Source organism: Microcoleus sp. BROC3 (genome assembly GCF_036702515.1).
Classification (GTDB): domain Bacteria; phylum Cyanobacteriota; class Cyanobacteriia; order Cyanobacteriales; family Microcoleaceae; genus Microcoleus.
Map to the genome: position 1 here is coordinate 57,672 of NZ_JAUBTQ010000001.1, position 115,343 is coordinate 173,014.

Consider the following 115,343-nt stretch of genomic DNA (forward strand, 5'->3'; position numbering starts at 1 on the left):
TTTAAAATTAGATAGATGGATTCTTAAGGAAAATACACTTGAGAATAGTCGCAAAAAAAAAGCACGAATAAATAACAAATAATCCACTACAATCTTCGTTCAACTTATTGATTTTTTTCCGACATGAATTTATACAGCGCTAACTCACTCAAAGTCGAACTCAACCAGAGAGGCTGCCGCCTGACTCCGCAGCGAGAAACTATTTTGAGTGTCTTTCAAAATCTGCGACAAGGCAATCATTTGAGTGCCGAAGAATTATACAAAACTTTACAAAATCAAGGAGAACGAATTGGTTTATCTACTGTGTATAGAACTCTGCATTTGTTAGCCAGAATCGGAATTTTGCGCGAACTAGAATTAGCAGAAGGACATAAACATTACGAACTAAATTTGCTGGAATTGCACCATCATCATCACCTGGTATGCATTCAGTGTCACAAGACTTTTGAATTTAGCGATGAATCGATTTTAAAGATTGGCAAAAAGCAAGTTGAAAAAGCTGGTGTAGAATTGCTTGACTGTCAGTTAACCGTGCGCGCTGTTTGTTTGGAAGCGCTGCGGGAGGGATGGCCTTCTTTAGTTCCCAGCAATTGGTCGTGTCCAAGATATAATTCGGAAATGGAGGATGAGATGAGTGAGGAATAATATTTAGTTTAATATGTTTGCGTCACACTTTTGTTATTAACAATAAACAGTGAAATCGCCAATATAGTAAGCAATTTGCATGACATAATATAATTCCTGTTCATTTCCGACTAAAACGGGAGGATTCAAAAAAAGCTCCTTTGTTGAGGAGCAAGTGTATCAGTTATACATACAAATAGTTGGCAATCAAGCAACCTCAGAATCGCAACGTTGGTGTTCCATCCGAAATACATTAGCATACAAACTAGCAACAATCTGTTTGCCTTCCTGCGTCAATTGCAAGTAATCTAGCGATTCGCTGATGTGAGGATAAATGCCGCTCCAGTAAAACTTAGAGTAGCTTTGCAGCAAGTCGCCCGGATGTCGATAGCCTAAAACTTTAGTAGCACCGCTTTCTTCCAACTCGTAAAACAGCGCGCCAATTTTCTGCAAATATTGGGGGTTGCTAAGCTGACCTATCAAGTCAGCACCGCGAACTAAACTAGAGTAATTAACTGCATCATCGTCAGTGTTACCGTCAAGCACCGAGAAACGAGTCTGTTCTATGTTATGCTTAATGATCTCAGCATTAATTAGCTTGTGGTTGCCGAAGCGCTCGTCAATGAACAGTTTTGCTCTGTCAACTCGGTAAGGAGCTAGGCTGGCCGCTGTTGCACCGGGAGTAAGTGCAATTCTCATCCCATCTTTTCCCGTAGCATACAATCCTTCTGATGCTTGGTCTTGTCGGCAAACTCCTTTAACATATCCGATGTCTTGGCACAGCAGAGAAATGATGTAGTGCAGCCAGTTTTCGCAGGAGACTCCGCCCTTGCGAATGTGTTTTCCCCGCAAGATTTCTTGACCGACTAAGGTAATGCAAATGGCGTGTTCTACATTGTGATAAAGAGCGTCGCTGTTGGCAATGTTTTCTAATGCCATTGCGCCCACCCAAGCAATAATGTCAGCGTAGTCTGATTTGTACCCTCCGTAAGTGCGGCTGTACCCGTTCTGAAGTTGTGCGATGAAAGCCTCGATCAGCAGTTCTGTAGAATTAAACATACGCAGTCCTTTTACCTTAATATTGCTTTTCAAGAACGGTGAATCTATATTGAGAGTCCTCTAATTTTATGGATGAGATTTTAGCTGACAACTCATGCACCCTCTGTGCGTAGTGAGCTGTGCGAGGCAATCTCAAAACTCATTGACGACGCTACGCCTGCGAAGTCACGAAGCAATCTAGCGCCCGCACTCAAAACTCCCAAGCAACTCAGTCCATCACTGACACCCATCCCCGCCGTACTGCATACAGCAGCCTGCTGACAATTTTTCTATCCTCTGAACTTTTTAAACTGTGAGAATTAATTGCGTATTGAATTTGGTGGAACACAGTCCGATCGATCTTACCCGATTTCCAAATGTTCAAGTAAAGTTCGGAAATTCCATATTCAGAAATATAAGCTTTGGTTGTCATCTGCCGTTAACTTAATGTATATTTCTTATTCTGGGGCAATTTTAGATAACTTTATGTGATGTCGATCGGCGAGAGACTGTGATGCGATCGCAGGCTGGAGTTAATGAGCGTCTCCAAACAAGGGTAATTTGCTCGAAAGATCGCGCTGTTTCGATCGCCATATGTTTTGCTAAGGAATCTGACAATATTTGAGTTATGCCTAAACAATAGGATGTTACATACCATTCGCCCGTTGCGTTCGCCCCCGGACAACTTGCAGCAAGGAAGGAAGTTTGAGCGCCCGCCCTGTAAATTTCTTGCCAAAGAAACTCGCGTCGTGTACAATACAGAGTCTGGTATCCTCACTTACCCATAATTATTTTCATTCATCCCGTCCCCCCAGAGGGGAAGGGACTTTCAGTGCGGATGCAGCCAAATCACTATATTCAGCAAAAAGCTAGAAATGCCGTAACTCATGCCCACTATTCAGCAACTCATCCGTTCAGCACGGGAACAAACGCAGAAAAAAACCAAATCGCCAGCTCTCAAGAGTTGCCCCCAGCGGCGCGGAGTTTGCACCAGAGTGTACACAACCACCCCGAAAAAACCCAACTCGGCGCTGCGGAAGGTGGCTCGGGTAAGGCTGACCTCTGGTTTTGAAGTCACCGCCTACATCCCAGGGATCGGTCACAACTTGCAAGAGCACTCGGTAGTAATGATCCGGGGCGGTCGGGTAAAAGATTTGCCCGGAGTTAGATACCACATCATTCGCGGTACATTAGACACCGCTGGGGTGAAAGACCGCAAGCAGGGTCGTTCCAAATACGGGGCCAAGCGTCCTAAAGAGAAAAAATAACACGGATCTCGCCCGATCGTCGGGGTTGGGAAGCAACCATAAATCCGATCGCGCCGCTCAATTGCACGCTCGATCGTCATAGATCGAGACCCGCTCCCAAAACCCCAAACTCAATCATTCAAAATCAAAAATCCCAAATAGAACTATGTCTCGCCGCACAGTTATTCAAAAACGTCCAGTTCCACCAGATCCAACCTACAACAGCCGGTTGGTAAGCATGATGGTGAGACGGATCATGCAGCACGGCAAAAAATCCGTTGCCTCCAGCATCGTCTACGACGCCCTCAAAACCATCCAAGAACGCACAGGGGCTGAACCGTTAGACTTGTTTGAAAAAGCAGTCAAAAACGCTACACCCCTGGTCGAAGTCAAAGCCCGCCGGGTAGGTGGCGCCACCTACCAAGTGCCGATGGAAGTGCGTTCCGATCGCGGTACCACCCTCGCCCTCCGCTGGCTGATCAGATTTGCCCGCGCCCGAACCGGCCGCTCAATGGCCGCCAAGCTAGCCAACGAACTGATGGATGCAGCTAACGAAACAGGCAGTGCTATTCGCAAGCGCGAAGAAACACACCGCATGGCCGAAGCTAACAAGGCTTTTGCTCACTACCGGTACTAACAGCCAAATCGGGCATGGAGAAAAGCGCGATCGTGCGGTATAAAAGCATCGGGTGAGAAATTGGCAAGTGTTTGTTTTGAGTGTTGAGATTGCTTCTCTTGGCGCAGTTGCGATTCGTGAAGCAAACTCAAAACTCCCCAAATCAAAATTCACGCACTCAAAATTCACGCACTCTCTGAATCCTCCATGTCGCATCCTTAATATTTTTGTAAACAAATCTTGCAAAAAATATTAAAATGTAACAATAAGCTCCAGAGACTTTTGTAAGTCGCTGGGGAGTGCAAAATAGGGTTACTGTGTAGTATAATAGTATTATAACAGCAACACAAGATTAAGGAGGTAGCTGTGGCACGTACCGTCCCGCTAGAAAAAACTCGCAACATCGGCATCGCAGCCCACATCGACGCGGGCAAAACAACAACAACTGAAAGAATTCTGTTCTATTCAGGCATGGTTCACAAAATGGGTGAAGTGCACGAGGGAACAGCAGTCACTGACTGGATGGAGCAAGAGCGGGAGCGGGGAATTACGATTACTGCCGCTGCTATCACCACCAGTTGGAAAGATTACAAAATCAACATCATCGACACTCCCGGACACGTAGACTTCACGATCGAAGTCGAACGCTCGATGCGAGTGCTCGACGGAGTGATCGCAGTGTTCTGCTCGGTAGGGGGAGTGCAGCCGCAATCCGAAACAGTTTGGCGACAAGCCGATCGGTACAAAGTACCGCGGATCGTGTTCGTCAACAAAATGGATCGGATGGGCGCAAACTTCTACAAAGTCTACGCCCAAATTCGCGATCGAATGAGAGCGAACGCCGTACCCATCCAAATCCCGATCGGCAGCGAAGAAAACTTCCGGGGAATTGTAGACTTAGTGCAAATGAAAGCCTATATCTACAACAACGACATGGGAACCGACATCGAGGAAGTAGAAATCCCCGATGAAGTAAAAGAGCTAGCAGCAGAATACCGCACCAAGCTGATCGAGTCCGTAGCAGAAACCAACGACGCCCTCACCGAGAAATACCTCGAAGGCGAAGAGTTAACAGAAGCAGAAATTCGAGCAGCTTTGCGGACTGGTGCCATCTCTGGCACGATCGTCCCCATGTTGTGCGGTTCTGCCTTCAAAAACAAAGGCGTTCAGCTTTTGTTGGATGCAGTGATCGACTACCTGCCGTCGCCCTTGGAAGTTCCCCCAATTCAAGGACTCCTGCCCAGCGGCGACACCGCAGAACGATTTGCAGACGACAGCGCGCCCCTGTCAGCCCTGGCATTCAAAATCATGGCTGACCCCTACGGCCGGCTGACCTTCGTTAGAGTCTACTCAGGTATCCTCAAAAAAGGCACCTACGTCCTCAACTCGACCAAAGACAAAAAAGAGCGGGTTTCTCGCTTAATCGTCCTCAAAGCCGACGATCGGATAGAAGTTGAGGAACTGCGGGCAGGAGACTTGGGAGCAGCCTTGGGTTTGAAAGACACATTCACAGGCGACACCCTCTGCGAAGATGGAGCGCCAGTGATTCTGGAATCTCTGTTTATTCCAGAGCCAGTCATCTCCGTGGCTGTCGAACCCAAAACCAAACAAGACATGGAGAAGCTCTCCAAAGCCCTCCAGTCGCTCTCGGAAGAAGACCCCACCTTCCGAGTCAACGTTGACCCAGAAACCAACCAGACAGTGATCGCCGGCATGGGCGAACTGCACCTGGAAATCCTGGTAGACAGGATGCTGCGGGAATTCAAAGTAGAAGCCAACGTGGGTCAGCCGCAAGTAGCCTACCGCGAAACCATTCGCAAAGCCGTCCGCGCCGAAGGTAAATTTATCCGCCAAAGCGGCGGTAAAGGTCAGTACGGTCACGTCGTGATCGAACTAGAACCCACCGAAGTCGGAAGCGGCTTTGAATTTGTCTCCAAAATTGTCGGCGGCACTGTACCCAAAGAGTACATCGGCCCGGCAGAACAAGGGATGAAAGAAGCCTGCGAATCGGGTATTGTAGCAGGATATCCCGTGATCGACCTCAAAGCTACTATGGTAGACGGGTCTTTCCACGACGTAGACTCTTCGGAAATGGCATTTAAGATCGCCGGCTCAATGGCGATCAAAGAAGCCGTGATGAAGGCTTCGCCTGTGCTGCTAGAGCCTATGATGAAAGTAGAGGTGGAAGTTCCCGAAGATTACATCGGGAACATCATCGGCGACCTCAACTCGCGTCGGGGTCAGATTGAGGGCCAAGAGACGGATCAGGGACTTGCCAAAGTTTCTGTAAAAGTTCCACTAGCAGAAATGTTTGGCTACGCTACTGACATCCGCTCGAAAACCCAAGGTCGAGGCATCTTCACAATGGAATTCAGCCATTACGAAGAAGTGCCGCGAAATGTGGCTGAAGCCATCATCGCTAAGAACAAAGGTAACTAACGATTTTGAATTTTAGATTTTGGATTTTGGATGAAATCCAAAGTCTAAAATCTAAAATGTTAAAATCTAAAATCGCTAAAAGAAACAAGGAACAAATCGAGAATGGCACGCGCAAAATTTGAACGGACTAAACCCCACGTAAACATCGGCACGATCGGTCACGTTGACCACGGCAAAACAACTTTGACCGCCGCGATTACGATGACTCTCTCTGCACTAGGTCAGGCAAAGGCTAAGAAATACGACGAAATCGACGCCGCACCTGAAGAAAAAGCACGGGGTATTACGATTAATACTGCTCACGTCGAATACGAAACCAAAGATCGGCACTATGCCCACGTAGATTGCCCCGGACACGCTGACTACGTGAAAAACATGATCACCGGTGCAGCTCAAATGGATGGCGGCATCTTAGTGGTATCAGCTGCAGACGGCCCCATGCCTCAAACTCGCGAACACATCCTGCTGGCTAAGCAAGTTGGCGTTCCCAGCTTGGTTGTGTTCTTGAACAAAGAAGACATGGTAGACGACCCAGAACTAATGGAACTTGTGGAACTCGAAGTCCGCGAACTCCTGAGCTCTTACGATTTTCCAGGCGATGACATCCCCATTGTGACAGGTTCTGGATTGCAAGCTCTCGAAGCGATGATTGCTAACCCCAAAATCCAGAAGGGCGAAAATCCCTGGGTTGACAAAATTTACAAGCTGATGGAAGAAGTAGATTCTTACATCCCCACCCCAGAGCGCGAAATTGACAAGCCTTTCTTGATGGCTGTAGAAGATGTATTCTCGATTACGGGTCGGGGTACTGTTGCTACGGGTCGGATTGAGCGCGGCACAATCAAAGTCGGCGAAACAGTCGAATTGGTGGGTCTTAAGGACACTCGCAGCACTACGGTGACTGGTGTGGAAATGTTCACCAAGCAGTTGGATGAAGGCTTGGCCGGCGACAACGTGGGCCTACTGCTGCGGGGGATTTTAAAGGCGGATATTGAGCGCGGAATGGTGATTGCCAAGCCGAAAAGCATCATGCCTCACACTCAGTTTGAATCTGAAGTGTACATCCTCAAGAAGGAAGAAGGCGGTCGGCACACGCCCTTTTTCTCGGGCTATCGCCCTCAATTCTACGTCCGTACCACTGACGTGACCGGCACGATCGCACAGTTCACCGCTGATGACGGTAGTGAAGCAGAAATGGTGATGCCTGGTGACCGGATCAAAATGACTGTTGAGTTGATTCACCCGATCGCGATCGAACAAGGAATGCGCTTCGCTATCCGCGAAGGCGGACGCACCGTCGGCGCTGGCGTTGTTTCCAAAATCCTCAAGTAGGACTCCGATAACAGCTTAAATAGCAGAAAAGCCACCAAATTCAATCCGGCTTTTCTGCTATTTAGTGATTAGTTATTAGTCATGGTCAGGCAGTTAGCAGTTAGCCCAAAAACAACTGCAAACAGACAACAGACAACAAACAACAAACTGAACCTCGAAAATTCAAGAAACAAAAATGGCAACAATTCAACAGCAAAAAATTCGCATTCGCCTCAAAGCTTTCGATCGCCGGATTTTAGACGCATCATGCGAAAAGATTGTAGATACAGCAAATCGGACAGCAGCCACAGCGATCGGCCCGATTCCTTTGCCCACCAAACGGCGGATTTACTGCTTGCTGCGATCGCCCCACGTAGACAAAGATTCTCGCGAACACTTTGAAACCCGCACGCACCGCCGCATCATCGACATTCACCAGCCATCGGCCAAAACAATTGACGCTTTGATGAAACTGGATTTGCCCGCCGGCGTAGATATCGAAGTCAAGCTGTAGGTTGACTTATCGAAAACTCGAAAAGAAGGAACAAAGATTAAATAAATAGTTCCTTCTTTTTGTTTAAATTTCCCTAGTCATTAGTTATGAGATATTAGTTATTACTTAATAATCAGCAATAATTTCGGCTCCGGCACGAACTTAAATAATTATTCTTAATTAAGGCGCGCTCGCTGCAAAAACCATCCTTTAGCAGTCGCTATCATCGCCTTCAGTATCACTTAGTTCAGCAAAAAGGTATATTTAACATTTTGACGAAATAACGCCTTTGTCAAGCTGCCACCACGGGAGATAGCGAGCCGTCGATCCCGTTGCCAGCGCAAAAGCCCGATCGCTCCTGCCCCGGAATTGCCTTTAATCAGTTAAAGTAAGAAAAATAAGCGCAAGTACCGTCACTTTTGAGCGACAATGGCATCTTCTTCCTCTGTAGCAGTTCGCGAACTCCCCTTATTTCCGTTGCCGGAAGTGGTTCTATTTCCAGGTAGACCGCTGCCGCTGCAAATCTTCGAGTTTCGCTATCGAATCATGATGAATACGATTCTGGAAGGCGATCGGCGTTTCGGTGTACTCATGTGGGATCCCAACCAAAACAAAGTCTCTGCCGTTGGCTGTTGCGCCGAAGTGATTCACTGCCAACGCCTGCCCGACGATCGCATGAAAATTATGACTCTCGGGCAGCAGCGGTTCCGAGTCCTCGACGCCGTTCGGGAAAAACCCTATTTAGTCGGTCTAGTAGAATGGATGGAAGACGAACCGCCGCAACAAGACCTCAGACCTTTGGGAAAAGATGTCGAACAACTGCTCAGAGACGTAGTTCGCCTCTCCAGCAAATTGATGGATCAGCCGATCGACCTGCCCGAAGACATTCCCAGTTTGCCTACAGAATTGTCCTACTGGGTAGCCAGCTACCTTTACGGCGCAGCGACAGAACAGCAAACTCTTTTAGAATTGCAAGATACTGCTGCAAGATTGGAACGCGAAACCGAAATTTTGACTTCTACTCGCAATCACTTGGCAGCCAGGACTGTACTTAAAGATACCCTCAAGTAGCCAATTTGCCTAGGAAAAAGCACGATCGGTTTGACCTGAAGTGAAGAAAGAATTACACACAAATCATTCGATTTTCGATTTTTGATTTTTGATTTTCGATTGACTGATGAACTAAGGGTTTGGATCGCTGGCTTACAGTTCCATTATTTTTTGGAACTGGTATCTGTTTAATCCTTAACTTCACACAGGTTCGGATAGGTTCCTTATAGCAGTAAATGCTTGTGTTAGAAAATCACGACCAACCGAAACCATACGATGCAGTTAGAGGCGGTCAACTGCCACCTCCTGTCGGCGGTGTAGTGCTCGGCGGACTAGCAGGAGTTAAACATCGGCTGTCTAGTTCTGTCAGCGAACATCGAATCGCCGCCTTGAGAGAGACATTGAATTACGGCGATGCAGGCTTAAAAATAGTCATCAAGATTTGTCAAAGCGAAACAGGGCCAGTGCAGCGGGCGGCCTGCGATTTGCTTCGACAAAGGCTGAATTCGATCGCCCCTGAAAAATTACAGGCCTTTGTAGCTGCCAGTGTAGATGCAAAAGCTGAAGTAGACAGCACTCAAAAAATATTAGAGCGCTCATCCGCTGTAGTCTCAGAAAAAAATTACGATCGGGAGTTGTCCGAAGCGCAGTTAATATTTGAGACAATTATGCAGCAGATACAACCCAATTTGTTGCTGTTAGAAGCATTGGTAGTCTCTGTAGAGCGCGAAGAATTTACCAGCCCACTCATGAATCTTTGGGAACTGTTAATCTTAGAAATTCAGGAACCTCTCAAAGAACTGCGTCAGGCTGTTGGCAGCGCGATTTCCGCCCAACTGCGGATTCAGTGGCTGTACAATCAAGCGGAATCTCAAGTCAATCAGTCGCAGCAACGAGCTTTGCTGGCTCTTGAGAAAGAGGATGAAAATTCAGTTAGCCTCGCCTTGGTTCGCAAGCAGGTTCAATTCGATCGGGCGGCAGAACTAAAAATTGACTTACACGAGCAAACTGTGCGAGTAGAAACTCTCAACCGCAACTTGCTGGCTTTGGAAAGTAAGATTGCTCAAGCTAATTCCAAGAAAGAGATCCTCAAGATGCAGCTTCATTTTGCTAAAGTACAGGAGCAAATTGATTTCACTTTCAGCCAAGTCAATAATATATTTTTTAGTCCTTAGTTGTCGGATTCTCCGCTGATATATTGCCTGATGTCAGATTTGTCTAACGCAAAACTGTATTGCCCCACTTAAAATTGCCCTATCTAGCTTAGCTCCTTCCCAATTAGCTCCGCACAAAAATGCCCCGCTCAAATTAGCACCCCTCAAGTCTGCTTCTCTCAAATCTGCGCCCTCAAGGTTACTTTCACACAAAAAAGCGCCTCTCAAGTTGGCTTTTCTCAGACTCGCTCCCCGCAGTTTAGCCTCGCTTAGATTGGCTTTTTCGAGGTTTGTATTGTTCAAGCAAGCATCTATGAGGTTTGCTTCCATGAGGTTTGTGGCGTACAAAGAAGCTCCGCTCAAATTAACACCAATCATTTTAGTGTCGCTCAAGTTGGCGTTTTTCAGGTTGGCCTCAATCATGTCCGCTCCTGTTAATCTGGCGAAAGTTAGATCGGCTCGGCTCAGGTTAGCCCCATTGAGGTTTGTCATCACCAGGCAAGCATTCTTGAGCTTGGCAGCTATTAAGGTTGCCCCCCTTAAGTTGGCCAAAGAAAAATTTATTTCTTTGAGATTCGCACAGGCTAGATTAATATGAATGAGGAAAGCTTCTCGCAAAGAAGCCTCTTTCAAGTTGGTTTCATGAAAATTTCTTTCTCCGGCTGCATATCGCTTGAGAAGTTCATCAGCATTCATCTCGCCAGCCTCCTAAGTTTTACGGTAAATTTTATTACTGTCAGTAATAAAATTATATTACTGACAGTACACTGTAGCAGCCAAAGATTTTTAAAGTTTCTGTGTGATTTTTTAATTCTTCGAGTGCAGATAGAACAAATGCTTGGCAGGCGTTAGCCTCAACGTCCATAAAGAAAATATATTCTCCGAGCGATCGTTTAGTCGGTCGAGATTCAATCCGACTTAAATTAATACCGCGACTGGCAAATACTTGCAAAGGTTTTACCAGTGCTCCGGGCATATTGGCAGGTACGCTAAAAGCTAGTGAGGTATGGGTGCAATTAGACGGGGAAGCATCGAGGATCAACTTAGGAGCAGATTGTGTAATGGATTTAAGGGATGAGGGATCGGCTGCTTCCAAGTTTCCGAGTTCTCCAACACTCCTGCTGAGTACCCAAAATCGAGTGTAATTATCGGGATAATCATTAATGGGTTGAGCTAACACTGGCAAATGGTAAAGTTCAGCGGCTCTTGGCGAAGAAATCGCCGCTACATTTCTATCTTCCAGATATTGCAATGCTTCCGTGGTAGAATTCGCCGGAATCAATTGAGCTGAGGGAATAAACTGCGCCAACCATAATTGACACTGAGCTAGGGCTTGCGGGTGAGAGTAAACTTTTTGAATCTCGTTAAAATTTTTAGCATGAGACACCAGCGCGTGGGAAATTGGCAAAACTAAGGCGTGTTGAATGCGGAGTCGATCGAGCCGCCACAGTGTATCTAAGGTGACAGTCACGCTGCCTTCGATCGAATTTTCGACTGGCACAACTGAACAGTCTACCTGCCCTACGGCAGATGCCTCTAGCGCCTGGGAAATGGTCGAATAAGGACACAGGGTGCATTCAAAGTTAGTTTCCAGGCTCAACCAATTGACATAAGCTAGAGCGGCTGTTTCTGCATTTGTACCGACAGGGCCCAGATGTGCGATCCTCTTCGAGGGCTTCGCTAACGAAATTTTCATTTAGAGGCAATTTTAGGTTACAAAAGTTTGCTTTACTCTCATCAGCTAGCAAGTATGATGAAAAATTAGCGATGTCCCGAAAGCTTTTATCCGTGATTTCTCGGATGACATTGCTGGGTGCGCGACTTAGTGCACGACTTATGTCACCTTAAAAAAGGTGATACTTTATTAAGATATGCTTAGGAATCCTATATTTTGATATCTTCTCATGTATATCCGCTTTAATGCTTCCCAATCCGTTGAGCTCGCCGTACCAGAGGAACGGGTGCCCATTCAACATTATCTGCGCCAGCCGAGGCGACTGGTGAACGCTCTGGTCGATCGAAGTCGCACAGAGCAGCTCAGCGATGACTGTTTCCGCCTGAAAATGCGGTCGTTACAATTTATGATGCTGAGCATTCAACCCACGGTAGACATGAGAGTGTGGGCGCAGCCGGACGGCACCATCAATTTGGAGTCCGTCGCCTGCGAAATTCGCGGCGTGGGTTATATCAACGATCGCTTCGCTCTCAATCTCAAAGGACAGCTTTGTGTGCAGCAAAGCAGCGGGGTAGCATACTTGAAGGGAAAAGCGGATTTGGAAGTCCAAGTAGAGTTACCGCCACCGTTTTGGTTGACGCCCAAACCAATTTTAGAAGCAACGGGCAACGGTTTACTCAAGAGCGTACTCCTAAGCGTTAAACAGCGGTTGATGCACCAGTTGCTCTTAGATTACCGCCGGTGGGCAAGCAGCGAAACAGAGATAATATCGGGCGATATCCCCCAAATCTTATCTGTAGAAGGGTGATGTCCGATTATCTATAGAAGCTGTTCATAAGTTTATAGGCATAGTTGGGCAAAAATCAGCGGAATTGTCCAGATAATTAGTTAGAACCTCAAATTGCGCGCCCTGAGGTTTGTTTGATTTAGCCTGCAGGCATAGATAACGGCCGGTCAGTCAAGATCGATTTGAGTCAGCGCTCCATATTCATCGTCTTCGATGATTCCCACACCCCGAGACCAAGCTGTTGACCTGTCTTTTGAAACTGCGTCCTTGTGGTCGGGGAGTTCGCGCTGTGGTGCCCTCGTTTTTTTTGCAGGTTCCACATTCGTCGCGCCCACCCGAATCCGGATTTTTGGCCCGGAATTGCCCAAGCGAATGGTCATCCCGTCGGCCACTGACACCTGAGCGATCGGTCTATCATCGACATAAGTGCCGTTAGCACCAAAATTAATAATTTTCCAGCCAGAAGCGTGATTCCACAGCTCTACGTGGTGGCGGGAAACAACAGCGCTGTAAATAATTACATCATTGTCGTTCGATCGACCGATCCGAACCACAGATTCGGATTCAAAACACCAACTTTGAACCGGGACAGACTGGATAGGATGTAACAGAGTTAAAGTAATCACTGATGTTTTGACACTCCACCGCCAGACAGAAACGGGGATGCTTCCAGATAGATTCTGGGGCATAAAAGCCCAAAAAATTTGATTCTTAAAGGTGTTGTCCGTGGGCCGCGATTCCCTGGCTCTGGGGTAAAAGTTGAACTTGTGGCTGCTTGAGGCATCTGAACAAACTTTTGAGCGTTAGTTTTTGGCACCGCCGCAAATTTTTTCAGCCCTCGGTAACAACCAAACACGATGGTATTAATCAGGTGAACTTGGCAGTGATTGACAGCGGTGGGAACCTGTTGATTAATGGGATCTGGGATGGAGCCATGGCACCGATGGGCGAGCCGCTCAATTCGATCGGCCCAATAACCATTTTTTCCCTGCTCAACCAGAGAATTCAACTCAGACAAGCGCTTGTTGCACCGCTGATTTGAGTTATCGAGCGGGCGACAGTCAACGATCGGGGAATCGCTGTTCGTGGAGACAGAAGTTAAGCAATTATTACTGCTGGGGTCTCTAGATAAAATACTTGTGGGTTGTATCAAACAGCATCGGTCTTTTTGAGTTGCTAACATTTTCCTTTTTGATGCGATACCTCTAAAATACAATGCTTTGAGCAGCACTGGAATTTTGAGCCAGAACGCCTCAATCTCTCACACGGAAAATACAGATCGACCTTCCTCGGGCGCGCCACCCCCAAAATGCGATCGGCAATTAGTCGCAGGGCGATCTGGAATTAGTCGCAGGGCGATCGGGAAGGCCAAACTTCAGCTCAAATCCGACTCGGGCGGCTCCGGCACAGGCTCCGGCGAGGCAGATTCATGCCTTTGCCGCTTCAACTCTGCAACTTTTTCTTGAGCTACATCCCTGACTTCTAGAGCTTTATCTTGGAATTTTTCCGCCAGACTTTGAGCGCCCCGCTTCACGCCTGCCACATTTTTGAGAGTTCTGTCGAAATCTTCGTGTAAAAACTCTGCTACCAGACCGACTTTTTTGTGAAATCCCTCCGCGTACTGCACTGGCTCGGATACCGCAGCTTCAGAGACGATCGCCCGCTTGCTGCCGATGGTCGAAATAGCTGCCACAGGTAGCAAGTAAATCCCGTCTAAAACGCCGCGCCAGCCGCTCGATTTAAACAGGTAGTGGATCACGGTACCAGTCCGGACATCAAATAGGTAGTCAACTACCGTACCTGCCTTATTCCCAGCGTCCGTGAGCACCTCAAGCCCGATCGGACAAACAGCTTGTTCCGGCTGATGCAATTCCGGCAGTTCCGGGTTAATGCTGACAAAAACATTTTCGCCCACCGTATCAACTTGCGCCCAAGCGAACCAAGTTTTTTTGCTGCCCAAAAGTCCCGACTTGCAAGTAAAGCCGATCGCCCGCTGGGAGTGAGCATCGAGCCAAAGCCGATCTACCCTGCCGACCTCTTCCGCCGTTCTGCGGTCGATCGTGCGGCGGTTGAGCAGTTCGCTGCGCCTAACTATCTGTTGTGATGTACTCATAAATAAACTCCTGAGTGCCGCCGAGTGAAAAATTTCGATCGTCCAAAGAGGCCTAGTTAATATTCTTCTTCCGAATAATGGCGATTATTATCTGCCTCCGTTAAGTCCTCCTCTTCCCTGGAAGTGCCAACTTCTTTGTGGTCGGGAACAGGAATCGTGCTAATGTGTGCGCCGCCCGAGGGAGCGTGAATTTCCTTAGCATCCCTTGGCTTGACGCTAAGAAGTCCTAACTGGACTGAGGACTGATTCGGGCCGACGTTGATTTGAATTTTCGGGCCCGATCGAGCCAAGTGAACGATCAGACCGTCCACCACCGGAACCTTAGCGATCGGCTTACCATCGAGGTAAGTGCCGTTGGTACCTAAATTGATCAGTTCCCAAGTTATGCCGCTGCGTCGCAATTCGATGTGGCGGCGAGAAACCACAGCGCTAAAAAGAACGACGTGGTTTTCGGTCGAGCGCCCGATCCGGACGACCTGCTCGTCTTCAAAGATCCAACTGCGGACGGGTATAGACTGGAGTGGATGTAGCAAGGTCAGCTTAATCACATTGGCAGCATTGAGTTTTGGTAGAGCGGCTCAAGATGCGATTTTAGATTTTAGACTTTCGATCGCCCAATCCAAACTCGATCTAAGAGATTTGAAATAAAAACGTAACCAGGTCTCCTTTGCCCAGAGAGATGCGGTCTCCCGGTCGCAACCGGTGCCGGTTTCCCTTGGGCAGCGGAGTATTGTTGACGTAAGTACCGTTGGAACTGCCTACATCCTCTAGGTAGCAAGCATCTCCCTCCACCCGGAGATTTGCGTGTACCCGAGAAACTATCTCAGAATTAGCAAATCCGGAAACATCAATATCCGGCGGCACTAAGTCATTTGGCTTGCCTATGTGAACCACAGACAGACTGTGCGGCAATTCCATCGGCGTATTTGTCTGAACGTGTAGCAGGCGCGCCGACTGCTGTTGCAGTTGAGTTTTAGCTACACCTGGCTGTGGGCCCGGAACCGGGGGAGAGGTATTTACTGGTGTTGCCACTGATTCAGTTGTAACAGGAACCGAGGTCGAAGGCGGGGGTTCTGGAATCGTAGGAATGCTGGCGGGAGTTTTTTCCAAGTTAGGCCCATTATTTAGGGTAACTAGAGGTTCCATTGCCATCAGGGGTTCGCTTGGCGGTAAATCCGGCACCGGTGACGATACCACTGTGGGGCCCACAGGCGAGGGGGACGGTACTGTCACCTCAACTTCTGGAACTATGGAACCCGGGCGCAAGTTAAAGCCGCACTGACCGCAAAATGCTGCATCTGTCTGAACAGCAGCACCGCAGTTCGAGCAACTTGCGGTAACAGGTAAAGGCGTGTAGCAAGCCTCACACTGGCTGGCCCCGTCGGGGTTCTGGTGATTGCAATTGGGACAGACAATCATCGATTTCTCCTTGCTATCGGCCAGATTTTCAAATCAGCCTCATAAAAATAGTCGTGTATATGGTCAAATTTTAACTTTAACCGCCACAATTCTTATATTGCTTCGCTAATACTAGCAACTGAGCTGACGCCGTGACGTTAGCTGTGATGGGGAAGATTGAGTTAGTGATACTGCTGACTGTGTTGGCAGTGGGCGGATATATCGGCTATTTTACTGCTTCGCCAGCAGCCGCATCGAGCAGCCACCAAAGTTCGCCCTCTGGTTGAACGAGTCTGGCTGGATAGGTCATTTCATCGGCGGCGGGGGCAAAAATTTGAGCTAGGGCAGGTTGTTTGCTGGCTCCTGCGACCATGAAGAGAACGCACCGGGCGCGGTTGATTAAGGGGACTGTAAAGGTGATGCGGGGTTGACCGTCTTTGTTGCCGACAGTTACTAGGGCGTCGCGGACTTGCAAGGCTGCTGTGCCGGGAAATAGAGAGGCTGTGTGGGCGTCGTCTCCTATGCCCAAGAGAATGATGTCGAAAGCAGGAAACTCGCCCTCGGATACTTTGAAGAACTGCTGCAATTCGGTTTGGTGCGCCGAGGCGTCGGCTGCGGGGTCGCCCGCACCTGTGGGCATGGGGTGGATGTTGCTGGCGGGGATATTTACTCGCTCGAGCCACGCGAGGCGCGCCATTTTTTGATTGCTATCCGGGTGTTCAGGGGGAACGTAGCGTTCGTCGCCCCAGAAAACGTGAATTTTGTCCCACGGCAGGTCTTGGGAACAGATCGCTCTGTAGAGCGGTTCGGGTGTGCTTCCGCCCGCTAAGGCGATCGTACACAGTCCGCGTTCTGCTATGGCTGCTGGGATTTTCGACAGGACAATCCCCAGCGATCTATTTATTAGTTCTTCCCGATTTGCTAATACTTCTACTACTTTTTTCATCTATTTTCTCTCCACTTTTCTTGGGTGTTGTTCTCAGCAATTGCCAATTTTGCCATGACATTTTGCTTGGAGGTCGATCGGCTGACACGTCCGGCAGGCCGGGCACCGAGTCCCGTCAGATTTTATCATCTTACGCCCCTTAATTTGAGGAAAGCAACACATATTTCTACCCCTGCTTGATAGAGATTCACCTGTTGCATAGATATTTGGCAACTTTCAATCAATAGTCCGATCGCCCTTACCCCGGGACAGCAAAAATAATCAAGATTGATGTGGTAGACTAGGAAAAATAGTTTTAAGTCCGCACGCTCAGATGGAAGCAAAACTATGTCAAGTTTTAAGGGATTCCCTACATCTGTCCGCTATCTAATAGCGCGGTTGCGCCACTGGACGCAACCGGCGGTTTTGGCTCCGCTAGCCGTGCTGTCTGCAGGGGGGTTATTTATCTGGGAGGTATCCGTACATCCAGACAGGTTGAGGATAGATGGCGAAGAAGTAGCAGCCTCAAACAATCCAGCTTCGCTCTCGGGGCTGTCTGCAGAAGATAGCGCCATTGCGGCTGAAATCGACAGCTTACCGGTGCTAGTCAATCAGTTCAATCGCTCTAATTCAGAGTTCGGTTTGTTAAATTCATCAGCCGTCAAAAACAAAGGTTTATTCGACGAAATTCGCACTCGGGGCTTAGAAATTCCTCAGCCATCTTCAGCCCCCAAGCCGGTAGCAAGCAGCAGATTTTTGCCCTTGCCAAATTTAGCAAATCCTGCTGTCCGGGCTGCAAACAATAACCCGCAAAACTCCAGTTTGCCAAGTTCAAACGCGACATCAACTTTGAGTTTATCTGGCAGTGGGGGACTGATTTCCGGGATAAAAACGATCGAGCCTGAGTCTAGGGGTACAGCGACAGCAACTTTATCGCAGGCGTCGAGTGGTGCTAATTCAGGCAAACAAAACGAAAATTCTCTTCCTTTGAGTCCGCTGCAAGCAGCTATGAAAAAATACGTCGTTGCTAACACTGCGGCAACGGTGGCTGCTGCTCAGAAAACAGCAGAATCGGCTAAATTGCTCGATCGACCGGCTTCCGATCCGGCGGCACCAAATCCGGCAAATTTGCTTCCAACAGCCGCTACAGCTCAAGCTGGAGCAAATTCTGTGAATGTTCCCGCAGCACTTCCCCCACTTCCGGCTCCGACAAATACTACGATCGACGAATCTCAACAATTCTTAAACCCGGCAGCTACAGTCCCTGAATCATTTTCCGGGTTAAATTCCAGAGTACCCAGCCTCCCGGAAATTACTGCAAGCCCTCCGACTGTGGCTTTGCCCAAAAATCCCTACCAAACTAATTTATCTGGCTCAGACTTCGCACCTGAAGTTAAACCTGCTGCAATTCCAGTAGCCACACCTTCGCCCGTACCTCTACTTCCCAATGTCGGACAGTCCCCTGGGACGACTGTTCTCGGGGGAAGCAAGATAATTAGCCCTCAATTCTCTCCCAATGCAGCGAATTCTGAATTTAAACTATCTCAACCGAGTCAGCTTAACTTACCGCCGGAGCAGCCTAACTTTGGAGTTGTTCCTCAAAACACAAATCAGGGCGTGCAGCCCATTCAACCTCAACCTTTTGCTACACCCCGCTCGCTGCCTCCGGGACGCTACATTGGCGGCGGCGAAATCAATACTTTTGCTAATCCTTAAATTAAGAAAGTTCGGCAACGAAAACGATATTAGCAATTCCCAATACTGCGGGTAGGCGAGTGTAAAAGTTCCCAATTACGCATTCCCAATCTTATTGGTAAAACTTACCTAGAGGCGGCCCGCACCAACAATAATCCCCCGATTCCCAACCCAAACACGATCGGCAACCAAGCCGACAAAATCGGAGTCAAAACAGCTTTCACGCCCATAGAACTGGTGATAAAAGAAAATACGTAATAAGTAAAAATCACAACTACGCTAATACCAAAACTCGTTCCTCTGCCGGAGCGGCGGGGTTGAGTTCCCAAAGCGGCTCCCACTAAACCAAATACCATGCACACGAAAGGAAAAGCATATTTTTCTTGAATTCGCACCTTTAATTTGCGAATTTGCGGTTCGTCGCCACTGTTTTTAATTATATCTAAACGCTCTACAGCTTGGGCAATGTTCATTTCCTTGAAATCCCGCACTCTAGCAGCTAAATCTAAGGGCGTGCGCGGGAGTTGCAACTGCTGGTGTTGAAACCTAACTATATTGCGGTAAGAGCCATCAGGAGCTACTATATAAGCGGTTCCGTTGAAAAAATCCCAGGTGTTTTCTGAGGGATTCCAAGTAGCTGATTCTGAAGAAACGATTTGATTGAGGCCCGGGGTGGAGCGATCGATAATTGTTAAACCTTTCATTCGCTGACCGTCAAACTGTTCTGCATAAAAAAAGCGGGCTAGGGTTTCGTCGCCGCCTTTTTCTGGTTTGCGAAATTCTGTGTAGATAATATTTCTATCTTGAAATATCGGTTTTTCTCGCTTCAGGGCTCTGTCTAAAGTTAGAGTAGCTCTGTAGCTGGCGGCGGGTACGACTAACTCTTGCAAAGCAAAGGTGAAGCCGGCAACAATTAAACTCATAATCACTGCGGGCAGTATCAATCGGTAAACGCTAACTCCGCAACTGCGGAGGGCGATGAGTTCGCTGTCGCTGGACATTCGGCTGTATGCCATTAACGTTGCTAGCAGCATTGACATGGGGAAAGCCAATACTACGAAGTAGGGAATTTGCAGGAGAAAAATTTCTATGGCTGCGCCGTAGGGGAGGCCGGATTCTGCTACTCTGCGGACTAATTCAAATAAGGCTCCAACTGTGACGGCGACTGATGTAAAGAGTCCGACGCCAAATAAAAATGGGCCGATTAGTTCTTTGGTAATGTACCAGTCCATTACGGAAATTCTCGGCAGCCAGTTGATGGGATTCAAAGAATTGGATCTTGCTATTTTCATAGTTTGGGGTTTTTGCAGTTGGCTCCTCAATCTAACATCTCAAATCTCAAATTATGACGGATGCGGAATGCCTTCAAAAGACTATCGCACGAAGTTGTCACCTAAGTAATACTGTCGCACTAAAGGGTTGCTGTAGAGTTCTTCTTCCGCCCCGGAGGCTAAAATTTGACCGTCTCGCATGATGTAGGCTCGATCGGTAATTTCGAGGGTTTCTCGGACGTTGTGATCGGTGATGAGGATGCCGATTTTACGATCGCGCAGTTTGGCAATAATAGTTTGAATTTCGTCTACGGCGATCGGATCGACGCCTGCAAACGGTTCGTCTAAAAATAGGAACATCGGGCCGTCTCGCCCTGCGGCTAATGCTCTGGCCAGTTCAGTCCGCCGCCTTTCTCCCCCAGAGATTTGAATTCCCAAACTGGATGCTATTTTTTCTAAGCGAAATTCTTGCAATAGGAAATCGACTCTATCGCGCCATTCCCAACGCGGCACTTGAGTTTGTTCTAGGACTAATAAAATGTTGTCGCGCACGCTCATGTTCCGGAAAATGCTTGCTTCTTGAGCGAGATAGCCTATTCCCAAATGCGCTCGCTGGTGCATCGGCAATTTAGTGATATTTAAATCGTTGAGCCAAACAGTTCCTTGATTGGGTTTTTCTAATCCGGTTGCTATGTAAAATGTTGTGGTTTTGCCCGCCCCGTTGGGGCCGAGCAGTCCTACGATTTCTCCTTGGGCTACCGAAAGGTTGACGCGACTGACTACATTGCGTTTTCCGTAGGATTTGTGAATATTTTCTAGTACAATTTTCATTTTCGCTCCCGGCAACCTCTACAAGCTAAATTTCAGACTGCGGCTTTGTGCGATCGAGTCTCAAGTTGATATTTTACAATCTCCTGTTTTTAAATTTATAAAAGAGGAAATTTCGCATCTATCCCAAGTAGTATGTTTTGGATGAGGCGAAATTTCGCTGCTGCGAGTCGCTTTTACCGGGGGGCTGTAGTTGGACGTTGGGAACCCACTGCATTTTGGGCTGCCGCATCTTGTTCCGGGGCAACCAGATAGACCGATTCTACCTGTCCTGGGTTGTCTGGCAGGGCAATAAACCGCCCTTCGTCGATGAGGTATGTTATGGTTTCACCGCGCAGGCTGTTGCCCTGCTGCAATACGTAAACATCTCCGCTGAGAATGATCCGGCGCTCGCGGCTGAAGTATTGAGCTTGAGCTGCGGTTGCTTGTATTTGGCGGGCTGGATAGTTGATTTGGACGTTGCCGCGGGCTGTCACGATGCCGGTTTTGGAGTCGGCTTCTTGAATGTCCGATCGCACACTGAGAGTGCGGGGCGGCCCGGCTTGCGGGTAGGTGGGAGAGGCAATCGCGCCTGCCAGAGTGAGGGGCAAAAGCAGCGATAATCCTTTGAATATTCTGGAATTGAGTAGTTTAGCGGAGGGCATCATAGCTTACAAGCCTCAAAATTTGTAAAATTGCTGAAGGGCATTACCTCCAGTTTTGACACTGACAGATCAGCTACCGGGAGCATTTAACTTGTCTGTTGAGACTGAGTGAAGGACGCCGGACACGGCAACCGGGACATTTTTCTTGATGGAGATGAGATGTACAACAGCTTATCAGTTAAATATTTTATTTTAACGGCCCGAAAGACTCCCGCACTTGTCGGTCGGCTGGCGGGAGAGCGTCAACCAATTATCCTAGCAATCTTGGCAGCACTTTCTTCGCCTGTTTGGATGATTTGCTGGAAAAAGCAGGTTTTTTGACGGTTTCCTCGATCGGGAAGTTTCGGGCAGCCTCCAACCACAATCACGGTTCGCTCTCCTAATGGATGGAGATCGGACGCTGTTTTTGCCAGAACATCATCAATCCCTCCTCTGGTATTTTCTAGGCAATAATTGGCTGATAGTCACGATCTCCCCCTCCGCAATAATTACTTTGCAACCGGGAGCATAATCGGAAATCAACTCACGACACATACCGCACGGTGGCACAACTCGACCTTTACGATCTACAGCAACTATTGTTTCAAGTTCTGTATCTCCTGCTGCCGCTGCCATTCCGATCGCAATCGCTTCAGCACAAACCGCAACTCGCCCAACATACGCTTCCAAATGGACAGAGGAAAAGACTTTGCCCGACTTTGTTCGCAATGCTGCCCCAACATGGTGAAAGTCTTCTTTGAAACGCTTGTTGATTATGGAGCGAGCATTTTCAATTAGTTCTTTATCCTTCAATTCGATAGGAGACATAGGATTTAACTCATTGCAGTACAGCTTTCGATAATGAGCGTGTTGAAGTAAACCCACTCATAACCTCAAGATAACTTAACCCCGATCGCCAACAGATTGCTTTTAAACTGCGAGCTTCACAGATAACTCAAGCCGTACAACGGCTCAAGTCAGCAGCGTTTGAGTTTGATAATTCGTGGCAATCGTAAGTCTGCTAATTCTGTGCCTGTTAATAACGGTACAAATTCCGCGACTTTTTCCGGTCCAGCTTGTTGCAAAGCACTCAAAATTTTAGCACTTTCTCCCAGCAACTCTTCAACAGCAATTCCTGCATAAATCGGCTGATAATAACCGAGCCTATTTATCCCTTCTCCCAACAAAATTACTGCGCCCCGCCAGTTTTGATTGCCTAAGTGATAAAGTGCGACGGCAATTTGCAATATTCCCTGAAAAAACTTTTTTTCTGGCTCGCCGGCTTCCATCCACAAAGCCTCTAGTGTGTCGTGACAGGCGTAGAATTCTCGGTTATTAAACTGTTCGATGCCTTCCCAAAACTCGATCGGCATTTCCTCTGTCATTCGATTGAAGATTGTGATTTTTGATTGGGGACGTGTATTTGAGTAGGCGGCGATCGGTTTTTTTTAATAGCTAAGTCTTAAAAAGAGGAAAAATAACGACCTGTTTTCCAAACTGCTGCCATTTCACGACCGCCTACTTAACCGATTACATAGTTTCTCTGACAGCTTGAATCTGATCCATTCCAATTTCCTGCTTAGTTCCAGCGAAATCGTTATCTGGCGTCAGAAATAACATACAGTGACACTCTTTGCGCTCGCGCATGGGAATGCAGGGACAGTTCCAGTAGGCGGCTTTGACTTCGGCTTCTTTATCTTCGTAGTGGCGACAAGGGCATAAGGGAGCACCTAGTTCGTCCTTGTGCTTTGCTAGTCCTTCTATGACGACAGCCGTGACAGAAGGCTCGGAACAAAAGTAAGTTCCCGTGCGCTTGGCGTAGGTTTCGGAGAAATTCTTCATCGCCTCCAAAGTTTTTTGATTGGAGAGTTTAGATTTTTCTGTTGTGTTCATAGTTAAGGATCGGAGTTGAGGATGCTACGAGCTTTTGACAATTGTACCGCAGAATGTGATTTTAAACACTTGATATTTCTGTTTACTTACAAAGAGGAAAACCTTTACAAAAATTGAGTGTTAGGTGGTCGGTTTTTTAGTGATGTTTGTCTATCCCGGAAGGTTCGGGAAACTGGCTGCAGACCCGGTTTTTGGGGCTGCCAAAAGACTTCGACAGTCGATCGCCCTCAAAAATCGTCCCCCAAAGGGGATAAAAATCGGATAAAATAGCACGGCGCTGTCGGTGTTAGCGGCATTTTATGGCAACTTCCCTTACCGCACCCGCAGCAAAAAATCTGCTTCCTCTGGGCTGATTTGACCCGCTGACACGGAGTTAGTCGGATTAGTGTCAGAATTGACCCCCCGCACTGCTAGCTATCTGTACCTGGTGTCTGTTAGAGGTTTGCACACTTGGTTTGTAGGTCAAGTACAGCAAACTGACCCGGATTTATCGCAACTTTTGCGCGATGAACAGTCAGAAAAAGCGTTTGCTATTTCGGGATTAGAAGGTGATTTGCTCCCCGGCGGCAAAAAATTTCAGCTTTTGGGCGATCGAATTTATCGCTGGTAGGTAACAGGACTTTCTTAGTTTTGTGACTCCTACAATTTTTCGTAGCAAAGGCAATCATTTCCCTTTGCCAGTTCCCGAATAAGTTTTTTACACAGCCCTGGTTAGCGTGCCTCGATGACTGAATCAGATTTGTTTTACCAAGCGCGAAGGCGCAAAGGGCGCGAAGGATGAAAACCTGATTTATTTGTTATGATTTTGGGTAAATAGATATATGTCATCCCGCTGATATTTGAGTTGAAATTGAGGGTTATTTTGGAGTTGAGTTACTAGGTTCTTAACAAACTCTCGAGCGCTCATCCAGCCGGGATAGCGCTGGTTCACCAATACATATTCAAATTCTGCGAGATTTGCAGGTGGGGCGTGAGCTTGAGTTAATTTTACTATAGGGCGGTGCGTTAAGTGCGGAGCAATGTGAGAAGTTGTTAAAACACTGCCTTTGGTGTTGACGAGAGCGATGGCTTCTCTGGTAGCTGGCAAAGTGTCGAGCGAATCTAAATAAATAGTCCAAAAATATCCGTATTTTGCTAAAGCTAAGAAACCAATCAACGACCAAATTACAATGACTCTAGGCAATAGATAATTAGGAATTGGCAATCTATCAAATATTGTCTTTCCCTGTTGTTGGTTTCTATCTGCTAAACTGGAAATTACAGCCACCAACAAAAATGGCAGTATCGGAATAGAATATTGATGAATCAAATCGCGCTGAGCGGGGATATCGGAAATAATATTCATCGCCAACATCGGTACAGCACTAATTAAAGGTGTCAAGTGACGCGGCGAAATCCACCAAATTAAAGGCAAAACTAATAACGCTAAATATTCAAAAGTATCAAAAGAAAATAAACGCCATAAAATGAGATTTGGTTTCAATATTAAATTAACAGCAATTTCTAAAACTGAATGACCCAAATATCCATAGCGCCCGATTCCCGCGTGTTCTCTTCCCTGATTGAAATACGGTATAACTGCCTGAGTAGCTACCAGGAACCAACCCGCGCCGAGAAATAGAGCGATGAGTCCACAATTACGCTTTTTTTCAAAAAATAACAGCCAAAAACCCATCGCAGCCACGGTTAAAGATAACACGGCTTTGCAGCTCAAAACTAATACAATGGCAGCACAAAACCATACTGTTTTATTCAGCCGCGCCGCTAAGATTGCTGCTAAGAGTGCGGGCAAAGCAATTACTTCGGGGTGGAAGTCGAATAAATTGACATTAAATACTAATGGATAGAGGAGGTACATACAGGCGATCGCCCAAGCTATGCTATTATTTAATCCGGCTTGACGCGCCAAACTCCAAGTCGGCAAAGCACCCAATGCTAGGGAAACTGCTTGCACTAACAACAGCCAATGCACCTCGGGATATATTTTGTAAAGCAAAGCCACAGGATACATCACCCAAGCGGCGTGATTTCCCATGTGATGAATTTCGAGAAATGACGAAAACGGCGTTTGTCCCTGACTGATTAAATAAGCTACTTGGTCATAAATTCCCAGTTCAAAAGCGTTGGACTCAAACAGGGCGTGCCGCGTGCTGCTGCAAATGTAAAATAGCAGAGAAAAAAGGGCGATCGACAAAATGACAGGATAATACTTTAGATTATTAAAAGAGTTTAATTTATTCATTAATACTACTTATTTTATGATTTTATTAAACAACAAAACATCGTCTTGCTGATAGCTTATTTGAAACACTGAAGATTTTTGAAGTTGAGCAGCTACACTCACAGCAGTATCCGCCGTATCGTGCCAAGGATGGCGCAAATTTAGCAGTATATACTCAAATTCATTTAAACTTTGTCCGTTGGCAACTTGATGCAGCAATTTTATTGTTGAACGGTGAGCGAGATGAGTTGCTAGGGAATTATCAGCTAAAACACTGCCTTTAGTTTGCACGAGATTAATTGCCTGCCTCGTCGCTTGCCAATTATCAAGAGATTCTAAATAAACTGTCCAGAAATAGCCGTACTTTGCCAAAATCACGAAGACTAACAGCGACCACAAAATCAACAAGTTTGACAAATTGGAAAACCACAAATTCACCCACCTCCATCTGGGGGTAATCCACCAGATATGTTTAATAGATTTAATAGAAATGCGTTTCGATAGTTGCTTCCCAAGTCGAGGAATCCAGTTGCGGTGATTCCACACATAATTGCCGGCATTTTTACCAAAATTATTCCCTCTTTTCTCTCTGTCTGCTAGGGTAGAAATTACAGCAATTAATAAAAAGGGAAATATCGGCACAGAATACTGGTGGATCAAATCTCGCTGAGCCTCTATATCCGAAAGAAGATTCATCAATAGCATGGGTAAACCACTAATTAATGGCGACAAATGGCGCGGGGAAAGCCACCAAATTACAGGCAAAAATAACAAAGTTAAATATCCCAAAGTATCCGCTGAAATCAGCCGCCCAGCTATTAGATGAGGTTTCAGAATTAAATTAATACCAATCTCAAAAACCGAGTTTCCCAAATAATGATATCGCCCGACACCTGCGTGTTGCTTGCCCTGATTAAAATACGGTACAATCGTTTGAGTTGCAATCAAAAACCAAGCCGCGCCGAGAAATATAGCTATCAGTCCGCACCTGCGCGTTTTTTCAAATAAAAACAGCCAAATACCCATCATCAGAACTGTCAGCGAGAGCACGGCTTTGCAGCTTAAAATTAATAGAATGGCGGCACAAAACCACAATATTTTATCAAGTCTAGCTGCTAAGACTGCGGCTAAAATTGCTGGCACAGCAATTACTTCGGGGTGGAAGTCAAAAAGATTGACATTAAATACTGCGGGGTAAAGCAGATATACCGCTGCAATTGCCATTGATGTACTTTCACTTAAGCCCGCTTGACGTGCTAGACTCCAACTAGGCCAAGCACCTAACGCTAGGGAAACAGCTTGCACTAATAAAAGCCAGTGAACGTCTGGATATATTTTATAAAGTAAAGCTAGCGGGTAGAAAATAAATGCTGCGTGATCGCCCAAAATATTGATTGCCATTAAAGAGGAAAATGGGGTTTGATTTTGGGATATTAGATAAATTGCTTGGTCAAAAATTGCTAAGTCGAATGCTGTTGAATGAAACAAAGCGTGGCGCGCGCTGCTGGTGGCAAAAAAGATTAGGGTTGCTACACCTACCATCCATGCTGCAGGGTGAATTTTTTTCTGTTTTAAATCGATCATTTTAAATTATTATCTATAGCCAAATTTTTGAAATAGCAAAACATCATTTTTCTGATATTGTAATTTAAAGTTGGGAGATTTTTTGAGGTAATTTGCCGTGAGATCGCCCATTTCTTTAGTGTCGGGCCACGGATGGCGCAAATTCAACAGTACAAAGTCAAAATTAACCGAATCAGCCTCGGAGGAAATTTGCGAAAGTGCCTTAATTGTCGATCGGTGAGCCAAGTGGGGGGCAAGTCGGTTGTCGGTTAAAACGCTAGCTTGTGGCTGAATTTGGCTGACAGCTTCGCGCGTCGCTTGCGCAGTGTCGGCGCGATTTAGATACAGCCAAAAATCCTTATATTCGCCCAAAAATAAGAAAACTATTAACGACCACATAATTATTGTTTTTGAAGTATTTAAATTAGGAATTGAGAAGTGGGAATGGGAATGGGTAATTGGTATTTTTTCTCCTTCTCCTTTTTCCTTCTTGCTTCTTCCTGCTTCTGTCGAGATAACTGCTAACAATAAAAATGGAATTACTGGCAGCGAATACTGATAAGCCAAACTGCGCTGAAACGGTTCTTCAGAAAGGACATTCAAAACTAAAGTCGGCAGCGCGCCAACCAGAGGCGTTAAATAGCGAGGGGAAAGCCCCCAAATCACGGGTAATATCAATAAAAATAGATATTTAAATGTGTCGATCGACAGAACCTTTCCTAAAACTAACCCAGGCTTTAATAGCAAATTTGCAGCAATTTCTAATACCGAGCTTCCCAGATAAGCATAGCGCCCGACGCTGCCGGATTCAGTCCCCCTAAAACCTGGAATAATTGCTTGAGTCACAATTAAAAACCACGCTGTGCCGGCAATAATAGCAAAAAGTGCGATCGCCCTTTTTACCCTGTTTTTCCCAGATAAACTTTCCCGATCGAAGAGTAGCAGCCACAAACCCATCCCCGCCACAGTCAAAGATAAAACTCCCTTGCAGCTCAAAATCAAAATAACCGCCGCACAAAACCGCCAAGGCTGACTCAAGCGCGCCGCCAAAATCGCCCACAAAATAGCAGGTAAAGCTATAACTTCCGGGTGAAAATCAAACAAATTAATGTTAAAAACCACTGGATAAAGCAAGTAAACCGCTGCCAGTGCCGCCGATTTTTTAGGATTCAAACCAGCCAGACTTGACAAACTCCAAACAGGCAAAGCACCCACAGCTAAAGCAACAGCTTGTACCCCAAAAAGCCAGTGAACGTCGGGAGATATTTTGTATAACAATGCTAAAGTATAAAAAATCAAACTAGCGTGATCTCCCATAATGTGAAAGCCCAAAAATGAGGAAATCGGCGGCTTTCCCTGGCTGATTAAATAAATAACTTGGTCGAAAATGCCTAAATCCCAAGCGGTTGATTGAAATAAAGCGTGCCGCCAACTGCTGCACAAAAAGAAGATCGCAGCAGCCGCACCCGTCATCCAAATTACACTCGGCGGAAACAATTGAGCTGCGGGTAATTTGTCCGCAAGTATGCTGCGGCTTTCCTCGCTGGAGATACTAAGATTTTCTGAGGAGTTTTGCATAAAAACTGGGACTAGCTGACCGTTCTAAATATCATTTACTCAATAGTCTGCGCAGGAGGACGAAAGTTTGTACGCTTGTAGGTGCCCGCCAGAATTTATTCGGGCAAACTTTTACTAATTTTAATCCCTGCAATCGTAATATTAGAATAGCCCAAAAAACATTAAACAATTGTGAAAGCAATAACTCTTCTCGGCTCCACAGGCTCCATCGGCACTCAGACTCTGGATATTGTAGCTCAATACCCCGATCAATTTCGGATTGTCGGGTTAACCGCCGGACGAAATGTAACGTTGCTGGCCCAGCAAATTCGCCAGTTTCGACCGGAAATTGTTGCGATTTGCAACGAAGATAAATTACAGGAATTGAAGGAGGCGATCGCAGACATCGATCCTCAACCTATTTTACTTGCGGGCGAGTCAGGCGTTGTCGAAGTTGCCAAATATGGCGACGCTCAAGCCGTCGTGACTGGCATAGTTGGCTGTGCCGGTTTGCTGCCAACAATTGCTGCTATTGAGGCAGGCAAAGATATCGCCTTAGCCAATAAAGAAACATTAATAGCTGGTGGCCCCGTTGTCAACCCCCTGGTCGAAAAATACGGTGTTAAAATATTGCCCGCTGATTCGGAACATTCGGCTATTTTTCAGTGCCTCCAAGGTGTTATTGTTGGCGGGTTGCGGCGAATTATTCTCACAGCTTCGGGGGGTTCTTTTCGAGATTTGCCGATCGGCAAGTTAGCAGAAGTAACAGTAGCTGATGCTTTGAAACATCCGAATTGGTCGATGGGGCAGAAAATAACGATCGATTCTGCTACTTTGATGAATAAAGGATTAGAAGTAATTGAAGCTCATTACTTGTTCGGGATGGATTATGACGATATTGATATTGTCATCCATCCTCAGAGCATAATTCACTCGTTAATTGAGCTGCAAGATACGTCTGTTTTGGCGCAATTGGGATGGCCGGATATGCGCTTGCCTCTGCTTTACGCTTTGTCTTGGCCGGAGCGAATTCATACAGATTGGGAACGGCTGGATTTGGTAAAAGCTGGAGATTTGACTTTCCGAGAACCAGATCATGAAAAGTATCCCTGTATGCAGTTGGCTTATGCGGCTGGACGTGCAGGCGGTTCGATGCCAGCGGTGCTGAATGCGGCAAACGAACAGGCGGTAGCGCTATTTTTGGAGGAGAAGATTCAGTTTTTGGATATTCCGAAGTTGATCGAGAAGGCGTGCGACAAACATCAAACCGATAACTGTGAAAGTCCGGCTTTAGACGATATTTTGGCTGCGGATACGTGGGCCCGCCAGGAAGTTTTGGCAGAGAGTATGGAATTGGGCGATCGCATTCTTTTGGTTCGCTAATTGTATCCCCAGACTTGCACTTACCCACAAGCCCCCGGAGAATTAATTCCCCGTCTCATAGCTAAAGTCGGTTGAAACTCAGATATTGCACCATTCTCAATAATCCTTTTACGAACAGGCGTTCCGGCCTGTTAAGGAAGAATGGCGCAAGATGTCAGTTGAAACCGACTGCCAAACCTTAATAAATATTCAGTTTTCTTTGAGAGGAATTTAGCTGTGAGACAGGGGTTTCAACCGCCCGCAGACTATGCCAAAAAGTGCAAAATACCGCCAAAACCCTATTAAAAATAGACTTGATTTTAGTCTTTTATTGACTAACTCCCAACTTTGCCGCAAAATCAGCGGCACTCATCTTTTCGTAGATTTCAAAAGGTTGGTGAATCCAAGGATTATCGGCTAAATAATCCACATAATAATCGGGCACCGCCACCGAACAAGCCTTGTACCAAAGCACAGCAGTCCGAATTTCCTGAATATCCTCGCCGTAGCGGTTCTTCAGCCAAGCAATACCTTGCTGCAAACTAATTCCCGAATCCACCAAATCGTCAACCAGGAGAATGCGGCTGCCCAAATTATCGCCCACCATTGTCAAATCGCGCGCAAACTCGATCGCACCCCGGACTTTTCCCTCGCCCCCACCATAGGACGAGGCCGCTAAAATCGCCAGAGGTTTGTCGAAAATCCGCGACAGAGTATCCCCAACCCGCAGCCCTCCCCTCGCCAGACAGACAATTCGATCGAATTTCCACTGAGATTCATCAATTTGTACAGCCAAATCCTCAATTTTCCGATGGTATTCTGACCAAGAAACGTAAAGGTCGCTCATGCCTAATATTATTGAAATATCAAAGATATTATTAAGTATTTGGGGGGCAATGACATGAATGCAGACGAACTTCTCAGACGGTATGCAGCCGGAGAACGGGTTTTTCACAAAGTAGACCTGAGCGGTGCCAATATGTCAAGGACTAATTTGCGCGATATTGACCTGAGTCAAGCTAATTTAAAAGGTGCAAATTCCATCGGCCTCACCCTCTACAGAGCCAATCTGTATCAAGCAGATATCAGCCAAGCCAACCTCTCCCAAGCCAACCTCATGTCCGCTAATTTCGGCGAATGCGAGGCGGTGGGAGCGAACTTGAGCGGAGCCATTTTGCGGAGTGTCCTGCTCACCGCAGCCAATTTAACGGGGGCGAGTCTCAGGGGTGCAGACATGAGAGATGCAAACCTTCAGCGGGCAATTTTGATTCAAGTTTATGCAGTTAACGCTAACTTGCAAGGTGCAAACTTGACAGAAGTAAAACTTTGCGGAATTAACCTCAGCAAAGCAAATTTAACCGATGCCAACTTAACACAAGCCGATCTCAGCGATGCTAATCTAACTCAAGTAAATCTGAGTTGGGCAAATTTGACCGAAGCAAATCTCGAAAAAGCGGATTTGAAGGGAGCCGATTTGAGCGGAGCTAACTTGAGCTGTGCAAATCTCCATCTAGCAGATTTGAGCGGAGTTTCTCTCAAGGGAGCAAATCTCCGGGGAGCAAACTTGCATCAAGCAAATTTGCGCGGGACAAATTTAAATGAAGCGAATCTGAGAGAGGCGATGATGCCTGACGGCAAAATCTCTGAGTAAATAAGCTGCAAAACAGAAGTTAAAACTGAAGGGTGCTTGTAGCGCACCCTACATTTAGCGTAATTCCTGATTTTTTTAAGGGGATTTAATTCGGCCTTCATGTGACAGTCCATTTAAAGAGGAGTGGCAAAAATTTGGGGGCCACAGTTTACGTTACAACTTTCAGCCAGCCCCGGCGAACGGCGTGGAGCAAGCGGTTGATGGCTGTGTGATCTTCTTCTGTAAGACAGTCATTTAACAGGGCTGTCTTGAGCTGTTCTCGGTGAGTGGCAGTCAGCAGACCGGAGTGATATACCTGAAAGACTAGCTCTGCAATAGTAAATTGAGGTAAAAACGTTTGGGTCATCATCTGTTTTTTTTTACTGACTTTTGACAGTATTGACTGATTTCCCCAACATTTATGTGATTCAACTACGCGAGTAAATGTGATCGATTGGGTCTTAATTGGTGATTTGTGTCAGCCTGAGTAGGGTATCGAATGTTTCCTCGATCGCCCTGCGACTCAGAACACAAACCCCGTCATGATTCCTCGGTTTTGGCAACTCCGAAATCTCTACTTTTTGTCTAGATACTTTGACAAAAAAATTAATATTTATTTATTTATTAATAGATTGCTAGTGGCGGGTAATTAATGACTGCTAACTAAATAGATCCACTTAATTAAACGTAAAACTTTTACGGTGTTCAGACATCCGTTTTGGTTGCATTTACTGAATGTCTGGGTGGGGGTTTTTCCGTGTATCTACTTAATTACTGGTGACTACAGGCTACTGACTGCTGACTGCTTCATATCAAAAATCCCGGCTTCTTCAAGGAACCGGGTTCGAGCGTTGCGATCGCTGCACAATTTTTTGTTGAGAAGGTTAATGGAGCGACACACTCGCGGAAATCTGATTGCTGGCGAAGCTTTACAGGAAAGAAAGTAGAAATACCGATCTCAACTGCCTGTGTCAGAGGACTAATCGGAAATCCTGACCCATCCGCGACGGATGGCGTGAAGCAGGCGGTTCACTGCATCTCGATCCTCGGCGCTGAGAGCGCTTTCGCAGATGGCGCGCAGTCTGTGGCTTTGAGTGCGAGTCAGATTGCCTGAATGGGTGACTTGATAAAACAGTTCAGCGATCGCACGATCGGATTTTAAACTCAGAACTTGCATGAAATCTCGTTGAACTCGACGATTATAATATCGAGCATTTGACAATAGAGTAGGGTGATTGCAGTCGGCTAAGCTGTGCGATCGTTCTTGGCTCGACTTGTGACCGAAGTCTGCGATTATACGTGAGTTAAATCACACAGAACGAGAGACCTCGATCGCGGTGTGATTGCGGCGGTAGCCTCATGGGACTAAACCTCGAAAACTTCTGAACCCAAGATTTTGAGCGCCCCGCGCCACTGCGCAGCGGGATGGCGTCGGTTCGACATCGCAGGCTATGGACTCGGAAAGCTGTGAAACTTTGAGTTTTCGACAGTTGCAGCCGAGGGCCGAAAGTGGCGATCGGCGAGCCGCACCCTGAGATACAATAATCATAAATGCTTCTATCCCATCTGTAAGCAGGCAGGTAAAACAATGATAATTATTAGCTACTTTTCGATTTCCTTAATCGTTTTTCTTGTTTGGTTCAAAAGTTTTTGGAACGATAAGGCTACATCTAAAAAAGACTTGATATCTTGGATAGCCTTAGTAATTGGCCCTCTGGCTTGGCCTGTTGTTCTGCCCCTATCCCTTTTGCAAATTACCAGCAAAAAGTCGGTTGTACAAACAGCTCAAGGCGAGCAAAAAATATAATAAATGGTGGAAGTAACTGACTCAAGCACAGTCGGTTATCTCGTCATAAAATATCCCCAGTGCCTCGCTCGTCGCAGCGAGTAAATCATCTTGTTTTTTAACGGTAAAAATTGGCACTTAGAAGGTATAATTAAATAAAACTTCTGAATCTCCCAACAGTATTTTTTGACCACGAATTTCAAAGGTGGTACCCGCCACGTGATTTATCCGTGGAATCAATCCAAAATCGAAAATCGAAAATCCTCAAGCCCCCGCATTTATCGGTGGGGTCAATCTAAAATCTCAAATCTAAAATCTCAAATCGATTGACCGCTCTCACATTGTGCTTTCTGCTTTTTGACGCCTACTTTTATTGTGTCACATCGTGATTTAAGGCTGGTGCTGAGTCAACATTGTCAGACCAAATTTGTCCGACAGCGACCGCAACATTTGTTTAAATAAAAAATTATCTGCCACCTGTACCAGATCAAACTTAATACGCAATGTAAGTAGGGCGGTACGAAAAAAAATAATATCTTCTAGGGGCGGGTTAAAAGAATATTTTTAAAAGCCGGCAGTTTATTGCTGGACTCAGCCGCCCTCCATTCTGATAGGTCGGTTTATTTTCACCTACCTACTTAACACGGTCTGTTGCTTGCAAAAGTATAACTTTAGACATATTTCAGCATTTCGTTGACCAACTGAATAAGTTTTATGACTTCCGGCTACTCCGTACCATTTATCGAATTTGAGAAAATCCTTGCTAGCTGCGGATAAATAGATATAATCTTTGCCCTGCAAGCATTTGAGGCTATTTTGTTTCAAATTGTAGCAGCTACCCACAGGAAATTGTAGAGTTTGATATCGCCCAAATTGCCGAACTCTTACCCCAGTTAGATACACAAGTAAAGGCAGAGACTGCAATATGAAATAGGCAACAATCAATCTTTCAAATCTCAAGCAGGACTTGTTTTATGCGATCGGGCATCAAGAGTTCATAAGGCGATCGAGCGGAGTTTTTAGAGGTGTTGGGTTTTTGGGAACTTCTCAAAAAAAGTGCCGTCACTGTATCAAACTTTGCTATTTGCACAAAAAGTAGGAGTAAAAATGAACCAAGTGTCTGAAAAGCCAATTTATCGAATTCTTAATGTAGTGTCGCTGCTAGCGCTGACCTACTACGCAGCTACTTCTATCAATTATATTTTCGAGGGCGACCCTCACATCTACAGCTACGACAGCCAGAGCAATTCCAATGGGTCAACATCGCAACTTGAAGCACACCGCTAGGGGGAATAGTGCAGCTTGTTTATGAATACCGAACCAAATTTCCGGAAAATTGCTAATTGTTAATGAGCAGCTCGAAGTTAACAATTAGCAAGAAGATATTTGGTTAAAACAAAATATTGTTAAGTTAAATTGTCAAATCTAATTATATAAAAACTTACAAAGGGTCGGGGTTACCTGTCACCCTCAAGAGTCGCTGGACGGCGATCGAAGATTTCTCTGTTTTACATTGTGTCGCAAACCAACAGCAAATTAAGATGCGCTGCTGCTTATTCTCAGCTTTGAGAGTACCGTCAGAACTCTAGCGGGCCACGCAAAATCCCAAATTCATCACACAAGCGCTGGATAGTCTGGATGGATGCCGCTCATAGCTGAAATCAGCTATTTTGGTTGAAAAACCGGGTTGTTTCGAGAAAATCTGCCGTCGATCGGGAGGGATATCGCAGTCCTGGACGCAAAAACCCGGTTGATGCACGTAATTTGGTCATATACCCTCGAACTTGACAACGAGAAACCGGGTTTTTTGCGGAAGCGTGCGTCCAGGACTGTATAGGTTAAAAAATCAAGGTGATCGGCCTCAAGATTGGGTTCAAGAGTGTGTTGGAGATAAGTAAATTGCCACTAAAAGCGGTAACTCCAGCAGCTTAAATCGCTTTATAGGGCTAGGTTTGATTGAATACGACCCGCAAGTGCGCGGGCTTGCTTTGAAAGCCAGCTAAAAAATTTTGATTTCTGGGGAACTATTAGCGGAACTCAAAAGTCTGGTCAACCAGAGTATACTGAAAAATCGCAACTCAGTTACAGCCCGTTTGCGGGCGATCGAACTCTCCGGCGGCGATCGACAGTTGCCAACGACTGCGGTGGAACTTCTCAATCTTGAGAGTATACTCCCATTAAAAATGGTCTCTGTGTGTTTTCCGGCTATTGTTGAAAAAATGACTAGCCACACCGACCGTCAGTATGGTAAACTCACAAGCGTTTAACTGGAATATTTTCGTGTTAGAGGAGGCAGTGGTGGAGTCGAGAGTCAAAAGCAGGAAAAAACCGATATTTGCTGCTCAACGAATACAGGATTCAACTCGCGCTCCCAGGCTCGCTGCTGACAATTTAAATTACATGACAGCTTATAGCAGCCGGGTTAACTAGGGTCTCAACCGATGTCCGGTTTCATTTATTGAATCCCTTTGGAGGGAAAAGTGTATTGTAGAAAAATGATTGATCTTTTAGGAGGAGTGTAAATGACACAGGTAACTAATCCAACACAACCAGCAAGTTCACTAGCTGGAGGTGCCGGTGGCGGTGGCTTTACTGTTATCGGTACCCAAGGCGACAACAGGTTGAACGGCAGCCCCAGCAGCGATATCATCCAGACTTTTGCGGGCAATGATGTCGTCGTCGGTGGCGGTGGCGACGACCAGATTTATACCGGCGGCGGAAATGACAGTATCGGCGGCGGCGACGGCAACGATAATATATTCTCAGGCAGCGGCGCCGATGTGGTAGCTGGCGGCGGCGGCGACGACAGGATATTTGCCGGTAAAGGTGATGACCTCGTAGACGGTGGCGAGGGCAATGACTTAATTTCTGGCGACAGAGGCAACGACACCGTACTCGGTGGAGGTGGCATCGACAGCCTCTACGGCGGCCAAGGCAGCGATATTGTCGGCGGCGGCAGCGGCAACGACAGCCTCTACGGCGGTAAAGAAAACGATACTGTCAATGGTGGCGAGGGCAATGACTTTATCTCTGGCGACAGAGGCAGCGATGTCCTGACTGGTGGTGCTGGCAGCGATACGTTCTACTTCTTCTCCAGCGGTGGCGATTACGGTGTAGACACGATCACTGACTTTACCCCAGGCGAAGATAAGATCCGCTTGAAGCAGGGCGGTGTGTTCGCTGGTTTGGGCAGCACGTTCGAGGCGAGCGAGTTTGTGGTCGATGCTAGTTTCACCGGCACCCCAACAGCAGCCACGACGAACAAGTTGGTCTACAACCCAACAAGCGGTTTGCTGTACTTCAACGGCGGCAACGGAGTGCTAACTGTTGCTCAGTTGCAGACAGGCCTGACGATTACCTCGAACAACTTCGAGTTGTTCTAAAACAACTGGCTGTTGTGGGGCGGCACCGGATAAGATTCGGGGCTGTTCTCACAAAGCCGGTAGTTTTAAAGGATTTCAACCTCACTCTGCCACAAGCGGGGTGAGGTTGAAATATTCAATGCAGGAACTGAAGCAGGGGCAGTCAAAAAAAATCGATCGACAGTTATTGATAAAATTAATCGATAGCCCGATCGGGCAAAATATAAATACAAAGTTTTTAAATTAGAATTTCTAGGTTTTACTGAAGCGGTAAAGAAACCGCAACTGCACCGCGAGCAATGAGCACTGAAGAATATATCCGGCAAGCCCAAATTTATTTGAACCGGGGGAAGTTAACTGAGGCGATCGAGTTTTGCAAAAAGGCGATCGAACTTCAACCGTTTTCGCCTACGGCTTACACGACTTTAGGCGAAATTCTCGAAGCTCAAGGCGATCCGACGGCGGCAAGAGACGCTTTTGTGCAAGCTTTGGAGATTTCGCCCCAGTTTTTTCTGGCTCATGCTTATTTGGGTCAACTTTACAGCGACTATGCGTGGCTGGATGAAGCGGTTTTTCACTACCGACAAGCTCTGGATTTGAAACCAGATTGGGCGGAACTTCATTATAACTTGGGAAATATTTTTCACAAGCAGGGTAATTTGTTGGGGGCGATCGACTGTTACCGAAATGCGATCGCCAAAAAACCCGATTATCTCGATGCTTTCTACAATCTGGCTGTGGTTTTAGATGAAAATAGTCAGCTCGAAGCGGCAATGGATACCTACCGACAGGCTATCGCTCTGAAGCCGGATTACGTGGAAGCTTACAGCAATCTGGGTGTGATTTTGCTCAAGGAAGATCGGGCTGCTGAGGCGATCGAAGTTTACCAGCGGGCGATCGAGATTAAGCCGGATTGGGCGACGCTGCACAATAATTTGGGTCAAGCCTTGCTGGACAAAAGTCCGGAAAGGGCGATCGCATCTTACCTCACAGCTATTGAGTTGGAGCCGGACATGGTTTTGGCTCACTATAATCTGGGGAAAGCGTGGCAATTACAGGGGGAACATTCGGCGGCTCTTGCTTGTTTCGATCGCGCGATCGAGATCAATTCCGACTATATTTCGGGCTATACAGACGCCGGGTTTTCTTTGATGGTTTTGGGCAAAATTGCGGAAGCCATGCCTTATTTTGAGCGAGCAATAGCTTTGAGGCCTGATTTTGTTGAGGCATACTGCCGCTTGGGAGACAGGCGCAGATTTGCGGCGGTAGAAGATGATGAATTGTCAAGGGCGATCGCTGCGTGCGATCGATTTCTCACAGCACTAACTGGAAGGAAGAAGGAAGAAGGAAGAGGGAAGAAGGAAGACAAAGAAACTATTCCCAATGCCCAATGCCCAATGCCCAATGCCCAATCCCCAATCCCCAATGCCCCATTACCAATTGCTGAAATCTGCGATAATTTAGCCGAAATTTACTTGCATTTGGGAAATGCTTTAACAGAGTACGGCGGACACGAATCTGCCGCCGCTTATTATCAAAAAGCTTTGCAAATTCAGCCACAAAATGCAGAGATTTACTGTCGGCTGGGAAATTGCTTAGCCCAACAACAGCGGTTCAGCGCAGCAATTGCAGTTTACCGCATGGCTTTGACGATTCAACCTGCTTTACCGCAGGTTTATTTTGAGTTGGCAAAACTGCTGGAAAAACAGGGGCGCTGGGAACGGGCGATTGATTATTATCAAAAGGTTTTAGATCTGCAATTGCACGGGTATGGGGATCAGAAACAGTGGAAAAAAGACAGTTTTATTTCGCCCGATAGCACTTCTATAAAACCTCCTCACAGTATTTATTTATCGAGTTGGGATTGGCTGGTTAATGCTAAGTTGGATGCTGAGAATTATGTGGAAATATTTTGGAAATCTGCACCAGAAGCAAGGGCCGAAAATATTCCGAATTCCCAATTTGGGAGATCCAATTCCAAATTGGCTAATTCCGAGTGTGCCGGTTTAACTTGCGGGCTGTGTTTGCAGCGACTTTCTAAGTGGTTCGATCCGGTGCATTTGGGTTGGGGAGTGTGCCGTTTGTCCAACTCGCAACCGATACCTGTGCAGTCGCCCAAAACTTTTGTGGCTGCAATTCCCAACGGGCGAGTTTGGATTGTGCCGCAGGAAAATTATTGGCTGATTTGCAAGGCGATCGCTGTAATTACTCCTGACAATTATTTGTTGGGTGATGTGTCGAGAGATTATCCGGGCTTTTTACCTGGATGCGAAAAGCATGATATTAGAAAACACAGCGTTTTTAATTTAGAATCATTCCCGCCTCTCAAGCAAATTGACGGCAGAGTGGCGGTGCTTTCTGGTTTGTCTGGAAATGTCTATTTTCACTGGATGGTTGACGTTTTGCCGAGGATAGAATTGCTGCGGCACAGCGGTAGGGATTTGGCGGAAATTGATTGGTTTTTGGTGAATAGTTGTCAGCACCAATTTCAGGGGGAAAGTCTGAGAATTTTGGGGATTCCCGAAGAAAAAGTCTTGGAGAGCGATCGCTTGCCTCACATACAAGCAACAGAGTTAATTGTGCCGTCTTTTGCGGGATATTTGGGCTGGCCTTCTGGGTGGGCGATGGATTTTTTGAGGCGCGAGTTTCTCAAGGGAATTCTACCTAGTTCGAGCTATCCGAAACGCATTTATATCAGTCGCAGCAAAGCAAGATATCGACGAGTTTTGAACGAGGAAGATGTGGTTGAGGTTTTGGAGAAATTTGGCTTTGTTTCTATTTTACCTGAGTCGATGTCTTTGGCAGAGCAAATTGCTCATTTTTACCACGCTCAGGTGATAGTGGCAGCCCACGGCAGCGGCTTGACAAATACGATTTTTAGTCGCCAGGGAACTAAAGTAATTGAGTTAGTGTCGCCTCACTATATCAGCCATTATTACTGGGGAATCAGTCAATATTTGCAGTTGGAACATTACTTTTTAACGGGCGAGGCTTTTGAATGCTATCCTATTAGACAGTTGATGTATCAGAATTCCCTGACTGAGGATATTTTGGTGAACTTGAGTTCGCTGAAAAAGATGGTTGAAGTGGTGGGTTTGGGTTAGTTGGTGTCTGGAGCAAGTTTAATTATGCCCTCGATTGAGAAGATGGAAAAGGCAGCGGTTGATTTGAGTCGGCAAGCAGAAGTTTATTTAGCCGAAGGAAAGTTGAATGAGGCAGTTGCTGCTTGCGAGTCAGCGTTGAAAATTGAACCGAATTTGGCGACAGCTTGCCAGACGCTGGGAAAGGTGATGCAGGTGCGAGGGGAAATCGAGCAAGCTAAGCAGTGGTATGAATCGGCAATCGATCGCAATCCAAATTTGCCGGAAGTTTATGCTAATCTCGGCAGTTTGTATTCTCAGGGGAAACAGTGGGAAAAGGCGATCGTAAATTGTGAAAAAGCAATTTCGCTAGCGCCGAATTTTGCTGCTGTTTATCGGCAGTTGGCGAGAATTTGGACGCAGTTAGAGAAGCGAGAAGAGGCGGCAGACTGTTGGTATCAAGCTTTTAATATCGAGCCGAATTGGGCAACTGCTGAGGAAAACGTCACTCTGGGAAATAGTTTGGTTGAATTGGGAAAGTTCGATCGTGCTATTGAGTGTTATTCGCGGGCAATTAAGTTAAACCCGAAGCTGGCAATCGCTTATCACAATCTAGGAGAAATGCTGGTTGGTCAGAAGCGGTGGGAGGAGGCGATCGCCAATTACCGACAAGCCATTGCCATCAATCCAAATTCGTTTGAATCTTACCACAGTTTGGGTAAAACTTGGGCGGAGCGAGGAGAATTCGATCGGGCGATCGCCTGTTACAACAAAAGCCTCGAACTCAACCCAAAATACGCTCGTGCTTACGTGGGTTTAGGTAATGTTTTCGCGCAAAAACAGGACTTTGATGCAGCAATTAAATGTTACCGTCAGACTCTGGAAATTAATGATAATTCCTACTGGGCATACAATTGCTTAGGGGACGCTTTGGCTCAAAAACAACTGTGGCCAGAAGCTATTAGTTGCTACCGCAAAGCTATTGAAATAAATCCAAATATTCCTTGGTTTTATGTGAATTTGGGAATAGCCTTCACCTGCGAACAATCCTGGGATGAAGCTGTGGCTGCTTTCCTGCACGCGGTTCAGATGGAGGCGAATTTGACGGGAATTAATCAGCGGTTGGGATATGTTTTGCGGAAGCGGAGCGAATCTGGTTTAGACATCACAATCGCAACTTATTGTCAATCTATTGAGGTACTTGCAAGCGGGAAAAATTACCACAAATTGCTGGGAATTGAGTTAGATGGAGCGGAATTTTATATAAATTTAGGCAATAGTTTAGCAAAACAGAAGCAGTTGGAAGGCGCGATCGTATTTTATAGCATGGCACTGCAAATTGAACCCAATGCTGCAGAAGTTGTCGCCCAACTCAATGATGTTCGGGCGAAACAACAGGAGTTGTACGCACAAATTGCCGCTTACCGCCGCCAAATAGAAATCGAGCCGATCAATTCTAAACCTTACAACGATTTAGGAAATATTTTACCGCAATTAGGCGAATTAGAAGAAGCAATTATTTGCCACCAAAAAGCGAGCGAATTGAGGGGTTGGCCTGAGTGTGCGGCGAAAGATTATCAATTTACCCAAGATTGGTTTACCCACAATATTCCTATTTGGCAACGGCATTTGCAGCAATTTACCGGAATTGCGGATTTTCAAGTTGTGGAAATCGGCAGTTTTCAGGGAATGTCTGCTTGCTGGCTGCTGGATAATATTTTAACTCATCCGACGGCAAAGATTACTTGTATTGATTTGTATTTTCAACAACATTTTAAGGGCAATATTGTTAAAACGGGAGCAGCAGATCGGGTAATTGAATTAGAAGGTTACTCTCAAGATTTGTTAATTAATTTGGCTTCGGAATATTACGATGTTGCTTACATTGACGGCTGTCACAAACCTACCAGTGCTCTGCAAGATGCGATTTTATCTTGGAGGTTGGTGAAAGTTGGGGGATTGATGGTTTTTGATGATTACGAGTTTACGTTTCCCGACAGCCCGGAGCAAGATACTAAAATTGGGATAGATGTTTTTTTGGAGATGTTTGGAAGTCAGTTAGAAGTTGTACACAAAGGCTATCAACTGATTGTTAAAAAAATCGGCAATCAAAGTTTGGGCGAAGAGCAAACTCTGTTGTCTCTGGGTTGGGAAAAGTTGGGGGATATTGCAACGAATTCCGGTTATTTGGATGAGGCGATAGCCCGCTATCAAACAGCTATTAAAATAAAGTCTGGCAACTACTTAACTTACCAAAAGTTGGGTAAAAGTTTGCAAAAAAAAGAACTATTTGACGAAGCTAGGGCAGCTTACCAACAGGCGATCGCACTCAACCCTCATTTTAGTTGGGCTTACCACTTTTTGGGGGAAACTTTGCAGGCGATTGAGCAACACGAGGAAGCGGCTTCTGCTTACCGCAAAGCTATTGAGTTAAATCCAGATTTTTGTTGGACTTACAACAATTTAGGCGATGTGCTGATGGAGCTTTCTGAGTGTGAGGAAGCTGCTGTTGCTTACCGCAAGTTAGTTGAACTTAATCCCGATTTCTGTTGGTCCTACGAGAGATTAGGTAGGGCTTTGGTTGCACTGAAAAATTGGGAAGAAGCGGCGGCGGCTTACCGCAAAGCTATTGAATTAAACCCCAATGATTGTTGGCTGTACAATAGTTTGGGGGAAGTTCTGGAATCACAAGAAAATTGGTTTGAAGCAGCAGGGGCTTTTGATCGTGCTATTGAGCTAGAACCCGATCATAGTTGGCTGTACAAAAAGTTGGGTGATGCACTGCGGAATCAAGGGGAATTAGAAAGGGCGATCGCCATTTACGAAAAAGGCATCAATCTCGAACCCAAATCCTGCTGGTGTTACGAAGGATTGGGTTTGAGTTTTCTTGCAAAACAGCAGTGGGAACCTGGAATCACTAATTTAGTTCAAGCCCTGCAAATTAAACCGGATTTGTTTGAAGCTTACGATAATATAGGTTATGCTCTAGAACAACAAGGAGAAGTCGATGAGAGCGATCTGGCAAAATGCAGTAATCAAAATTTACCCTTAAGTATTCTCAAAAAATACTGCGGATTTACAGAAGATTTGACCGTTGCACCAGAATCAAATCCTAACCTCACCTGCATTGACATCCATCCTGCGAGTCAAATCAATTTATCTGATTCCAAAACAATCGATAGCAGCCGTAGATTCTGGGAACATCAAAGTCATTCAAGAAAAGCTTTTGTTGCCGTCTTGCCAAAAGGAAGAGCTTGGGCAGATGTTGTGACTAGCGCCGTCATTACTTCAGAAAATAAACTTGTTGCTGACATTTCAATGGGTTGTGCGGAATTGGTAATCACTTCCGACAAATTGCCTCCCGCTGAACACGTCGATGGAAATGTGGCTTTTTTATCTGCTCGCTGGGGTGGAGCAGCTTATTTTCATTGGATGTTTGATGTGATTACGCGATTTGACCTTTTGCAGCGGAGCGGATTGATAGAAACTATAGATAAGTTTGTTGTCAATGCCTCGGATTCTTCCTATCAAGCAGAAACTTTAAATACTTTAGGAATTTCTCAAGATAAACTTTTAGAAAGTCGCTGCAATTTACACATTACAGCAGATAAATTAATAGTTCCGTCAATATCTTATAACGGATCGGGAGCTGTTTCTAAATGGAAGTGTGAATACCTCAAACAGACATTTTTAAAGGAACAACAGCCACTAAACACAGACTATTCAGAGCGAATTTATATCAGCCGGCAACAAGCATCCTATAGGCGAATCGTCAACGATGAAGAAGTAATTAAATACTTAGAAAAATTTGGGTTTCGCAGTGTCAAATTGGAAACAATGTCTGTAGCGGAACAAGCATCGTGTTTGGCTGCTGCTAAAGTAGTTGTCGCACCTCACGGAGGTGGATTGACTAATCTAGTTTTTTGCAATCCAGGAACTAAGGTAATTGAGATTTTTTCTCCCCTTTACGTTCCGTATTGTTATTGGATGATTAGCAATTTATGCGGTTTGGAACATTACTATTTAATTGGCGATTTGGTTGATGATGGAACTCCGATCAAACCCTTACATAAAGATATGCAGTTGAATTTGAAATCGCTGGAAAAATTAATGACTGTTGCAGGAGTTTTGCATGGACAATGACTACCACGATTTGGGTAATTCCCTGCAAGAAAGCGGTCAGTTCGATGAGGCTGTTGCTGCTTACAAACAAGCTATTGAATTAAATCCTAATTTTTCTTGGTCTTATCACAGTTTGGGCGATGTTTTGCAGAAACTTGAAAAATGGGAGGAAGCTGTCGCTGCTTACAAAAAAGCTGTTGAGTTAAATCCAGATTTTTCTTGGTCTTATCACAACCTGGGCGATGCTTTGCTGAAACTTCAGCAATGGGAAGAGGCTGCTGTTGCTTACCGCTGCGAGATTGCACTCAACTCGGATTTTGCTTGGTCTTTTTGCAATTTAGGCGATGCTTTAACTAAGCTAAAACAGTGGGATGAAGCTATCGCTACGTATTTAAAAGCTATTGAAATTGACGGAGATTTGCCGGGAATTTACGAGAAGTTGGGATACCCTCTCGGACAAACAGAGTCGGATTTAAATTTAGTGTTAGAACAATCTCAATTGCAAATTACACCGGAAAATTGGGAGTTTTATTTGCAGTTAGGAAAGAATTTAGCCAAGTACGATCGCCCAAAAAGCGCAATAATTATTTACAATTTGCTATTGACAAATATGCCGAGTAATGAAGGCAACTCAGCGAAATTAGAGGAGTTGTTGCAGCAGCAAGAAAAGTGCGTTAGCGAAGCCCTCGAAGAGGAGCGCGCATTAGCCTCATCTCGCGAAACTGTCACCCAAAAACCCGATGATTGCTGGTCTTATTACAATTTAGGTGCTGTTTTAAGCCACCAAAAATATTGGGAGGAAGCGGCGGCGGCATTTTTCCAAGCAATAGAAATAAATCCCGATCTTCCTTGGTGGTTTTATTACAATTTGTGGGAAGTTTTTCTTAAGCAGAATAAGCTAGATGAAGTTGAGAAGTTGTGCCGCCAAGTTGTTGCAGCTAAACCGGAGGCTTTTTGGCCTTATCTGAATTTGGGGGAAGCTTTGACGAGGCAAGGTAAAATTGCCGAGGCGATTGATTTTTATCGAACTGTCAGTTACAAACAAAGTTTTGCATCTCTTATCAGTAAGAGAACAGGCAAGATGCCTGTTCCACAAGAAGATACAGGCATCTTGCCTGTTCCACACGAAGATACAGGCAAGATGCCTGTTCCACAAAATTGGAACTTAAAACCAGTCAAAGTTCCTAACTTTATAATTATTGGTTGTCAGCGGTGCGGCACAACTTCTCTTTATACTTATTTAGCCCAACACCCGCAAATTTTGACTCCGATTAAAAAGGAGATGGATTTTTTCTCGTGGCACTTTGAGAGAGGGATTGATTGGTATTTGGCTCATTTTCCGCCAATGCCTCGGGGAGAGCAATTTGTAACTGGCGAAGCAAGTCCGAGCTATTTTGACTCTCGGGAAGCACCGGAACGTCTCTACAGCCTGTTTCCAGAGGCGAAACTGATTGTACTTTTGCGAAATCCGGTCGATCGGGCGATTTCTCAATTTTACCGCTTGACTGGCTTAAATTGGGAAGCGCGATCGCTCGATCGAGTAATTAGCGATGAAATTGAACGGTTGAGTCAAAATCCAGAATACATCATCGGCGAGGAACCGGGGAATTATTTAGCTCGCGGTAGGTACATAGAATTTATCAAAAAATGGCGGGCTTTCTTTCCCCGAGAACAGTTGTTAATTTTGAAAAGTGAAGATTTTTATGCAGGTGCGGCAGCTATAGTCCCGCAGGTTTTAGAATTTTTAGATTTGCCGGAATATCAATTGTCTGAGTACCAAAATGCTAATCCTGGTTCTTATCAGAGGGTAAATGAATCGGTTCGCGACAGGTTGAGCGATTATTTCCAACCTTACAATCAGGAATTAGAGGAATATTTGGGAAGGCAGTTTAATTGGGAATAAAGTTGAGCTAAGATTAGAACAACTTGTAAGGAGGTAATACCGATGCTGACGAGCGAGCTAGATACGCTACTTAAAGAACAAGCACTCCAACGCCAAGATCCTGAAGATCGCTACCTTACCGATAGCGCCAACTGGGAACAATACGAGACACTGCTGAATCGGATTGGAGATGCGGCAGGATATCGAGTTACTTATTTAGATGGAGTTTTGGAAATTATGTCGCCTTCTCGCCGCCATGAAAGTAGAAAAACTCGCATTGGAGATCTGCTGCTTATTTATTTTGTAGAAGCTGACATCGAATATTTTCCTTTTGGGTCTACAACTCTGCGACAAGAGGAAAAAAGTGGCGGTACGGAACCAGATGAAGCTTACTGTATTGGCACAGATAAAGAATTTCCCGATTTGGTAATTGAAGTGATTGTTACCAGTGGCAGCATCAATAAACTAGAACTGTATAGAAGATTGAATGTGCGAGAGGTTTGGTTCTGGCGAAATGACCGATTTTCTATCTACCATTTGCGAGAAGAAATTCCGGTTGAATTCGTGTCCAACTGCGGTTATGAATTAATCACACAAAGCGAATTGCTACCGGGAATTGATATCGATATGTTGACAGAATGTGTAAAAAATCCTCACCCGTTAGCAGCAGCAAAGGAATGGAGACAGAATTGCCGACCTACTTAAACAGCAAGTTTTAAATCTGCTAGCTGTCGCCAAGACAATGAACTGAGCTCGCGCGCGCCGCGAAATTGATTCGGACTATGATTCAAACTATCGTCGCAAAGACAATGAACTGAGCTCGCGCGCCCGCCCAAGTCCGAGAAAAAAACTCGCCTCCCCTTGACAACTCATACTCGTTATGAGTACGCTATAATAAGCAAAAGAATTGAACCTAAGTACCTAAAAATTTAAAATGATGCTGACGAACCAAGAAGGTCAAAGAGTACCCAAAGTCACCTTTCGCACTCGCAAAGACAACGAGTGGGTCGATGTCACCACCGATGATATATTTGCAGGTAAAACCGTAGTCGTCTTCTCGCTGCCTGGGGCTTTTACGCCCACTTGTTCGTCAACGCACCTCCCCGGTTACAATGAATTGGCCAAAGTTTTCAAAGAAAACGGCGTAGATGAAATCGTTTGTATTTCCGTCAACGACACCTTTGTGATGAACGAGTGGGCAAAAGACCAAGAATCAGACAATGTGACGTTAATTCCCGACGGTAACGGCGAATTTACTCAAGGCATGGGAATGCTGGTAGACAAAACAGATTTAGGCTTTGGCAAGCGGTCTTGGCGTTATTCGATGCTGGTAAAAGATGGCTTGGTTGACAAAATGTTTATTGAGCCTGATGAACCCGGAGACCCTTTCAAAGTGTCGGATGCCGAGACGATGCTCAACTACATCAACTCCGCAGCAGCGAAGCCGAAGGTAGTTTCGCTGTTTACAAAAATGGGCTGTCCCTTCTGCGCTAAGGCTAAGGCAATGCTGAGTCAAAAAGGCTTGGATTATGAAGAAATCGTCTTGGGCCGGGATATCACAACCCGCTCGCTCCGGGCTGTGACTGGGGCTACCACTGTGCCGCAAGTATTTATCGACGGCAAGTTGATCGGTGGTTCCGAAGACCTAGAGTCTTATTTGGCTGTTGCTTAGTTAAACACAAATACTTAACCTGCGGTGCGAAGTGCACGCCTTACTCGTTGTAGGGTGTGCAGTGTGCGTCTTTGCCCTATTTGGCGGTATTTAGCCCGATCGAGCTTTCGCTTCAAAAGTTCGATCGCTCTATCGATCCCTTCTCGTGCAACAATTACTGGGGAAGTAATATTAAAAACGCAAGAAATGGGAGTGAACGATCGTGGATTTGAGTTTAGTAGCGTCAAATATCTTAAATCCCCCAATATTAGCTTTTTTCATGGGAATGCTGGCAATTTTTCTCAAATCTGATTTAGAAATTCCAGCGCCCATCCCCAAACTGTTTTCGCTGTATCTGCTGTTCGCGATCGGATTTAAAGGCGGCGTCGAACTGTCCAAAAGCGGAATTGACCAGCAAATCGCCCTGACAATTTTTGCAGCGATGCTGATGTCAATCTTAGTACCAATTTATACTTTTTTTATACTGAGGATCAAACTCGACTCCTACAATGCCGCGGCGATCGCAGCCACCTACGGTTCCATCAGCGCCGTCACATTTATCACCGCAACTTCCTTCCTCACAGCACAGGGGATCGAGTTTGACGGTTACATGGTAGCCGCGCTAGCATTAATGGAATCCCCGGCAATTATAGTCGGTCTCATTCTAGTCAGTGTATTTGGCGGGGAAGAAGGAAAACGCGAAATAGTTTGGCCAGAAGTGTTGCAAGAAGCATTCCTAAACAGTTCAGTTTTTCTGCTGATTGGCAGCCTAATTATGGGCATACTAACAGGAGAACACGGTTGGCAAGTTATGAGTCCGTTTACTCAAGACTTATTTTACGGAGTTTTGACTTTTTTCTTGCTAGACATGGGCCTAGTTGCGGCCAGCAGAATTAAAGATTTGCAAGAAGCAGGAGTTTTTCTGATCGGCTTTGCAATCCTAATTCCCATACTCAACGCAGTAATTGCTTTGCTAATAGCCAAATTAATCGGACTGCCGCAGGGAGACACTTTGCTGTTTGCTGTATTGTGCGCGAGTGCTTCTTATATAGCAGTACCAGCAGCCATGCGCCTAACAGTTCCCGAAGCGAATCCAAGTCTTTACATTTCAACTGCCTTAGCAGTGACATTTCCATTTAATATCATTGTAGGCATTCCCCTGTATCTATACGGAATCAATATGTTTTGGAGGTGAGATGATGGAGTCAGTCAAAAGAGTAGAAATCATAGCCCACTCGGTAGAACTCGGCAAGATTTTAGACGGTTTAGACAAAGCTGGCGTCCCAGGTTATTCGGTGATTCGTGATGTCGCAGGAAAAAGCACTAGGGATCACGTTTCCCGCAATTCATCAATGACGATGCTGGATAACGTTTATGTGCTGGCTTTTTGCGATCCCGCTCAAATATCTGCTGTTGCAGAAAATATTAGACCAGTTCTCAATAAGTTTGGCGGATCGTGTTTTATTTCGGATGCGGTGGAACTACTAACTACTAAGTGCGTCGGGTAGAAAGCTGAGTGATGAGTGATTAGTGATGAGTGACTTGATTATTCAGTCCTCTCAGCTAGGACGAAAGTAGGGACACGGCATTGCCGTGTCCTTGCGTGTATCTGCGACTTTAATCCTAGGCTTTGTGCGGCGACAGCCACCGCGAGGAGCTCACTTTTGCATCCCAGCTAGAAATTGGAGTTTTGAGGCAGGAGGCAGAAGGAAAGAGTCAGAAGAAGTATTTTTACAAATATGAGATGTTCCTCAGCCACCACTGGTGAGAATACCAATCCATTTTGTTTTTTTTATAAGTTTTTAGTTATTACTTTAGCATGATTTTAAAAAGGCTATTTTGAAAATAATTTCTGTCTATTGTAGCACTTTTACAAGTTTACAATCATCAGCAATCAACCATTAGCCAGCGGTAATTTCAGGATTAATTACCCTTCGCCGCCGCCGACTTCAGAATTCTTAAGAGATAGAAAAGAATCAGTTAAAAAAATCCGTTAGCGTGGTAAATTCTAAGCCACAACAGGCGATCGCCCGATCGAGCAGCGATATTTTCAAGAGGAGTTTAAATCATGGCTACCCTAAAAGTTGGCATCAACGGATTTGGTCGCATTGGACGGCTAGTGATGCGTGCCGGCATCAAAAACCCCAACATCGAATTTGTCGGCATTAACGACTTAGTTTCGCCAGACAACCTGGCTTATCTTTTCAAATACGACTCTACCCACGGCATTTACGACGGTGAAGTGGAAAGCAAACCAGACGGCATTGTCATTGACGGAAATTTTATACCCTGCACAGCGATTAGAAATCCGGCAGAATTGCCTTGGGGTAAAACGAGTGCAGACTATGTTGTAGAATCTACCGGATTGTTTACAGATTTTGAAGGCGCATCAAAACACTTGACGGCGGGAGCAAAACGAGTAATACTTTCAGCACCAACAAAAGACCCGGAAAAAGTTCCAACTTTTCTAGTAGGCGTCAACCACCACAAATTTGACTCAGCCAAAGATACGGTTGTTTCTAATGCTAGCTGTACGACGAATTGTTTAGCACCAATTGCCAAAGTAATTAACGATAACTTCGGTTTGGAAGAAGGTTTAATGACTACAGTTCACGCGATGACAGCTACTCAACCAACTGTAGACGGGCCCAGCCAAAAAGATTGGCGGGGAGGACGCGGTGCGGCTCAAAATATTATTCCATCTTCGACCGGTGCAGCAAAAGCTGTTACTTTGGTGTTGCCAGAATTGAAAGGAAAATTGACGGGAATGGCTTTGCGCGTGCCAACTCCAGACGTGTCTGTAGTTGACCTTACTTTTAAAACGGCGAAGGAAACTAGCTACAAAGAAATTTGTGAAGCTATGAAAAAAGCCTCTCTTGGCGAACTCAAAGGCATTCTCGGATATACTGAGGATGCAGTAGTTTCGACGGATTTTCAGGGCGACGCGCGATCGAGCATTTTCGATGCAGGTGCGGGAATTGAACTTAATTCTAAGTTTTTCAAAGTCGTTTCTTGGTACGACAACGAGTGGGGTTATTCTAGCCGCGTGATTGACTTAATGCTGTCGATGGCCCAGAAAGACGGGATTTTGAATAATTAATTTTTTGGGGGGTGGCATTTTGGGCGGGCTAGAAGCCCACCCCACAAACAAACTCCTATGATTATTTTGTGGAACGGGCATCTTGCCCGTTCCTGAGCATAGTACCTAATGTGAGTTAAACTTGTTTTGTTTCCGATTCGATCGCGCTCATGTCTGAATTACCACCGCTGAATAACGAAACTATTTGGGCAATCCTCAACGAAGAGATAGACGATGCTGCCGTCAACCGATTAGTTTGGCAGTATCTGGGCTACCGCTGCGATGCCGAGACTGGCAAGTGGAACAGTGCAGGTGTTGCACCCGAGTGGCGTCAAGAGTACCCGGAACCGCCGGATTTTATCGATTCTAGGCCGGCGACGGTCAAATTGACTCGATCGACTCCTCCAGAAAACAAGCAGTTGCTGAAGGAAAAATTGGGGTTTAAAGGCTATAAAATTGGGGAATTTGGGCCCAGACAGACTCGCAGGGCGACGATGGCTAATTGGTTGATGGGTTTTATGGAATCTGGGGCGTAAGAGGAATTTTGGATGGCTGTGCGGTTGTTGCCACCGTTACAGTACAGAGATATGAGATTTTTTGGCAGGAAAACCCCTAAATCCCTATTAAGGATTGGAACCTTGATTAAACTCTTCCTTTCTTTCTCTGCGTCCTCTGCGTCCTCTGCGGTTCATTAACAAAAATTAAGCCTGTTGAAAGTCAAAAAAAGACTACAAATCACCACTTCCAACCTCCTCACCCCCAACCCTGACATCGGGCTGTTCCGTAAAGTATCCTAGAGTCGGCACAAAACAACTGTGAGGTAAGCTTTATGAAAACAACCACCATATCTCGCTTAACCGGCATTTCCCTCGCTACCCTAATGCTAGCAGGCATTTCAGTCAATGCGACCGCCACACCAGCCACCACCGAACCCGCAACCCAACTCGCCCAAGCAACTGCCAAAAAGCGCCTAGTCGTCATGGACTTCGACTACGGCCCCACCAACAGCTATTACACTTCCTACAGGGGAGTCGGCGCGGCCAAAGGCATCAGCGAACTGCTAATCAACGAACTCGTCAACAACGGCACTTATATAGTAGTCGATCGCAGCAAACTCGAACAAGTGCTCAAACAGCAAAATCGCAGCGGTGCGATGGATGCCGGCACAGCAGCAGAAATTGGCAAGCAGTTAGGAGTTGACGCCGTACTCATCGGCACCATTACCAAGTTTAATATCGACAAACAATCCGGCGGCGGCAGTTTCATGGGAATCGGCGCAGGTTCGCAAAAAACCAAAGCTACCGTTCAAATAGACGTGCGGTTAATCGGTACAGCTTCCGGAGATATTCTTGCCACTGCCAAAGCAGTAGGAGAAGCGGATCAAAGCGATTCTAATATTTCCGTTAGGGGTATTGGTGGCAATTCCGGCAGTAGTAATGAAGACTCACTTTTAAGCGCGGCCGTTGACAAAGCCGTATCTCAAATGGTGACTAAACTTGCAGAAGTATCTAACAAATTAGGTTAGAAATTTTGAAACCTTTTTAGATTCGATCTTGGGAATTATTAAATTCCCAAGATCGAATCTAAAATTATGTCAGCTACTTGACCAGCGATGGTACCAGTTAATCTTAGTTTTGTTTAGAAATCTGCATTTTTATTTCTACTAAATAAGAGCAAAATTGCTCAACATACTCAAGCATTAACAGTTTAATTAGCATTGGGATTTGAGTCAGAATTAACAACGCATTTTCCCTGTTGATTTGGGTTGGGACTTGGGTTCGACGCTACCTTAGAAACGGCATCTCGTTCTTGAATCCATCCTATTTCCCCCTCTTGCAGCTTGGCGATTGCTACTGCATCAACAGTTGGCTTAACTGCCGGGGAAGGCGAGGGAGTTGCCACAGCCGGAGATGGATTGAGTGCGGGTTTTGAAACAGTAGAAAAATCTTTATTTGACTTGGGTTTGGGAGAGTTCGACCGCACTATTTCAGGAATGGAGCAAACTTTCAATTCCAGCCAATTGCCTTGAGGCGTAAGCTGCTTGTTTGTCACCTGCAAAACGCTGCCGGCAGGGACTGTTCCTTTGACCGTCAACTCACCAATTGCGACTCGCAAATCCAAGCGATCGCCCTCTTTTCCCAATTCCCCAGCCGCAGAACTTTTAATCTCTATAAACGAGCCTGTTTCTAAAGATTTTACCGGAGAAGGTAGAGATTTAACTGTTTTCTCCGGCTTGCTTGCAGGATTAATGAAACCGCCTTTCCCGAAAATCGACTCCCCGGCAGTATCGATCGCCCGACCCACCGGAGGGATGAAAAAATAAGCAAATACACCCCCCAAGCCTAATAAAAATAAAATTTTCAGCAGCAGCGAAAATGGGCTTTTGCCTTTTTCCGGTGGCTGTACCAACTGCGTTTTCCCTGGAGAATCAGGATCGCCAATGGCTGGGGGCACAGTCAAATCCGTTGGCACATCGTCGGTGTCGATAATTGGTTCCGGAGGCGTATCTAAAGGTGCGACAGACAATTCTGTAAAATTATTACCGTTTTCCCTCAAATGTGCCTGACAGTGAATTAAAGCAACTGTGACGTTATCGTGACCGTTTCTAGTATTAGCAATCTCGATCAGCCGATCGCGCGCCTTGGCCACATTAATGCTACCGTCGAGAATTGGCAAAATCTCCGCTTCCCAACATTCCTCAACCCGGTCTTTATCGCTCAAACCGTCGGAACACAGCAGCAAAACGCAATCATCATCCACCGGAAAACGCTGCACAGTCGGGTGCAGAGTGTTGGAGGAAGTAATGCCCAAAGCTTGAATCAGAGCCCCGGCGGCCACTTGTTCCAAAGCATCCCGGTAGAGGGAGTAGCCCAAACGCACCTCGCGGCAAGCTACATCGTCGTCGAGAGTAACTTGATAGCAGCCTGTGCGGGTAATCCAGTAAGCCCGACTGTCTCCGACGTGGGCGACGTATAGTTCGTGTATGTGGGCTAAAGCCATAACTAGCGTAGTTCCCATCCGCTGGCGGCCTTGGCGGTGCTCGCTGTCGTTGCGATCGGCTATCTTGTCGTTAGCAGCACAAGCGGCCCGTTCGAGCTTGGAAGTCAGGCTCAGCGGGTCCCAATTAGCTTGATGCAGGGGCATTTGCTGCAACTTATCCCGCAGCACAGCAATCGCTTCTTCGGAAGCGACTTCGCCGCCGTCTTGTCCGCCGATACCGTCGCAGACGATCGCGCAAGCTTCCGATCCCGGATTTCCTCCCCACACCGTACCGCTGGGCGGATAGCAAGCATCTTCGTTGTGAGCCCGGGCTCTGCCCACATCGGTGCCGGTGGCAATCTCAACGTGACGATCGTAAGATCTGCCGCACTTTGCCAAAGCTTTATCCAACTGGCCCATCAGTTGTTCGCCGTGGCGCACTTGACCGGCAACCATTTGCTGGCAAAGTTGCCTCAAAAAATTTGCGATCGCCGGGTGGGCATCTTCGACCCACTGCTGCCACAACTTGCCCAATTGGGACAAATTAGGCGGTTTGCGATCGGGCTGCAATTCCAGAAACCGCACCAATTGTCCTTCCACCCGCAGCAGTTCCGGAGTCAGCAGCGTCGAAGCAACGCCCTGAGCGATACACGGCTGCCACAACTGGGCCATTTGCCACAGCCAATTGAGCTGGCGCATCGCCGCGGCTCCTTTCCAAGAGTCTGCCAATTCCGGCATTAAAGATTCCGTCACCTTCAAAATCGGCCCGTTTTCCAGCAGCCAGATATCTCCCGAGAGCTTGCTCGTCTGCGAGGATACCAGCCCGTATACTTGAGGTACGTGCAATTGATAGGCAAACAGTCTCAGATAAGGAGTGACAACACTCGGAATCTCTTCGGGCAGTTCCGGCAACTGTTCGGGTTGAGTATCGACAACAAGTCGATCGCGCTTGACCAAGTAGCGACCAGCGATCAGATCGCCTGGCCTACACCCTTTGATCCCTTCACCTAAAGCCCATAAGTAGTGTTTTGCCACAGAGTTTTGCATAAGGGTTCCTGACGCCTTTGGGCAAGCGTGCTGATCTGAACTATTTTAGCGCTTGAACCTCGACGGGTTGATACGTGGCGATTATTTGACACCCCCGCTTTCTCAACAGACGGGGATTCTTAAGACTTCGCCGTCCTAATATCCTGATTTTTCAGGTTCCTAGGCTCACAACGTTTGCACTCTTGTGTGCGTAGTGATATCTCCTGACAATATTTTAGGCGTGACTTTCCCCCAGTCTAGGGGTAGGTTTTAATGTCTTGTACTGACACGAATAGTCTACCATTTTGTTGACGCCCGGAGGAATCTTCCTATGAGCTTTCAGGGTTAGACGATCGCGCGACGCCGAAGTCCTCGGCTTGAAAGCACGTTGTTTTCAGCATATTCCTGATAGTGGCCATTTCCGAATAAATCGCCGCTTGAGAGCGAATTGAGATTTTAGACTAACTATAATGGTAGGATGCAGGTACGTAGAAATCACCTCAGCCGGTAGGTATAAATAAATATCAATTCTCGGTTTTCTCGCAAAAGGTGATCCCTGCCTCGTCCCCTAGTTTCGCAGTAGAAGTTAAATTTAACCTTACCCAAAGACGGATACAAGCCCCCAGATTCATCTGTGGAGTCAATCTAAAATCTAAAATCTAAAATCGACTGACGGATGTAAGCCCCCGACACGAGTCGTGGAGAGAAAAAAAAATTAGATATTAGTTCAAGCCCGCAGATTCATCTGTGGAGTCAATCTAAAATCTAAAATCTAAAATCTAAAATCGACTGACCGGCCTCTGCAAGCTGTTGAGTTTTTAACCATGCCCCCACATGAGTCAAGCGCCTTTCCTAAGAATTTGTCCGATCCGAAGCTGCTGCCTGGAGTTGAGGTAGACGAAATGCTGACTAGGATTAAGCATTCTCACGGTCATTACTACAAAATGATGAATCTTGAGGTTTGGGCGCTCGTGGAAACCTTGGATGGGCTGTTTCCCGGCGCTTGGGGTCAGTTTATGACTAACCGCCAAGTTGCAGTTAAACAGTTTTTGGAGCGCGATCGCCACCCTACTAATTTTCCGGCGGTTGATGCTGGGGATGCGGGGGATGCGGGGGATGCGGGGGATGAGGAACAAGCAGGAAGACCCTTGGACTCCTTTCCCTTCGGCTACCCTCAGGGCGATCGGCTAAGCTCAGCACAAGTCGCTCAGGGTAAAAAGAAGGAAGAAGCCACGAGTCAGGAGTCAGGGAATCAGGAGTCAGGAGTCAGAAAAAAGCAGGAAGAAGAATAAAACCCGATTTTCCCCATTCTCCCGATTCTCCGCATCAGAACCTTTCCTTGGTATCGAAGTCTAGAACCTCCTCCATCCCCCCGAAGGCGGGAGATGAAACAGAACACTCTTGTCACCCGCTATTAAGGGGGGATCGAAACTCAGCTACAAGCGAGATTTATTATCGGTTTCAATCTGAAGTTGACACAAATGCCGATCGCCCGATCGCCCTTACAGGTGAATTTTGGCATCCACTTGAGGCAATCCCATGCTGTAGTTGACAGCGCGGCTGTTGAGATTGTAGCTGATTTGGCCTTTTTGGAGGAGCGATCGCACCAAGTGTTCCAACTCCGAACCGATGCGGCGGAGGTTGTACTCGGTCAAGTCTTCGCCCTCGTAAGCGTCTACGAGTTGGTCGAATTTGGCATATACCTCTTTGACTGACTCGTCGTTCCAGTTAAGTTCGTTATCCGGGTCAATGTCGAGCGTCAAAAGGTCATTGCTGGGGACGAGTTCGTTATCTTCGAGGATGGCGGTGTATATACGAATATGGCGGGTTGTTGACTTGAGCTGCATGAGTTCTTATGTGTAAAGATTTTTTGCTGAGTTTATTGTAATGGCTGGGAGATGCGCGGGGAGGGCGGGCGATCGTCAATTTCTCGGAATCCCGAAATATTTTAGTTGTTCGGCCGTCCAATTTTTGTAATATTCAGTTTTCTCTAAAGCATCGGAAGCGGGCTTCAGCTTAGAATTTACTTGAACCGTGAAGCCCGGATACGGCATCCTCCTAGTATGAAGCCCGTCAATATTAAAATCTTCTTCGGGATGAGCGTGAAAAGCCAGCAAGCCCAACTCTGAAATCAGATCGTTCAGTTTGTCTATCAATTCTTTAGTTTGTGGCGCAGTAATTGCTGTTTTTTGAGGATTAATTACTACCATTATTTCAAATTCCGAATTGTAAAATTCATAAATCGATTTCATTATGGCAGAATCGCGATCGAACTCAGTCAGCGCTGAAAAAGGCTCGATTTTGAATAAAATTTGATTGGCCAAGCGTGCTTTTTTAGTGAAGGGACAAATCGGTAAATTGCTAAAAACTGGATGCGGTAACTCGACAAAATCCGTCATCCATCTGAGGGTAGATTCTATAACTTCCGTGTCAGATTCATTCATCGAAAATCTATATACTTGATATTTCACACTAATCATACTCTATTTTTTGGGTGGGCCATGCCAGCCATTGGTTGTCAACTTAAACCGAAAGTCCGGCAGAGGTTTAAACCCCTGGCGGACTTCGGGAAAGAGCGTTAAATTTACACCAATAAATTGCCCACCTTGCTCTTTAATATTGGCATCGAATTTATTCGTGAATTGTGCCATCTGGCATAATTGCACCTGCGAGTTTTGCCGTTTCCAGACCTGCCACGCCACTTAGGTTCGCCCCCTTTAGGTTGGCTTTTTCTAGGTTTGTCCAACTCAAATTTGCCCCGCGCAAATCCGCTGAGCTAAGTGTTGCCCCACTCAAATTTGCAGACATTAAACTTGAGCCGCAGAGATTAGCCTCAGCCAAGTTAGCCCGACTTAAACTTACTCCATCAAGCATTACTCCCACCAGATTTACGCCAGTTAGGTTAGCTTCGCTGAAGTTAGCACGGCTTACTCTTGTATCTTTTAAATTAGCGTTGCTCATGTCGGCTGCAACTAGGTTAGCGTACTCTAAACTTGCCTGTTTCAGGTTGGCTCCACTCAAGTTTGCCACAGCTAGTTTCGCACCTCGAAGGTTTGCTTTACTCAAGTTAGCTTCACTTAGGTTTGCTGTAGTTAGGTCAGCATTATTCAGATTAGCTTCACTCAAATTAGCTGCACTCAAATTCGCCTGAAGGAGTTTTGCGCCCTCCAACTTTGCCTTGGTTAAGTTTGCACCACTCAAATTAGCTTCGCTCAGGTTGAAACCACTCAGGTCAACACCAGCTAGGTTTACGTTGGAAAGTGAAGCATCAGCAACAATTAAGTAAGCACCTGCTTTAACAGGGTCAAATTCTTTGGGGAAGATAGTCTGTGCGTTGCACAGCGCTTGTTCAAGTTTGGTTCCTTCAAGGTTTGCCCCTTCAAGGTTTGCCTCAAATAGATTAGTATTACTGAGGTTTGCATTACTCAAATCAGCACCTGCTAAGTGTGATTTTCTCAAATTTAACCCTGTTAAGTTTGCGTTTCTGAGGTTAGCTTTCTTGAAGCTAATATCCAATAACAAATGAGCAATACTGAGATTTACCCCACTCAAGTTAGCTTCACTTAGGTTTACAGCATGCAGAGTTACTTCACTTAAATTTGCATTGAGTAATTGTGCTTTTTCTAAGTTTGCTGAGCTAATATGAGCTTTGTGAAAGTTGGCATGACATAAATTTGCTTCACTCAAGTTAATGATTGATAAGTTTGCTTCAGAGAGTTCTGCACCCCTGAAATTAGCGCTATTCAAGTTAACCTCACTCAGGGATTGTCTGCTCAGATTTACTCCGGCTAGATTTACTCCCACAAAATCTCGTTCTCCCTGATTATACCGTTGTAAAAAATCCTCAGCACTGATAGGGGATTCCAAATTTTCTAGTGCAGAATCATCTATTTTTTCCTCTTCCTTATATTCTCCAGTATCGGCACTCACAGGAGTAGCCATTGGCTGTTCTCCCCCTTCGCTAGATACCGCCTCTTCTCGCAATAGCTTGTCCACCCGATCGCTAAACCGCCTCACAACCTCAGCATCATCAACCTTCTCACCAACATTCGTGCTTTTCTCAACCGCATTTTCAACATAATACTTGTCTACAAAACTTTGCAACCCAGCATTATATCCCTGTCCAACCGCCTGAAACCTCCATTCGCCGTTCTTCTTATACAACCGTCCAAATTCTAAAGCCGTTTCTTGGGAAAATATCTGATTTAAATTGTACCGAACCAATTCGCTAAGAGTGTCTGAATTGTAAAGCCGGATAAAAGCATTTTCAACTTGACTAAAACTTTGATTTTTTTCCTGTCCGTCGTGAATAGTCACCACAAACACTATTTCCTGAATCGCCGCATTGATTTTGCTCAAATCTAGATAAACCGTCTCATCATCTCCCTCAATTTGTCCATTCCTGCTGTCTCCCGAATGCCGCACCGAACCGTCGGGCGATGTCAGATTGTTGTAAAATACAAAATACTTTTCATCAGGAATGCGACCGTCCGCCGCTAACATAAAAACTGATGCGTCAATGTCGCAGTTTTGTGCTGTCTGGCTGACTTGCCACCCCAGGGCGATCGCAATTTTACTGAAATTAGGAGTTTCTTTAGAAAGATTGAACCTTTCACCCTTAGTTAATTCGATACTCATATGCGATAATTCCCTTACCTCATAAATGGTATTAATTATCTCATCTATGTTAACCCGATCGCAAATTGGATTTTATCTCGAAGACATCGAAACCCCCATTGGCAGAACCGTCAATTTAACTCTTACCGGACTCATTCTATTATCTTCCGCCAGCTTCATCGCCGAAACTTACCCGCTTTCGGGGCCTGTTAGAATTAATTTCCAAACTCTCGATACTGTTCTTTTAATCGTTTTTGTAGTTGAGTATTTATTGCGGCTGTGGTGTGCAGAAAATCGAGTTAAATTTATTTTTAGTTTTTTTTCAATTATTGATTTGCTGGCAATATTACCATTTTTGCTGGGATTTGTCAACGTCAGTTTTATCAGAATTTTTCGCTGGTTTAGAATTCTCCGACTCATCCGCTTTCTGGAATTGAAAATTTCTATTTTCCGCATCAGCAGCGAAGATGGGGTGATTTTTGCTCGGATTTTGTTTACTTTGCTGGCAATAATTTTTGTTTATTCTGGTTTGATTTATCAAGTCGAACATCCGGCCAATCCCGAAAGTTTTGGAACTTTTTTGGATGCTGTTTATTTCTCGGTTGTCACCATGACCACCGTGGGATTTGGCGATGTTACTCCGATTTCGGAATCCGGTCGTTTTCTGACTATTTTGATGATTTTGACGGGAATTGCTCTGATTCCTTGGCAATTGGGGGATTTGATTAAACACTTAGTTAAAAGTGCTAATCAAGTAGAAGCTGTTTGTAAAGGTTGCGGTTGGTCTGTACACGATGCTAATGCTAGATTTTGTAAAATGTGCGGCACTCAATTGGATAATAGTTGACTGCTGACTGTTGACGGTTGACTGCTGACTTTTTTAGGCTAAGGGTAACAAAATTTCAAATTCAGTGCCGCTGCCTAATTCCGATCGCATTCTGAATGCACCGCCGTGTTTGCCACTTACGATTTGATAGCTAACTGCTAAACTGGTTTCTTTGAGGGCGCGTTTTTCGGTAGAGAATGATTCTATAATTTTTTTGTACTTGCTAGGTGACATTCCTGGCCCGTTATCTGCTATGCAAATCGAAACCCAGCGAACATGAAGTTTGTCTAAATCGCTCGCAGGTTCGGGACAGCAGACTTGAGTTGTGATTTCAATTTGAGGCTGGCGGTCGAAGTCTCTGAGTCCTGAACCTTTAAATTCTTTCGCCAATTCTTGACCGACTGCTTCGTTAATTAATGTATTAATAGCATTGGTCAAGATATTCATAAATACTTGGTTGAGCTGGCCTGCATAGCACGGCACTGGCGGCAGGTAGCCGTAGTTTTTCACTACTTTGATTTCCCTGGTCAAACGACTTTTGAGCAGCAAAAGAATGCTGTCTATGTTGGCGTGCAAGTCGGTCGGTTTGGGATAAACATCGTCTATGTGGCAGAAGTTTTGCAAACTGCTTGCCAGCTTGCTCAAACGTTCGGCTCCAGATTTGATGCTGGCAACAGTTCGGAGGAAATCGTTTTGCAAAAAGTCATAGTCGATCTCTTCCTTGAGCCGTGCTATTTCCGGCGGGGGTTCGGTACAGTGCGCGTCGTAAACTGACAGCAACTCCATCAAGTTTTTGCTGTAGTCGCTTACATAGGTTAAATTGCCCCAAATAAAGCCTACCGGATCTAAAATTTCGTGGGCTACTCCGTTGACTAAACGCCCTAAACTAGCCATTTTTTCGCTTTGAATCATTTGAGTTTGGGCTCTTTCGTAGCGGACTTGAGTTTCGATGCCGCGAATTTGCCAGTAGGCGATGTTTAGCGCGTGAGGGTCTAAGAGGCGGTAAGATTGGGAGTCTATTTGGACGACGATTGGTTCTGACTGCAATTCGGGCGATCGGCGCAGAGCTTGTGGAGCTGCTGCCAAAATGGTTGTACTCTCTGGAACTAATAATATTTCGACGCGAGCATAACTGTAGAAAACTTTCAGCGGGAGGTGCAAAAATAGCTCGGGGCCTTGGGGTTTGAGCAAATATTCCAGCAGTTGCCTGCGGGATATCATGCCAGCGAACTCTCCTGCTTCCATCAAGACGACTCCCGGCACTAGAGGATGCTGTTCAAAAATTTCGGCAACTGCGATCGCCAAGCAGCTCGATTTAACCTGAAAGTCATACAGGGGCAAATCCCAGAGAGTAGACTCTAGGGAAAGGTCTTGATGGCTGCCTTCGGAGAGTGAAGGCCCAAGGAGTTTGGAACTGAATTTATTTGCCACTGGAACTTTTAGTTGCCGAAACGCTGGGAAAGTGAAACGCTCGCGTACTACTAAGCTAGCCTATGATTTCACCGCAGGAGCCAACAGCCGAGAATATTTTTGAGTTAATCATGTTTTGCGAACTATTGGTAGGAGAATTTCAAATTCGGTGTTTTTACCGGGTTGCGATCGCAATGAAAGTTTGCCGCCGTGCTTTTCTGTGACGATTTGATGGGAGATAGCCAGCCCCATACCGCTGCCTTTACCTGCTGGTTTAGTGGTAAAAAAGGTGTCAAATATGTGCTGGTGATTTTCTAGGGGAATGCCGGGCCCGTTATCGGAAATCCAAATTGCAGCCCGCGTGCCGTCTTCGGTTTCTACGACTTTAGTGGTAATTTGGATTTGGGGCTGCCAGTTGTCCAGGCAGTGGGTGTTTATTTCTCGATCGGCTGCGTACTCTGTCAGGGCGTCTAGAGCGTTCACTAACAAATTCAAAAACACCTGACTCAACTGACCGGAGTAGCCGCTAACTAGCGGCAGTTCGCCGTAATTTTTTACCACTTCTATGCTATTTTTAATGCGGTTTTTCAAAATTAACAGCGTCATCTCCACGCATTCGTGAATGTCTGTCTCCACTGGATTTGTCTCGTCCATGTGAGAGAAGTGGTGCAGCCCGTTAACTATTTTTAGCAATTGCGAGGCTCCCAACTCCATCCCTTCTAAGGTGACAGGCAAATCTTCTTGTAAAAAATCAAATTCTATTTCTTCTTTGAGGGCATCAATTCGGGGACACGGTTCCGAATATTCTTCTTCATAAACCGACATTAGCTGAAGCAAGTGTTCAAAATAGGAAAGCAGAAAAGTCAAATTTCCCCAAATACAGTTCAGCGGATTTCTAATTTCGTGGGCTACTTCGGCTACAATCCTCCCCAAACTCGCCATTTTTTCTGTTTGGATGAGTTTGGCTTGGGTTTGTTTGTGGAGCAACTTATTTGTTAATTGGTGAATTCTTGATTGAGCGACCATTAATTGGTGTGCGTCTAACAGTTTGTAGATCTGGGGTGCTATTTCCACTACTACGGGTTCGTAAACTAATTCTGCTGACCTGTAAAGAGATTCCTGAGCGGCTTCTACTATTAATTTACTGCCTGGAACCACCAGCAGCTCTTGTTTGGAAAACCTGTACAATACCTCTATCGGTCGCTTGAAAAACATTTCTAATCCGTAGCGGCGGTTAATTTTTTCAAAAAATTGACGCCTGGATATTATGCCGACAAAATTACCCCGATCGGTCAAAATGACGCCGGGAAGCATGGAATTTCCTTCAAAAGCCTGGGCTACTTCTTTTGCCGGTTGAGTTAATTCAATTTGGCAGTTGTAGAGCGGCAGGTCTAGGAGAGTTGATTCTAAGGAGATATTCCAAGTACAAATCTCAGGTATATGCAACACTGATAACTCCGAGCTAGTCTCACGCACAGCAAACATAGATGAAACCCCTGTTAAATGTTGTATTGATGGATAACTTAAGTTGCTATTAATTGGTAACGGGTAATTGGTAACGGGTAGTTGCAAATTTGTTAAATTACAACAGCACCCGATGGGAAAACCCGATCGCACTAGCATTGTCTCCTAAAAATTTTGTTTCTAAATCAATGTTAAACGATCGAAGCTTTTGTGGAACTTACGGAGCTCTGCTGTAAACTTTTTACCATCATATACCCTGCGATCGCCTGTTTGGGGAAAATTTTTAACATTTATCAGGGATTTTTGTAATTTATTATACCATTTTTCTGGTGTTAGAAGGGAATTGGAGAAGAACTCGCGGGTTATCAGTGAATATACGGGCTTGGTTCAAGGGTTCGACGGCCCGGATTGGCGATCGTGGAAGTGACTTGAGGCCCCAACGGTCATTCGATTTTAGATTTTAGATTTGAGATTTTGGATTGACCCCACGGATAAATTCGGGGGCTTGAGGATTTTAGATTTGAGATTTTGGATTGACTCCACGGATAAATCACGTGGCGGGTACCACCTTTGAAATTCTTGGTCAAGACTGGCGCGGAGGCAAAAATCAGCAGATTGTACAGCAGAAGGAAGTTCGGCAACGGATTCGCAACGGCCGATGTAACGGATAGAAGGCTTTAGTTATCGTCGCGAGAGAAGGAAGAAGCAATTTTCGGCAAGGGTTTGGGTCATTAAAAACGTCTTAACCGTTGAGCGCGCTTGCTATACGACTCAAAAGAAATGCAACTTTAGGCAACTTCCCAGCCTCGACGGTCGTCAGTTTTTTGCAATCTGCAATCAGCAATCTCAAATCTCAAATCGTCTTAGGGTTCCACCTCCGGCCAGAGACGTTCTAGCTGATACCGCCAAGCCGCGAGAGTCTGTTCGCGAGACTCTCGCCCGAGTTCCATTTCGCCCATCAATCCCTCTGCGTAGAAACGGTCTAAAGTCTGAAGGGTAGTTTCGACAGACTGTCCCTGCATCTTCGCAGCTTTGATGATTTGACGGATGCGGCTTTCTATCAAACCGCCGAAAAAGTCGGACAAACCTCGATCTTGCAAAGCCAGCAGTCTGGCGATGGCGGCCGAGAAATCTGCGACGGCGAGTGTGGCACAACTGTGCTGAAATACTCCCCACAACACGTTTTGATGTATGGCGTAGCGAGTTTCGAGGGTGGTGTCAAAGTTAGCTTCTAGCAGTTTATCGAAAAATGGTTGAGCTTCCTGGGCATCGGCGATCGGCAGCAAAATCCGCAGCCAACTCCCCTCTTCTGAAAGGAGGACTAACAGGCGAAATTTGGGGGTTTCTACTTGCCAAGAAGTCGCAGCAGGCATCTCAACACTGTCACCAAATAAGTCTTTAAGGGTATTGCTAATTTCTTCTGGAGTCATGAGAATTTTAGATTTTAGGTTGGAGGTTTGATATCAATTCCGGTTGCACGGCAATGATTGTTGATTGTTGACTGTTGACCCTTCGACTTCGCTCAGGGCATCGCTGTTGACTGCTGACTCGGGTCGCAAAACAGAATGGTTGAGTGTTAACTGTTGACTCGATTTTATGATTCCGATGCCAGCGGAAACGATATGAGATGTGAAATTGCAGGCTGGCGAGTTGGTTTCAAAGTTTGTAATATTTACCAGTATCGCCTAGTATCAACTCAATTTCAAATCTCAAATCTCAAATTTCAAATTTCAAATCAATTAAGTAAAAGTAGAGTGCGCACCGCGCACATTTCAACGCTTGGTGCTTAGGGGCGCACCTTACCCTATTGATATTTACCAATATCGGTCAATTCTTCAATTCTTCAATTCTTCAATCTCAAATAGATTTAGGGTAGCCAGCGGGGGTGATAGCCTGCAAAGGGAAGTTCTTCTGGCTGTAGTTTTGCGGGAGAACCGTCTGCCGTTATTTCTACTAAGGGTAGCAGCCAGAGGCGGCTGGTGGCGATCGACTGTCCGCCCGAGTTGCGGGGACTGTCTGCTGCTGAGGGTTTTGCTGCTGTGACTGATTGGTCGAAAATTAATGCCAGCCCGTCGGGAGATAAACTGATTTGGGTATCTAATTGGTTGGGCAAAACCAGCAGCGGTTTGATGGTTCCCACCAAACGAGTGCCCTGTTTTTTAAGGTCGATGGCGGCGATGAAAGGTTGTTCTTTGTAGCTTTCTGTTGTGAGGCGTTGGGTTAATAAACAGTAGAGACGCTGAACTTGGTTGTCTTTGTCTTTGCGGGGGTCGAAATAAACGCCGATAATGCTGCCGGGAATTCGCAATATTTCTTGTTCTGCACCTTGGTTGTCTAAGATGAAAAGCGATCGAGTAAAATCGCTGTTGTATTTAACATATGCGGCGGCGGAGTTGTCGCGGGCCATGCCCAATACTTGTTCGTATTTTGGCAAAAATTCTACTGGGTCTGCTTCCGGTTTGAGGGGAACGATCGCTAATCCTTGTTTTTGAGATATTACCATCGATTTGCTGTCGGGGCGAATCAGAAAATCTCCACCTTGTTGATTTTCCAAGGGTCGGGGAGGCAATTTTTCTTCCAAAATCCAAGGACTGAAATCGCCGGGATTGCGGCGGTTGACGCGCTGGATAACTATGATTTTTCCGTCGGCTGAGAGGTCGAATTTGAGGTTTTGGTAATCTTTGGCATCTAATAGTTTGTCCAGTCTACCTGCTGGCTGGGGCGGCTGGGATTTTACTCCTGGAGATTGAGGGTTGAGGCCGGTTGTGACGGTAAATAGTTCTTGATTTAGGGTGCCGCCACTACGGGCGATCGATCGATCTGTAGCTGAGAATAAAATGCGATCGCTGTCGGGATACGGTTTAAAATCGGTAACGACTAAATCTTTGGGAGTCAGCGGTATCGGTTTTGAGTCGCTGCTGGTGAGATTGACTAGCATTAATCTGCTTTCTGTTTCGCCTTGGACGCCGATGTAAGCAAAAGCTCGATCGCGGCTGCGAAAGGAACTGCTAAACGGTTGAATTGCCGTTCCTTTGTTTTGGTTGTTTTCTCCGAAATACTTGTCGGTTGCTCCGGCGAGTTTTACTGTGTAGGTAACGCCGTAGGGTGCTGGATCTTTGAGGGTGTAAGCCATGCGCCTTCCAGCCCAACTAAATTTACCGGGGAGGGGGGGTTCTAGCTTTAAGTTTTCCTCGACGCTGGAGTGGTTCATCGGTCGAAAGAAGGTGACGATAAAGCCGGTATCTTCAGCGCCGATTTGTTTGTTTTCCCAGGTGAATTCTCGCACTCGGGGTGCTGTGCCATCGCCGCTGAGCAGCAGCAGTCCCATTAAGATGCTCAGCATTAGCATGAGGAAAATCGCCGTGCGGTCGATCGGCTGTTTGAATGGCAGAATAGCTAAGGGTGAAGGATTAATTTTTTTGTTAAAAATACTCACAAATCTTTCTCTCCTACTTCTGCTGAAAATTAACTACCAAATTTTCCCTATTAAATTTTACAGTCCTGCAGGCACTCCCGACCTTCAGAAACCCGTTTTTTTTACCAGCGAAAAGGACGGCAACGAAGTATGTTGGTCAAAAACTCGGTTTCTAAAAGTTTTGGTGCCTCCAGGACTGAATTAAACTCACAAGTTTAAATCGGTGGAGTCTGCGGCACTTTCAACAGCCTCCACCGATTTTAGATGTGAAATTTGAGATTTTAGCTTGTAGGGTGCCTCAGAGGTAAAAATTGCTCGATCGAGAGAGGTTTTGACGATCGTACAGCACCCCACCATTTTGCCAGTTGCATCCTGGACTGTTTGAGATTTAAGATTTTTAATCCCATTTCAAATCTCAAATCGCCAATTCTTTAACAGGTTGAGGGGCAACACTGGCGCTCTACCCATCCTACCAATAATCATGACGACTACTTAGCTGAGATACCTTTCACTAATCCTTGACAATGGGTATCTTGGAACTATTATTAACGGCTGACAGTGTATACGGCGATTCAGGTTCGGGATATAGCTGAGAATATTTGCTATCGTAATGCCTGATCTCAAAATAGTTTAAGTTTGACGGGTGAGGCTTATATATGGAGAAACATTCCAACAGACAAAAAGTTGCTGCACTCTCTAAAAACCCGACATTCACTAATTGATTTTTGAAGATGCGACCTGATTTTATCCACTGTTTCATCTGTTTTCTTGACAAACAGTAAAAGGCTGAATGAGGATTGTTAAACTCCGCAAATTTTACACCTTCTATCTCTACACTAGATAGCTGATTCCACAATAGCGGCTGCTGTATTGTCAAATCAATATATCTCTTGGTTCCTTGGTGCATTTCATAACGGTTTGGGTAAAGAATAGCATTCTCATACCCGCTTTGTCGGTTAAAACTTTCTAATTTTTCTAGAATGAAAGCATCGTACAAAACAATGTCATCTTCTATGAATAAAAACCAGTCAAATTTTTCAACTCTTTCGACAAATTCTTCCTGAAGCCTAAACTCTACCAACATGGGGTCGCATTCAGGGCCTTCTTGTATCTGAATGCACTTAATTTGATATTCAGGTAAGTACGCTGTAACGTGCCTGTTTGGTAGAGTTTGGATGGCAATAGTCAGGTCGCAATGAGCAAAAGTCGTCAAAAGTCCATCTATTGTGTGCCTGAGTCTCTCAATTTTTTCTGTGGCTTTTTCTCGATTTTTAGATTCTTCAACGGATGTAATGTGTGCGACAGCCGCAAAGACTTTGGGCCGTGCTTTTTCTGGCTGTTCGTTTTCTTTGAATAAATCTATAATGCGATTTTTTTGATAAAAAAACATCAGTTTAGTATACCTCGTGGCCACTCGCGATATTTCTTGTAACAGAGCCATTTGTAAAAAGATAAAGTGCATCACTTTTCTTCTGATATTTTTTTCGCTTGACATATAGACAATCTCCTTTTTGTTTACTGAAACAGTGAATTGATTGGAATTAAATCCATCGGTGATATTTTATCGATTGGCAGACCAAAATCAAAAGCCACTCTACACCAAAGTAGAGTGGCCAGCACCCCTACAAACAGCCCTGTTAATTGAATATCCTGCCAAAAACAAGTTAGTCCTTCTCGCCACAAACCGTAGTTAGTTACTGCATAGGTAGGAAGGTCGCCGAGAGCTACAGCAATCACGGCACCTAAATTACCTTTTAAGTGGTATCCCAGCGGTATACTTATACATAGATTCACAAAAGTCAGCAGATTGCCAATAGCTGGGTACTGAGACTTTCCTACGGCTAACAGACAAGAACCCATCATATTGTGGAGGGTGGTGTGCCAGATACCTAAAGCCAAGATTGGCATCATCCAAGATGCAGCCCAATACTCTTTCCTGTACAGTATTAAAATTAACTGATCTCCAAAGGTCACAAAAATGGCTAAACCTACGGCTAATGGTATTAGAATTAGCTTGCGGTTCTTGAGTATCTTCGCGCGCAACTCCTGTCGCGGCAACTCTGACAGCATAGAAATCGAGGGAAAAATCACCCTGCCGCTAATGGCGATGATGACTTGGCGCGGCATATCGCCGAGAGTAAAAGCGATGCCGTAAATGCCCAACATTGTTAAAGTAAATATTTTCCCGAGGATGAGTCTATCGGCTTGAGAACACAAGAAAAACAAAGCCGTAGACACAAATATCCATTTTCCATAAGAAAATATTTCTTTAGCTGCTTCTTTATCCCAAGCAAAGCGGTTTGACTTGCCGGGAATCAAAAAATGGCTCCATACTAACTCCATTACAGCTCCAGTCAAGCCGCCGGCGATGATGGCCCAGATGCTGCGATCGAACCAGGCCCAGACAATCATTACTATAGTAGAAACAATCTGTATGCCCAACTCAAAAATCACTACTTCTTTCACTGCCATTTTGCGTTCTAGGCTGGATGTGGCTGTGGATTTAAACCCTCCTATTACGGAATTTATACCTATTATTGGAATCAACCACAGGAGACGGGGATCTCCATAAAAACTAGCAACAGGCTGGGTAATTATAACCAAACAAATCCAAATGAAAAAGCTGCGAATAACTTGCAGCGTCCAAGCGGTATTGAGAAATTCAGGATCTTCGCCGCGTTTGTTCTGGATGATGCTTGGGCCTAGACCGATGTCTGAGAATAAGTTAATCCCTGTGATGAAAACGTAGGCTAGACCTACTAGACCAAATAATTCGGGCAAAAGCAGACGCGTCAGGATTAGGTTGCTGGCAAATCGGATAATTTGACTGCTTCCATAGCTGGCGATCGTCCAGATAGCACCTTTGATAGCTAATTTTTTTTCTGATGACATATACTCAGAATTTATTTCCTAATTACGAGTGTAGTGGCTGAATTTGCTATTGGCAACTCCTAAAGGATACTGCTGCCACTTTTATAGCTGACTGTACAGTATCTTAATTTGTATACGGAGGACGGGTCTGGAGAGTCGATCTCGCAATAATGCAAAAATTTAATCTCATACTTACTCCACATCTAATAATCATAAGGGTTTTTTGGTTCGGGAATTGGTCTGAGGGAGGATGCTTGAATGATTAATTTGCGCTTGCCTTGCAGTTCTTCTACGATCGTTTCTCCTTCTATTTCTAGCCAACTGTCTGGGGCAAAGGCAGTGCGGCTTTGACCGATCGGTAATTTTACTGGCAACCCGATCGGATAGGCGTCTGCCGCGCAGCAGGTAATGATAAAACGCCCAATCCACATATATTGTTCTGTTAGGTTAGGGGGGAGAATTACAAATCCTTGAACTTTGACTTTTTGACCTCTGTATGTATCCGGTTCGGGGTTGAAATTTAACAGCCGCACCCATTCGACGAGCGATCGCAGTTCGGGTTTTGTAGTATTGCGAAATTCTTGGGGTTGCAGTCTGGTGATTGGCAGAGATTCGGTGAGGCCTCGTTCTAATGCTGTCTGGCTGGTAAAAGTGCGTGGCGTTGTTAATAAACCTATTAATGCGACGCTCAACATTAAGGTGCTGCCGATACTGGGAGGAAACAAAGTAACGTGTTCAACTTCTGTGATTCTGAGAGAGTTATTTGCTGTTGATATCCGCGATTGCTTTGTGGTGCGAGCGAGTTTTACGAGTTCCCAAGTTTTTAACCCGCCAATAACCATTAAGCCGATTCCTCCCGCTAAAGTCAAGCCAAAGTAATTGGGGTGAATGAGAATGCTTAATTTGCCTGTGATCCAATATTTGAGGAGCAGTACTCCCCACGCTAAGATAGCTAGGGCGTCCAGCCAGGGGCTAATTTTTTTAAGATTCATTTTGTAAGAGTCATTAAAAATTTGGAATAGGGACGTTGAAGGAAGAAGAAGAAAGAATAAGAGGAAATAAGGAAGAACCAAGAGTGAAAAAACAGCTATCCGTATATCCGTGAGTGCCGTGTCGTGAATCAAGCTACTTGAAAATCGCAACGGGTATTATTTATATGTCATATCTAATTTATTAACCTAAATGCAAGTTAACAGCGAGGGTCATTAAAAAGGTTAACTGAGCTGCCAAAACAATTATGTAAACTACGGCTCGACTTTTAAAAATTGACAGCATTAAACCTATGCCTTTGAGGTCAATCATCGGGCCGAAAACGAGAAAGGCTAACAGCGAACCGCTGGTAAATGTGGAAGCAAAAGACAGGGCAAAAAAGGCATCTACTGTAGAACAAATCGATACGACAGCGGCTAATAGCAGCATGGCGAGAATTGAGGAAACGGGGCCTTGGCCGAGGTTGAGAATTAGTTCGCGGGGTGCGCCAACTTGAATGATGGCTGCGATCGCACTTCCGATTACCAACACTCCTCCCAATTCGCGCAACTCCTGTACCATAGTATCTAAAAGCAGGCGCAGACGCTCTTTAGAAACGCGGTGGAACATGGACGAACGTTTCGAGGTTTTTTCTGTTTTGCCTGTTTGTAATGGCTTCCAGTCGTCTTGTCGCAAAGATTCGATCGGCACCGCCCCCCCCGGCTGACCGAGCATAAATGTTCCCGACTGCAACAGCAGCGGAGTATTGGCTTGGACGAGCTCTTTTTCGGAAAACTCTGGTTTTGGCAAGGGGATTGCGCGGGCTACAGAAGGTTGCAGCAGAGGCCGCAAGTCTTTTTGGGCGCTGAACACCCAACCGATAATTGTGGCTGTGACTAGGGAAAATACCACCCGCAAAACTACAATTTCTGGCTGATCGCGAAATGCCGTCCAAGTCGCCCAAATTACCACGGGGTTGATGGTGGGGGCCGCGAGCAAAAAGCCGATCGCGGCTGGTGCAGGCACTCCCTGCATCAGTAACCTGCGGGCTACGGGCACGTTACCGCACTCGCACACGGGAAACAAAAAGCCGATCGAACTGCCCATCAAAGCCGCCAGCAGCGGGTTTCGCGGGATGCGCGATACGAGTTTGCGTTCGTCTACAAACCCCAGCAGCAAACCTGAGAATAAAACTCCGAGCAGCAGAAAAGGTATTGCTTCTACTAACAAGCTGAGAAAAAGGGTAAAAGCATTGTTTAACTGATTCGTTAGGCCGGGTTGCATCGATCACCTACTGGTAGATTGCTATTTAGTTATACGTCTTTGGTAGAACTTCCTGTAGATCATACCAAAGCATACCACTAAGTTAAGATCCAGTTAATTTTTTTTTGCCTTTTTTGCTGGAATTTGTAGACCTTCTAATTTAATCAATGCTGATGCCTTTAATGATTTGGACTGGTTAAACTTGTTTGAATTTGAATGAATTTTTATTCATATCCGCCTCGTACAGCCAATCAATAATTAACTCTGCCAACCGCCGCCGATTTGATGGATATTTCGGTCAACAATGGTTGATTGTAGAATAACTGCCTGGGCAGATTTTGCAGATTGCGGGCGAGGTTGACTGTTTTATATAACGATCGCTATAAAATTGGTTTGTAGTGAGAACTTTAGTCCTCGCTACAAACCTATAGGGGACGCACTGGCCGGTATGCCACTGACTGACCGTTACGGGGGTTGCTAGTAGCGGATTGGAGAGATGGGATGAAATCGCCTCAAATGCCGTAGCACGGGCTAGGGCCCGACGCCATCGCCCTTAGCGAGCTCAAATTCAGGGACGCGATCGCCCGAATTTGTGATTTTAACTTATCTCCTGACGGAGTGGATCGCGTGGGCGATCGGGCAATTCCGATTTTCTTCTATTATCAATCAATTATATTTCTCAGTACAATAATTTATTAACACAAGGTTAAGACGATAACTTAAGGTTAATGAATAGTTAAATAGTCGAACCAAGCGTTAATACCGGTCAAGTCAGTATAAAATAAAGTCAGGTATAATTACCAGGGCGCATTTATTTCGGTGATACTCAATCTTGCCTAATACTTTAAGTGGTAAAATTTTCATTGCTACAGTCAGTTTTTTGTGTAATTAAAAATGAAGTTTGCCAGGGGGATGCCAGTCAAAGCAGTCAGCAACTCACCTGCTGACCTTTGGTAGCTGAATGTCTGCTGGCAAATAGAACCCCAAAAAAGCGTGCTGATGAATTTATGTTGAATACCTCCTGCGTAGAAAGACCAGTCCAACCTATCTCCGAGGCTGACCTAGGAGAACTTTGTTTAGACTCTACTCTCCAAGAATTGTCCCTTTACGATTTTCAGGTAGAAGCTACGGATTGGGGAATGCGAATTTCTCAGATGTTAGAAGCTAATCCGCTGTTACCGGGAGTCATTGTGACCCATCAAGGTGAATTTGCCGGCATGATTTCCCGGCGGAGATTTTTAGAATTTATCAGCCGTCCTTTTGGGCGAGAATTATTTTTAAAGCGACCTGTGAGGGCTTTGTACCGCTTTGCCGAAACAGAGAGTTTAATTTTTCCCAGCAATACTTTAATTGTGGATGCAGCCAGGAAGTCGCTGTTGCGATCGAAAGAACTGCTTTACGAACCGATTGTGGTTCAAGTTTCGCCTCAAACTTATAGTTTGCTAGATGTACACGAACTGTTAGTAGCCCAATCCAACATCCACGAACTAGCAACAAAATTGCTGAGGCAGCAAACTCAATCTCAACTAATTCAAACCGAAAAACTAGCGAGTTTGGGACAGATGGTAGCTGGAGTCGCCCACGAAATTAGAAATCCAGTCACCTGCATCAGCGGAAATCTAGGCTTTTTGTCCAACTACTCGAAAGACCTCATGGAGTTGCTGTCGGCTTACGAACACATTGTGGGTGACAGCGAAAAAATAGACCAACTCAAAAAACACATAGAATTTGATTTTTTGCAAGAAGATTGGGTGGAAATTCTCAAAAGTATGAAAGTTTCATCGCAGAGGCTGACCGAACTCGTCACCAGCCTGCACACCTTTTCTCACATGGACGAAACCCACTTGAAGCAAGCTAACATCCATGAATGTATTGACAGTACCCTGCTAATTATGAAAAATCGTCTGAAGTACGGGTTTAAAGTAGTTAAAAACTATGGAGATTTGCCTTTGGTCAAGTGTTACTCTGGTCAGTTGAGCCAGGTATTTATGAATATCGTCAGCAATGCGATCGACGCTTTGGAAGAGGTAAAAGCAGAAAAAGGTTTTATGCCGGCGATTACTATTGAAACCGAGGTAATAGACAGTTCTGACGGCGACTGCGTGAATTCGGAATTAATTCAAAATTATGTTAGGGGCGATCGACAAAATGCCAAACAGCTATCATCCGCCAGCCAAAAGGGCGACTTCTGCCCAGAAGCAGCGGAAAAAAATCAAAATAACGCTTGGATAGCCATCCGAATTGCTGATAACGGGCCGGGAATTCCGCCAGAAATTCAACGGCGGATTTTTGAGACATTTTTCACCACTAAACCTGCGGGGAAAGGTACAGGTTTGGGGTTGGCAATTACCCATCAAATTGTTACGGAAAAGCATAAAGGCAAGTTGAATTTGCATTCTACGCCCGGTACAGGTACTGAATTTGAAATTTTGTTGCCATTGATTTGAAGGAATAAGTCATATCAAATCTGTTAGCATCGGAATTATTCCTATCTCTCCGATCAGCATCTGCGTGAATCAGCGTCAATCCCTTGTCATCTGCAGCCCGAGAAATTCTCTTTTTTAAACCGCAGATGAGGGCAGATAAACACAGATTAACGCAGATGAATTAGATCTATTCGGGTTGCAGCATCGGTGATTGTTGACTGTTGACTGTTGACTGTTGATTGATGACTACTGACTACTGACTACTGACTCTTTTTAAGCTCTTAGCTGAACTGGCATTACCAAGAATGTAGCATTAACTCCGCCCAAAGGCTGGAAAATTACGGGGGCTAAAGCACCGTTTAATTGCAGTTGAATTTCTGGGGATTGAGCAGTTTTCAAAATGTCAATTAAGTATTTCACGTTGAAAGCAATATCTATGCTATCTCCAGAAATCTGTGCGGGCATTGACTCTTTGCCGCAGCCGACATCTTTAGCATCTACAGACAAAGTAATTTCCTGATTCTCCTCGTCGATGCTGCATTTGAGAATATTATTTTTTTGGTCTGCAAAAACGGCAATTCTTTCTACTGCTGCTAAGAACGATCGCCTTTCTAAGGTAATTTGTCGCTCAAAAGACGGCGGAATCAACTGCCGGTATGCGGGATATTGCCCTTCCAAGGTGCGGGTTGTCAGCCGCTGGTCTGCCCATTCAAACACTACTTGACCGTGTTCAAAATGCAGGGTGACAGGTTCAGTCCACTGTCGCATCACCAGCATTCTTTCTACTTCCCGCAATGCTTTAGCGGGGACTGTCACCTCAAATTCTTCTTGGGTTTCTTCGCCTTCAGCTTTTTCATTGGCAGTTTGAACTACTGCTAATCTGTGGCCGTCTGTAGCTGCAAATTCCAAGCAATCTTGCAATACCTTTAAATGCACGCCTGCAAGTACCTGTTTTGCCTCATCGGGGCTAGTAGCAAATAAAGTTCCTTTGAGTCCTTCTATCAAGGCTTCCGGTGGCAATTTTAGGATTGTTCCGGCTTCGATTGCGGGCAATTCTGGGAATTCTTCCGGGCCCATGCCTCTAACTTGGTAGCTGCCAGAAGTGCAAGTGAGATAGGCTACGGTGTCCCCCGCTTCGTCTTCTAAAGTAATCTCTCCATCCGGGAGTCTCGAAACAATATCGTTAAGCAATTTAGCGGGTATTGTAAAACTGCCACCGCCAGTCACTTCTGCTGCGAAGCTGGTACGAATGCCCAAACTGAGATCGAAAGCTGTCAAGCTAACCCGCTGATTTTCCTCATCCGCTACTAAGAGCACGTTGGCGAGTACCGGATGTGTCGGGCGGGAGGGAACGGCCCGACTCACCAACGAGAGGTTGGCGTTGAGGTCACTTTGGGTGCAAACCAATTTCATGGTAGGAAGGTTAATTAACCGGATTTGAAACAGAAACAAATCGTATCACAGAAAGCCGGCGGGTCGGTTTTTCTGTGTGTAGGGCTCAAGCATGGGGCTAGAAACCCGGTTTCTAGGCAAAATTTTGCCTGTAAAAACGAGAAATCTTCGTAGAAACCGGGTTTCTGAAGTCAGCGCGCGTCGCGAATTATCTGTGTTGGGTGTGCAGGGATCGCTAGTATTTTTTAATTTATTGAATTATTTTTGTGTCGATCGCCCTGTGGAAACTGTGGAAAAAGAAGCTAACTACTTGCTGGGAATCACTTGTAGGTAATAAATACCTGTGGAAAACTTGTGGAAAAGCTGTTGCGGTCGATCGCCCATTTTTGTGCAAAAACTGTTTAGGGCGATCGAGTAAAGTTTTCCACAAACAGAGGGCCCATTTTCCACAGGTTTTTCCACAGGCAAGATTGTCTATTATGGGGCATTGGGAATTGGGAATGGGAATTGTTGACTGTTAACTGTTGACGGCGTTGAGTGATGACAACTGACAACTGACAACTGACAACTGACAACCGACAACTGACAACTGACAACTGACAACCGACAACTGACAACTGACTTGTTCTCAAGTTTTGCGGCTGACAACATTAATTCGATCGCTCAACTGACGCAAAGTTTGAGCCAAATTCGGGTCAGTGTTCCGCAACTGAGCAATTTTGTCGCAACTGTAAAGCACAGTCGTGTGATCTTTGCCACCGAATACTTCGCCAACTTTCGGCAAACTCAAACCAGTATGCTGCCGAATTAAATACATCCCTATTTGACGTGCCAGACTAATTTCTCGCCTGCGGGAAATTCCTTTCAAATCTTCAACAGAAACCTCAAACTCCTCAGCCACAACTGCAATTACTGCATCTGGCGTTGCCTCTACGCTTTCTGTTTGCGGATTCAAAACGGGGGCGATATTTTCGACGGTCATCGGCAAACCAGTAATTGAAAGATATGCTACCGCCCGAATCAAAGCACCTTCCAATTCCCGAACGTTGGAAGTGTAACTAGAAGCAATGTATTCAATCACATCTCGCGGCAGCCGCATATTTTCATACTCAGCTTTTTTCTGCAAAATTGCCATCCTAGTTTCCAAGTCTGGCAATTGAATGTCGGCAATTAATCCCATCGAAAATCTGGAACACAAACGCTCTTGCAGGCGGGGGATTTGCTGTGGCGGACGGTCAGAAGCTAAAACTACTTGGTTTCCTGATTCGTGCAACGTATTAAAAGTGTGAAAAAATTCTTCTTGAGTGTATTCTTTGCCTTCAATAAATTGGATGTCATCTATTAATAAAACATCTGCGGCCCGATAATGGTCGCGGAAAGTTTGCATACTGTCTTTGCGAATTGCGGCGATTAAATCGTTAGTAAATTTCTCAGTAGAAACGTAAAAAATCTTGGCGTTGGGGTCAATTTCCAAGCGATAATGACCGATCGCCTGCATCAAATGAGTTTTGCCCAAACCGACGCCACCGCACAAAAATAGGGGATTGAATTCTCGGCCCGGAGACTCGGCTACCGCGAGGGAAGCTGCGTGAGCCATGCGGTTGTTGGAACCGACGACAAAGCGGGAAAATACGTATTTCGGGTTTAAATTGGCGGGTTTGGGGGGGTGAAGCGAGTGGCTTTCGGGGACATCGGCAGCGATGGAGGAGGGCCAAATCATGGCTGAGTCGCTGCTGCCGCCTGTTTCGTTTCCCCCGGCAATTGTCAAGTAAATGTCTACGGGATAGCCGAGAATTTCTGCGACTGCATCGGCAAGGATTTCTCTGTAATATTTTTGCAACCAATTGCGAGCAAAGGGGTTGGGGGCGCTGACAATCAAACAGTTATTTTCGAGTTGTTCGGCCCGGGCAGTTTTGATCCACGTCTCAAAGCTAGGTCTGCTCAGTTGTACCTGGAGACGTTCAAGTATCTGATTCCACAGACTTTCGAGGGGAATGTCCACTGCTCACCTCTGCCGATCGGCATTCAAGATATTAATTCTACTCTAGAGAGTTTAGTGTTCAGATGCTAAAGTTTAAGGGAGTCTGCCGTAGCTTGCGGGGCGGGACGCCATCGCCCAAAAATTTGGCGGCTCTGCAGCCCAAACCAGGTATCGGGGAGCTGCTCGGCAAATATTTAGATTTGGCAGGAAAGCCTTAAAACGTCGCCATGAAGAGTTCTACTGGCAAATTTTGGAAGCAACCGGCAATTTACATATTGCTGCTGGTAACGGGAGCCGGGGCCGCCATGTTGGGCGATCGTCTGACGGTTTCTCAATTTCGTGCAAATTCTGGCGATTCGGGACAAAGGGCGGTGGAACCTAAATTGCAACTACCTCCTAATACAAAGGATCGAGTTAGCAAAGTCTTGCCGCCGGCTTCCTTGTCGGGCGACGGGACTAATGTGAATTTTATTGTGGCTGCGGTGGCAAAAGTTGGCCCGGCAGTGGTTCGGATCGATGCTTCGCGCCGGGTGAAACCGGGAAATAGAGGGCTGTCGCCGGAAGATTTTTTTGGCATAGAACCGAATTCGGGCGGCCGGGGCGGGATCGAACGGGGTACTGGTTCGGGTTTTGTGATCGGTGCCGACGGCCTGATTCTCACTAACGCTCACGTTGTAGAGGGAGCCGATATTGTAAATGTAACTCTCAAGGACGGCCGCAGCTTTCAGGGGCGGGTGTTGGGGGCTGATAAGGTGACGGATGTGGCTGTGGTGAAGATTGAGGCGAATAATGTGCCTGTGGTGGCGATCGGCAATTCGGATAAGCTGTTGTCTGGGGAATGGGCGATCGCGATCGGCAATCCTTTGGGTTTGGACAATTCCGTAACTGCGGGAATTATTAGCGCTACGGGGCGATCGAGCTCTGATGTGGGCGTACCCGACAAGCGGATCGGTTTTATTCAAACAGACGCTGCGATTAATCCGGGGAATTCGGGCGGCCCGCTGCTGAATGCTTCGGGCCAAGTTATTGGCATGAATACGGCGATTATTCAAGGTGCTCAAGGATTGGGGTTTGCGATTCCCATTCAGGCGGCCCAACAGGTGGCGAAGGAACTGATTACGACGGGGAAAGTCGAACACGCTTATTTAGGCATTGAAATGGCGACGCTGACTCCCGATGTTAAGGAGCAAATTAACAGCAATGCTAACAGCAGCCTGCGAGTTGCAGTCGATCGGGGTGTGGCTATTGTTAGCGTTGTTCCTAATTCTCCGGCAGCAGCAGCCGGTTTGCGCGCTGGAGATGTGATTCAAAAGATTAATAATCAGCCGATTATTCAGTCGGAAGCTGTTCAGGATTTCGTGCAAAATGCTAAGGTTGGCGGGCAGTTGCAAATGGAAATCAACCGCAACGGGCAAATAGTTAATTTGACTGTTAAACCGGGGAGTTTGCCGGTTCAAAAAGTTGGATAATCTGTTGACGGTTGACAGTTGACAGTTGACAGTTGACGGTTATTACCAATTACCAATTACCAATGACTAATTAATATGGCAGAAATCTTGCAAATTTCTCAATTAGGAAATCCCGTACTGCGCCGCCGATCGCAAGTTGTCGAGAATATTAAGGACGATCGCATTCAAGAGTTGATTGACAGCTTAATCTGTACAGTACAGCAGGCAAACGGAGTGGGGATTGCCGCCCCTCAAGCGGCTCAGTCCGATCGCCTGTTCATCGTCGCATCCCGTCCCAACCTGCGGTATCCCCAAGCACCCCACATGGAACCCACAGCGATGATTAATCCCCGGATTGTGGCTGCATCAACAGAGACAGTCAAAGACTGGGAAGGCTGTTTGAGCATTCCGGGGATTCGGGGATTGGTGCCCAGAAGTAGGGCGATCGAGATAGAATACACCAGTAGAGATGGCAAACTCCACCGACAAGAATTGACAGACTTTGTGGCCCGAATTTTTCAACACGAACACGACCATTTAGATGGAATCGTATTTTTAGACAGGGTAGAAAGCACCAGAGAACTGATGGCAGAGGATGAGTACCAAAAGCAATTTGTTAATTTACTCCCTTCAGCACAAATCTGTGAGCCGATTTGAGATTTACTCGTTATTACTCACTCGTTTTTTGTAGCGCAGAGTCATTGAATCTATTACAAACAGTATGAATAGCAATCAACAACCTGCAAATCATCAGCCACAAATTATTTTGATTACGGGGAACATGGCTGCTGGCAAATCAACTGCTGCCCAATCACTTGCCGAACGGTTGCCCAAAAGTGTTCACCTGCGCGGAGATATCTTTCGTCGCATGATTGTGAATGGGCAGGCGGAAATGGCCTTAAATTTGTCAGCAGAGGCATATCAGCAACTTCAACTGCGCTATCACCTGGCAGCAATGGCAGCGCGACACTATCTCCAGGCTGGCTTTACGGTTGTCTATCAAGACATCATCATTGGTTCGGCACTCAGTGAGGTAGTCGCCGCGTTTCATGATGTGCCGTTGTCAGCGATCGTTCTGTGTCCCCAGGCAGAGGTTGTAGCGGCACGAGATGCAGCAAGATCCAAGACCGGATATGCCAACGAAACAATGGTTTATGCCTTCGATCGCATCCTCCGCACCGAAACTCCTCGTCTCGGTTATTGGCTGGATTCAACCCATCTAACGGTTAAAGAAACGGTCGATCGGATTTTGGCAAATTTGCAAGATGAATGAGTGAAATAACATCGCTATGTGCCTGAGCGCGATCGCTCCTAAATCAATCGTTTAAAGGGAAGACATCTTGTACTTGACATTTAAAATTTGTGATATAACTGTTAACAATAATATCAAAGATGTTGCGAACAGGAGAGCAAATGTCTATCAATTTGGAAAAAGGCGGGAGAATCAATCTCTCTAAAGAAGCACCCGGACTCAAAAATGCCGGGATTGGTTTGGGATGGGATATCAATGCTACAGACACAGGCGCAGCATTTGACTTAGATGCTTCCGTGTTTATGTTGGGGGCTACTGGCAAAATTCCCGGCGAAAAATACTTTGTTTTCTACAACAACAACCAATCGCCAGACACTTCTGTAATACATCTGGGAGATAGCAGAACCGGAGAAGGATTTGGCGATGATGAAACCGTTACAGTCGATTTAACCAAAGTCGATCCGGCGGTGCAAGAAATTGTGTTTGTGGTAACAATCCACGAAGCAGAATCGAGAAGACAAAACTTCGGTCAAGTGCGGAATGCTTTTATCAGGATTTACGACACTACTACCAACACAGAGGTAACGAAGTACGATTTGGACGAGGATTTTTCTAGGGAGACAGCGGTAGAGTTTGGCAGACTTTACAAAAAAGATGGCGAGTGGAGGTTCCAAGCTGTAGGACAAGGCTACAATTCCGGCTTGCAAAGCTTTGTAGACAAGTATGCCGCATAAAAAGGCGATCGCTCCTAGCTAAATAAATCGAGGGGAAATTCGGAAGCAGGAATGTTTCCCTCGATTTTAAGCAATCAGACTCATGAGGTAATAAACCAGATGGGAATTCAATTAAAGAAGGGCGAAAGATTTAATCTTTCTAAAACATCTCCAACTTTAACAAAAGTTGCGATCGCCCTGGGATGGGAAATAGCAACTAAACTAAATTTATCCGACTCAAACCCGCAAAGCTGCGATATCGATGCCTCGGTTTTTGCATTAGGTTCGGACGGAAAAATTCCAGATGAAAGATACTTTGTATTTTACAATAACTCGCAGTCGCCGGACGGAGCGATCGCCCATTCTGGAGATAATCAAACTGGTCAAACTCAAGGAGATGACGAGACAATTTATGTAGACTTGGAAAAAGTAACGGCTGCTGTTGAAGAAATGGTTTTTGTGGTCACGATTCACGACGCACAAGCTAAACATCAAAATTTCAGCGAAATCAGAAATGCTTTTATCCGATTGTACGATCGCCAAACTGACAGCGAACTAGCCCGGTATGATTTAACAGAAGCTTTTTCTGAAGAAACAGCAGTCGAGTTTGGACGATTGTATAAAAAAGATGCAGCTTGGAGATTTCAGGCCGTAGGACAAGGATATAAAGCAGGGTTGCAGAGTTTTGTTGACAAGTATCATTCAGAGATTAAACTGGAAGAAAAGACACTAGAACCGCCTAAAGTCAACAAAGTAGAACTGCCTAAATTAGAGAGGCATGAAGCTAGCCGGAAAATTAAGCAAGCTATGGCAATAAAACTTGAAAAAACAGGCGACTCGCACAAAATAAACCTCAGTAAATCAGGTAGTTCTGAGTTGCTTGCAGTTCACGCAAATCTCGACTGGGAAGAAGTGCAAAATCGGGGCAGATTTTCGGAAAAATTCCTGGGAGTAAAGGGGACTCCCGATCTGGATCTTGGTTGTATGTACGAGATGGCTAACGGCGAAAAGGGAGTGATTCAACCCTTGGGAAAATGCTTCGGATCAAAAACGTCTTCACCCTACATATTTCTCGATAAAGATGACCGCACTGGCGCGACTGAGGGAGAAAATATGTATATTTTTAGACCTGATTTGATTAAACGGGTGATGTTTTTTGGTTTCATCTACGCAGGGGTTCGCGACTTTAAAACTGTACGGGGACGAATGTTCTTCAAAATCAGCAACGGTGAAGAAGTATATCTCGAACTCGATAATCCAGATAGCAATAGAAATTTTTGTGCGGCGGCAATGATTCAGAAGACAGGTTCCCAGATTGTAATTCTCAAAGAGGAAAGATACTTTCGCGGACATGAAGAAGCCGATCGCTACTACGGATTTGGATTTAATTGGTATTCCGAGACTAAGTAGGGATGCCAGTCGAGTAGAGTTCATCCAGTTAAATAAAACAACTGGTTGAACAACTGCTATCTTCCAATTTACTTAAGTTCTAATACACTTTAGGGAGTCACAAAACTATGGCTATCAACTTGACAAAAGGACAATCGATCGTTCTCAGCAAAAGCGAATACGACTTATCCCGACTGACAATGGCTTTGGGCTGGGATGTTGCACAAGCTAAAAAAGGTCTTTTCGGTCGAAGCAGCGGTGCAAATTTTGACTTAGATTCCTACGCTCTGCTGCTGGGCGAAAATGGCAAATTAAAGAACTACAAAGAGGATGTAATTTATTACTCTCATTTGGAGTCCAAAGACAAAACAGTTGTTCACTCAGGCGACAATCTCACCGGGGCGGGAGACGGAGACGACGAACAAATATTGGTGAAACTGAATTCTTTGCCAGCACAATATCACAAAATAATTTTGGGAGTTAATATTTACGATGGAAAAGAGAGAAAACAGCATTTTGGTCTGGTAGAAAATGCTTTCGTGAGAGCTGTAGATGCTGCCGGGAAAGAAATAGCTCGCTATCGCTTGTCAAATGACCCATCTTATGAAGGAAAATTAAATATGTTGATGGGAGAAGTTTATCGAGAAGGCGGCGAGTGGAAGTTTAAGGCTTTGGGAAATCCTTTGGCAGAAGATTTGAACGGTGTTGTCGGTTCGTTTATGCGGTGAGATCGAATTCGTTAAATTGAGGCTTGTAGGGGCGGGTTCACCAACAATATTTGCCAATAATTGACAAACTAAATAAACCCGCCCCCACCCAACAAACAATTGCAATGCACATTTTTTGCATAATTGTAGGGGCGGGTTCAACAACAATATTAGCCAATAATTGATGATTTAAATAAACCCGCCCCCGCCCAACGGTAAATCGCAATGAACATTTTTCGTATTCGATCGAAGTCTAGGTTGATGTAGGTTATTTGTGGGTGGGGGCGGGTTTATATAGGTGGTTTGTGGGAATTAAATGTTATTGGTGAACCCGCCCCTACAAGATTTTACGAATCTTTAATCGGCCGCATTGTCGGGAACATGACGGCATCTCGGATGCTTTGAGTATTAGTTAAAAGCATCACCAATCTGTCTACACCGATACCCATTCCGGCACAATTAGGCATTCCCAAAGATAGCGCTTGAATAAAGTCTTCATCCATTGGATGCGCTTCGTCATCCCCCGCATTTTTCTGTGCTAGCTGTTCCTCAAACCGCTTTCTTTGCTCTTTCGGATCGTTCAATTCTGAGAATCCGTTTGAGTATTCTGTACCGTTGATAAACAGCTCGAAACGCTCGACAAATCCCGGCTTGCTGCGATGTCCTTTTGCTAAGGGACTGACTTCGACAGGATAGTCGATGATGAATGTAGGTTGAATTAGTTTGGGAACAACTAATTTGTCAAAAACCGCGTACAGCACGTAGCCTAAACTCTGTTGTTCTAGCTTAGACAGGTGCAATTCTAGTTTGGTTGCAGAGTCGATCGCACTTTCCAAGTCCAAACTGTCAAAATCCAGCCCAAACTCGTCTCTGACAGCTTCTACCATCGTTTTCACTTGCCAGTGTTTGCCGCTGAAACCGGGATATTTTTCGCTGTAGTCGAACTTGCGTTCTAAACTAATCGTTTCCCCCTGATTTTCAATTTCCTTGACATCCCCAAATACCGCCGCCGCTGCGAAACATATCACGTCTTCGACAACTCCTAAAATGTCGAAAACATCAGCATAAGCTTGGTAAACTTCTAAAGAGGTAAACTCTGGATTGTGGGTGCTGTCAATTCCCTCATTTCTAAAGGCTTTTCCTAGTTCAAAAACTCGCTCGAAACCGCCGCATATTGCTCTTTTCAAGAACAGTTCTGGAGCAACTCGCAAATACAAATCTACCTCTAAAGCATTGTGGTGAGTGATAAATGGCTTAGCAGCAGCACCGCCGTAAATAGCTTGCAGTGTTGGCGTTTCTATTTCGTAAAAATTTGCTTGCCACAGATAGGAACGGATGCTTTGAACGATGCGGCTGCGAAGCATAAAACGGTTGAGCGCATCTTGGTTGCTTGCCAAATCCATTTCGCGGTGACGGCGGCAAACTTCGGGGTCGTTAATTCCGTAATAAGCATCGGGAAATTGAATGGTAGCTTTTGATAAAAGCTTTAATTCCCTGACTAAAATAGAAAGTTCTCCCCTGGGGGTGCGGCATCCGATACCTTCGACGCCGACAAAATCGCCGACATCGAGCAATTTTTTAATTTGTTCAAAGCTCAAACCGACTTCGCCGGTGACGATTGCTTTCTCGATTTTGAGTTGAATCTTGTCTGTGGCGTCTTTTAAATCGATGAAACCAATTTTGCCGCTGTCTCGCTTGGAAGTGATGCGGCCGGCTAATCGCAGGGGAATTTCTTCGGGGTCACTTTCTCCGTTTGCGAGTTCTTTTCCCGGCTGACTAAATATTTCGCGAACTTGCTTGGCTGTGTGCGATCGCGCGTAGGATTCACTGGGATACGGTTCTATGCCTTGCGATCGCAGTTCGTCTACTTTTTGACTGCGGACTTCGGCTTCACTGAGAGTCATTAGTTATTGCCTGATTAAAATTACAAATATCTGACATCTTGCACTATTCTGGCGATCGTGCGATCGAGCGTTGCTCAAAGCAACCCCCCACAAGAAAATTCACTCTTTGTGGAACAGGCATCTTGCCTGTTCGTGACAAAGCTGCAAGATGTCAGAAACACCAAACTCTATCATAACAGGGTGGTTTTGAGAGCCAATTTGCCAAATAATAAGTTACACCCTCTCGTAGCCCGATCGCACAGATCCGCACTCGCCCCAGAAATATCTCCGATAAAAATTTGCGATCGACTGCACAAAGCGGCCGAAACATTAAAAAATTAAGTTGTCTGTCGATCGCAACAGGTGAGATGATATGTAGTGCAGCCTCACGGCAGTTCCACAGAAACTGAACAGCAGAAACGCGAGCGATCGAACTCGGCTCACCGCACCTCTGTCAGAATCGACCACACACACTCTCTCTTAACGTATAAAAACCAGAATTATGGCTGTTGCAACCCAATCACTCGAAGAACTCTGCATCAACTCTATCCGCTTTTTGGCCATCGATGCGGTAGAAAAAGCAAAATCAGGACACCCGGGACTGCCGATGGGCGCTGCCCCTATGGCTTTCGTGCTGTGGGATCGGTTCATGCGGTTCAACCCCAAAAACCCCAAGTGGTTTAATCGCGATCGCTTCGTCCTCTCCGCCGGCCACGGCTGTATGCTGCAGTACGCCCTCCTGTACTTGACCGGCTACGATAGCGTCACCCTCGACGACATCAAGCAATTTCGCCAGTGGGAATCCAGAACCCCCGGACACCCCGAAAACTTCATGACCCAAGGCGTAGAAGTTACCACCGGCCCCCTCGGACAAGGAATTGCTAATGCCGTCGGTTTGGCAATGGCAGAAGCTCACCTCGCTGCTAAGTTTAACAAGCCCGACCACACAATTGTTGACCACTACACCTATGTCATCATGGGTGACGGCTGCCACATGGAAGGTGTTTCTGGCGAAGCTTGTTCTTTGGCCGGACACCTCGGACTCGGCAAATTAATAGCCTTGTACGATGACAATCACATTTCTATTGAAGGCGACACAAGCTTGGCCTTTACTGAAGATGTGGGCAAGCGTTTTGAAGCTTACAACTGGCACGTTATTACAGTAGACAATACCGCTCTAGACGAAGATACTAACCTAGAAGCAGTTCACAAAGCTATTGAAGAAGCCAAAAAAGTCACGGACAAACCGTCCATGATTAAAGTCCGTACCATCATTGGTTACGGTTCTCCCAACAAGCGCAATTCTTACAGTGCTCACGGTGCTGCTTTGGGTGGCGATGAAGTGAAAGCAACTCGCGATTTCTTGAAATGGGAACACGCACCGTTTGAGATTCCTGATGATGCTTTGTCACACTTCCGCAAAGCAGTCGATCGCGGTGCTCAAGCTGAGCAAGAATGGCAGAAAGCTTTTGATGCTTATAAAGCAGCCTATCCAGCAGAAGCTGCAGAATATGAGCGCAGCGTTGCCGGCAAACTTCCTCAAGGTTGGGATCAAGTTTTGCCGACATACAAGCCGGAAGATAAGGCAGATTCGACTCGGAATCATTCTGGAAAATGTTTGAATGCTTTGGCAGGTGTCCTACCTGAATTGATCGGCGGTTCCGCTGACTTGGCATCTTCTAACATGACTTTGCTCAAGGGTGAAAAAGACTTCCAAAAAGGTCAATACGAAGGACGTAACCTGCGGTTTGGTGTGCGGGAACACGGCATGGGTGCGATCGCCAACGGTATGGTACTGCACGGCGGTTTAATTCCTTACTGCGCTACTTTCTTGGTATTTGCTGACTATATGCGGGGAGCAATTCGCCTCTCTGCACTCTCGGAAGCTGGAGTTATTTATGTAATGACTCACGACTCCGTAGCCTTGGGCGAAGACGGCCCCACTCACCAACCCGTGGAAACCATCGCTTCTCTGCGAGTAATTCCCGATTTGTTGGTAATGCGCCCTGCGGATGGTAATGAAACATCCGGCGCTTACAAAGTGGCAGTTGAAAGCCGCACTCGCCCAACTTTAATGGCTTTGTCGCGCCAAAACTTGCCTAACTTGGCTGGAAGCTCGATCGAAGGAACAGCCAAAGGCGCTTACATTTTGTCCGACGACGGCGGCACTCCTGACATCATTTTAATCGGCACCGGCGGCGAAACCTACCTCTGCGTTGATGCGGCTGAAAAATTGCGCGCCGCAGGTAATAAAGTGCGCGTAGTTTCGATGCCTTGCTGGGAATTGTTCGACTTACAAGATGCCGCTTACCGCGAATCTGTACTGCCGAAAGCTGTTACTAAACGGTTGGCCGTTGAAGCAGGTTCTAGCTTCGGCTGGGGACGTTATTTGGGTTCTGAAGGCGATAGCCTCAGTATTGACAGATTCGGCGCTTCTGCACCGGGCCCCGTTGCTTTAGAAAAGTTTGGCTACACCGTTGATAATGTGGTAGCTAAGGCTCAGGCGCTGTTGGGTTAATAGCAGCAGCATAAATTTTGGTGGGGCGGGCTTCGAGCTCGCCCCATTTTTAATACGATTATACAAGTTTAAAAAAGAATGCAACTGTAGACAAGCTCCAAATCCATACATAATCAGTCATTCCCAATTATTTAATCTAAAACCTAAAATCTAAAATGCTATTAGTCATAGACGCACGCTGTCTGAGGAAACCCGGTTTTGCCAACGAGGCATCTACGAAGAAACCAGGTTTGTAGCCCCCCGTGCGTCCAGCACTGTATATTTCAGAAATTTGAGATAAGTTATAAGTTATTGGGTTAAATTTCCCATTACCCCTTCCCCATTCCCAATTCTATTTATGATTTGGAACTTTTTAAATAAGCTGTTATTCACCGGGCATTATATTCCTCACGGCCACTGTTACCTTTGGCAGCGAGAGCTAGTCGCGCTCCACATAGTGTCAGACTCTATAATTGCCCTGGCTTACTATTCAATACCGCTATCGCTAATTTATATTATCACTCAGGGAAAAGACTTGCCCTTTCGCAACATCTTTTGGCTGTTCGCAGCCTTTATTATCTCCTGTGGCACTACTCATATAATGGAAGTTTGGACGCTGTGGCATCCTGTTTATTGGGTTTCTGGCAGTCTGAAAATTATTACCGCCGCGATTTCTGCTTACACAGCTTTTTCATTAATTTCTTTAGTTCCCCAAGCATTAACTCTCGTCACTCCAACTCAATTAGAGATGCTCGCTCGAATACTGCAAAAAGAAATCATTGAACGCCGAAAAACAGAAGCTCGCTATCAAACTTTAACTGAAGCTTCGCCGGTAGGAATATTTTATGCAGACGCTTTAGGAGACTGCTTGTATGTCAACGAGCGCTGGTGTCAAATTTCGGGAATAGCCTGCGATCGAGCTTTGGGCAAAGGGTGGTTGCAAGCCATTCATCCAGAGGACCGCCAGCGGGTTTTTGCTGACTGGTATAGCGCGGCGCAGGAGAAATTGCCGTTTAAATGTGAGTACCGCTTTCAAGGCATCAATCACGCTAAAATCAGTTGGGTATTCGGTCAAGCTGTCGCTATAATCGGAGAAAAGGGGGAGGTTCAAAGTTATGTTGGTACTATTACTGATATTACAGAACGCAAGCAGGTAGAAGAGGAAAATCGACTGCTCCATGAAACTCTGGAACATCGAGTTGCTGAGCGCATTGCTCAAATCGAAATTTCTCGCCACTCATTGCCACAAGAAATAGCCTACCGACAAAGAATTGCGATAACTTTGTTGGAATTGACGCAACTGCAAAATGCAATTCTTAACAGCGCTCACTACACAATTATTTCTACAGATCCCGACGGTACAATTAAAATATTTAATCGGGCAGCACAGCGACTTTTAGGCTATTCCCCCGAAGAAGTGGTGGAGAAAGTCACGCTAGCAATAATTCACGATCCTGTGGAGATCGGTAAAAGATCTGAAATTCTTTCTCAAGAATTGGGAGTAAAAATAGAGCCTGGAATAGAAGTTTTTTTTGCTTTGCCACGCCGGGGAATAGCTGACGAAAATGAATGGACTTACATTCGCAAAGACGGTTCGCGGTTTCCGGTGCAATTGTCCGTGACTGTCTTATTCGATACTGAAGGAAATATCACTGGTTTTTTGGCTATCGGTCAGGATATTAGCGATCGCAAACAAGCTGAAAAAGAGCTGCGCGACCTCACAGCAGCCATGCAAAATGCGATGGAAGGCATTTCGCGGCTAGATATTGAGGGACGCTACGTGAATGTTAACCGAGCTTACGCTCATAGATGCGGTTACGAACCAGAAGAAATGCTCGGCATGAAATGGCAGCTCACCGTACATCCGGGCGATGTTGAGATGATGCTCTCAGCTTATCAGGAAATGGTAATTTCTGGCAAAGTAGAAGTTGAAGCTAGAGGCGTCCGGAAAAATGGCTCGTTTTTTTACAAGCAATTAACGATGGTAAAAGCTTGGGACGCACAAGGGATATTTAACGGTCACCACTGTTTTATGAAAGATATCACCGAGCGCAAACTAACGGAAAGAGCGTTGCAGGAAAGCGAATTTAAGTACAGACAAATAGTTGAATTAGCAGAAGAAGGTATTTGGGTAATTGACAGCAATTCCCTCACGACTTACGTGAACCACGCAATGGCGCGAATGCTCGGCTATAGTGAATTAGAAATGTTCGGGCGGTCGCTTTTTGATTTCATGGACGAACAGGAAAAACCACAAGCTATTGATAATGTCGAGCGGCGCAAGCAAGGTATTGGTGAACAACACGAATTTAAATTCAAAAGCAAGGACGGCAAAGATATTTGGACTGATATGTCTACCAGTCCAGTCATGGACTCCCAGGGTAATCTGCTGTCTTGTTGCGCCTTGGTTTACAACATTACAAGCCGCAAAGAAGCAGAGCAGCAAATGCTGCAACTTACAGAAGATTTGAAGCGTTCCAATGAGGAATTAGAACAATTTGCTTATGTGGCTTCCCACGATTTGCAAGAACCGCTCCGAGCCGTTACCAGTTACACTCAATTGCTGGCCCAGCGCTATCAAGGAAATTTGGACGCTCGCGCAGATAAATATATTAATTATATTGTCGATGGTGCCACCAGAATGCAACAGTTAATTAACGATTTGTTGGCGTATTCGCGCCTGGGAACGAGGGGCCACGAGTTTGAGGAAGCGGACTGCTACGCTGCTGTCGAGAAAAGTTTGTGCAATTTGCAAATTGCGATCGCCGAAAGAAAAGCTGCAATCACCTGCGACGCGATGCCAACCGTGATGGCAGATGAATCTCAACTGGTGCAATTATTCCAAAATTTGATCGGCAACGGCATCAAATTTTGCCGCCAAGATATCCCATTCATTCATATCGCTGCTGGCAGGCAAGAGAGCGAATGGCTGTTCAGCGTCCGCGATAACGGCATTGGCATCGATCCGCAGTATGCCGATCGCATTTTTATCATTTTTCAGCGCCTGCACTCCCGCCGCGAATATTCCGGTACTGGCATAGGTTTGGCGATGTGCAAGCGAATTGTTGAACGCCACGGCGGTCGCATCTGGGTGGAATCTCAGGAGGGAAAAGGAGCGACTTTTTACTTCACTATTCCTATAATTAATACCTGAAGCCTCAAAGTTCAATTTTTTTTTATAATCAAAAGGATACCCCGGTTATGAGCGATCGAAGCACTGTCAGACCCATAGAGATTCTGCTGATTGAGGATTCTCCCAGCGATGCCGATTTAGCAATAGAAGTCCTCAGTCAGGGTAAAATATTGAATAACTTGCATTTTGTAGAGGATGGAGTCGAAGCAATCAAGTTTTTGCGCAGAAAAGAACCCTATCTCAGCGTACCCCGTCCCGATTTGATTTTGCTGGATTTGCACCTGCCGAAAAAAAGCGGTGTTGAAGTGCTAGAAGAAATTAAAAATGACCAGAAGTTAAAATTAATTCCTGTAGTGATTCTCAGCACTTCAGCAGCTCCAGAAGATATTTTTAAGTCCTACTCGCTCCACGCCAACTGTTACATAACCAAGCCGGTTGACTTAGTACAATTTACTAAAGTAGTCAGGTTAATTGAAGAATTCTGGCTCGCAGTCGTCAAACTTCCTCTAAATTAAACGAACAGATATTTTGCTTGTGATTGCTCTAAAACTTTTTCAACTTATTGAGATTCGGCTGGTGGAGGATTCGCGCAGCGATGCGGACTGGGCTTTAGAAAAGCTGGCGGAAAGCAAATTTTTTAACAAGACAAGAGTGGAATATCGGGTGTCATATCGGTGCCGGTTGCATCGGAATAATACCGAGGACACGGCAGTGCAAGAGTGTCCCTACCCCGATCAATTGTAGGGACACTCTTGCACTGCCGTGTCCTGAATGTGGGTAATATTAATTCCGATGCAACCGGAGTTGATATCAGCAATGAATTTATTGAAGCAATAAGTCTTCTATGTTGGCGTCCCCCGTCCCGATTTAATTCTGCGTGACTTGAATTTGTCTAAAAAAAGCGGTTGGGAAATGTTGGCAGAAATTAACTCACCCCCCAAGTAAAAAATGATTGCGGTGGTAATTATGACAACCTCAGCAGTCGATCGAGAGATGCTGAAGTTTTATGCCGTGTCAGGCCGGTGCTACATCACTAAGCGTATTGATTTTAGTAAAATTGCTAAGTTGGTGATATGGATTGAGGATTGGTGGCTGGCGGTGGTGACAGTTCCCCAATAATAACTTTCAAGTTAAAAATGGTCAGGGAAAGCAAAAAAGTTTAACCTGAGATTGGTAGAGTGAAAATTTGAAAGTCAAAAATGTCAAAGTTATGTGGATTAAGATTCTGTTAGTAGAAGACAATCCGGCTGATGCTGATTTGCTTGCAGAACTGTTAGAAGTATCTGTGGGAGTCCAGTGGGAATTGGTGTCTGTTGAGTTTCTGCATGAGGCGATCGCACAATTGTGCAAACAACCCTTTGATGTAGTTTTGCTCGACCTTTCTTTGCCGGACAGCCGCGGTTTGGAAACTCTAACTCGCCTGCGAGAAGTTGCCCCGGATACGGCAATGGTGGTAATGACGGGCTTGGATGATGAGGCGATCGCACTTGAATCAGTTCGCTTGGGAGCTCAAGATTACATTGTTAAAGGTCAAATTACTACTCAATTATTAGTGCGGACGATCCGCTACGCGATCGAACGCTCTCAAACATTTCAAATGCTGAGGGAAAGCGAGCGGCGCTTTCGGGCGATTTTTGACTCTTCGTTTCAGCTAACAAAACTGCTGACTCCCGAAGGAATCGTGCTGGAAGTGAACGAGACAGCCCTTGATTTTGCCGGATTGCGATCGGAAGATATTGTGGGCCGCCCGATTTGGGAAATAGCGATTTGGGCCCAGTCGCTACAGGTTTCCGAACAATTACAATCCGCGACCGGCAAAGCAAGTCAGGGCGAGTTTTTCCGCAGCGAACTCGACTTGTTAGGCAAAAGCGGGCAAATTGTGACAGTTGATTTCTCACTGAAACCTGTTAAAAATGAGACAGGGCAAGTTTTGCTGCTGATTGCTGAAGCCCGTGACATTAGCGATCGCAAACGAGCCGAAGCGGAAATTCTCAAAGCCCTCGCACGAGAAAAGGAACTTTCAGAACTGCGAGCTAAATTTGTCACAATGGTTTCTCACGAGTTCCGCACCCCCTTGACAACCATCCAATTTTCGGCGGGATTGCTGCAAGATTACAGTTCTCAGTGGCCCCAAGATAAAAAATCTACTCATTTTGTGCGGATTCAATTAGCAATTAAACGCATGACAGAGTTACTAGAAGATATCCTCGTAATTGGCAAAATCGAAGCAAATACCTTGCATTTTCAACCGGTTTCCTTAAACCTAGAAAAATTTTGCCGTCAACTAATAGAAGAGCAGCAGCTAAACGACAGCAACCAACACCAGATCGCTTTTCAACATGAAGGCGGCAACTGCGACGCTCAAATGGATGAAAAACTGCTGCAGCAAATGTTGGGAAACGTCCTCTCCAATGCCCTAAAATATTCTCCCGCCGCCAGTACAGTTTCCTTGCACCTCAAATGTCAAAACAAAGAAGCTGTTTTCCAAGTTCAAGACCGGGGTATCGGTATTCCTCAAGCCGATATAGAGCGGATATTAGAAACTTTTTACCGAGCTACCAATGTCGGCACTATTTCGGGAACCGGTCTCGGTTTAGCAATTGTCAAAAGGGCTGTGGAGCTTCACGGCGGCCAACTCGCGATCGACAGTCAAGAAGGAAGGGGCACAACTTTCACTATTACCTTGCCTTTAATTTGCGAACCCCGTCAATAACAACTGAATTATCAACTATATATATCCGCAGCTTAACGCTCAATTAAGCCTCTCAAACACAAAATTATCAAGTGTATGAACCAGAAAATTTTAACAAACTACTAACTGCAAGGAGGTGTCACCGTGGCTAAGATTTTGGTAATAGAAGACGAAGAATCGATTAGAGAAAATATTTTAGATTTGCTGGAAGCCGAAAATTTTGAAGCAACGGGAGCGATTAACGGCAAAGTCGGCATCAAATTGGCGATCGAACAAATCCCGGATTTAATTTTGTGCGACATGATGATGCCGGAAGTGGACGGTCACGGCGTTCTCAAAGCTTTACGATCCGAACCCCTAACTGCCACAATTCCGTTTATTTTCCTCACAGCTAAAGCCGACAAAATTGACGTTCGCACGGGAATGGAACTGGGAGCAGACGATTACATTACTAAACCTTGTACGCCGCAAGAATTGCTAAAAGCCATTGCGATTCGACTTGAAAAACAAAAAACAATTAGCAGGCAATCTCAAAAAACGCTAGACGAATTGCGCACTAATATTAGTATGTCGCTCCCCCACGAATTGCGGACTCCTTTGAATGCTATTCTGGGTTTTTCTGAGCTAATATTGTCAGAATATCAGGTTTTCGAGGAATCAGACATCTTAGAGATGATCGGTCAAATTCAAGATTCCGGTCATCGCTTGTATCGACTGATTCAGAACTTTTTGCTGTATGCAGAACTGGAGATAGCAGCGACAAATCCCGAACTGCTCGAGGAGATGCGCAACAGCCAATTTAGCTGCGTAAAATCTTTGCTGACTGAAAAAGCGCGGCAGCAAGCAAAACACGCGAATAGAACAGACGATTTACACTTAAACTTGCAAGATGCCTCCGTGGCTATTGATTCTGTCAGACTCACAAAAATTGTTGAGGAACTGCTGGACAATGCCTTCAAATTTTCTTTAGAAGGAACACCAGTTTTATTAAGCACTTTGGTGGAAAATCAGACTTTTATTCTGTCTGTCAAAGACCAAGGCCGCGGCATGACTGCCGATCAGATTGGACAGCTAGAAGCTTACAGGCAGTTCGATCGCAAACTTTACCAACAAGCAGGTTTGGGATTGGGCCTGGCTATTGTTCAACGCCTTGTAGAATTGCACGGAGGAGAATTTAAAATAGAAAGTTTGCCGGAGCAAGAAACCATAGTTTGCGTTTCTCTGCCTGTCTAAACAATGATTAGACCAGTGACCAAAAACAATGCAACTTTAGGCAAATTCCAAAGCGAGCATCTCATGTTTGTAAAAAAACTTCTTCTGGCTCCTTCCTTCTTCCTCTTTCCTTCTGCCTCCTGCCTCAAAACTCCAATTTCTAGCTGGGCTGCAAAAGTGAAATGCTCCCAACTCCAAACCCTTCTGGAATAAGTCATTCCCACTTCTCAAATCTCAACTCTAAAATGATATTATGCAGAAGCGATCGCTCTTTTCAGACACCGCTGCATATAAATTTGAGCTACCTTATCCTGAGGGTTGATTTCCAAGCAGGCCGAAAACAATCTTATAGCTTCGCCACAGTTGTCACTATTGTAGAGTACCAAAGCTTGCTCAAAGATTGTCTTTGTCTCTAACTTTTTCTGTCGTAATTCTGGCGGATCGGCCGCAAATACTTCATAAACTGTTACCATTCGCGATTTGCCTTTAACTGTTACGCGATCGATCAACCTCAAATCATAAATATCGTTTAACTGTATAAAAGTATTGTGAGTAATTAACATCGAAACTTCATACTCTTTCGTCAAAGTTTCCACGCGGGAGGCTAAGTTTACCGCATCGCTAATCACCGTGCTGTCCATCCGACTTTGGCCGCCAACCGTGCCTAACATCAAACAACCCGTATTGATCCCTATGCCAATTTGCAGCGGCGGGCGATCGGGTCGATTGCGAGTAAGATTATACTCGTTAAGCTGTTCTAGCATAGCAATTCCCGCTTTCACAGCATCGTCCGTACTGCCATTAAACAGTGCCATAATCGCATCGCCAATGTATTTATCAATAAAACCAAAATTGTCAGTAATTGCCGGTTCCATCCGCGACAAATAACCATTAATAAATTTAAAATTTTCTTCGGGATTCATCGTTTCAGAAAGAGCCGTGAAATCGCGAATATCTGAAAACAGCACCGACATTTCTTTCTGTACCTGATCGCCTAATTTGACTTCCAGAATACTTTCATATCCCAGAAAGTGGAGAAACTCGTGCGGCACAAACCGCCCGTAAGCATCTGTTAATTTTTCTTCGGCTGCTAAAGCTTTTTCCAACTCGTCTGTGAATAGACGGCGCTCGGTTTCTACCTCTTGACGTTCTGTGATGTCTTGAAAAGCGGCGATCGCGTAAACGATGTTTTTCCGTTCGTCGTAGATTGGAGTCGCCCAAACCTCGATCGGCACAATCCGATCCGACCCACGAATTTCTAGATCGTCCATACGCACAAATTCTCCCCGCAACGCCCGAACAATCGGTTGGCTATCCCTCGGGTACAATTGATTAGTTCCAGCGTCGTAAAAATGATAAGCTTCAGGAAATGGGTCAGTATTCCCATCAAAAATTAAACCTTGGGCTAGTATCCTTTCGCCCCAAGAATTCATGTAAAAAGGTTTACCATTACCATCCACAACAAATATTCCCACCGGCATCGCTTCCAGGAATTGAGTCAATCGGCTTTCGTTTTCTGACAGGGCCTCATTTAACGTTTCTTCTGCTGCTAAAGCTTTTTCTAAATCATTAGTAAACCTGATTCGTTCCACTTCCACCTGTCTTTGCAAACTAATATCCTTAGCAAAACCCTGATAGTAAAGAACTTCACCGTTAGCATCATAAACTGTGCGCGCATACTCAGAAATCCAGATAATGCTGCCATCTCGACAGTAAACCTGAGACTCAAACTCACACAGAGTACCGTGCTGTTTCATCAGCGCCAGAAACTCTTGACGGCGGTTCGGTTCTAGGTATAATTGCTGCTGAATATCATTAAAACTTTCTATCAATTCTGATGCGGAATCGTAGCCGAAAATTTCCGCAAGAGCAGGATTTGCACTGATAAAATGTCCGTCCGGCGTCGTCTGAAAAATACCTTCTAGAGCATTTTCAAATATCCCGCGATACTTCTCTTCAGCTTGAATTAGCGCAGCTTCAGCTTCCTTTCGTTCAGTTATGTCACTAAAAGCAATAATCCCATAGGAAATATCGCCTGTAGAATCATAAATTGGAGTGGCCCAACTCTCTACAGGAATAATCTTATTAGCTGTACGAATTTCTACACCTTCAGTCCGCACATTTTCGCCCCGAAGCGCCCGCATAATTGGCAATTCTTCCACGGGGCATCTTTGATTAGTTCCGGCTTTATAGAATTGATAAATTGCTGCTTTCTGCTCCGAATTAATATGCGGCACAGTGCCTTTGCCAAATACCTCCCGCGCCTTCTGATTTGCGTAAAAAGATTGACCGTTCGCATCAAGCACGCACACCCCTAACGGTATAGCTTCCAGGTATTGCGTCAACCGACTTTCGTTTTCGTGGAGTTGGGCAATCAGCATTGCTTGCTTGCGATTTAATTTTGCCAGCTCCTGATTCATCTCCTGAAGTTCTCTTTGTTTTTCAGCTAGTTGTTGATCTTGAAAATATCTGTATATTGCCTCAGTAACAGTTAATGTTAAGTCATCACCTTGCCAGGGCTTAGGTATGTATCGGTACAATTTAGCATAGTTAATAGCATTGGCTACCGCCTCCAAATCAGCCTGCCCCGTCAGCATGATCTTGAGAGTATTCGGCGAGATGGTATGAACGTTTCTTAATAGTTCATCTCCTTTCATATTAGGCATGATATGATCCGAAATAACCACAGGAACTTCATACTGTTCTGCTAAAAGTTCTGACAGCAGCTCTAAAGCTTCTTCGCCGCTTTGGGCCGTTTCAATTAAATATTTATCTTCAAAGGTTTTTAGTAGGTCGATTTCCAGACTATCGAGTATAGTCTGCTCATCATCGACACAAATAATGACTGGTTTTTTCATAAATTTGCTAGACCAGACTTGATCGCTTCAATTAATTCTTGAGTGTGCCAAGGTTTGGGTATTAAAGCATGAAGATTTGCTTGGACTTTTGTTCGTTCGATTGCTTGTTTGTCTGCTTGCCCCGTCAGCATCACTGTCACAATTTTCGGATATTTTTGATGAATTTTAATCAGCAATTCATCTCCTTTCATTCCGGGCATCAACCAATCAGAGACAATCACTAAAATATTAACCTCTGCGTCACATAGCTCTTCAATAATCTCTAGGGCTTCGGCAGCACTTTCAGCAAATTCCCAAAGATATGTACCGTTAAATGCCTGTTGCAGTTCAATTTCCAGACTTTCCAACACCCCTACTTCATCGTCAACACACAAAATTGCTGGTTTAGACATCGCTAGTTTCCTTCTTTAGTGTGGCAGGATGAACCCCTATGGGTAAGCACACCGTTTTCCAAATTCTACATTCTGCGGGGTTAGACTGCAAATTTTTAGCCCCCGACTTCACTCTGCGGCGCTTTACCTACTCAATTAAATTAATCGGCAAAGACACTGTAAATGCAGTTTTACCGGGCACAGACTCCACATCAACTTTACCCTGATGTTTGTCAATTATTTTTTTCACAATATCCAATCCCAATCCGCTGCCTTCTCCCGCAGGTTTGGTAGTAAAAAACGGCTCAAAAATTTTCGGAACAATCTCCGGTTGAATCCCCTTACCGCTATCAGTAATTTTTACCTGGACGCTGGTATCTTGCTGTACCGCGTCAATTGTTAAAGTTCCTTGATTGTCCATCGCTTGTAAGGCATTGTGAATTAAATTTGTCCAAACTTGATTGAGTTCGTCCGGATAACACAGTACCGCCGGCAATTGAGCTTGATAGTTTCTGACGACTTCCACACCCTGCTTGATCTGGTTCTGATAAATAGTTAATACAGTTTCAATTCCATCGGTAATATTAACCTGTATTTTTTCCCCCTTTACATCGTAACGCGCATAATTTTTTAGTGCAAATACGACTTTTGCGGCCCGTTCAGTAGCGGTAGCGATGGTTCGGGCGCTTCTGTGAATGCTAGCAAAGTCGTAGGCCGTTTTTATAATATTTTCGCTGTCAGGGTCTTTGAGCAACGGCAAGAATTCTTGCAGATTTTCCTGCAATCCGATATTGACTAAAATGCTAGCAAGGCTGTCAGCATTGTCAATCCCTTCCGACTCTAGTTGCTGCTTCACGCCTTTTTTAAATACCCGTTTTTCTCGGGTAGATAAAGAGTAATTTTGTTGACTAGAACTGTACATCAAACGCAAGAAATCTTGCTGGCGTTCGGCTGACAGTTCTTTAAAAAAAACTGGCAAACTTTCGAGATTTTTATCCAAAAAGCTGGTAATATTTCCAATAGACGATCGAATCGCCCCCAATGGCGTATTAATTTCGTGAGCAATGCCCGCAATCAGTTGCCCTAATGCCGCCATTTTTTCTGATTGCACTAATTGATTTTGAGTAGCTTGCAGTTGGTCTAAAGTAACTGTAAGTTCATTGTTTTTATGTTGGAGTTTTTTTCGCAACTGGCACATTGCTAAATGGGTTTCTACCCTCACTAGAACCTCTTCCACCTGAAAGGGCTTGGTAATATAATCTACCCCGCCCACAGCAAAGGCTTTGACCTTATCAAGTACGTCATTAATCGCGCTAATAAAAATCACCGGGATGTCGCAAGTTCGTTCATCAGCTTTGATCTTTTCGCAAACTTCATACCCATTCATTTCGGGCATCATAATATCCAGTAAAATCAAATCGGGAGGCATACCTTTTGCCGCCGAAAGCGCTAACTCGCCGCTAGGTACGGGGCGGACTTTATAGCCCTTCCTGTTCAAAATTCCGGCTAGCAGCCGCAAATTAGCTGGGGTGTCGTCAACTACTAAAATATTACCGCGATCGGTGCTAGGAAGGTCGTTATTCATGTGATATTGTTTGAGGTATTAACTTTAAAACTTTCTCGTACTCAAAATTTTCTATACGAGTTGCGATCGCACCAGCCGTTACTGCATCCTTTAATCGAATTTGCTCGATCGAGCTATCAATTACATCCATATCTGCATTTAGGATCGCCAGGTTTAAATCTGCTACCAGCGACTCAGGCAATTTCACGAAATCAGCCGCCGTCATTGCGCGATCGCCCTCTTTGATTGGCAATAGATTAGCTTCACCCGGATCTTCATAAATATAGCGCACTCCGATATGTTTGTGCAAAGCATCAAAAATATCCGCTTCCCGGAAAGGTTTCCGCATAAAAGCATCGCAGCCCGCAGACAAGATAACTGCCCTTTCTTCCTCCAAAACGCTCGCAGTCAGCGCAATAATTGCAGTAGCTTGACCTTTAACAGTGCTTTTAATGTATTGCGTCGCTTCGTACCCGTCCATCACGGGCATTCTCATGTCCATCCAAATTAAATGCGGTTCCCAACTGTCCCAAATCTCAATAGCTTCTTGACCGTTAGTAGCTTCTTTCAGTTCAAAACCTAGAGGATTGAAAAGTTTAATTAGCAGTTGGCGATTTAGCGGTTTGTCGTCTACTATCAAAATTCGATAGGTGTGTTGGTTGGGTGCCAGGGCAATAACACTCCGGGTCGGTTTTCGGATTTCAAGATCGACCGCATCAACCGCAATACTTGAATGTCAAACTTAAAATTAGTTCCTTTGCCAACAGCAGAACAAACGCTCATTTCGCCGCCCATTAATTCCACAAATTTGCGGCTGATGGGCAATCCCAAGCCTGTACCTTCTTGCGAATCTTTGCCTGTCTTGGTTTGGACGAAAGGTTCAAAAATATCGTCTAATTCATTGGTAGCAATACCGGGGCCAGTGTCTTCGACTTCAAAATGGAGGAAGAAGCAAGATGGAGAAGCTGTCTCGTCATTTCTTGTTTCAAAAATCTCGTTTTTAGATTTACTTAATTGCGATATTTCCCGATTATTAATGGCGGAACCTTCTGGATTAGTTAATTGTTGTGATAGATAAAATGTTGCCCCTTCTGCCTGCTGATTTATGCCTGATAACTGCTTGCTAAGTCTAACCGAAAGACCGCCATGTTCGGTAAACTTCTTAAGAGCGTTATTGAGCAGATTAATTAAAATTTATCGCAACTTTAATTCGTCAGTTTGTACTGATTGTGGCACGTCTGGACTGCGGGAAAAAACTAACTGCAAGTGCTTGTCATCTGCTTTGAGTTGAAACATATCTTCCAAGTCGTTTAGCAGGCGATAGATGTCGATTGTTTGGGGATTAAGGGTGGTCCGCCCCGATTCAATTTTAGATAAATCGAGCACGTTATTAATCAGGGTGAGCAGGTGTTCTCCGCTGCTGCTAATTATGCTAATATTTTCTTGATGTTCTGGCGATAGAGTTTGGCTGCGAGTCATCAGTTGGGAAAAGCCGAGAATTGCATTGAGAGGCGATCGCAATTCGTGGCTCATGTTAGCAAGAAAGGTACTTTTAGCTTGATTCGCTACTTCCGCTTGGTCTTTAGCTACAGCCAATTCTGCCGTCCGCTCTTGCACTCGCTGTTCTAAAGTTTCAAAAGATCGTTGCAGTTGTTGAGCCATGCTGTTAAATGACTTGGCTAATTCCCCCAATTCATCCGAGCGTTCGCTTTCTACTGTTTTGTCCAATTCACCTTTAGCAATATTTTTGGCTGCTGTATTTAAGCTCAAAATAGGATTTGTCACCCACCGAGAAGTCAGAATGCCGATCGCCACAGCTACTCCTAAAGCTGCGAAACAAAGCAAAACCGCTGTGCGGGTATTGGCATCGATTTCTTTGGTGAAATCTGCTTCGGGAACAACTACGACAATCAGCCAGTCTAAACCTTTGCCGTCTTGGAACGGCAAGACTTTTAAAAATTGTCGCTTGTCATCTATTTCAAAGCTCAATAACTCGGATTTTTTAATTTGGTCTAATTTTTTAAAATTTGCAGTCAAATATTTAGCTGTCGCTTGAGTTAAAGGGTTGCTGCTTTCTTCTACTTTAAACAATTGTCTTTCATTACCTTTAGTGCGAAACGGTTTTTCTGTTGTGGAAGTTCCTAACAAAGTCCCCTGGCGATCTATAATAAATGTTTGACCGGATTTGCCCACTTTGAGACTGTTGAGAAATCTTCCAATATGGTCGAGACGCAAGGCAGCAAATAAGACTCCTTCTAGCTGATTTTTTTCGCTGTATACTGGTTGGATAGCGCTGATAAGTAATGTCGGTTCTAGTAAGGAAACAAAAACCGAACTCCAAGTAGGTTTTCCGATTTTTACGGCTTTTTTGTACGCAGGATGTTGCCGAGTATCATAGTTTTTAACAAGGGTGATAAATGTAGTGCGATCGCCTCGCTCGTTCGTATTGTAAGAATTAAAATTTAACCCAGTAGATTTTTATATCACATCATGCGGGAGCCGTTAGACAGTTGTTGACCGGCTCTATAATCTCCCTTATTGTTGCCAACCGAGGTAAAATTGATATATGGATATAATTTTACTGGCCGCCAAAGATATTTCTCCCAAGCTGATAAGTTTTCCATCTTTAACAAGCCGAGCTTGACAGCATCCAGCTTGGTTTGATTGATTTGATGGGGAGTTGTCAGGTAAACTTGCAGGTTTGGCTCGACACGCAAACTCACCTCGCTCATTAACTGAGTGGCAAGGTTATTAACTGCTTTTTGTCCGTTTCTAAATGACAGATATCCTACGAGTCCCACGGCTCCCACGATTTGCAGTACAAATGGAACTATGAGAACAGTTCGCAGCGGTAATTTGTCTAACATTTTAGAAACCATAAGATTGAGAGGTTTGGTGAACTTAGCCTAGAACCGTCCTTGCAGAGCCAGTCTTAACAGCAGCGCCATTTACTGCCGACTAGCTAGAGGGAATTCATGGGGGCCATATTAGCCGTGGTAGATGCTCAACCCCGATCGAATGTGAACCTAATTTTTTGTATATTAAAGGCTGTTATTTTACCCCTTTGTCGTATTATTTTGATAATTTAGGTAGAATTTTTAGTCCCTGGCTTCGAGAACTACCTCATAAACGCGATCGCGCGGGCGAGTTCAACCCCGGTAGGCCAAGCGATTTGGAGGCCGGCCAGGAAATTTGCGATCGGCACTCGCCATTTTCCGGAAGACGTGTTATACTCTGAAAAGTTGAGGGCACGTAGCTCAGTGGATAGAGCATCAGGTTCCGGTCCTGAGGGTCGGGGGTTCAAATCCCTCCGTGCTCATTTTCTATATCTTTTGTGGAGTAAGGGTTTCAGGTTAATTTTATTGCCGGTAGTCCTATTTTCCGCTCAAATTTCGCTCCCATCTGTTCCAAGTATCTCCAAAACCAGCTCCATGTCTGCCAAGTTTGCCCCGGACTTTTTGCGCCGCGCTTTCAACATTCCTGGGGTTTTCGTCGGAATCAAACTTTTTCGCTTTTTCCTGTTTTCCCATAGTTTTCCAAGCTTCCTTTAACCGCTCAAGCCGAATAAAAGCCTCTGCCATCCGCTCGTGCTCAGCATCTTGCATTTCCTGCAACGGCTTAAGCAAAATCCCTTGCGTCCCGCTGTCGGTACTGGGGTGGCAGATGTCGGCCGTGAAGAAAATCGGATATTTAATATGGGAATCCTCAACTGAGTAGCCTTTGTTGAGTTCAATCCCAATTCGGCCGCCCAAAACTGTACCCATAACTGGCAGCAAAGTTTGTAGACTCCGCACTGGATCTACCCGATCGCTCTGAGCCTTAGAAAGTAGTGCCGCTGCCAGTGCTTCTGGAAAGATCCAGCGCAAATCAATCGGAGTTTTTTCGCTCCGGCATACCATTTTTGTGTTTAATGAGATACGCTTGGGCATGGGAATCGATCGGATTGCAGCTCACTTCCTTAATAACCGCTATAACAGTCACAAAATTACTAACTGGGAAAAATTCCGTGTTTTTTTATGCAAAAAAATCAAAAATTTGGGTTGAGCAGATCCACCCAACCTACTTTTAATCAAGAATCACGGCTAACTCAAATATCTTCATCCTCTTCACCTTGCACCCCCTGGAGAATCCGCGATAGCTCATTCTTCTCATTAACCGTAATCCGAGTGGGAGAACCGCTGATAATCCGTTCGTAACCGCGGAACGAATCTTTAATTTGCGGCCCTCTTTCAGTAATCGTATATTCCCGAATTCCTTTGTCGTGCCACGAACCGCGCATCTTAAACACATTAATTGCCCGCGACATTTCTCCTCGAATCTCTACATATTGAAGCATGATAATAGTGTCAGTAATCGTAGAAATATGCGAGTCCGTAATCGAATGAGAACCCATAAACTGGTCGCTTGTATTCGTGAAAAAGCCGGTTATTTCTTCCTGTTTCGCAAAACCCGTTACTCCGATCACAAATTGCCTGAAAGCATTATTGCTGACACCCCTAGCTAAAGCCGACAGCGAGTCTATTGCAATTCGAGAAGGTTTGAACTCAGCAATTTCTGATTTAATAGTCTGCAAGTGGTCTTCCAAACCCGCAGATTCCGGGTAAGTACACAGCAGCTTCAGCATTCCTTTCTGTTCCATTTCCTCAAAATCAATGCCCCAAGAATAAGCATTGCGGAACAACTGAGCTCGCGACTCTTCATAGGCAAACAGCAGCGCCCGATTGCCGTTCATACAAGCATTCTGCAAGAACTTGCTTACCAACAGCGTTTTGCCGGTTCCCGTCGCACCCGTAGCCAAAATAATCGAATCTTTAAAGAAACCGCCCCCGCACATCTCGTCGAGAGTTTTATCGCCGGAAGAAACCCGCACGTTAGAAGACTTTTGAGTTAATCGCATCGCCCCCAAGGGGAAAATATTAATTCCATCATTAGTCATAGTAAAAGGATATTCGCCCTTCATGTGAGTTGTACCCCGCAACTTCAAAATTTCCATGGTGCGGCGGCGGCGTTCGCCTTCCAAAACGTTGCGAACAATCACTACATTATCCGACACAAACTCTTCCACCCCAAACCGCGCCACCGGGCCGTATTCTTCGAGCCGTTCGGTAGTCATAACTGTAGTTGCTCCTACTTGTTTGAGGCGCGCAACTAAGCGAAAAATTTCTCGGCGTACTACCGATGCAGCGTCGTACTGCTGAAATACGGCCGTCACGGAATCTATAGAAACGCGCTTGGCTTTGTACTTGCGAATTGCGTACTGAATCCGCTCGATTAAGGCAGATAAATCAAAATTTCCCACGATGTCCTGACCTTCGGGATCGGGGGAAGCGTCCAAAATAAATAGCTTGCCTTCCTCGATTAACTGTGCCAAATCCCAACCGAAACTGCAAGCATTTTTAATAATATCTGTTGGAGATTCTTCAAAAGTTACGAGCACTCCAGGTTCGTCAAAATGGGTGATTCCGTTATAGATAAATTGTACTGCAAATAAAGTTTTTCCCGTTCCTGAGGTGCCGCTGACGAGCGTGGTTCTGCCGATTGGCATTCCGCCGTGACTGATGTCGTCGAAACCCTCAATCATCGTGCGAATTTTTTGAACTCCTGCCGTTACCAATTTTTCTGGTTGCACCGTTTGACTAATTTCATTCATGTCGATTTTTGTCAACTCTCAGTATTCTTTAGTTGTCACTCATTAACCGCAGCTCATGAGTCTTTGTACCCAGCTTTTAGTTTGGACTCTTGCTCAATAACTCATGACTGCTGACTGCTGACTAATGACTGTCATCTGATTATCTTATGAATTCAGGTCTTCTTCGCGAAGTTCTTCATAGAGCAAGTCTAATCCTATCAGAACTTTCTCGCGATCGGACAAATCGCCAATAATTTTTCGCACCGGCGGCGGCAGGATTTTGGCCAGCGTCGGGGTTGCCAATATTTTGTCCTCTTCTGCTAGCTGAGGATTTTTGAGAACGTCTATGACTTTCAGTGCGTAGACTCCTTGAAATTCTTGTTCTAGGATGTCCTTTAGGGTTTTCAAAGCTCGCACTGAGTTGGGAGTATTTCCCGCAACGTACAGCTTCAGAACGTAGGTTTTCTTGAGAGGACTCATGAACTTGTTTAAAGATTGAGTATTAGTTGTCAGATGTTAGTTGTAGTTGTTATTTGTCTTAAATCCGCTGTTCTTTGTTATTTTATAATAATTTCAGCCTCGCGATGCCTCTGCCGAATGTCTTCTCCTTTCTTCTTTGTTAAATTTTATCTTCTACCTTCTTTTTTCTTAAATTCTGCAGAATCGCTTCTACCTTTTACCTTGAGATGCCTCTTTCGGAATCGATCGCCTGTACATCTCGCACATATGAGCGATTACGTCAATTAGAGTCAAGCGGTAATCGAGCAATATTTCCTCGCTGCGCCCTTCTAATTTTAGCTGTTTGGCGAACTCGTCCATCAATTCCATGTGAATTTCCACAATTTGAGTCACAGGCACATCAGCAAAAAAAGCCAAATTCACAAATTCATCTATTTGATTGTTGACCGCAGGATCTTGAGAAAAATAATTCAAAACGATTTCGCGATAACTGGACTTCAGTTGCTCCAAAAACTTTTGCTTCTCTGGCCCTGACAGATTTCGCAAAAAAATCTGGGAATTTCTTTTATAATACACACCTAAGTATCCTAATCGTTCCCGTAATTTTTCCGCAAGTCGGCGCTGTTGTCGGCTTAGCAAACTTTGAGCAGTCAATTGGGTCGTCGCATCGACCATTGCCGATGGGTCATCGACAGGAACCGGAGTTGAAAGTTTCAGAAATTGTGCGATCGCCCGATCGATAGCCGCAGCTATTTCGCTCGATCGAGCGATTGTCAGTTGCACCTCAGCAGGGTGGTAAAAAAAAGCACAGCTTTGCTCTCTTCTCTTCTGGGCGGTACTAGCTCCAGCCTCAAAACCATCTGAATGCGGTGCAACTGACTTTCCATCCTCCCCCGGGTGGGGCGAAAAAATCACCGCAGGCAAAAAGAGCGATCGTTCTTGCAGCTTGCTCAGAAGCGCTCGCAGATCCCCATTGTCCTCAAAAACCAAACAATCAAGGTGGTAATTTTGCTTCAGGAATCCCAAAAATTCCACCGCCGACTTAATGTGCGTTAAAGCATAGCGTTCGCCCTTCAAAAGCTCGATCGCAGACCCTGCGATATCATCAGAGCGGACAAAAATACCAATAGAAAGTTGCGGAAGCAAAGCTGTAGGTGAACCACCTAAGTTGCCCGAAAGTGCTGGATCGCTCAGAGTTGATATCTCCTTTACAAAAAACTTAACATTTTCACAATCATCTCAACATTTATTTTAACCAATCTTAACCGCAAAAGAGGCGATAACCTTGTAACACAGCAATAATCAAACTGTACTTCTTTGTTTTTGTGTCAAGCACCCTGAGCGTGATTTCTGCAATTAAGCTTAAGCCTTAGAATAATTGCTAGTCGCCTCAAATCAGGTGCAGGCATCGAACTCGCAGGTCTCGGTGCAGATTCCGGGCTATTGAGCCAACTGATATAAAACAAATAAGATATAAAAATTCGCAGCTACATTGGGTATCAAAAATATTACTGCTATAGATAGCAGACTCTCAGGTTTGTTATGTCAACCACCAGCCCCAGTCTCAAAAATTTTATCGAGCCAGTGCCACTGTGCCGAGCAACGGCGGCGCTAGAATCGCTGCGCTCAATTTTCAACCAGGGCAACTGCGATCGAGTCGCCATAGTCAACGAACAGCTACAGCCCCTGGGATTAGTTTACCTCCGCAGCCTTTGGGCCCGCGCGGCCGATAGAACAAACGACGGGCACGAACCTTGGTCAGAAAGCCCGATCGCGATCGAAGCAATCAGGTCAGTACCCGCCGCTCTGAGCGTCAGCGAATTCTGGCAGTACCTGCAAACAGAGGAACTGAACACCCCAGCCCGGCCAAACAACCAAACCGCCTGCTGCTCCTCAAACAGCCCGATCGCCCTCACAGATCCCAGCGGTAAATTTTTAGGAATGCTAGACAGCCTGAGCCTGCTGCAATTCGCCGCACTCAACAGCAGCTCGATCGGCAGCCTCACAGAGCAGCCAACAGCACTCAAAGAAATCGAATTAAGGCAGGTTTCAGCAGCCATCTCCAGCGCCCTAAACGCTCAAGTGCGCTTTCTAGAAGCAGGATTGAAACCCTCGGAAAACCTGAACTCCCTAGTCCAACTCCTAGAAAAACTGCCCCTGCCCCTGAGATTGCAAACCCCTACCGCACAAATAGTCAGCCAAAACGCAGCGTGGCGGGTTTTGCTGGGAGCAGGCCCAGAACCAGTTCCAGAACCAGCAGCAAATTTGGGCAAACACTCGCCCCACAAACCCAGCCATTTAACAAGCGAATACAAGAGCGTGCAGTTAGAGGCCATCACCAAAGAATGCAGGAGCCTAGTAGGAGCAAGTAGATCGGGCGATCGCGATTCAACAGCAGCCACCAGTTGCCCGCTGCCCTTGTACGCCGCCGCCTCCCCCTCAACCTTAACCGCTCCGGCTTGGTGCCCCACTGCCGGCAAACCAGATACCTACATTTGCGACTGCCCCGTACAAAAAGGCCAAGAACGGATCTGGCAATTTGTCAAACAACCGCTCTCAGAGCAGCTAATTTTAGTAATGGGACAAGATGTCACCGAAGAACATTTAGTCGCCAAAGAACTAGCAGCGAAAAACGCAGATTTAATCCACCTCAACCGACTCAAAGACGAATTTTTATCCTGCATCAGCCACGAACTAAAAACCCCGCTCACCGCCGTCCTAGGTTTGTCCAGCCTCCTCAAAGATAAATTGATCGGAGAACTCAACGACCGCCAAACACGCTACGCCAAACTAATCCATAAAAGCGGGCGGCACTTGATGACAATAGTTAACGACATTTTAGACTTGACCCGGATGGAAACCGGGCAGCTAGAACTAATTCCCGAAGCAGTCGAAATAGCATCAACCTGCCAAAGAGCCTTTGAACAAGCAAAACAACTGCAACAGCAAGAAGAAAAAAACCCTTCCACCCCGAGCAAAACGGACGGTACAGCAAACGCAGAACCCTCCGCCCAAATAGAATTTACACTCGAAATAGAACCGGGACTGAGCCAATTAATTGCCGACGAACTGCGGCTGCGGCAAATGCTGGTTAACCTCCTTTCCAATGCCCTAAAATTCACCGAACTAGGCGGCAAAATCGGATTAAAAGTAAATGTTTGGGAAGGCTGGATCGCATTCACAGTTTGGGACACTGGCATCGGCATCCCCGCCGACAAACAGCATCTGATCTTTCAGAAATTCCAACAGCTAGAAAGCCCCCTCACCCGCCGCTTTCAAGGAACCGGACTGGGACTGGTACTGACTCAACGCCTAGCTCGGCTCCACGGCGGCGACGTTTCGTTTATTTCCTCAGAAAATCAAGGCTCTCAATTTACCCTGCTGCTGCCGCCAAATCCTCCGGGAAACAGCGAAGAAGTCCCGGCATCTGGAGCCGCCGAGGAAGAATTATTAAAACCCCAATATCAGACTCCGATCGCCAATTCTCGCTCTCGTTTAGTATTAATAGTCGAAGCAGTTCCTAAATATATCGAAGACTTAACCAACGTCATCTCAGGTTTGGGCTACCAAGTAATAGTCGCCCGTTCCGGCACCGAAGCCCTGGAAAAAGCCCGCAGGTTTAGTCCCGAAGCGATTTTCCTCAACCCGCTGCTGCCGCTGCTGTCCGGTTGGGACGTGCTGACGCTGCTCAAGAGCGACCCGGATACCCGATCGATTCCGGCGATCGTCACGGCCACCAGAGGCGAAAAAGAACGGGCCAGTGTCAACCGAGCCGAAGGCTTTTTGAGCTTGCCGGTGGAAGAACCCGCTTTGCGGCGGCTGCTGGCAGACTCGATCGGCCACAGTAATGCCAGTAGCGCCAAAGTGAGGAGTTCTTTAACCGTGTTGTGGCTCAGCCCGCAAAACAGTTCCTCTCAAGGTTCCGCTTTACTCCTCAACCCCAACTACTGCCGCGTTTTAGAAGCAGACGACCTCGGCCAAGCAGAACTCGTGGCCCGAATTTGGCGGCCCGACGCGATCGTCTTGGACGGTACGAGTCAACTGCAAAACCCCTTAGCTTTTATCGAACAGTTAAGTCGGTCTCGAAATTTGGGTTCTCTCCCCTTGGTGACTTTAGACCCTCCAACTACGCAACTGGCAAATCAAGTCAAAGGATTGTCCGTATTTCCCTGTTTAGCCACTAGCAGTCCCGACGACGGTGAAACTTCACCTACCGGGTTGGTGCCAAGTGCTTTGTGGCAAGTAATTCAAGTTGCTGCGGGGATGAGTTGGAAGCCCAGCATTTTATTTGCCGACATTTCGACTTTACCCGATTTGCACTCCTCTTCTGGGGGGAACCCGACGGAAGAATTGGAACATTGCGATCGATCGACAAATGCCGAGATTCCCCTCCCCAATTCCCAGTTTTCTACTCCCAACTTTCAAGCTTTGATCCAGTACATCCACACCGCAGGATTTCGAGGCTCGATCGCTGCCTGCTGGACAGAAGTTTTGCAGCAGTTGCAATATCAAAGCGTTGACTTAGTTTTGCTGTGTTTGCGAGATGCACCCTCAGAATCCCCCGCTATGCTGCAGGCCCTGTCGAACTTGCGGCAAATGGCAGTAAAACTGCCAATTTTAGTCTGGGATTATCGGTCTGCTGTAAATTCGGAATCCGAGGCGATCGACTTTCTGCTGCAAGAAGTATCTGCTAAAATTTTGCCTTCTTCCTTGTCGGCAGCACAATTGTTAGACAAAATTCAACAGGCTTTATTAACTGACTCAAGTTCCTGAAAATGAATAATTTACCAGGTTGGCAGTGAGGAATTAACTCGTTTATAAACCCGTAAAAATAAACTCTTGTTTCTGAGGAAAAACAGAATTTTGTAACTCTTTAACGGTAAACAGCGAAGCGTTATTTATTAACTTATTCAATTTTCTAACAACTCAGAATTTTTCCTATTTGTAGTGAGGCGATCGGTCGTCACTAAAACAGTGAAGAAAAACGGCTATCCTGAGTGTAAACATAATTTAAGAAGTATTTAAATGAAAACCCCGAAGTGTTGCGAGTCAAGAAGCAATATCAAAACTCAAAAATATGGGTTATCATAGGCGATCGAGAAACCTTTATATTTTTTGCTGGGGCTGATCGCGTGCCTAATCGGATTCCTCTACTATTATCTCTGCTACTCGCACTCGGTTTGGGGGCAATGCCCGAGCCTGCTGTCGCACAGGCACTTCTGCCTTACACCCTGAAAATTGACTCGGCCCAACTCGAACAGACAGCCTTGAGCCTTGCAGAAGAAGCCGTCCAGCTAGCCAGACTCCAGCAGTACGAACTCGCCGTACCCAGAGCCGAACTCGCCACACAGTTAGCCCCCAAAAATGCTCAAACTTGGACTTTGTTAGGCAGCTTGTACCTTCAAGTCGAGCAGTTTGACAAAGGCATTGAAGCTTTAGGGCAAGCTCAATCTCTGTCGCCAGAAAATTCATCAATTAAATTTGTCTTGGGAGAAGCTCACTTTCGGAAAGCGAACTACGAGAAAGCAGTTGAATATTTGCAAGCAGGGTTGAAACTAAAACCAGACACTCCAGGTGCATTATTTGATTTAGGGAATGCTTTTTATAAGCTAAAGCGGTTCGATCAGGCGATCTCCCAATACGAAAAAGCTTTTGCTTTAGAAAAAAACCTGTGGCCCGCTATTAATAATATCGGATTAGTCAAATACGAAATGGGAGATGCCGATGGCGCTATCAAACGCTGGGAACAGGCGATCGCGATCGACAACAAAGCAGCAGAATCAATGCTAGCTCTAGCAGTGGCACTCTACACCAAAGGCGACCAAGAAAAAGGTTTAGCAATGGGAGAAGCTGCCCTGAAATTGGACAAACGCTATGCCACTGTAAATTTCCTCAAAGAAAACCTCTGGGGCGATCGCCTGATCGCAGCTACCCAAAACTTCCTGGCCACTCCCCAAATTAAAGCAGCACTCGCCAAAATTGAAGACGCCCCACCGTCTCCGCAAATGTCGCCTTAATTCTAGTTACGTTTGTAATGAGGACTTGAGTCCTCAAAGCCTTTTTTAACTCAGAGCCAACTATCTTATTCAGGACTAAGACCAAAAAATAGTTGAATGCGCTATTGGTAGGGGTAAGGTGCGCACTGCGTACCCTACAAATAGAGTTGGTGCGTAACTTCTATTATTGCCACAAAGAAATCGCTGTCTTCAATTCTCCACTCTAAAATCTAAAATCTAAAATCTAAAATCTACAATCGCATGACCCCCCTAAGCTGGACAGAACTAGAAGCCCTCACAGACTTTGAACTCGATCGCGTCAACGGGCCAACGAACGCCCAAGCCCGGTTGCGCCTCTTTGGTAAAACCGAATCCGATGTGCGAGTCATCCTGTACCGCGATAACCATGCTTGGTGTCCCTACTGCCAAAAAATCTGGCTGTGGCTGGAAGAAAAACAAATCCCCTACCGCATTGAGAAAGTTACTATGTTCTGCTATGGGGAAAAGGAAAGCTGGTACAAGCGCAAAGTGCCATCGGGAATGCTACCGGCGATCGAACTAGACGGCCGCATCATCACCGAAAGCGATGATATCTTAATCGCCCTCGAACGAGTCTATGGCCCCTTGGGTTTGGGCATGGAAAACCCCGCAGTAATACCCCTGCGGCGGTTAGAACGACTGCTGTTTAGGGCCTGGTGCTCTTGGCTGTGCTACCCAGCAAGTTCAGCCAAAGTAGAACAGCACAACCGCAACCAATTTATCAGCGTCGTCGCCCAGGTAGAAAAGGCTCTGGCTAGCACCCCTGGGCCTTATTTCCTCGATGAATTTGGCACTGCGGATGTGATCTTTACGCCCTACGTGGAACGGATGAATGCCAGTCTTTACTACTACAAAGGCTACTCAATGCGGGAAGAAAACCCGCGCTTTGCTGACTGGTTTGCGGCGATGGAAACCCGCCCTACCTATCGCGGCACTCAGAGCGATTTTCATACCCACGTCCACGATTTACCGCCTCAGATGGGCGGGTGTTATGAAAACGGCGAACCTCAGATGCTTCTCAATAAAGCCCGCGTGGATAATGGGCCTTGGGCTGGACTGCCGGATGTGATGTATCCAGAACCGGAAACCTCCCGCGCTGAAGCACTTCATCGCGTCATTAAGCACCACCGCAACATCGTTCGAGTCAATCCTGCTGATGACAGCTTATTTGATGAAGCTTTGCGTTGTGCTTTAACTTTGATGATGACTGGCGAAGTTTGTACGCCGCCTGCTGGTTCTGATGCGGCTTTGCGGTATTTGCGCGATCGGGTGAATGTGCCGCGGGATATGTCCATCTACGCGGCCAAGCGGCTGAGGGAAGCGTTGGAGGAAACGGCGGCTTTGGTGGGTGATGGCCAAGGTTCTCCGATTCTGCTGAAGCATCGGCGAGATCAAGATCCGGCTAATTTTGTGTAGGGGGCGTCTGGTGGATTTGCTCAAAGATTTCTACAAACACGACATCACAAATTTGTAAGGTACGATCGGATTATTTCCTAGACTGTTTCAGAGGCTATGGGTATGGTTTCAGTATCCAACAACCAACCAATCATTATTCGTACAGAGCGCGGACTGACAATTTCAGGTACGCGCATCACTCTCTATGATGTGATGGACTATTTGACGGCTCAATATCCCCCGAAGTTTATCCGTTCCTTGTTTGACTTAACAGAGGATCAGATTAACGTTGCTTTATCCTACATTGAGGCAAATCGTGCAGAAGTCGAAGCAGAGTATCAAGTTGTTTTAAAGCAAGCTAAGGAAATTCAGCATTACTGGGAAGAGCGCAATCGCGAACATTCTGCCCGCGTTGCAGCGATGCCACCCAAACCCGGTCGAGAGGCTCTTTGGGCAAAACTTCAAGAGCAGAAAGCCAAACACGAACTAGAAGCATGAATTTTCTGATCGATCACAATCTTGGAGGTCATGCAGAAATTTTATTGGGCAATATTGCGAGTCAAGGCTGGTTAAATCTACTCCCAATTCGTTTGGTGACTTTCAAGCAGATGAATTTGTCGATCGACAGTAACGATCGAGTTGTCTGGCGACTTGCTCAGGAAAATCAAATGATCTTGCTTACTGCAAACCGCAGCATGAAGGGTGAAGACTCCCTGGAACAGGTGATCCGAGAAGAAAATACAGTGGATTCCCTACCTGTGATTACGATTGGAGATGCCGATCGATTTTTAGCCGATCGAGTCTATCGAAATCGTTGTGTGGATCGTATTCTGGAAATCTTGCTGGATATCGAAACCTGGATGGGCGTTGGTCGTCTTTTTGTTCCGTAAGGTGAGCCAATAAGTAAGGTAGTGCTGCTAGCCGAACAAGCCAAAAAAACTGAGTTTCCAACACTCCTTCCAGTAGGGTTTCTGCGGATTTTATGGACAGACCGGGGAGGATTAATTGAGGAACAGAACTCAGCCTTTAGCTTTCAGTTAGTGGGATGATTTGCTTGAGCAAAACACTCATTCCTTGTTCTTGAAAGGAGGCGTGAATACTTCTACTTTATGCCCATTAACATTTTCATTAAAAATAAGCTGTGAACATTCAGAGCGCAATGCCTTCCACAGCATTGTTTCTTCATAATGTTCAAATTCTGCCGGAATGTAATCTAGGAGTGTTTTAGAACAAACAACAATTAATCTTTCTTGAACCCGCGAAAACGCAACATTTGATCGATTGAGATTGAGGATAAATTCCACATTTTTACTAATTGCAGATGGATCGCTTGCTGTTGCGGAAACAATAACATTTGGACGTTCGCCACCTTGTAATTTTTCCACAGTATCAATCACATCAACAGCATTTTCATAATAACCTGATAACTCTGTTTTAAGTAGTGTTCTTTGGGCGCGATGAGGAGTTACAATTGCAACAGAGCTATCAGGAATTTCTCCGCCTGCATCGAGAATCTGTTTAATTATTTCTACTTCAAGTGTATTACTGCGTCTTGACTGACGCTCTGAATGAAGGACAAGATAAAGACCTCCATTTCCTTGTAAAAGTTTTTGCCAAGTTCCTGTAACTTCTTTTTCTTCTATACCTTGATTTTTTTCTTTTCCTTTTAGCTCAATATCATCTTTCCGATAAACACGTGCAATAAGTTCACGAATCACTGGAGGTAAACGATGAGTAAAATCTAAAGCAGAGCGCATAACTGATTCATCAGTCACGTTAATATCTAAGTTTTCTTTAAGATTTTGAATCGCTTGATAGGCACTAACGTAAGGTTGATAAAGTAAAACAGGAGGACGGTCTTCATTTTCCCAGTCATGGGTAACAATAGGAGCAAGTTGTCGATGATCTCCTGCTAACATAATCTCACCGTCATTTCTGACTAATGTAGCTAAAGCAAGAAAATGAGGAAATACCATCATGCTTGCTTCATCAACGATTAGAGTAGTTGTTTTAAAACCTTGAGGATATTTCTTAAGAAACGTCGCTTTATCATTTAATTCATCTACCATCTTCAAAATTGCACTGGTTGTACCACCAATAACTAATACAGCAGTAGAAAGCATTTGATTAACTTTCTTAACACAAGATAGAGAGGAAAAGTCTTGTATATTTCCACCTGTAGGCTGAATTTCTGAAGAATGTACTTTACTCAACTGAATTGTGTGTGCATTAAGTCCAGAGTTAGCTGCGTGCTGATTCAAAATGGGTAAAAGGCTGTCTAAACGTAAAAGTAAATTATCTACAGCCGTATGAGTATGAGCCGTAACAAGAACAATATCGCCAGCAGAACGACGTGCTAAGCTCCTCATAAAAGTAGCGATCGCAGTTGTTTCTGTTTTACCTGTACCAGGTGGCCCCTGTAAAAGTTGAATTCTTGTTTGTAGTCCATTTATTACTGCTGCAATTTGCTTATCATCTAGCTCTTTACTGTTTGATAGCGGTAAAGTTCGGAGTAGATTGCTATATTTCTCTAAATCACTCGCTGAAAGAGCAGTTTGGGGTGGAATTTGAGGATTTTGCGGAGCTAACCACTGACAAACAGGATTTCCTTGACTGTCTTGTAGTTTCTGATCAACTCTTCCAGCCACAAAATCTGAAGGACTTTCATCAATAGTGGCATAATCATAAATATCTTCTCCATTTGAGAAAAAACGACCACGAAGTTGATAACGATCTGGACTTCGTGTTTGTCTAACTGCAAGTTCAATCTCTCCACTATCCCAGTCAATTGCTTCTACCACACAGGTACTTCCACCAGAAAAAAGTTGATTAATTGTTTGACCTTGATGTGGATCATCAGAACTAGGACTAAGCCTAACAAAAGAACCTACATCAATGGTACAGTTAGCTTGCACAACTTCAGGATTAATATTGTATCTATCAAGATTAATCTCTGCTCTTAATCTATTATTTCCCTGTGAGACTACATTTT

Annotated in this window: 95 protein-coding genes, 1 tRNA gene and 1 pseudogene (1 of these 97 only partly in view); 49 read left to right on the forward strand and 48 right to left on the reverse strand. The window is 45.5% G+C overall.

Going from position 1 to position 115,343, the window contains the following annotated elements; all coding sequences use genetic code 11:
- Positions 1-123: 123 nt before the first annotated feature.
- Positions 124-645, forward strand: coding sequence for a transcriptional repressor (locus tag QUB30_RS00290; protein ID WP_333327391.1), 522 nt, complete (start codon positions 124-126; stop codon positions 643-645).
- A gap of 186 nt (positions 646-831) precedes the next feature.
- Here QUB30_RS00290 and QUB30_RS00295 read toward each other — a convergent pair whose 3' ends face one another.
- Together QUB30_RS00295 and QUB30_RS00300 are read right to left on the reverse strand one after the other, a co-directional pair.
- Positions 832-1,683, reverse strand: coding sequence for an Npun_R2479 family HD domain-containing metalloprotein (locus QUB30_RS00295; RefSeq protein ID WP_333327395.1), 852 nt, complete (start codon positions 1,681-1,683; stop codon positions 832-834).
- A gap of 208 nt (positions 1,684-1,891) precedes the next feature.
- Positions 1,892-2,095, reverse strand: coding sequence for a hypothetical protein (locus QUB30_RS00300; RefSeq protein WP_333327398.1), 204 nt, complete (start codon positions 2,093-2,095; stop codon positions 1,892-1,894).
- A 454-nt stretch (positions 2,096-2,549) separates the two neighbouring features.
- On the opposite strand from QUB30_RS00300, the gene rpsL reads away from it, so the two are divergent.
- From rpsL to QUB30_RS00335, 7 genes are all read left to right on the forward strand, one after another.
- Positions 2,550-2,930, forward strand: coding sequence for a 30S ribosomal protein S12 (gene rpsL / locus QUB30_RS00305; RefSeq protein ID WP_006632197.1), 381 nt, complete (start codon positions 2,550-2,552; stop codon positions 2,928-2,930).
- 145 nt (positions 2,931-3,075) lie between these two features.
- Complete coding sequence (gene rpsG / locus QUB30_RS00310) at positions 3,076-3,546, forward strand: 30S ribosomal protein S7 (RefSeq protein ID WP_006632196.1); 471 nt, start codon at positions 3,076-3,078, stop codon at positions 3,544-3,546.
- 345 nt (positions 3,547-3,891) lie between these two features.
- Positions 3,892-5,964 carry an elongation factor G gene (gene fusA, locus QUB30_RS00315; protein WP_333327401.1) on the forward strand — a complete coding sequence of 691 codons (2,073 nt, stop codon included), beginning with the start codon at positions 3,892-3,894 and terminating at the stop codon, positions 5,962-5,964.
- 102 nt (positions 5,965-6,066) lie between these two features.
- Entirely contained in the window at positions 6,067-7,296 is a 1,230-nt protein-coding gene (gene tuf, locus QUB30_RS00320) for an elongation factor Tu (protein WP_333327404.1), read from the forward strand.
- Between the two features lie 175 nt (positions 7,297-7,471).
- Complete coding sequence (gene rpsJ / locus QUB30_RS00325; protein WP_006632193.1) at positions 7,472-7,789, forward strand: 30S ribosomal protein S10; 318 nt, start codon at positions 7,472-7,474, stop codon at positions 7,787-7,789.
- A gap of 408 nt (positions 7,790-8,197) precedes the next feature.
- Positions 8,198-8,839 (forward strand): LON peptidase substrate-binding domain-containing protein, encoded by a 642-nt coding sequence (locus tag QUB30_RS00330; protein ID WP_333075917.1) that lies wholly within the window; start codon positions 8,198-8,200, stop codon positions 8,837-8,839.
- 215 nt (positions 8,840-9,054) lie between these two features.
- Positions 9,055-9,993, forward strand: coding sequence for a PspA/IM30 family protein (locus QUB30_RS00335; protein ID WP_333327408.1), 939 nt, complete (start codon positions 9,055-9,057; stop codon positions 9,991-9,993).
- A 33-nt stretch (positions 9,994-10,026) separates the two neighbouring features.
- Here the strand turns inward: QUB30_RS00335 and QUB30_RS00340 are convergent, their stop codons facing one another.
- A complete protein-coding gene (locus tag QUB30_RS00340) occupies positions 10,027-10,668 on the reverse strand; it encodes a pentapeptide repeat-containing protein (protein WP_333327411.1) in 642 nt (213 codons plus the stop codon).
- A 52-nt stretch (positions 10,669-10,720) separates the two neighbouring features.
- Complete coding sequence (pheA, locus tag QUB30_RS00345) at positions 10,721-11,668, reverse strand: prephenate dehydratase (protein WP_333327414.1); 948 nt, start codon at positions 11,666-11,668, stop codon at positions 10,721-10,723.
- Between the two features lie 208 nt (positions 11,669-11,876).
- Here pheA and QUB30_RS00350 point away from each other — a divergent pair, with 208 nt between their 5' ends.
- Entirely contained in the window at positions 11,877-12,455 is a 579-nt protein-coding gene (locus tag QUB30_RS00350; protein WP_333327417.1) for a DUF1997 domain-containing protein, read from the forward strand.
- Positions 12,456-12,601: 146 nt separating this feature from the next.
- Here QUB30_RS00350 and QUB30_RS00355 read toward each other — a convergent pair whose 3' ends face one another.
- From QUB30_RS00355 to pgl, 6 genes are all read right to left on the reverse strand, one after another.
- Complete coding sequence (locus QUB30_RS00355; RefSeq protein WP_333327420.1) at positions 12,602-13,060, reverse strand: FHA domain-containing protein; 459 nt, start codon at positions 13,058-13,060, stop codon at positions 12,602-12,604.
- Complete coding sequence (locus QUB30_RS00360) at positions 13,057-13,617, reverse strand: hypothetical protein (protein ID WP_333327424.1); 561 nt, start codon at positions 13,615-13,617, stop codon at positions 13,057-13,059. The genes QUB30_RS00355 and QUB30_RS00360 overlap by 4 nt, the downstream gene beginning before the upstream one ends.
- 192 nt (positions 13,618-13,809) lie before the next feature.
- Complete coding sequence (locus tag QUB30_RS00365; protein WP_333327427.1) at positions 13,810-14,547, reverse strand: PRC-barrel domain-containing protein; 738 nt, start codon at positions 14,545-14,547, stop codon at positions 13,810-13,812.
- Positions 14,548-14,603: 56 nt separating this feature from the next.
- On the reverse strand, positions 14,604-15,095 hold the full coding sequence (locus QUB30_RS00370; RefSeq protein ID WP_333327430.1) for an FHA domain-containing protein: 492 nt from the start codon (positions 15,093-15,095) through the stop codon (positions 14,604-14,606).
- Between the two features lie 82 nt (positions 15,096-15,177).
- Positions 15,178-15,966 (reverse strand): FHA domain-containing protein, encoded by a 789-nt coding sequence (locus QUB30_RS00375; RefSeq protein WP_333327433.1) that lies wholly within the window; start codon positions 15,964-15,966, stop codon positions 15,178-15,180.
- A 205-nt stretch (positions 15,967-16,171) separates the two neighbouring features.
- Complete coding sequence (gene pgl / locus QUB30_RS00380) at positions 16,172-16,891, reverse strand: 6-phosphogluconolactonase (protein ID WP_333327436.1); 720 nt, start codon at positions 16,889-16,891, stop codon at positions 16,172-16,174.
- 327 nt (positions 16,892-17,218) lie between these two features.
- On the opposite strand from pgl, the gene QUB30_RS00385 reads away from it, so the two are divergent.
- Positions 17,219-18,586: a hypothetical protein gene (locus tag QUB30_RS00385; RefSeq protein ID WP_333327440.1), complete on the forward strand. Its 1,368-nt coding sequence runs from the start codon at positions 17,219-17,221 to the stop codon at positions 18,584-18,586.
- 104 nt (positions 18,587-18,690) lie between these two features.
- On the opposite strand, the gene QUB30_RS00390 is transcribed toward QUB30_RS00385, so the two are convergent.
- From QUB30_RS00390 to QUB30_RS00400, 3 genes are all read right to left on the reverse strand, one after another.
- Positions 18,691-19,857 (reverse strand): LptF/LptG family permease, encoded by a 1,167-nt coding sequence (locus tag QUB30_RS00390; RefSeq protein WP_333327444.1) that lies wholly within the window; start codon positions 19,855-19,857, stop codon positions 18,691-18,693.
- 81 nt (positions 19,858-19,938) lie between these two features.
- Positions 19,939-20,667, reverse strand: coding sequence for an LPS export ABC transporter ATP-binding protein (lptB, locus tag QUB30_RS00395; protein ID WP_333244526.1), 729 nt, complete (start codon positions 20,665-20,667; stop codon positions 19,939-19,941).
- Between the two features lie 173 nt (positions 20,668-20,840).
- A complete protein-coding gene (locus QUB30_RS00400) occupies positions 20,841-21,311 on the reverse strand; it encodes an LptA/OstA family protein (protein ID WP_333044586.1) in 471 nt (156 codons plus the stop codon).
- Between the two features lie 105 nt (positions 21,312-21,416).
- Between QUB30_RS00400 and QUB30_RS00405 the strand changes: the two genes are divergently transcribed.
- Positions 21,417-21,629 (forward strand): hypothetical protein, encoded by a 213-nt coding sequence (locus tag QUB30_RS00405; RefSeq protein WP_333327448.1) that lies wholly within the window; start codon positions 21,417-21,419, stop codon positions 21,627-21,629.
- 99 nt (positions 21,630-21,728) lie between these two features.
- Here QUB30_RS00405 and QUB30_RS00410 read toward each other — a convergent pair whose 3' ends face one another.
- From QUB30_RS00410 to QUB30_RS00420, 3 genes are all read right to left on the reverse strand, one after another.
- Positions 21,729-22,115 (reverse strand): cytidine deaminase, encoded by a 387-nt coding sequence (locus QUB30_RS00410; RefSeq protein WP_333327451.1) that lies wholly within the window; start codon positions 22,113-22,115, stop codon positions 21,729-21,731.
- 149 nt (positions 22,116-22,264) lie between these two features.
- Complete coding sequence (locus tag QUB30_RS00415; protein WP_333327454.1) at positions 22,265-22,672, reverse strand: DUF309 domain-containing protein; 408 nt, start codon at positions 22,670-22,672, stop codon at positions 22,265-22,267.
- Between the two features lie 145 nt (positions 22,673-22,817).
- Positions 22,818-23,180, reverse strand: coding sequence for a ferredoxin-thioredoxin reductase catalytic domain-containing protein (locus QUB30_RS00420; RefSeq protein ID WP_333327456.1), 363 nt, complete (start codon positions 23,178-23,180; stop codon positions 22,818-22,820).
- 385 nt (positions 23,181-23,565) lie between these two features.
- Between QUB30_RS00420 and QUB30_RS00425 the strand changes: the two genes are divergently transcribed.
- Complete coding sequence (locus QUB30_RS00425; protein ID WP_333327459.1) at positions 23,566-23,790, forward strand: hypothetical protein; 225 nt, start codon at positions 23,566-23,568, stop codon at positions 23,788-23,790.
- Positions 23,791-23,970: 180 nt separating this feature from the next.
- Here QUB30_RS00425 and QUB30_RS00430 read toward each other — a convergent pair whose 3' ends face one another.
- From QUB30_RS00430 to QUB30_RS00440, 3 genes are read right to left on the reverse strand one after another with little or no spacing between them, the layout of a single operon-like run.
- Entirely contained in the window at positions 23,971-25,422 is a 1,452-nt protein-coding gene (locus QUB30_RS00430) for a DUF2079 domain-containing protein (RefSeq protein WP_333327463.1), read from the reverse strand.
- Positions 25,423-25,431: 9 nt separating this feature from the next.
- The gene (locus QUB30_RS00435) at positions 25,432-26,985 is read right to left on the reverse strand and encodes a DUF2079 domain-containing protein (protein ID WP_333327466.1); all 1,554 of its coding nucleotides are present in this window, start codon (positions 26,983-26,985) and stop codon (positions 25,432-25,434) included.
- Between the two features lie 9 nt (positions 26,986-26,994).
- Positions 26,995-28,542, reverse strand: a complete 1,548-nt coding sequence (locus QUB30_RS00440; RefSeq protein ID WP_333327469.1) for a DUF2079 domain-containing protein — start codon at positions 28,540-28,542, stop codon at positions 26,995-26,997.
- Between the two features lie 171 nt (positions 28,543-28,713).
- Between QUB30_RS00440 and dxr the strand changes: the two genes are divergently transcribed.
- A complete protein-coding gene (gene dxr, locus QUB30_RS00445; RefSeq protein WP_333327472.1) occupies positions 28,714-29,904 on the forward strand; it encodes a 1-deoxy-D-xylulose-5-phosphate reductoisomerase in 1,191 nt (396 codons plus the stop codon).
- Positions 29,905-30,211: 307 nt separating this feature from the next.
- On the opposite strand, the gene QUB30_RS00450 is transcribed toward dxr, so the two are convergent.
- A complete protein-coding gene (locus tag QUB30_RS00450; RefSeq protein WP_333327476.1) occupies positions 30,212-30,730 on the reverse strand; it encodes a phosphoribosyltransferase family protein in 519 nt (172 codons plus the stop codon).
- Between the two features lie 54 nt (positions 30,731-30,784).
- Between QUB30_RS00450 and QUB30_RS00455 the strand changes: the two genes are divergently transcribed.
- The gene (locus QUB30_RS00455; RefSeq protein ID WP_333327481.1) at positions 30,785-31,534 is read left to right on the forward strand and encodes a pentapeptide repeat-containing protein; all 750 of its coding nucleotides are present in this window, start codon (positions 30,785-30,787) and stop codon (positions 31,532-31,534) included.
- Between the two features lie 148 nt (positions 31,535-31,682).
- Here QUB30_RS00455 and QUB30_RS00460 read toward each other — a convergent pair whose 3' ends face one another.
- The 3 genes from QUB30_RS00460 to QUB30_RS00470 form a co-directional block, all read right to left on the reverse strand.
- Positions 31,683-31,883: a hypothetical protein gene (locus QUB30_RS00460; RefSeq protein ID WP_333327485.1), complete on the reverse strand. Its 201-nt coding sequence runs from the start codon at positions 31,881-31,883 to the stop codon at positions 31,683-31,685.
- Positions 31,884-32,492: 609 nt separating this feature from the next.
- A complete protein-coding gene (locus QUB30_RS00465) occupies positions 32,493-32,690 on the reverse strand; it encodes a hypothetical protein (protein WP_333327488.1) in 198 nt (65 codons plus the stop codon).
- 180 nt (positions 32,691-32,870) lie between these two features.
- Positions 32,871-33,062 (reverse strand): hypothetical protein, encoded by a 192-nt coding sequence (locus QUB30_RS00470; RefSeq protein WP_333327491.1) that lies wholly within the window; start codon positions 33,060-33,062, stop codon positions 32,871-32,873.
- A gap of 1,344 nt (positions 33,063-34,406) precedes the next feature.
- Between QUB30_RS00470 and QUB30_RS00475 the strand changes: the two genes are divergently transcribed.
- From QUB30_RS00475 to QUB30_RS00535, 13 genes are all read left to right on the forward strand, one after another.
- Positions 34,407-34,586: a hypothetical protein gene (locus QUB30_RS00475; protein WP_333327495.1), complete on the forward strand. Its 180-nt coding sequence runs from the start codon at positions 34,407-34,409 to the stop codon at positions 34,584-34,586.
- 722 nt (positions 34,587-35,308) lie between these two features.
- On the forward strand, positions 35,309-35,566 hold the full coding sequence (locus QUB30_RS00480) for a hypothetical protein (protein WP_333327498.1): 258 nt from the start codon (positions 35,309-35,311) through the stop codon (positions 35,564-35,566).
- Between the two features lie 255 nt (positions 35,567-35,821).
- Positions 35,822-36,682 (forward strand): calcium-binding protein, encoded by an 861-nt coding sequence (locus QUB30_RS00485; protein ID WP_333327501.1) that lies wholly within the window; start codon positions 35,822-35,824, stop codon positions 36,680-36,682.
- Positions 36,683-36,960: 278 nt separating this feature from the next.
- Positions 36,961-39,765 (forward strand): tetratricopeptide repeat protein, encoded by a 2,805-nt coding sequence (locus QUB30_RS00490; protein WP_333327504.1) that lies wholly within the window; start codon positions 36,961-36,963, stop codon positions 39,763-39,765.
- A gap of 24 nt (positions 39,766-39,789) precedes the next feature.
- A complete protein-coding gene (locus QUB30_RS00495; RefSeq protein ID WP_333327507.1) occupies positions 39,790-43,884 on the forward strand; it encodes a tetratricopeptide repeat protein in 4,095 nt (1,364 codons plus the stop codon).
- Positions 43,874-45,766, forward strand: a complete 1,893-nt coding sequence (locus QUB30_RS00500) for a tetratricopeptide repeat protein (protein WP_333327511.1) — start codon at positions 43,874-43,876, stop codon at positions 45,764-45,766. The genes QUB30_RS00495 and QUB30_RS00500 overlap by 11 nt, the downstream gene beginning before the upstream one ends.
- Positions 45,767-45,808: 42 nt before the next feature.
- Positions 45,809-46,450, forward strand: a complete 642-nt coding sequence (locus QUB30_RS00505) for a Uma2 family endonuclease (RefSeq protein ID WP_333327514.1) — start codon at positions 45,809-45,811, stop codon at positions 46,448-46,450.
- A gap of 232 nt (positions 46,451-46,682) precedes the next feature.
- Positions 46,683-47,417, forward strand: a complete 735-nt coding sequence (locus tag QUB30_RS00510; protein ID WP_333327957.1) for a glutathione peroxidase — start codon at positions 46,683-46,685, stop codon at positions 47,415-47,417.
- A gap of 202 nt (positions 47,418-47,619) precedes the next feature.
- A complete protein-coding gene (locus tag QUB30_RS00515) occupies positions 47,620-48,591 on the forward strand; it encodes a sodium-dependent bicarbonate transport family permease (RefSeq protein ID WP_333327517.1) in 972 nt (323 codons plus the stop codon).
- A gap of 1 nt (position 48,592) precedes the next feature.
- The gene (locus QUB30_RS00520) at positions 48,593-48,904 is read left to right on the forward strand and encodes a P-II family nitrogen regulator (RefSeq protein ID WP_333327519.1); all 312 of its coding nucleotides are present in this window, start codon (positions 48,593-48,595) and stop codon (positions 48,902-48,904) included.
- A gap of 560 nt (positions 48,905-49,464) precedes the next feature.
- Positions 49,465-50,496: a type I glyceraldehyde-3-phosphate dehydrogenase gene (gene gap, locus QUB30_RS00525; protein ID WP_333327522.1), complete on the forward strand. Its 1,032-nt coding sequence runs from the start codon at positions 49,465-49,467 to the stop codon at positions 50,494-50,496.
- 149 nt (positions 50,497-50,645) lie between these two features.
- Positions 50,646-51,011, forward strand: a complete 366-nt coding sequence (locus QUB30_RS00530; RefSeq protein WP_333327526.1) for a DUF1823 family protein — start codon at positions 50,646-50,648, stop codon at positions 51,009-51,011.
- A 293-nt stretch (positions 51,012-51,304) separates the two neighbouring features.
- Entirely contained in the window at positions 51,305-52,000 is a 696-nt protein-coding gene (locus tag QUB30_RS00535) for a CsgG/HfaB family protein (RefSeq protein ID WP_333327529.1), read from the forward strand.
- Between the two features lie 182 nt (positions 52,001-52,182).
- Here QUB30_RS00535 and QUB30_RS00540 read toward each other — a convergent pair whose 3' ends face one another.
- Positions 52,183-54,501 carry a protein phosphatase 2C domain-containing protein gene (locus QUB30_RS00540; protein ID WP_333327532.1) on the reverse strand — a complete coding sequence of 773 codons (2,319 nt, stop codon included), beginning with the start codon at positions 54,499-54,501 and terminating at the stop codon, positions 52,183-52,185.
- 803 nt (positions 54,502-55,304) lie between these two features.
- Here QUB30_RS00540 and QUB30_RS00545 point away from each other — a divergent pair.
- Positions 55,305-55,772, forward strand: coding sequence for a hypothetical protein (locus tag QUB30_RS00545; protein WP_333327534.1), 468 nt, complete (start codon positions 55,305-55,307; stop codon positions 55,770-55,772).
- Positions 55,773-55,982: 210 nt separating this feature from the next.
- Here the strand turns inward: QUB30_RS00545 and QUB30_RS00550 are convergent, their stop codons facing one another.
- The 3 genes from QUB30_RS00550 to QUB30_RS00560 all read right to left on the reverse strand — a co-directional run bounded on the left by QUB30_RS00550 (position 55,983) and on the right by QUB30_RS00560 (position 59,118).
- On the reverse strand, positions 55,983-56,327 hold the full coding sequence (locus tag QUB30_RS00550; protein ID WP_333209099.1) for an NAD(P)H-quinone oxidoreductase subunit M: 345 nt from the start codon (positions 56,325-56,327) through the stop codon (positions 55,983-55,985).
- Positions 56,328-56,402: 75 nt separating this feature from the next.
- Positions 56,403-56,924: a hypothetical protein gene (locus QUB30_RS00555; RefSeq protein WP_333327537.1), complete on the reverse strand. Its 522-nt coding sequence runs from the start codon at positions 56,922-56,924 to the stop codon at positions 56,403-56,405.
- Between the two features lie 187 nt (positions 56,925-57,111).
- Positions 57,112-59,118: a pentapeptide repeat-containing protein gene (locus QUB30_RS00560; protein WP_333327540.1), complete on the reverse strand. Its 2,007-nt coding sequence runs from the start codon at positions 59,116-59,118 to the stop codon at positions 57,112-57,114.
- A gap of 25 nt (positions 59,119-59,143) precedes the next feature.
- Between QUB30_RS00560 and QUB30_RS00565 the strand changes: the two genes are divergently transcribed.
- Positions 59,144-59,944 carry an ion transporter gene (locus QUB30_RS00565; protein WP_333327543.1) on the forward strand — a complete coding sequence of 267 codons (801 nt, stop codon included), beginning with the start codon at positions 59,144-59,146 and terminating at the stop codon, positions 59,942-59,944.
- A 33-nt stretch (positions 59,945-59,977) separates the two neighbouring features.
- Here the strand turns inward: QUB30_RS00565 and QUB30_RS00570 are convergent, their stop codons facing one another.
- From QUB30_RS00570 to QUB30_RS00605, 8 genes are all read right to left on the reverse strand, one after another.
- Positions 59,978-61,354 (reverse strand): ATP-binding protein, encoded by a 1,377-nt coding sequence (locus QUB30_RS00570; protein WP_333327546.1) that lies wholly within the window; start codon positions 61,352-61,354, stop codon positions 59,978-59,980.
- A gap of 108 nt (positions 61,355-61,462) precedes the next feature.
- Positions 61,463-62,818 (reverse strand): ATP-binding protein, encoded by a 1,356-nt coding sequence (locus QUB30_RS00575; protein WP_333327549.1) that lies wholly within the window; start codon positions 62,816-62,818, stop codon positions 61,463-61,465.
- A gap of 842 nt (positions 62,819-63,660) precedes the next feature.
- Positions 63,661-64,227 (reverse strand): hypothetical protein, encoded by a 567-nt coding sequence (locus tag QUB30_RS00580; protein WP_333327551.1) that lies wholly within the window; start codon positions 64,225-64,227, stop codon positions 63,661-63,663.
- 437 nt (positions 64,228-64,664) lie between these two features.
- Positions 64,665-66,233, reverse strand: coding sequence for a hypothetical protein (locus QUB30_RS00585; protein ID WP_333327554.1), 1,569 nt, complete (start codon positions 66,231-66,233; stop codon positions 64,665-64,667).
- A gap of 490 nt (positions 66,234-66,723) precedes the next feature.
- Complete coding sequence (locus QUB30_RS00590) at positions 66,724-67,707, reverse strand: hypothetical protein (protein WP_333327556.1); 984 nt, start codon at positions 67,705-67,707, stop codon at positions 66,724-66,726.
- 20 nt (positions 67,708-67,727) lie between these two features.
- The gene (locus tag QUB30_RS00595; RefSeq protein ID WP_333327559.1) at positions 67,728-69,104 is read right to left on the reverse strand and encodes an oligosaccharide flippase family protein; all 1,377 of its coding nucleotides are present in this window, start codon (positions 69,102-69,104) and stop codon (positions 67,728-67,730) included.
- 182 nt (positions 69,105-69,286) lie between these two features.
- Positions 69,287-70,075: a TIGR03943 family putative permease subunit gene (locus QUB30_RS00600; RefSeq protein ID WP_333327561.1), complete on the reverse strand. Its 789-nt coding sequence runs from the start codon at positions 70,073-70,075 to the stop codon at positions 69,287-69,289.
- A 181-nt stretch (positions 70,076-70,256) separates the two neighbouring features.
- Entirely contained in the window at positions 70,257-71,336 is a 1,080-nt protein-coding gene (locus QUB30_RS00605; RefSeq protein ID WP_333327564.1) for a permease, read from the reverse strand.
- A 986-nt stretch (positions 71,337-72,322) separates the two neighbouring features.
- On the opposite strand from QUB30_RS00605, the gene QUB30_RS00610 reads away from it, so the two are divergent.
- Positions 72,323-73,762: a HAMP domain-containing sensor histidine kinase gene (locus tag QUB30_RS00610; RefSeq protein ID WP_333327567.1), complete on the forward strand. Its 1,440-nt coding sequence runs from the start codon at positions 72,323-72,325 to the stop codon at positions 73,760-73,762.
- Between the two features lie 252 nt (positions 73,763-74,014).
- Here QUB30_RS00610 and dnaN read toward each other — a convergent pair whose 3' ends face one another.
- A complete protein-coding gene (gene dnaN / locus QUB30_RS00615) occupies positions 74,015-75,154 on the reverse strand; it encodes a DNA polymerase III subunit beta (protein WP_333263402.1) in 1,140 nt (379 codons plus the stop codon).
- 91 nt (positions 75,155-75,245) lie between these two features.
- Between dnaN and QUB30_RS00620 the strand changes: the two genes are divergently transcribed.
- Positions 75,246-75,467: a hypothetical protein gene (locus QUB30_RS00620; RefSeq protein ID WP_333327571.1), complete on the forward strand. Its 222-nt coding sequence runs from the start codon at positions 75,246-75,248 to the stop codon at positions 75,465-75,467.
- A 294-nt stretch (positions 75,468-75,761) separates the two neighbouring features.
- On the opposite strand, the gene dnaA is transcribed toward QUB30_RS00620, so the two are convergent.
- On the reverse strand, positions 75,762-77,135 hold the full coding sequence (gene dnaA, locus QUB30_RS00625; RefSeq protein WP_333327574.1) for a chromosomal replication initiator protein DnaA: 1,374 nt from the start codon (positions 77,133-77,135) through the stop codon (positions 75,762-75,764).
- A gap of 206 nt (positions 77,136-77,341) precedes the next feature.
- Between dnaA and QUB30_RS00630 the strand changes: the two genes are divergently transcribed.
- The 6 genes from QUB30_RS00630 (at position 77,342) to QUB30_RS00655 (ending at position 82,644) form a co-directional block, all read left to right on the forward strand.
- Positions 77,342-78,583: an HhoA/HhoB/HtrA family serine endopeptidase gene (locus tag QUB30_RS00630; protein WP_333327577.1), complete on the forward strand. Its 1,242-nt coding sequence runs from the start codon at positions 77,342-77,344 to the stop codon at positions 78,581-78,583.
- 75 nt (positions 78,584-78,658) lie between these two features.
- Positions 78,659-79,219 carry a peptide deformylase gene (def, locus tag QUB30_RS00635; RefSeq protein ID WP_333327580.1) on the forward strand — a complete coding sequence of 187 codons (561 nt, stop codon included), beginning with the start codon at positions 78,659-78,661 and terminating at the stop codon, positions 79,217-79,219.
- Between the two features lie 64 nt (positions 79,220-79,283).
- The gene (locus tag QUB30_RS00640) at positions 79,284-79,835 is read left to right on the forward strand and encodes an AAA family ATPase (protein WP_333327583.1); all 552 of its coding nucleotides are present in this window, start codon (positions 79,284-79,286) and stop codon (positions 79,833-79,835) included.
- 140 nt (positions 79,836-79,975) lie between these two features.
- Entirely contained in the window at positions 79,976-80,548 is a 573-nt protein-coding gene (locus QUB30_RS00645; protein ID WP_333327585.1) for a TerD family protein, read from the forward strand.
- Positions 80,549-80,647: 99 nt separating this feature from the next.
- Positions 80,648-81,937 carry a TerD family protein gene (locus QUB30_RS00650; RefSeq protein ID WP_333327588.1) on the forward strand — a complete coding sequence of 430 codons (1,290 nt, stop codon included), beginning with the start codon at positions 80,648-80,650 and terminating at the stop codon, positions 81,935-81,937.
- Between the two features lie 107 nt (positions 81,938-82,044).
- Positions 82,045-82,644 carry a TerD family protein gene (locus tag QUB30_RS00655; protein ID WP_333327592.1) on the forward strand — a complete coding sequence of 200 codons (600 nt, stop codon included), beginning with the start codon at positions 82,045-82,047 and terminating at the stop codon, positions 82,642-82,644.
- 326 nt (positions 82,645-82,970) lie between these two features.
- On the opposite strand, the gene lysS is transcribed toward QUB30_RS00655, so the two are convergent.
- The gene (gene lysS / locus QUB30_RS00660; protein WP_333327595.1) at positions 82,971-84,527 is read right to left on the reverse strand and encodes a lysine--tRNA ligase; all 1,557 of its coding nucleotides are present in this window, start codon (positions 84,525-84,527) and stop codon (positions 82,971-82,973) included.
- A gap of 481 nt (positions 84,528-85,008) precedes the next feature.
- Here lysS and tkt point away from each other — a divergent pair, with 481 nt between their 5' ends.
- The 6 genes from tkt to QUB30_RS00690 all read left to right on the forward strand — a co-directional run bounded on the left by tkt (position 85,009) and on the right by QUB30_RS00690 (position 94,061).
- Positions 85,009-87,024, forward strand: a complete 2,016-nt coding sequence (tkt, locus tag QUB30_RS00665) for a transketolase (RefSeq protein ID WP_333327598.1) — start codon at positions 85,009-85,011, stop codon at positions 87,022-87,024.
- A gap of 337 nt (positions 87,025-87,361) precedes the next feature.
- Positions 87,362-90,157, forward strand: coding sequence for a PAS domain S-box protein (locus tag QUB30_RS00670; protein WP_333327601.1), 2,796 nt, complete (start codon positions 87,362-87,364; stop codon positions 90,155-90,157).
- A gap of 47 nt (positions 90,158-90,204) precedes the next feature.
- On the forward strand, positions 90,205-90,651 hold the full coding sequence (locus QUB30_RS00675) for a response regulator (protein WP_333327604.1): 447 nt from the start codon (positions 90,205-90,207) through the stop codon (positions 90,649-90,651).
- A gap of 451 nt (positions 90,652-91,102) precedes the next feature.
- Complete coding sequence (locus tag QUB30_RS00680) at positions 91,103-91,255, forward strand: hypothetical protein (RefSeq protein ID WP_333327607.1); 153 nt, start codon at positions 91,103-91,105, stop codon at positions 91,253-91,255.
- Positions 91,256-91,322: 67 nt separating this feature from the next.
- On the forward strand, positions 91,323-92,849 hold the full coding sequence (locus QUB30_RS00685) for an ATP-binding protein (protein WP_333327611.1): 1,527 nt from the start codon (positions 91,323-91,325) through the stop codon (positions 92,847-92,849).
- Positions 92,850-92,972: 123 nt separating this feature from the next.
- Positions 92,973-94,061 (forward strand): response regulator, encoded by a 1,089-nt coding sequence (locus tag QUB30_RS00690; RefSeq protein WP_333327614.1) that lies wholly within the window; start codon positions 92,973-92,975, stop codon positions 94,059-94,061.
- 230 nt (positions 94,062-94,291) lie between these two features.
- Here the strand turns inward: QUB30_RS00690 and QUB30_RS00695 are convergent, their stop codons facing one another.
- From QUB30_RS00695 to QUB30_RS33735, 5 genes and pseudogenes are all read right to left on the reverse strand, one after another.
- A complete protein-coding gene (locus tag QUB30_RS00695) occupies positions 94,292-96,898 on the reverse strand; it encodes a PAS domain S-box protein (protein WP_333327617.1) in 2,607 nt (868 codons plus the stop codon).
- Entirely contained in the window at positions 96,895-97,290 is a 396-nt protein-coding gene (locus QUB30_RS00700; RefSeq protein ID WP_333327620.1) for a response regulator, read from the reverse strand. The genes QUB30_RS00695 and QUB30_RS00700 overlap by 4 nt, the downstream gene beginning before the upstream one ends.
- A 127-nt stretch (positions 97,291-97,417) precedes the next feature.
- Positions 97,418-98,854, reverse strand: a complete 1,437-nt coding sequence (locus tag QUB30_RS00705; protein WP_333327623.1) for a response regulator — start codon at positions 98,852-98,854, stop codon at positions 97,418-97,420.
- Positions 98,847-101,185 (reverse strand): annotated as a pseudogene (locus tag QUB30_RS00710) (response regulator); the annotation flags it as partial. The gene QUB30_RS00705 and the pseudogene QUB30_RS00710, both read right to left, overlap by 8 nt.
- Positions 101,186-101,316: 131 nt before the next feature.
- Positions 101,317-101,700, reverse strand: coding sequence for a hypothetical protein (locus tag QUB30_RS33735; protein WP_445300456.1), 384 nt, complete (start codon positions 101,698-101,700; stop codon positions 101,317-101,319).
- Positions 101,701-102,079: 379 nt separating this feature from the next.
- On the opposite strand from QUB30_RS33735, the gene QUB30_RS00715 reads away from it, so the two are divergent.
- Positions 102,080-102,152 (forward strand) — tRNA-Arg (locus tag QUB30_RS00715).
- Between the two features lie 55 nt (positions 102,153-102,207).
- Here QUB30_RS00715 and QUB30_RS00720 read toward each other — a convergent pair.
- The 4 genes from QUB30_RS00720 to QUB30_RS00735 form a co-directional block, all read right to left on the reverse strand.
- Complete coding sequence (locus tag QUB30_RS00720) at positions 102,208-102,762, reverse strand: DUF3987 domain-containing protein (protein ID WP_333327626.1); 555 nt, start codon at positions 102,760-102,762, stop codon at positions 102,208-102,210.
- 158 nt (positions 102,763-102,920) lie between these two features.
- Positions 102,921-104,483: a circadian clock protein KaiC gene (gene kaiC / locus QUB30_RS00725; RefSeq protein ID WP_333327629.1), complete on the reverse strand. Its 1,563-nt coding sequence runs from the start codon at positions 104,481-104,483 to the stop codon at positions 102,921-102,923.
- A 144-nt stretch (positions 104,484-104,627) separates the two neighbouring features.
- Positions 104,628-104,942, reverse strand: coding sequence for a circadian clock protein KaiB (kaiB, locus tag QUB30_RS00730; RefSeq protein ID WP_006632119.1), 315 nt, complete (start codon positions 104,940-104,942; stop codon positions 104,628-104,630).
- Positions 104,943-105,131: 189 nt separating this feature from the next.
- Entirely contained in the window at positions 105,132-106,067 is a 936-nt protein-coding gene (locus QUB30_RS00735) for a circadian clock protein KaiA (RefSeq protein ID WP_333327632.1), read from the reverse strand.
- Between the two features lie 396 nt (positions 106,068-106,463).
- Between QUB30_RS00735 and QUB30_RS00740 the strand changes: the two genes are divergently transcribed.
- The 5 genes from QUB30_RS00740 (at position 106,464) to QUB30_RS00760 (ending at position 113,241) form a co-directional block, all read left to right on the forward strand.
- Entirely contained in the window at positions 106,464-109,694 is a 3,231-nt protein-coding gene (locus QUB30_RS00740) for an ATP-binding protein (RefSeq protein ID WP_333327635.1), read from the forward strand.
- A gap of 359 nt (positions 109,695-110,053) precedes the next feature.
- Positions 110,054-110,938, forward strand: a complete 885-nt coding sequence (locus QUB30_RS00745) for a tetratricopeptide repeat protein (protein WP_445300458.1) — start codon at positions 110,054-110,056, stop codon at positions 110,936-110,938.
- Between the two features lie 240 nt (positions 110,939-111,178).
- Positions 111,179-112,372, forward strand: coding sequence for a glutathione S-transferase family protein (locus QUB30_RS00750; protein ID WP_333327638.1), 1,194 nt, complete (start codon positions 111,179-111,181; stop codon positions 112,370-112,372).
- A gap of 102 nt (positions 112,373-112,474) precedes the next feature.
- Positions 112,475-112,849: a DUF433 domain-containing protein gene (locus QUB30_RS00755; protein ID WP_333327641.1), complete on the forward strand. Its 375-nt coding sequence runs from the start codon at positions 112,475-112,477 to the stop codon at positions 112,847-112,849.
- Positions 112,846-113,241 carry an ACP S-malonyltransferase gene (locus tag QUB30_RS00760; protein ID WP_333327643.1) on the forward strand — a complete coding sequence of 132 codons (396 nt, stop codon included), beginning with the start codon at positions 112,846-112,848 and terminating at the stop codon, positions 113,239-113,241. The genes QUB30_RS00755 and QUB30_RS00760 overlap by 4 nt, the downstream gene beginning before the upstream one ends.
- Before the next feature lie 177 nt (positions 113,242-113,418).
- On the opposite strand, the gene QUB30_RS00765 is transcribed toward QUB30_RS00760, so the two are convergent.
- Positions 113,419-115,343: the 3' portion of an AAA domain-containing protein gene (locus tag QUB30_RS00765; RefSeq protein ID WP_333327647.1), read on the reverse strand. Its footprint extends 2,275 nt past the window's final position; the window shows 1,925 of its 4,200 coding nt (coding positions 2,276-4,200); its start codon lies off the right edge, out of view; the stop codon is at positions 113,419-113,421.

Coding starts and splice junctions, on each gene's coding strand:
- QUB30_RS00505 (WP_333327514.1), top strand. CDS start 45,809: ATGCTGACGAGCGAGCTAGATACGCTACTTAAAGAACAAGCACTCCAA.
- QUB30_RS00335 (WP_333327408.1), top strand. CDS start 9,055: ATGCTTGTGTTAGAAAATCACGACCAACCGAAACCATACGATGCAGTT.
- QUB30_RS00415 (WP_333327454.1), bottom strand. CDS start 22,672: ATGACAGAGGAAATGCCGATCGAGTTTTGGGAAGGCATCGAACAGTTT.
- QUB30_RS00430 (WP_333327463.1), bottom strand. CDS start 25,422: ATGAATAAATTAAACTCTTTTAATAATCTAAAGTATTATCCTGTCATT.
- QUB30_RS00465 (WP_333327488.1), bottom strand. CDS start 32,690: ATGCAAGTTCTGAGTTTAAAATCCGATCGTGCGATCGCTGAACTGTTT.
- QUB30_RS00755 (WP_333327641.1), top strand. CDS start 112,475: ATGGTTTCAGTATCCAACAACCAACCAATCATTATTCGTACAGAGCGC.
- QUB30_RS00630 (WP_333327577.1), top strand. CDS start 77,342: ATGAAGAGTTCTACTGGCAAATTTTGGAAGCAACCGGCAATTTACATA.
- QUB30_RS00750 (WP_333327638.1), top strand. CDS start 111,179: ATGACCCCCCTAAGCTGGACAGAACTAGAAGCCCTCACAGACTTTGAA.
- QUB30_RS00575 (WP_333327549.1), bottom strand. CDS start 62,818: ATGTTTGCTGTGCGTGAGACTAGCTCGGAGTTATCAGTGTTGCATATA.
- def (WP_333327580.1), top strand. CDS start 78,659: ATGGCAGAAATCTTGCAAATTTCTCAATTAGGAAATCCCGTACTGCGC.
- QUB30_RS00495 (WP_333327507.1), top strand. CDS start 39,790: ATGCCCTCGATTGAGAAGATGGAAAAGGCAGCGGTTGATTTGAGTCGG.
- lysS (WP_333327595.1), bottom strand. CDS start 84,527: ATGACTCTCAGTGAAGCCGAAGTCCGCAGTCAAAAAGTAGACGAACTG.
- QUB30_RS00695 (WP_333327617.1), bottom strand. CDS start 96,898: ATGAAAAAACCAGTCATTATTTGTGTCGATGATGAGCAGACTATACTC.
- QUB30_RS00655 (WP_333327592.1), top strand. CDS start 82,045: ATGGCTATCAACTTGACAAAAGGACAATCGATCGTTCTCAGCAAAAGC.
- QUB30_RS00580 (WP_333327551.1), bottom strand. CDS start 64,227: ATGACTCCAGAAGAAATTAGCAATACCCTTAAAGACTTATTTGGTGAC.
- QUB30_RS00385 (WP_333327440.1), top strand. CDS start 17,219: ATGTCAAGTTTTAAGGGATTCCCTACATCTGTCCGCTATCTAATAGCG.
- QUB30_RS00460 (WP_333327485.1), bottom strand. CDS start 31,883: ATGATGACCCAAACGTTTTTACCTCAATTTACTATTGCAGAGCTAGTC.
- QUB30_RS00300 (WP_333327398.1), bottom strand. CDS start 2,095: ATGACAACCAAAGCTTATATTTCTGAATATGGAATTTCCGAACTTTAC.
- gap (WP_333327522.1), top strand. CDS start 49,465: ATGGCTACCCTAAAAGTTGGCATCAACGGATTTGGTCGCATTGGACGG.
- QUB30_RS33735 (WP_445300456.1), bottom strand. CDS start 101,700: ATGTTAGACAAATTACCGCTGCGAACTGTTCTCATAGTTCCATTTGTA.
- kaiB (WP_006632119.1), bottom strand. CDS start 104,942: ATGAGTCCTCTCAAGAAAACCTACGTTCTGAAGCTGTACGTTGCGGGA.
- rpsJ (WP_006632193.1), top strand. CDS start 7,472: ATGGCAACAATTCAACAGCAAAAAATTCGCATTCGCCTCAAAGCTTTC.
- QUB30_RS00485 (WP_333327501.1), top strand. CDS start 35,822: ATGACACAGGTAACTAATCCAACACAACCAGCAAGTTCACTAGCTGGA.
- QUB30_RS00360 (WP_333327424.1), bottom strand. CDS start 13,617: ATGTTAGCAACTCAAAAAGACCGATGCTGTTTGATACAACCCACAAGT.
- QUB30_RS00535 (WP_333327529.1), top strand. CDS start 51,305: ATGAAAACAACCACCATATCTCGCTTAACCGGCATTTCCCTCGCTACC.
- QUB30_RS00440 (WP_333327469.1), bottom strand. CDS start 28,542: ATGCAAAACTCCTCAGAAAATCTTAGTATCTCCAGCGAGGAAAGCCGC.
- kaiC (WP_333327629.1), bottom strand. CDS start 104,483: ATGAATGAAATTAGTCAAACGGTGCAACCAGAAAAATTGGTAACGGCA.
- lptB (WP_333244526.1), bottom strand. CDS start 20,667: ATGAAAATTGTACTAGAAAATATTCACAAATCCTACGGAAAACGCAAT.
- QUB30_RS00605 (WP_333327564.1), bottom strand. CDS start 71,336: ATGCAACCCGGCCTAACGAATCAGTTAAACAATGCTTTTACCCTTTTT.
- QUB30_RS00645 (WP_333327585.1), top strand. CDS start 79,976: ATGTCTATCAATTTGGAAAAAGGCGGGAGAATCAATCTCTCTAAAGAA.
- QUB30_RS00705 (WP_333327623.1), bottom strand. CDS start 98,854: ATGAATAACGACCTTCCTAGCACCGATCGCGGTAATATTTTAGTAGTT.
- QUB30_RS00350 (WP_333327417.1), top strand. CDS start 11,877: ATGTATATCCGCTTTAATGCTTCCCAATCCGTTGAGCTCGCCGTACCA.
- rpsL (WP_006632197.1), top strand. CDS start 2,550: ATGCCCACTATTCAGCAACTCATCCGTTCAGCACGGGAACAAACGCAG.
- QUB30_RS00455 (WP_333327481.1), top strand. CDS start 30,785: ATGAATGCAGACGAACTTCTCAGACGGTATGCAGCCGGAGAACGGGTT.
- QUB30_RS00700 (WP_333327620.1), bottom strand. CDS start 97,290: ATGTCTAAACCAGCAATTTTGTGTGTTGACGATGAAGTAGGGGTGTTG.
- pgl (WP_333327436.1), bottom strand. CDS start 16,891: ATGAAAAAAGTAGTAGAAGTATTAGCAAATCGGGAAGAACTAATAAAT.
- tuf (WP_333327404.1), top strand. CDS start 6,067: ATGGCACGCGCAAAATTTGAACGGACTAAACCCCACGTAAACATCGGC.
- QUB30_RS00470 (WP_333327491.1), bottom strand. CDS start 33,062: ATGATTATTGTATCTCAGGGTGCGGCTCGCCGATCGCCACTTTCGGCC.
- QUB30_RS00330 (WP_333075917.1), top strand. CDS start 8,198: ATGGCATCTTCTTCCTCTGTAGCAGTTCGCGAACTCCCCTTATTTCCG.
- QUB30_RS00475 (WP_333327495.1), top strand. CDS start 34,407: ATGAACCAAGTGTCTGAAAAGCCAATTTATCGAATTCTTAATGTAGTG.
- QUB30_RS00560 (WP_333327540.1), bottom strand. CDS start 59,118: ATGAGTATCGAATTAACTAAGGGTGAAAGGTTCAATCTTTCTAAAGAA.
- QUB30_RS00410 (WP_333327451.1), bottom strand. CDS start 22,115: ATGTCTCCTATCGAATTGAAGGATAAAGAACTAATTGAAAATGCTCGC.
- tkt (WP_333327598.1), top strand. CDS start 85,009: ATGGCTGTTGCAACCCAATCACTCGAAGAACTCTGCATCAACTCTATC.
- QUB30_RS00510 (WP_333327957.1), top strand. CDS start 46,683: ATGCTGACGAACCAAGAAGGTCAAAGAGTACCCAAAGTCACCTTTCGC.
- QUB30_RS00620 (WP_333327571.1), top strand. CDS start 75,246: ATGGGGCTAGAAACCCGGTTTCTAGGCAAAATTTTGCCTGTAAAAACG.
- QUB30_RS00680 (WP_333327607.1), top strand. CDS start 91,103: ATGACAACCTCAGCAGTCGATCGAGAGATGCTGAAGTTTTATGCCGTG.
- rpsG (WP_006632196.1), top strand. CDS start 3,076: ATGTCTCGCCGCACAGTTATTCAAAAACGTCCAGTTCCACCAGATCCA.
- QUB30_RS00500 (WP_333327511.1), top strand. CDS start 43,874: ATGGACAATGACTACCACGATTTGGGTAATTCCCTGCAAGAAAGCGGT.
- QUB30_RS00600 (WP_333327561.1), bottom strand. CDS start 70,075: ATGAATCTTAAAAAAATTAGCCCCTGGCTGGACGCCCTAGCTATCTTA.
- QUB30_RS00390 (WP_333327444.1), bottom strand. CDS start 19,857: ATGAAAATAGCAAGATCCAATTCTTTGAATCCCATCAACTGGCTGCCG.
- QUB30_RS00555 (WP_333327537.1), bottom strand. CDS start 56,924: ATGAATGAATCTGACACGGAAGTTATAGAATCTACCCTCAGATGGATG.
- QUB30_RS00420 (WP_333327456.1), bottom strand. CDS start 23,180: ATGAACACAACAGAAAAATCTAAACTCTCCAATCAAAAAACTTTGGAG.
- QUB30_RS00295 (WP_333327395.1), bottom strand. CDS start 1,683: ATGTTTAATTCTACAGAACTGCTGATCGAGGCTTTCATCGCACAACTT.
- QUB30_RS00540 (WP_333327532.1), bottom strand. CDS start 54,501: ATGCAAAACTCTGTGGCAAAACACTACTTATGGGCTTTAGGTGAAGGG.
- QUB30_RS00565 (WP_333327543.1), top strand. CDS start 59,144: ATGGTATTAATTATCTCATCTATGTTAACCCGATCGCAAATTGGATTT.
- QUB30_RS00610 (WP_333327567.1), top strand. CDS start 72,323: ATGTTGAATACCTCCTGCGTAGAAAGACCAGTCCAACCTATCTCCGAG.
- QUB30_RS00435 (WP_333327466.1), bottom strand. CDS start 26,985: ATGATCGATTTAAAACAGAAAAAAATTCACCCTGCAGCATGGATGGTA.
- QUB30_RS00740 (WP_333327635.1), top strand. CDS start 106,464: ATGTCAACCACCAGCCCCAGTCTCAAAAATTTTATCGAGCCAGTGCCA.
- QUB30_RS00550 (WP_333209099.1), bottom strand. CDS start 56,327: ATGCAGCTCAAGTCAACAACCCGCCATATTCGTATATACACCGCCATC.
- QUB30_RS00530 (WP_333327526.1), top strand. CDS start 50,646: ATGTCTGAATTACCACCGCTGAATAACGAAACTATTTGGGCAATCCTC.
- QUB30_RS00675 (WP_333327604.1), top strand. CDS start 90,205: ATGAGCGATCGAAGCACTGTCAGACCCATAGAGATTCTGCTGATTGAG.
- QUB30_RS00595 (WP_333327559.1), bottom strand. CDS start 69,104: ATGTCATCAGAAAAAAAATTAGCTATCAAAGGTGCTATCTGGACGATC.
- QUB30_RS00490 (WP_333327504.1), top strand. CDS start 36,961: ATGAGCACTGAAGAATATATCCGGCAAGCCCAAATTTATTTGAACCGG.
- QUB30_RS00720 (WP_333327626.1), bottom strand. CDS start 102,762: ATGCCCAAGCGTATCTCATTAAACACAAAAATGGTATGCCGGAGCGAA.
- QUB30_RS00590 (WP_333327556.1), bottom strand. CDS start 67,707: ATGTCAAGCGAAAAAAATATCAGAAGAAAAGTGATGCACTTTATCTTT.
- pheA (WP_333327414.1), bottom strand. CDS start 11,668: ATGAAAATTTCGTTAGCGAAGCCCTCGAAGAGGATCGCACATCTGGGC.
- QUB30_RS00340 (WP_333327411.1), bottom strand. CDS start 10,668: ATGAATGCTGATGAACTTCTCAAGCGATATGCAGCCGGAGAAAGAAAT.
- QUB30_RS00670 (WP_333327601.1), top strand. CDS start 87,362: ATGATTTGGAACTTTTTAAATAAGCTGTTATTCACCGGGCATTATATT.
- QUB30_RS00400 (WP_333044586.1), bottom strand. CDS start 21,311: ATGATGCCCTCCGCTAAACTACTCAATTCCAGAATATTCAAAGGATTA.
- QUB30_RS00650 (WP_333327588.1), top strand. CDS start 80,648: ATGGGAATTCAATTAAAGAAGGGCGAAAGATTTAATCTTTCTAAAACA.
- QUB30_RS00545 (WP_333327534.1), top strand. CDS start 55,305: ATGCCCCCACATGAGTCAAGCGCCTTTCCTAAGAATTTGTCCGATCCG.
- QUB30_RS00375 (WP_333327433.1), bottom strand. CDS start 15,966: ATGATTGTCTGTCCCAATTGCAATCACCAGAACCCCGACGGGGCCAGC.
- dnaN (WP_333263402.1), bottom strand. CDS start 75,154: ATGAAATTGGTTTGCACCCAAAGTGACCTCAACGCCAACCTCTCGTTG.
- QUB30_RS00640 (WP_333327583.1), top strand. CDS start 79,284: ATGAATAGCAATCAACAACCTGCAAATCATCAGCCACAAATTATTTTG.
- QUB30_RS00290 (WP_333327391.1), top strand. CDS start 124: ATGAATTTATACAGCGCTAACTCACTCAAAGTCGAACTCAACCAGAGA.
- QUB30_RS00760 (WP_333327643.1), top strand. CDS start 112,846: ATGAATTTTCTGATCGATCACAATCTTGGAGGTCATGCAGAAATTTTA.
- QUB30_RS00365 (WP_333327427.1), bottom strand. CDS start 14,547: ATGAGTACATCACAACAGATAGTTAGGCGCAGCGAACTGCTCAACCGC.
- QUB30_RS00520 (WP_333327519.1), top strand. CDS start 48,593: ATGATGGAGTCAGTCAAAAGAGTAGAAATCATAGCCCACTCGGTAGAA.
- QUB30_RS00450 (WP_333327476.1), bottom strand. CDS start 30,730: ATGAGCGACCTTTACGTTTCTTGGTCAGAATACCATCGGAAAATTGAG.